General features: G+C 43.1%; 90 protein-coding genes, 1 rRNA gene and 2 pseudogenes (1 of these 93 running past the window's edge). 24 read left to right on the top strand and 69 right to left on the bottom strand.

The annotated features are described in order from the left end of the window. A protein-coding gene (locus DXD68_RS22305; RefSeq protein WP_158585924.1) for a T9SS type A sorting domain-containing protein crosses the window boundary here: on the top strand, positions 1-502 show its end. Its footprint begins 1,328 nt before the window's first position; the window shows 502 of its 1,830 coding nt (coding positions 1,329-1,830); its start codon lies beyond the left edge, outside the window; its stop codon occupies positions 500-502. An 84-nt stretch (positions 503-586) separates the two neighbouring features. Here the strand turns inward: DXD68_RS22305 and DXD68_RS22300 are convergent, their stop codons facing one another. The 18 genes from DXD68_RS22300 to DXD68_RS22215 form a co-directional block, all read right to left on the bottom strand. Continuing rightward, positions 587-1,747 (bottom strand): 1-acyl-sn-glycerol-3-phosphate acyltransferase, encoded by a 1,161-nt coding sequence (locus DXD68_RS22300; RefSeq protein WP_122363665.1) that lies wholly within the window; start codon positions 1,745-1,747, stop codon positions 587-589. Between the two features lie 11 nt (positions 1,748-1,758). Continuing rightward, a complete protein-coding gene (locus DXD68_RS22295) occupies positions 1,759-2,766 on the bottom strand; it encodes a D-alanine--D-alanine ligase (RefSeq protein WP_122363664.1) in 1,008 nt (335 codons plus the stop codon). A gap of 2 nt (positions 2,767-2,768) precedes the next feature. Next, a complete protein-coding gene (locus DXD68_RS22290; RefSeq protein WP_122363663.1) occupies positions 2,769-3,842 on the bottom strand; it encodes an RluA family pseudouridine synthase in 1,074 nt (357 codons plus the stop codon). A gap of 2 nt (positions 3,843-3,844) precedes the next feature. Beyond that, entirely contained in the window at positions 3,845-4,480 is a 636-nt protein-coding gene (locus DXD68_RS22285; RefSeq protein ID WP_122363662.1) for a PASTA domain-containing protein, read from the bottom strand. A 117-nt stretch (positions 4,481-4,597) separates the two neighbouring features. Continuing rightward, entirely contained in the window at positions 4,598-4,750 is a 153-nt protein-coding gene (gene rpmH, locus DXD68_RS22280) for a 50S ribosomal protein L34 (RefSeq protein ID WP_005633099.1), read from the bottom strand. A 121-nt stretch (positions 4,751-4,871) separates the two neighbouring features. Beyond that, a complete protein-coding gene (locus DXD68_RS22275; protein ID WP_122363661.1) occupies positions 4,872-5,573 on the bottom strand; it encodes a hypothetical protein in 702 nt (233 codons plus the stop codon). Positions 5,574-5,584: 11 nt separating this feature from the next. After that, positions 5,585-7,111 carry a xylulokinase gene (locus DXD68_RS22270; RefSeq protein ID WP_122363660.1) on the bottom strand — a complete coding sequence of 509 codons (1,527 nt, stop codon included), beginning with the start codon at positions 7,109-7,111 and terminating at the stop codon, positions 5,585-5,587. Continuing rightward, the gene (gene deoC, locus DXD68_RS22265; RefSeq protein ID WP_147383021.1) at positions 7,104-7,805 is read right to left on the bottom strand and encodes a deoxyribose-phosphate aldolase; all 702 of its coding nucleotides are present in this window, start codon (positions 7,803-7,805) and stop codon (positions 7,104-7,106) included. Before deoC ends, DXD68_RS22270 begins: the two co-directional genes overlap by 8 nt. A 10-nt stretch (positions 7,806-7,815) precedes the next feature. Then, on the bottom strand, positions 7,816-8,586 hold the full coding sequence (locus tag DXD68_RS22260) for an SDR family oxidoreductase (RefSeq protein WP_122363658.1): 771 nt from the start codon (positions 8,584-8,586) through the stop codon (positions 7,816-7,818). 71 nt (positions 8,587-8,657) lie between these two features. Beyond that, entirely contained in the window at positions 8,658-11,021 is a 2,364-nt protein-coding gene (locus tag DXD68_RS22255; RefSeq protein ID WP_122363657.1) for a hypothetical protein, read from the bottom strand. Between the two features lie 25 nt (positions 11,022-11,046). After that, a complete protein-coding gene (locus tag DXD68_RS22250) occupies positions 11,047-11,847 on the bottom strand; it encodes an IclR family transcriptional regulator (RefSeq protein ID WP_122363656.1) in 801 nt (266 codons plus the stop codon). 132 nt (positions 11,848-11,979) lie between these two features. Continuing rightward, positions 11,980-14,052, bottom strand: coding sequence for an alpha-N-acetylglucosaminidase (locus DXD68_RS22245; RefSeq protein WP_255419300.1), 2,073 nt, complete (start codon positions 14,050-14,052; stop codon positions 11,980-11,982). 100 nt (positions 14,053-14,152) lie between these two features. Next, positions 14,153-15,604 carry an arylsulfatase gene (locus tag DXD68_RS22240; RefSeq protein WP_122363654.1) on the bottom strand — a complete coding sequence of 484 codons (1,452 nt, stop codon included), beginning with the start codon at positions 15,602-15,604 and terminating at the stop codon, positions 14,153-14,155. Positions 15,605-15,720: 116 nt separating this feature from the next. After that, positions 15,721-17,637 carry a RagB/SusD family nutrient uptake outer membrane protein gene (locus DXD68_RS22235; RefSeq protein ID WP_122363653.1) on the bottom strand — a complete coding sequence of 639 codons (1,917 nt, stop codon included), beginning with the start codon at positions 17,635-17,637 and terminating at the stop codon, positions 15,721-15,723. 18 nt (positions 17,638-17,655) lie between these two features. After that, positions 17,656-21,144 (bottom strand): SusC/RagA family TonB-linked outer membrane protein, encoded by a 3,489-nt coding sequence (locus DXD68_RS22230; protein WP_158585922.1) that lies wholly within the window; start codon positions 21,142-21,144, stop codon positions 17,656-17,658. A 226-nt stretch (positions 21,145-21,370) separates the two neighbouring features. Further along, positions 21,371-22,399, bottom strand: a complete 1,029-nt coding sequence (locus tag DXD68_RS22225) for a FecR family protein (protein ID WP_122363651.1) — start codon at positions 22,397-22,399, stop codon at positions 21,371-21,373. Between the two features lie 64 nt (positions 22,400-22,463). Further along, entirely contained in the window at positions 22,464-23,051 is a 588-nt protein-coding gene (locus tag DXD68_RS22220) for an RNA polymerase sigma-70 factor (protein ID WP_122363650.1), read from the bottom strand. A gap of 30 nt (positions 23,052-23,081) precedes the next feature. Beyond that, the gene (locus tag DXD68_RS22215) at positions 23,082-24,044 is read right to left on the bottom strand and encodes a tetratricopeptide repeat protein (protein ID WP_122363649.1); all 963 of its coding nucleotides are present in this window, start codon (positions 24,042-24,044) and stop codon (positions 23,082-23,084) included. A gap of 260 nt (positions 24,045-24,304) precedes the next feature. Here DXD68_RS22215 and DXD68_RS22210 point away from each other — a divergent pair, with 260 nt between their 5' ends. The 6 genes and pseudogenes from DXD68_RS22210 to DXD68_RS22190 all read left to right on the top strand — a co-directional run bounded on the left by DXD68_RS22210 (position 24,305) and on the right by DXD68_RS22190 (position 31,076). Next, a complete protein-coding gene (locus DXD68_RS22210) occupies positions 24,305-24,577 on the top strand; it encodes an OadG family protein (protein ID WP_122363648.1) in 273 nt (90 codons plus the stop codon). Positions 24,578-24,599: 22 nt separating this feature from the next. Further along, positions 24,600-26,184: pseudogene (locus tag DXD68_RS22205) on the top strand (oxaloacetate decarboxylase); the annotation flags it as partial. Between the two features lie 71 nt (positions 26,185-26,255). Next, positions 26,256-26,495: pseudogene (locus tag DXD68_RS24875) on the top strand (acetyl-CoA carboxylase biotin carboxyl carrier protein); the annotation flags it as partial. Further along, positions 26,495-27,730: a sodium ion-translocating decarboxylase subunit beta gene (locus tag DXD68_RS22200; protein WP_122363646.1), complete on the top strand. Its 1,236-nt coding sequence runs from the start codon at positions 26,495-26,497 to the stop codon at positions 27,728-27,730. The pseudogene DXD68_RS24875 and the gene DXD68_RS22200, both read left to right, overlap by 1 nt. A gap of 231 nt (positions 27,731-27,961) precedes the next feature. Then, positions 27,962-29,815 (top strand): DUF349 domain-containing protein, encoded by a 1,854-nt coding sequence (locus DXD68_RS22195; protein ID WP_122363645.1) that lies wholly within the window; start codon positions 27,962-27,964, stop codon positions 29,813-29,815. A gap of 52 nt (positions 29,816-29,867) precedes the next feature. Next, on the top strand, positions 29,868-31,076 hold the full coding sequence (locus DXD68_RS22190) for a hypothetical protein (protein ID WP_122363644.1): 1,209 nt from the start codon (positions 29,868-29,870) through the stop codon (positions 31,074-31,076). Positions 31,077-31,105: 29 nt separating this feature from the next. On the opposite strand, the gene DXD68_RS22185 is transcribed toward DXD68_RS22190, so the two are convergent. The 17 genes from DXD68_RS22185 to DXD68_RS22110 all read right to left on the bottom strand — a co-directional run bounded on the left by DXD68_RS22185 (position 31,106) and on the right by DXD68_RS22110 (position 45,853). Next, on the bottom strand, positions 31,106-31,789 hold the full coding sequence (locus tag DXD68_RS22185) for a hypothetical protein (protein WP_122363643.1): 684 nt from the start codon (positions 31,787-31,789) through the stop codon (positions 31,106-31,108). A gap of 111 nt (positions 31,790-31,900) precedes the next feature. Continuing rightward, a complete protein-coding gene (locus DXD68_RS24160) occupies positions 31,901-32,074 on the bottom strand; it encodes a hypothetical protein (protein ID WP_158585921.1) in 174 nt (57 codons plus the stop codon). A 236-nt stretch (positions 32,075-32,310) separates the two neighbouring features. After that, positions 32,311-32,904: a GTP cyclohydrolase I FolE gene (gene folE, locus DXD68_RS22180; RefSeq protein ID WP_122363642.1), complete on the bottom strand. Its 594-nt coding sequence runs from the start codon at positions 32,902-32,904 to the stop codon at positions 32,311-32,313. Positions 32,905-32,947: 43 nt separating this feature from the next. Then, complete coding sequence (locus DXD68_RS22175; RefSeq protein ID WP_122363641.1) at positions 32,948-33,451, bottom strand: SPOR domain-containing protein; 504 nt, start codon at positions 33,449-33,451, stop codon at positions 32,948-32,950. Positions 33,452-33,561: 110 nt separating this feature from the next. Then, on the bottom strand, positions 33,562-34,317 hold the full coding sequence (tpiA, locus tag DXD68_RS22170; RefSeq protein ID WP_122363640.1) for a triose-phosphate isomerase: 756 nt from the start codon (positions 34,315-34,317) through the stop codon (positions 33,562-33,564). A gap of 38 nt (positions 34,318-34,355) precedes the next feature. Further along, positions 34,356-35,633, bottom strand: a complete 1,278-nt coding sequence (locus DXD68_RS22165) for a BT_3928 family protein (RefSeq protein WP_122363639.1) — start codon at positions 35,631-35,633, stop codon at positions 34,356-34,358. A gap of 3 nt (positions 35,634-35,636) precedes the next feature. Beyond that, positions 35,637-36,182 carry a DUF1599 domain-containing protein gene (locus DXD68_RS22160; RefSeq protein ID WP_028728255.1) on the bottom strand — a complete coding sequence of 182 codons (546 nt, stop codon included), beginning with the start codon at positions 36,180-36,182 and terminating at the stop codon, positions 35,637-35,639. A gap of 93 nt (positions 36,183-36,275) precedes the next feature. Beyond that, positions 36,276-37,532 (bottom strand): peptidoglycan DD-metalloendopeptidase family protein, encoded by a 1,257-nt coding sequence (locus DXD68_RS22155; protein WP_122363638.1) that lies wholly within the window; start codon positions 37,530-37,532, stop codon positions 36,276-36,278. A gap of 208 nt (positions 37,533-37,740) precedes the next feature. After that, a complete protein-coding gene (gene recG / locus DXD68_RS22150; protein WP_122363637.1) occupies positions 37,741-39,837 on the bottom strand; it encodes an ATP-dependent DNA helicase RecG in 2,097 nt (698 codons plus the stop codon). Between the two features lie 38 nt (positions 39,838-39,875). Then, the gene (locus DXD68_RS24155) at positions 39,876-40,061 is read right to left on the bottom strand and encodes a hypothetical protein (protein WP_122363636.1); all 186 of its coding nucleotides are present in this window, start codon (positions 40,059-40,061) and stop codon (positions 39,876-39,878) included. A gap of 107 nt (positions 40,062-40,168) precedes the next feature. Beyond that, positions 40,169-40,882: a 2-C-methyl-D-erythritol 4-phosphate cytidylyltransferase gene (locus DXD68_RS22140; protein ID WP_122363635.1), complete on the bottom strand. Its 714-nt coding sequence runs from the start codon at positions 40,880-40,882 to the stop codon at positions 40,169-40,171. Continuing rightward, complete coding sequence (gene xseB, locus DXD68_RS22135; protein WP_046145623.1) at positions 40,882-41,079, bottom strand: exodeoxyribonuclease VII small subunit; 198 nt, start codon at positions 41,077-41,079, stop codon at positions 40,882-40,884. Before xseB ends, DXD68_RS22140 begins: the two co-directional genes overlap by 1 nt. A 13-nt stretch (positions 41,080-41,092) precedes the next feature. Beyond that, positions 41,093-42,436, bottom strand: coding sequence for an exodeoxyribonuclease VII large subunit (gene xseA, locus DXD68_RS22130; protein WP_122363634.1), 1,344 nt, complete (start codon positions 42,434-42,436; stop codon positions 41,093-41,095). Further along, the gene (locus DXD68_RS22125; protein ID WP_122363633.1) at positions 42,417-43,793 is read right to left on the bottom strand and encodes a S8 family peptidase; all 1,377 of its coding nucleotides are present in this window, start codon (positions 43,791-43,793) and stop codon (positions 42,417-42,419) included. Before DXD68_RS22125 ends, xseA begins: the two co-directional genes overlap by 20 nt. A gap of 99 nt (positions 43,794-43,892) precedes the next feature. Next, complete coding sequence (locus DXD68_RS22120) at positions 43,893-44,360, bottom strand: Lrp/AsnC family transcriptional regulator (RefSeq protein WP_005860962.1); 468 nt, start codon at positions 44,358-44,360, stop codon at positions 43,893-43,895. Between the two features lie 184 nt (positions 44,361-44,544). Beyond that, positions 44,545-45,252 (bottom strand): FKBP-type peptidyl-prolyl cis-trans isomerase, encoded by a 708-nt coding sequence (locus DXD68_RS22115; protein WP_122363632.1) that lies wholly within the window; start codon positions 45,250-45,252, stop codon positions 44,545-44,547. A gap of 13 nt (positions 45,253-45,265) precedes the next feature. Continuing rightward, on the bottom strand, positions 45,266-45,853 hold the full coding sequence (locus tag DXD68_RS22110) for an FKBP-type peptidyl-prolyl cis-trans isomerase (protein WP_122363631.1): 588 nt from the start codon (positions 45,851-45,853) through the stop codon (positions 45,266-45,268). 212 nt (positions 45,854-46,065) lie between these two features. Between DXD68_RS22110 and DXD68_RS22105 the strand changes: the two genes are divergently transcribed. Next, a complete protein-coding gene (locus DXD68_RS22105; RefSeq protein WP_122363630.1) occupies positions 46,066-47,115 on the top strand; it encodes a linear amide C-N hydrolase in 1,050 nt (349 codons plus the stop codon). A 10-nt stretch (positions 47,116-47,125) separates the two neighbouring features. On the opposite strand, the gene DXD68_RS22100 is transcribed toward DXD68_RS22105, so the two are convergent. The 6 genes from DXD68_RS22100 to DXD68_RS22075 all read right to left on the bottom strand — a co-directional run bounded on the left by DXD68_RS22100 (position 47,126) and on the right by DXD68_RS22075 (position 52,185). Further along, entirely contained in the window at positions 47,126-47,638 is a 513-nt protein-coding gene (locus tag DXD68_RS22100; protein WP_122363629.1) for a hypothetical protein, read from the bottom strand. A 497-nt stretch (positions 47,639-48,135) separates the two neighbouring features. Continuing rightward, positions 48,136-48,519 (bottom strand): DUF3037 domain-containing protein, encoded by a 384-nt coding sequence (locus DXD68_RS22095; protein ID WP_122363628.1) that lies wholly within the window; start codon positions 48,517-48,519, stop codon positions 48,136-48,138. Further along, entirely contained in the window at positions 48,497-49,279 is a 783-nt protein-coding gene (locus DXD68_RS22090; RefSeq protein WP_122363627.1) for a HipA family kinase, read from the bottom strand. The genes DXD68_RS22095 and DXD68_RS22090 overlap by 23 nt, the downstream gene beginning before the upstream one ends. A gap of 121 nt (positions 49,280-49,400) precedes the next feature. Then, positions 49,401-50,510, bottom strand: coding sequence for a DNA-processing protein DprA (dprA, locus tag DXD68_RS22085; RefSeq protein WP_122363626.1), 1,110 nt, complete (start codon positions 50,508-50,510; stop codon positions 49,401-49,403). An 8-nt stretch (positions 50,511-50,518) separates the two neighbouring features. Further along, the gene (locus DXD68_RS22080) at positions 50,519-50,929 is read right to left on the bottom strand and encodes an acyl-CoA thioesterase (protein WP_122363625.1); all 411 of its coding nucleotides are present in this window, start codon (positions 50,927-50,929) and stop codon (positions 50,519-50,521) included. Continuing rightward, positions 50,929-52,185 carry a peptidase U32 family protein gene (locus DXD68_RS22075; protein ID WP_122363624.1) on the bottom strand — a complete coding sequence of 419 codons (1,257 nt, stop codon included), beginning with the start codon at positions 52,183-52,185 and terminating at the stop codon, positions 50,929-50,931. Before DXD68_RS22075 ends, DXD68_RS22080 begins: the two co-directional genes overlap by 1 nt. 251 nt (positions 52,186-52,436) lie before the next feature. On the opposite strand from DXD68_RS22075, the gene DXD68_RS22070 reads away from it, so the two are divergent. The 3 genes from DXD68_RS22070 to DXD68_RS22060 are packed head-to-tail and all read left to right on the top strand — an operon-like array spanning position 52,437 to position 58,117. Continuing rightward, a complete protein-coding gene (locus DXD68_RS22070) occupies positions 52,437-53,546 on the top strand; it encodes an efflux RND transporter periplasmic adaptor subunit (protein WP_122363623.1) in 1,110 nt (369 codons plus the stop codon). Between the two features lie 11 nt (positions 53,547-53,557). After that, entirely contained in the window at positions 53,558-56,752 is a 3,195-nt protein-coding gene (locus tag DXD68_RS22065) for an efflux RND transporter permease subunit (RefSeq protein ID WP_122363622.1), read from the top strand. Between the two features lie 3 nt (positions 56,753-56,755). Further along, positions 56,756-58,117: an efflux transporter outer membrane subunit gene (locus DXD68_RS22060; protein WP_122363621.1), complete on the top strand. Its 1,362-nt coding sequence runs from the start codon at positions 56,756-56,758 to the stop codon at positions 58,115-58,117. 131 nt (positions 58,118-58,248) lie between these two features. On the opposite strand, the gene DXD68_RS22055 is transcribed toward DXD68_RS22060, so the two are convergent. The 4 genes from DXD68_RS22055 to DXD68_RS22040 all read right to left on the bottom strand — a co-directional run bounded on the left by DXD68_RS22055 (position 58,249) and on the right by DXD68_RS22040 (position 62,861). After that, positions 58,249-59,445: a 6-bladed beta-propeller gene (locus DXD68_RS22055; protein WP_122363620.1), complete on the bottom strand. Its 1,197-nt coding sequence runs from the start codon at positions 59,443-59,445 to the stop codon at positions 58,249-58,251. Positions 59,446-59,511: 66 nt separating this feature from the next. Further along, on the bottom strand, positions 59,512-60,738 hold the full coding sequence (locus DXD68_RS22050) for a tetratricopeptide repeat protein (protein WP_233577270.1): 1,227 nt from the start codon (positions 60,736-60,738) through the stop codon (positions 59,512-59,514). Between the two features lie 315 nt (positions 60,739-61,053). After that, positions 61,054-62,493 (bottom strand): M56 family metallopeptidase, encoded by a 1,440-nt coding sequence (locus tag DXD68_RS22045; RefSeq protein WP_122363618.1) that lies wholly within the window; start codon positions 62,491-62,493, stop codon positions 61,054-61,056. Between the two features lie 11 nt (positions 62,494-62,504). Then, complete coding sequence (locus DXD68_RS22040) at positions 62,505-62,861, bottom strand: BlaI/MecI/CopY family transcriptional regulator (protein WP_122363617.1); 357 nt, start codon at positions 62,859-62,861, stop codon at positions 62,505-62,507. A 169-nt stretch (positions 62,862-63,030) separates the two neighbouring features. Between DXD68_RS22040 and dusB the strand changes: the two genes are divergently transcribed. The 5 genes from dusB (at position 63,031) to DXD68_RS22015 (ending at position 67,829) form a co-directional block, all read left to right on the top strand. After that, the gene (dusB, locus tag DXD68_RS22035) at positions 63,031-64,020 is read left to right on the top strand and encodes a tRNA dihydrouridine synthase DusB (protein ID WP_122363616.1); all 990 of its coding nucleotides are present in this window, start codon (positions 63,031-63,033) and stop codon (positions 64,018-64,020) included. 327 nt (positions 64,021-64,347) lie between these two features. Beyond that, on the top strand, positions 64,348-65,160 hold the full coding sequence (locus tag DXD68_RS22030) for a head GIN domain-containing protein (RefSeq protein ID WP_122363615.1): 813 nt from the start codon (positions 64,348-64,350) through the stop codon (positions 65,158-65,160). 25 nt (positions 65,161-65,185) lie between these two features. Continuing rightward, positions 65,186-66,010, top strand: a complete 825-nt coding sequence (locus tag DXD68_RS22025) for a head GIN domain-containing protein (protein WP_122363614.1) — start codon at positions 65,186-65,188, stop codon at positions 66,008-66,010. Between the two features lie 220 nt (positions 66,011-66,230). Beyond that, positions 66,231-67,016: a head GIN domain-containing protein gene (locus DXD68_RS22020; protein WP_122363613.1), complete on the top strand. Its 786-nt coding sequence runs from the start codon at positions 66,231-66,233 to the stop codon at positions 67,014-67,016. Positions 67,017-67,025: 9 nt separating this feature from the next. Further along, complete coding sequence (locus DXD68_RS22015) at positions 67,026-67,829, top strand: GIN domain-containing protein (protein WP_122363612.1); 804 nt, start codon at positions 67,026-67,028, stop codon at positions 67,827-67,829. Positions 67,830-67,867: 38 nt separating this feature from the next. Here DXD68_RS22015 and DXD68_RS22010 read toward each other — a convergent pair whose 3' ends face one another. Genes DXD68_RS22010 through DXD68_RS21995 form a run of 4 tightly spaced genes read right to left on the bottom strand, consistent with a single transcriptional unit; the run spans position 67,868 to position 70,762 of the window. Further along, entirely contained in the window at positions 67,868-68,875 is a 1,008-nt protein-coding gene (locus DXD68_RS22010) for an NAD-dependent epimerase/dehydratase family protein (RefSeq protein ID WP_122363611.1), read from the bottom strand. Between the two features lie 3 nt (positions 68,876-68,878). Further along, entirely contained in the window at positions 68,879-69,085 is a 207-nt protein-coding gene (locus tag DXD68_RS22005) for a hypothetical protein (RefSeq protein ID WP_122355819.1), read from the bottom strand. Between the two features lie 11 nt (positions 69,086-69,096). Further along, a complete protein-coding gene (locus DXD68_RS22000) occupies positions 69,097-69,855 on the bottom strand; it encodes a metal ABC transporter ATP-binding protein (RefSeq protein ID WP_122363610.1) in 759 nt (252 codons plus the stop codon). Beyond that, positions 69,839-70,762 carry a metal ABC transporter solute-binding protein, Zn/Mn family gene (locus DXD68_RS21995; RefSeq protein ID WP_122363609.1) on the bottom strand — a complete coding sequence of 308 codons (924 nt, stop codon included), beginning with the start codon at positions 70,760-70,762 and terminating at the stop codon, positions 69,839-69,841. Before DXD68_RS21995 ends, DXD68_RS22000 begins: the two co-directional genes overlap by 17 nt. A gap of 288 nt (positions 70,763-71,050) precedes the next feature. Here DXD68_RS21995 and DXD68_RS21990 point away from each other — a divergent pair, with 288 nt between their 5' ends. The 3 genes from DXD68_RS21990 (at position 71,051) to DXD68_RS21980 (ending at position 73,791) form a co-directional block, all read left to right on the top strand. Beyond that, positions 71,051-71,377: a hypothetical protein gene (locus DXD68_RS21990; protein WP_122363608.1), complete on the top strand. Its 327-nt coding sequence runs from the start codon at positions 71,051-71,053 to the stop codon at positions 71,375-71,377. 201 nt (positions 71,378-71,578) lie between these two features. Beyond that, positions 71,579-73,048 carry a glycoside hydrolase family 125 protein gene (locus tag DXD68_RS21985; protein WP_122363607.1) on the top strand — a complete coding sequence of 490 codons (1,470 nt, stop codon included), beginning with the start codon at positions 71,579-71,581 and terminating at the stop codon, positions 73,046-73,048. A 47-nt stretch (positions 73,049-73,095) separates the two neighbouring features. Beyond that, positions 73,096-73,791, top strand: coding sequence for an SIR2 family NAD-dependent protein deacylase (locus DXD68_RS21980; RefSeq protein ID WP_122363606.1), 696 nt, complete (start codon positions 73,096-73,098; stop codon positions 73,789-73,791). Positions 73,792-73,890: 99 nt separating this feature from the next. On the opposite strand, the gene DXD68_RS21975 is transcribed toward DXD68_RS21980, so the two are convergent. The 6 genes from DXD68_RS21975 to DXD68_RS21950 form a co-directional block, all read right to left on the bottom strand. Continuing rightward, positions 73,891-77,352: an SUMF1/EgtB/PvdO family nonheme iron enzyme gene (locus tag DXD68_RS21975; RefSeq protein WP_122363605.1), complete on the bottom strand. Its 3,462-nt coding sequence runs from the start codon at positions 77,350-77,352 to the stop codon at positions 73,891-73,893. Further along, positions 77,334-80,243, bottom strand: coding sequence for a sugar phosphate isomerase/epimerase family protein (locus DXD68_RS21970; RefSeq protein ID WP_122363604.1), 2,910 nt, complete (start codon positions 80,241-80,243; stop codon positions 77,334-77,336). The genes DXD68_RS21975 and DXD68_RS21970 overlap by 19 nt, the downstream gene beginning before the upstream one ends. 177 nt (positions 80,244-80,420) lie before the next feature. Continuing rightward, positions 80,421-80,981, bottom strand: coding sequence for an RNA polymerase sigma-70 factor (locus tag DXD68_RS21965; RefSeq protein WP_233577269.1), 561 nt, complete (start codon positions 80,979-80,981; stop codon positions 80,421-80,423). A gap of 370 nt (positions 80,982-81,351) precedes the next feature. After that, a complete protein-coding gene (locus DXD68_RS21960; protein WP_122363602.1) occupies positions 81,352-82,992 on the bottom strand; it encodes a RagB/SusD family nutrient uptake outer membrane protein in 1,641 nt (546 codons plus the stop codon). Between the two features lie 12 nt (positions 82,993-83,004). Next, positions 83,005-86,403 (bottom strand): TonB-dependent receptor, encoded by a 3,399-nt coding sequence (locus DXD68_RS21955; RefSeq protein WP_122363601.1) that lies wholly within the window; start codon positions 86,401-86,403, stop codon positions 83,005-83,007. Between the two features lie 122 nt (positions 86,404-86,525). Then, positions 86,526-87,524: a FecR family protein gene (locus tag DXD68_RS21950; protein ID WP_122363600.1), complete on the bottom strand. Its 999-nt coding sequence runs from the start codon at positions 87,522-87,524 to the stop codon at positions 86,526-86,528. A 333-nt stretch (positions 87,525-87,857) separates the two neighbouring features. Here DXD68_RS21950 and nhaC point away from each other — a divergent pair, with 333 nt between their 5' ends. Beyond that, positions 87,858-89,324 carry a Na+/H+ antiporter NhaC gene (gene nhaC / locus DXD68_RS21945; RefSeq protein ID WP_122363599.1) on the top strand — a complete coding sequence of 489 codons (1,467 nt, stop codon included), beginning with the start codon at positions 87,858-87,860 and terminating at the stop codon, positions 89,322-89,324. Then, positions 89,293-90,489 carry a dicarboxylate/amino acid:cation symporter gene (locus DXD68_RS21940; protein WP_122363598.1) on the top strand — a complete coding sequence of 399 codons (1,197 nt, stop codon included), beginning with the start codon at positions 89,293-89,295 and terminating at the stop codon, positions 90,487-90,489. The genes nhaC and DXD68_RS21940 overlap by 32 nt, the downstream gene beginning before the upstream one ends. Positions 90,490-90,498: 9 nt before the next feature. On the opposite strand, the gene DXD68_RS21935 is transcribed toward DXD68_RS21940, so the two are convergent. The 8 genes from DXD68_RS21935 to DXD68_RS21900 form a co-directional block, all read right to left on the bottom strand. Next, the gene (locus DXD68_RS21935; RefSeq protein ID WP_122363597.1) at positions 90,499-91,026 is read right to left on the bottom strand and encodes a 3'-5' exonuclease; all 528 of its coding nucleotides are present in this window, start codon (positions 91,024-91,026) and stop codon (positions 90,499-90,501) included. Positions 91,027-91,213: 187 nt separating this feature from the next. Next, the gene (locus DXD68_RS21930) at positions 91,214-94,468 is read right to left on the bottom strand and encodes a sugar-binding domain-containing protein (RefSeq protein ID WP_158585920.1); all 3,255 of its coding nucleotides are present in this window, start codon (positions 94,466-94,468) and stop codon (positions 91,214-91,216) included. A gap of 68 nt (positions 94,469-94,536) precedes the next feature. Continuing rightward, positions 94,537-96,546: a RagB/SusD family nutrient uptake outer membrane protein gene (locus DXD68_RS21925; protein ID WP_122363700.1), complete on the bottom strand. Its 2,010-nt coding sequence runs from the start codon at positions 96,544-96,546 to the stop codon at positions 94,537-94,539. 13 nt (positions 96,547-96,559) lie between these two features. Further along, positions 96,560-100,042, bottom strand: a complete 3,483-nt coding sequence (locus DXD68_RS21920) for a TonB-dependent receptor (RefSeq protein WP_410510738.1) — start codon at positions 100,040-100,042, stop codon at positions 96,560-96,562. A gap of 158 nt (positions 100,043-100,200) precedes the next feature. Continuing rightward, complete coding sequence (locus DXD68_RS21915; RefSeq protein ID WP_122363595.1) at positions 100,201-101,214, bottom strand: FecR family protein; 1,014 nt, start codon at positions 101,212-101,214, stop codon at positions 100,201-100,203. Positions 101,215-101,299: 85 nt separating this feature from the next. Beyond that, the gene (locus DXD68_RS21910; RefSeq protein WP_122363594.1) at positions 101,300-101,872 is read right to left on the bottom strand and encodes an RNA polymerase sigma factor; all 573 of its coding nucleotides are present in this window, start codon (positions 101,870-101,872) and stop codon (positions 101,300-101,302) included. 168 nt (positions 101,873-102,040) lie between these two features. Then, a complete protein-coding gene (locus DXD68_RS21905; protein ID WP_122363593.1) occupies positions 102,041-105,280 on the bottom strand; it encodes a S41 family peptidase in 3,240 nt (1,079 codons plus the stop codon). 237 nt (positions 105,281-105,517) lie between these two features. Further along, the gene (locus DXD68_RS21900) at positions 105,518-106,183 is read right to left on the bottom strand and encodes an MIP family channel protein (RefSeq protein WP_122363592.1); all 666 of its coding nucleotides are present in this window, start codon (positions 106,181-106,183) and stop codon (positions 105,518-105,520) included. A gap of 273 nt (positions 106,184-106,456) precedes the next feature. Between DXD68_RS21900 and DXD68_RS21895 the strand changes: the two genes are divergently transcribed. Next, entirely contained in the window at positions 106,457-109,720 is a 3,264-nt protein-coding gene (locus DXD68_RS21895; protein WP_122363591.1) for a S41 family peptidase, read from the top strand. Positions 109,721-109,919: 199 nt separating this feature from the next. Here the strand turns inward: DXD68_RS21895 and DXD68_RS21890 are convergent, their stop codons facing one another. Genes DXD68_RS21890 through DXD68_RS21870 form a run of 5 tightly spaced genes read right to left on the bottom strand, consistent with a single transcriptional unit; the run spans position 109,920 to position 112,101 of the window. Beyond that, complete coding sequence (locus tag DXD68_RS21890; protein WP_122363590.1) at positions 109,920-110,516, bottom strand: hypothetical protein; 597 nt, start codon at positions 110,514-110,516, stop codon at positions 109,920-109,922. A gap of 36 nt (positions 110,517-110,552) precedes the next feature. Then, positions 110,553-111,179: a lysine exporter LysO family protein gene (locus DXD68_RS21885; protein WP_122363589.1), complete on the bottom strand. Its 627-nt coding sequence runs from the start codon at positions 111,177-111,179 to the stop codon at positions 110,553-110,555. After that, on the bottom strand, positions 111,176-111,454 hold the full coding sequence (locus DXD68_RS21880) for a LysO family transporter (RefSeq protein ID WP_122363588.1): 279 nt from the start codon (positions 111,452-111,454) through the stop codon (positions 111,176-111,178). The genes DXD68_RS21885 and DXD68_RS21880 overlap by 4 nt, the downstream gene beginning before the upstream one ends. Before the next feature lie 34 nt (positions 111,455-111,488). Continuing rightward, the gene (locus tag DXD68_RS21875; RefSeq protein WP_122363587.1) at positions 111,489-111,827 is read right to left on the bottom strand and encodes a hypothetical protein; all 339 of its coding nucleotides are present in this window, start codon (positions 111,825-111,827) and stop codon (positions 111,489-111,491) included. A 19-nt stretch (positions 111,828-111,846) separates the two neighbouring features. After that, entirely contained in the window at positions 111,847-112,101 is a 255-nt protein-coding gene (locus DXD68_RS21870) for a sigma factor (protein ID WP_122363586.1), read from the bottom strand. A gap of 162 nt (positions 112,102-112,263) precedes the next feature. Between DXD68_RS21870 and DXD68_RS21865 the strand changes: the two genes are divergently transcribed. Together DXD68_RS21865 and DXD68_RS21860 are read left to right on the top strand one after the other, a co-directional pair. Next, positions 112,264-114,519 carry a GH92 family glycosyl hydrolase gene (locus tag DXD68_RS21865; RefSeq protein ID WP_122363585.1) on the top strand — a complete coding sequence of 752 codons (2,256 nt, stop codon included), beginning with the start codon at positions 112,264-112,266 and terminating at the stop codon, positions 114,517-114,519. Between the two features lie 143 nt (positions 114,520-114,662). Beyond that, positions 114,663-114,983, top strand: coding sequence for a heavy metal-binding domain-containing protein (locus tag DXD68_RS21860; RefSeq protein WP_122363584.1), 321 nt, complete (start codon positions 114,663-114,665; stop codon positions 114,981-114,983). Between the two features lie 102 nt (positions 114,984-115,085). On the opposite strand, the gene rrf is transcribed toward DXD68_RS21860, so the two are convergent. After that, positions 115,086-115,196 (bottom strand): 5S ribosomal RNA (gene rrf, locus DXD68_RS21855). Between the last annotated feature and the right edge of the window lie 147 nt (positions 115,197-115,343).

Here is a 115,343-nt window from a genome sequence, read left to right as displayed (position 1 = left end):
CGTACCTGTTTATACGCTGACATCCAAAGTGATCAACACCAAAGAGGGTACAGCCTCACCGACCAGCGTCCGCGTAACCGAAGGCAGCAACCACGATTTCAACTTCTATCCGAGCAAAAAGAATTGCGTCATCACAGACGTGAAGATCGGGCCGAAGATGGAAGACGAAAAAGAACAGGAAAAGGTTCTGAAGAGTATCGGCAAACCTGAACAGTACATCTTCACAAACGTACAAGCCGACTCCATCGTTGTCGTTACATTCGATTGCCCGACAGCTAACGAATCCATCTCCGCCCCGGACTACATGATCTATACGGAAGACAAAACCGTTGTCGTCAACCCGGAAAACGAGGTAGGAGCCATCAAAATTTACGACCTGATGGGCCGCATCGTTTGCAGCCAAGCAATCGAAACAACTACCCGCATCCCGCTGACAGAAGGTATCTACGTTGTTGTTCTGACCATCAACGACAAACAATACGTAAAGAAAGTTAGTCTATAGGAAGTAATTAAGTAATTAGAAAGCCCCGTTACCACAGTCATCCGACCGGTAACGGGGCTTTTTATGTAATGATTTATATATATCTTATTCCTGATTAGCCAGGTGATTCTTCAATGGGTTGGTATACATTTCCAACATCTTGGTGCGCAGGAAAGCCTCGTCTTTATTCGGCAGGACGATCTTATCCAACTGTCCCTGCAAATACTCCTCAAAATGTTTTTTATCTCTCTGCCCGTAATTGCCACTGAAACGTTTTGTACCCGTCAACATATCATATGCAACATAATTACAAGGGTAGAAACGGTAATGTTTATAGATTTCCTTGTCGATAATAGAAGCGATGGCAGCCACCAGCTCGTTCTTTTCCATATCCTTATCCAAAGCGGCCAACTGGTCGTTGATCGGCTGGGTCAGGGTGAAATGAACACGGCCTTTGTTATTCAGGATACCAGTCTCCATGCTCAGCAGGTCATCGCGCTGACTCTTCACAAATTCAGGATCATCGCGTTTCATCTGGAACTCTTTCGCTTTCAAGAAGTCGCACGGATCATATTCGTAAGAGATGGCAACCGGAAAGATGTTCAGTTCCATTAAATTGGAAACGATATCCTTATCACCACTCATGTTCAACATTTTCAGCACACTACCCTGCGTACGGTCATTCGAATCTTTGGCACGTCCTTCACGCTGTGCGATCCAGATAGACTCTTTTGTTTCGTTGATCGTATGACGGATATAAGCAGACAATGTACGGCTCACATCCAGCATCTGGCGAACAGAAACCCCGCGCTTTACGATGAAACTGTTGTTCAGGCGTACCAATGTCTCGATCCACGGACGGATCATCAGGTTATCGCCTATCGCAACCTGTGTCATACCATAACCCACATCATACAACATAACATTCAGGAAAGAAGCATCCAATACAATGTCGCGGTGATTGGAAATAAATGTGCAAGGTTGTTTGTCTTTTGGAAGGCGGCTACGTCCGGAGATCGTCAGAGAGAAAGTTGTCTTGTTTGCCACGTTCATAACTGCCTCGTAAGCCAGTTTCGATTTGAAATCTTCCTTTGTCTTAAACGAACGCATCGTTTCGGAAAATTCCTTCCAATTCACATCCGGTTTGATATACCGAAAGGCCCGCTCGAAATCTTCGTTGGCAATGAGCGCCTCAATAGCATCCTTTACCTCGTCGTTGTTCAGCGGACGAATGTCGTCAAAATTATAGGAAACTTCTGTATCCATATCTTCTAATTTTATTTACCTGCCTTTTGTAGTTCGTTCTCAATAATGTCAGTCATGACATCTTTGATATCCAATCCGGCAGCCCGAACTTGCTGCGGGATAAAGCTGGTAGCTGTCATACCTGGTGTCGTATTTACTTCGAGCATTTTCGGTTCACCGTCTGCTTCGATAATAAAATCAACCCGGATAAGTCCTTTGGCGCCCAGTATATCATAAATCTTTGATACTTCGCGTTGTACCTTCTCCGTCAGTTCGGGAGAGATACGTGCCGGAGTAATCTCGTCAGACTCTCCGTTGTACTTCGCATCGAAATCAAAAAACTCATTCTTCGTAACCACTTCGGTGAGCGGGAAGATAACTTCCTTCCGGGCAATGCCCCGACTACCGCCTACCTTATAGCAACCGCAGGTTACCTCCGTGCCGGACATAAAACTCTCCAGCAATACCTCATCGCCTTCGGCAAAAGCCTTCTCGATGGCCGGTTGCAGCTGCGAAGCCTCTTTCACCTTTGTTACACCGAAACTGCTTCCCCCATCGTTGGGTTTCACAAAAATCGGTAGTCCCAGACGGCTGACAGCCTCTTCTTCCGTCACCGTCTGTCCTCTGAACAAGCGGATAGAATCGGAAATACTGACACCGAAGCTACGTAGATAATTATTACAAACAAACTTGTTAAAGGTAAGAGCACTCACCAACTGACCGCATGAAGAGTAAGGCATACCTATCATATCGAAATAGCCTTGCAGCCGTCCGTCTTCACCTGGCGTACCGTGAATGGTGATATAAGCAAAGTCAAAGTGCTTAGTTTCACCGCCTTCGCGGAAACTGAAATCATTCTTGTCTATTGGTGTATATTCCCCTCCGGGAAGTTTCACTGCCCATTCGTCCTTTTTAACGATTGCAATATATAAATTATATTTGTCTTTATCAATAAAAGAGTAGATTCCTTCTGCACTTTTTAATGAAACAACGATTTCAGAGGAGTATCCTCCGGCTACAATAGCAATGTTCCTTTTCATCTTTATATCTCTTTAGTTGTTGCATATACCCGCCATTTGTCGATCAGCTGTGTCATGTCGGCTGGTATTTCGGAATCAAAAAACATTTCCTCGCCGGTCGTTGGATGGACAAAGCCCAGCGTCTTGGCATGCAGTGCCTGACGGGGACAAATGGCAAAGCAGTTTTGTACAAACTGTTTATATCTTGTAAAGGTCGTACCCTTCAGTATGTCGTCACCTCCATACCGTTCATCATTGAAAAGTGTATGACCGATGTATTTCATATGTACGCGTATCTGATGTGTACGTCCGGTTTCCAACCGGCATTTCACGAGGGTGACATATCCCAGACGCTCCAGCACGGAGTAATGGGTAACAGCCGTTTTTCCCTGGTCGCCTTCGGGAAAGACCGTCATCTGCATCCGGTCGCGCGGATCACGTCCGATATTGCCTTCGATACGGCCTTCGTCTTCCTTCACGATTCCCCAAACCAAAGCACGATACTCACGCTTAGTTGTCTTATTAAAGAACTGAAGGCTCAGATGCGCTTTGGCTTCCGGCTTCTTAGCCACGACCAGCAGGCCGGAAGTATCTTTGTCGATACGGTGAACCAGGCCCAGAGCCGGATCATTCGGATCGTAGGTAGGATCATCTTTCAGATACCAGGCCAGTGCATTCACCAGTGTTCCGGTATAGTTACCGTGACCCGGATGCACGACCAAACCTGCCGGTTTATCTACCACCAGCAAATCGTCATCTTCGTAAATAATCTTGATTGGAATATTTTCAGGAATAACAGTCAGATCGCGACGGGGGCGCGACATCATGATCGTCACCACATCCTCCGGTTTCACCCGGTAGTTACTCTTTACAGGCTTTCCGTTCGCCATAATACAACCGGCATCTGCAGCCAACTGTATCCGGTTTCGCGTGGCTCCGAACATTCGGTCGACCAGGAATTTGTCTACCCGCAACAACGACTGTCCGCGATCGGCAACGAAGCGGAAATGTTCATACAGCCGGGGAGTACCATCCTCATTCTGTTCTAACAGGCCACCTGCCTGTTCATCATCCATTTCGTCGAAAAATTCATCCATAGTTAAAACCAGTTTTCTTCTTCACTATCCAACGATTCAACAGGCATGACTGACAAAGAGTCCAACGACAGCGAATCGGCAGAGAAATTAGGATCGCCACTGCTCACCTTCAACACCAAAGGGGCTGTCAGTGGGACATGTTCGCCTTTCTCCAGCGTCTTACCACGTAATTCGACCGAAACGGCCAGGTCCTTAAAATCACCAGCCACATATTCGATCTCCACGCTCTCAAATCCGCGGGCACGCAACAGTGCATACGCCTGGCGGAACGACAAATCCTCTACTTCCGGAATCGTTGCCATCTGTGAGGTCAACGCATTCACTGTAATAAAAACAATACGTCCTTCCTTCACCTTCGAGCCTGCCGCGGGCACCAGCTCAACGATTGCGCCCGGCTCTACCTCTTTCGAAAAAACCGAGTCAATCACATTATAACGTAAGTTGTTATTTTTAAAAAACTCAGCAGCTTCTTCCATCTTGAGACCCTTTACATCCGGTACGACCACCGCTTCGTTATGCCGTGTGTATTTATCGAGCCACTTCAGGGTTCCATAAATCAAGCCACAAGTCACGACCACTGCCAGCAGCAGATTCAAGACGTACGGATTCTTTATCAGTTTAACAAAAAAGTTATTCATTTCTGTTTGTTTTTGTAGGCGGGATCAAAAATAGAAAACAAAGCCGTTAAAACAAAGAAAGTAAAGGCTTTTTAGCAAAAACCTCTACTTTCTTATACTAATTTCTTCTAACGGGGATTATCCGTTATATTCGTCAGATACAGTTAATTTAGCTCTTCCTTTAGCACGACGAGATGCCAATACTCTGCGGCCATTAGCAGTAGCCATTCTTGAACGGAAACCGTGCTTGTTCTTTCTTTTTCTGTTGGAAGGTTGGAATGTTCTTTTCATCTTTCTATATATTTATTTATTATTATCTTATATACCAATTCGGGCTGCAAAGATAGAGGCTTTTTTTTAATAAACAAAGAGTTGCAGAAAAAAACTTTATCCACAACGATTTCCCTTTGGTTTAAGGACGAAGCACATCCGTAAATACAGCTTTCTGATTAGTAAACTTCAGTCCGTTTCCATCCTGATACGTTCCAAATTCAGAGATAATAGCACCATTATCACCTGCACGCAGAAAATGAGGGGAGAGAAGTTCTTTCAGCGGGAGAATATCACCGACTTTCATATAAACAAAATTGGAGACAGTAATAGCCTCCTTCTGACTTTCGGGTAATGCAGGAGGGTTGGGAGTCGGATCACCTATTCCAAAGTTATAAGCCGATCCGTTGCGTACCATCCACGATTCGAATTTTGCCGGATATTCAGCAGTCTCCACGTGACGATGTTCAGGAATCATTTGTCCGGGCAACAGATATATTTCATGTCCGAAATGGCGGTTGACTGGATCGTTTACCCAAAAGACGCCCGCCATGCCCACATGTTCAAAATCTCCCAAGCCAAAATCAGATATCCACATGTTCTCTTTCATGAAATCGGTAAAAGGAACTCCATAAAACTCAAACATTTCGAGAAAAGCTTTCAAAGCTACTTCACCATTAAACTTTCCATCTACATAAAAATCCTCATTAGTATACTTCTTAGTAAATACCTTTTCTTTAGTCTGTTCCATATTCTCTTTACTTTTGTTCGTTTCGCATCCGGCGAATCCACCTATTAATAAGATAGAAATCAGGAGGGATACTGAAAATTGTTTTACATTCATTGTTTATCTATTTATTCGTTCACACCGTTGAGAGAAGCTATATGGTCGGCAAGCATCTTAAACTTGAAAAGTGCTCGTCGGTAAATTGCCTGATGCTCCGGATTAGGAAGAAATCGCTCCTGTGTCTGATGAAGGTTGTCAATCCTGTCATAACTTCTCCAAAAACCGACACCTTTTAGGGCCAAAGCAGCCGCACCAAGAGAAGCGGCTTCTTGCCCGATATTTGTTTTCTCAACTTCCAACTCGTAGATATCGGCAAAAAGCTGCATCCAGAAATTACTTTTAGTACCGCCTCCGACAAATAACATCTCTGTAAATTCTGTATGATAGTTGCGGAATAAATCCAAAGCAATACGCAGATTCAAAGCAATGCCCTCCATCGTTGCACGAATAAGGTCTGCACGTGTGTTTCCTAACCTTAACCCCATGAAGGCCCCCGTCATATCCGGACTGGGTTCAATGCTCGAGCCACCAGCCAAACTAGGGTTGAACAGTAGACCATTTGCTCCCGGAGCCGATGTTTCTGCCAGTTTATTCATGCCGATATATGCATTATCTCCCCCTTGTTCTTCAATTGCCAATAAATCAGGACAAACGATGTTACGTACCCATTGCAGACTGCTACCTGCTGAAAATATGCAAGTTGCAGAGGTATACATTCCTTTGACAACATGAGCAAAAACATACGGTTTTTTCCAAAAATCCAACACAGGTCTTTCAGAAACCAAGGCAATCCAAGCAGACGAACCGAGCGAGGTGTAAATCCGGGATGGCTTGATGCCTTTGCTCCCCAGGGCCATACAAGAATTATCCACTCCACCACATATAACCTTGACATGGGTGGGTAAGCCAGTTTCAAGAGAGGCTTCCGGAGTAATCGTACCAACCACTGCATCAGAAGCCAGTATTTCCGGGAAGATGTCTGGACGGATACCTGACATCTGTATATATTCCGACTTATAGTCCCATGCTTCCAGGTCGAAGACTCCACTTCCGGATGCATACGAATAGTCCGTACAAAGCCTACCGGTGAAGCGATAATTACAATAATCTTTGGTGCCGACTATTTTATCCGTGTCTGCATATTGTTTCGGAAAATGTTTTTTATACCACATCATTTTGAAGATAGAATAGCATTCCGGCGGAAAACCGTTACCGGTTATCTCATACCATCTTTTGTAATCAGTTTGGGCAAAGAACACCTCCGCTTCTTCCGTAGCCCGACGGTCAGACCAGATAGGAGTAGAAGCCAGCAGCAAATTGCCACCTTTTCCTATCGGGACAACGCCAAGGCTGTGTCCGGAAATAGCCAAAGCTACAATATCATTTTTATTACATTGTGTCTTTTCCAATAAAAGCCGTGTAGAGTGGATGATGCTCTGCCACCAGTCGTCAGGTGCCTGCTCCTGCCAACCGGATTGTGGATAAATGGTCGGATAAGGTATAAAAACAGAATGCAATATTTCTCCATTCCGATTGAACAAGGAAGCTTTTATTCCTCCAGTTCCCAAATCATAAGATATAACTTTCTCACTCATGGGCTTCCCTATTTATACATTCATCCATGATATGGAGAGCCGATTTGTAACCGATACCAAAACGGCTGACCCCCATCCGATGCATTTCCAAAAGCGTGTCGAGCGTACGGACTCCACCTGCGACTTTCAGTTGGATGGCATCTCCAACCATCTCTTTGATGAGAGCGACATGACGAAGCGTAGTTGCCCCCGCCCAACCTGTTCCGGTTTTGATATAATCGGCTCCTGCCCTCAAGATAAGAGTAGAGGCTATTTTTATCTCTTCGTCTGTGAGAAGGGCTACTTCCATGATTACTTTTAGGGGAAAGGGAGATACTGCTGCTTTAATTTGCCTAATTTCATCTTCCACTTCAGTCAGCATACCAGATTTTAGCTTGCCTATGTTCAGAACCATATCGATTTCGTTACAACCGGCTTTTTTCAGTTCCTGCGCCTGAAAGAGTTTACAGGTTGTTGTCTCCGCACCGGAAGGGAAGCCTACAACTCCACCAATACCGATATGCGGATGTTTTTTTAATTTTTCAAAAACAAGAGGAAGCAGGCCTGGCATGGGGAAGACACAGATAAAATTATGCTTTATAGCGGCTTCGATAATGTCTTCCACATCCTGGCGGGTGGAATCTGCACGAACAGCGCTGATATCAATCAGGCGTGCAATTTCTCGGGAAGATATAGTTGTAGTGCTAGTGTTCATATTTATAATATTATAAGCTGATATAACCGCCGTCAACAATTAAATCTGTTCCTGTCGTGTAGCGTGCGGCATCGCTCAACAGGTATACGTAAGCCCCGACCAGATCTTCAGGAACACCAAGGCGTCCGGCGGGTATTTTCGATATCCATTCTTCGTGCATATTCTTCATTTCGGCAACCAGTTCAGTCGCCATATATCCCGGACTGACACAATTGACACGTATATTATATTTAGCCCATTCTACAGCCAGAGCCTTGGTCAGCAGGAGAACACCACCTTTAGAGGCACAGTAGTTAGCTATCGTTTGTGGAGTATTGATAATATGAGCAGACATGGATGCCGTGTTTACGATACTTCCGGCTTTTCCTTCTTTGATCATTTGACGGGCTGCAGCCTGTGCTGTCAAGAAAACTCCGTTCAGATTGATGTCGACCACTTTCTTGAAATCTTTGGAAGAAATATTTTCAGCAGGATAAGTGTTTGCTATACCGGCATTATTGATGGCAAAATCGATGGTGTCATATTCTTTTATAAATGCCTCCATCATCCGTCCGACATCTTCTGCATCCGTTACATCGCAACGAATAGCAATTGTGTGTGCGGAATAGCGAGCGGCCAGTTCTCCGGCTGTCTTTTCTGCTTCCTTAATATCGATATCGACAATGGCAATCGAAGCTCCCATTTCCGTAAACGCTTCGGCAAGGCATTTACCAATACCTCGTGCAGCTCCGGTGATAAAGCCTTTTTTCCCTTTCAGGCTAAATAAATCAAGTGTTTTCATTGATATATGTTAATTTATGAGGAATGAATATTATACTATCTCAAATGAAAAAGCTAAAATTGACCGTTTTTCTACTGATCATAAACCTTCCCGTCCTGCCCTATGATCGAACAGTTTTGCTGTTCGACTTTCAAGCGTTCTGCATATTTTCGTAGTTGTGTTTTATGCCGTTCACAAGGCACAAGATCCTTTTCAATATCTCCGCGCGGAGTTGCTTTCAGCCGTTTCTGTCCGGTACGGATAATTTCGACGGCACGAGTGTATTTCTGTTTATCGCTCCGAATCTTATCCAGACACGGGCTGACTTCAGGACGATCGAAAGATATCTGTGCAGTCAATTTCCGTCCGTGGTTGTTGAGATCCCAGATATTGACACCTGTCAGTTTTATCAATTCCTCGATTTCTTGGTTATATAGAGGACTTCGCCCGGCTAGTGTCGAGTCGAAAGCAGATTCGTATACCGGATAATAGACACCGTTCAAATCCATCCAGGTGTAAAGAGCCTCTTTTTCTTTGGGGGATAATTTGACTCCCTGATGGTTACTGTCGATTACTTTAGTCAGTTTGCTGGCATGCGACCCCCAGGAATAAGGGTCTTGTATCGGAGCCGGTCCGCCACCAATAAGGGTAATCTCTTTTTTTACATATAGGTTGACATAGGCCGCATTAAAGAATGGATTTTTATCTTTTGCCAATACGAGTTTGTCACGGTTCTTTGGATCAAAATCGTGGCAACGCACGCAATTCTTGTCCAGGATAGGCTGAACCTTTTCCATAAACGAAAATTTTTTAGGAGCTTCTTCCTGCCATCCGTTCAATTTTACCGGTGCTTTCTTAAGAGCCAATGGTCTGGGTCCCATTGCACTGGGGACACTCAGACGATCTTCATGGCAACCGATACAACCGTTTATTTCTCCCGGCATGACCATTGTGCCGCTCCTCATGGACTGAATCATCTTTTTATCTTTATCCAGCAATTGGAAAAATACAAATGTGCCGGACGGAACTTCGAAGTTAGCAGAACCGTCTTCTTCAACGGGGACTTCTCCCAAAATACGCTTATTTTCAAAGCTATGCCAGTTGACTGCAGGAGCTTGTTCTCCCTGCCCTCCCCATCCATTCTTTGTCCATGTTCTTTTCTCCGGAGATTCTATGACACGCAGATATTTGACGGTGCCCGGTTCCACTCCTGCCATATGAGTCCCGTGGTAAACGTTCTGTACATAGAACGTTCCTTTGTTGTCCGTATAATTGCGATTAGAAGGAATTGCGTGAGGCTTATGCCGCGGTTCAATAATCATTGGGTCAAAAAGGCTTCTGTTTCCTTCAACAATCAGTTCCTGCGTACCGTCCCTTCCGACCAGATAAATGCCGGACTTAGAATCGACATGCATCCAGCCTCCGGGTTTGGCCCAGATGGTGCGGGAAGCTAGGAAGAAGTTTTCATTTAAAGGATAAGGATCTTCGAATAGATACTCAATCCATTTGAATGAATCCAAATCCCCTTTTCCAACAAGTTTCCGGCTTTCTTCCGGCCAAATTTGTACGACTGGTTCCACTCCGTCTACCCCTTTTTTTCTATCTATGATAGCTAGAGCCCCCCACGGACGGTCATGACAAGAACCCAAAATACAAATTACCTGATCTGTTCCCGGTATCTGACGGGCATCGATTACCCCTCCGGGAGATTGGGTGTTATTCCCATAGTAGATGGAATGTTTGGTGCCGTCGGGATTAACAGTCCATAAACCTTGTGCATCTCCGAAATTACGGTCTACATATTCCCAGCGGTCGTACAGGATTCTGCCATCACTTAATAAGGAGGAATGTCCTTCGAACAAGGTACTGACTCCAATCTGTGTAATATTTGCCCCATCTGCTTCCATCCGATATAAATTACACATAATATGGCGATTACACATACAATATTTCGGCTGACGAGTGGAGCTGAATATAATTCCACCATCGGGTAAATATAAAGGATCTATATCGGATACACCTTCTGCATAAGTCAGTTGCTTTAATCCACTACCATCCGTATTTATTTCGTAGATATGATAGAAATCATCTTTGTTTTTCCGCATGGAGAAAATAATCTTTTTCCCGTCGAAAGAAAGTTCCGGATCGCGAACAACTCCGTCTTTCAGTTCGATCAACGTAGTCGTATTCCCTGTATTCACATCGAAAATACGCATGGCTCCTCCGGGAAAAAACTTATTTTCATTGATTTCTCCTTTCTGGAAAAGAGTTGCGGTATTATGGTGATCCGGAGCATACTGCTCCCGTTCTATATACAATATTTGTTTTCCGGCTAATTGTTCTTTGGCTTTAGTAGTAAGTACAATTTTTTTCGGGTCCATTTGCTCGGCGGAAAGTTGTATTCCCCCTATGCAGACTGTCGCCAATAAGACGATAAATTTGCTGTACTTTTTCATGGTGTCCGTATTTAGAAATTAATAATTATTTATGAATATATCCCAGGTTAGCAGAGATAATATCAGCTGTCCGGATTAATTCTTTCGAAATTTCCGGGAATTTCTTTTTTTCCAATCGACCGGATGGACCTGAAGTCCAAATGGTTGCTGCGATACTGCCGAATTGGTTAAATATCGGTGTTGCTATACAATGCACACCAGCCATTTCTTCTTCCAGATCAACGGCATAACCAACTTTCTTGATATGATTTATTTCTTTTCTCATTTGTTCTTCACAAGAAATTGTACGTTTGTTAAAAGTCTTATATTGAATCATCTGTAATGCTTTCTCACGTTCTTCATCTGAAAGATAAGCCAAAAAGAGTTTACCTGGTGCAGAAGCATGCAGAAAGAAACTTGTACCTGGGCGTAATAAAAAGGTGAAATTGTGTGAACCTAATACTTGTTCAAGCAAAACAACCCGGTTCTCCATAAAAACGCCTAACATAACGCTTTCCTTAATAGTATCACGCAAGGCACGCATAGGCGCCAACGACTGTTCTACTATATTTGACTCACCCAAAGCTGCCAGTCCCAGTCTTAAGAATCGTTTAGACAAGAAATAACGCTGTGTATCAATATCTTTTGTCAGATAGCCCATACTTTGCAACGAATTTAATAGACGATATATAGTCGTTTTAGGAGTATCTAGCAGATTTACAATTTCCTGCATGGGTAAACCACTAGGGTAATTCACCAAAAACTCCAATAGCTCGAAGCTCTTTTCAAGCATCGGAATATTATACTTTGCAGTGTTTTTCTCTTCAATTTCAATCTGTGTTACCATCTTTTTAAGGAGTATCTTTTGTTTCTGATACGAAACTAAGTTTCACATCAGAAACAAAAGTAAATATATCTATTAAATAAACAAGCCTAATTCTGTTAATAAATAATACTACATAATGAAGTCTAAAGATATTTACTGATAGTATTTATTAAAAATTTCAGATGCTGTATCAACCGGATTATTACTTGATGACAATATAGTATCACCCAATTTTTCATACAGCCATGTCTTTGTCACTCCGAACATATACGGTTCCGGTAGAGAAGGATTATCCCATGCTTGATTCAAATAATTAAAATATAAAGACCATCTCTTATAATAATATGTACCTAAAAGACCGCCTAGCTCACGATGAGTATAATCATTTAAACTACCATCTACCGTATCCCATGACGTAACAATCAGTTTATTATAATATTCATATTGACTTTTAATACCAGGAGTTGATCCTGCACTACGGGCTGATTCTAACCATGATTGAAGACAAAAAGCAGGATGACTCAGCAACAACCGATCCTGGTCTTTTATTAACTGAAGAAAACGTTTAGTTTCTTTGTCAAAAAGTTCACGATTTCTATTTTTCCAAGCTTCTTGTATTCGAGCATAAGAACTTCGGCCCAAATCTGAAATGTATTGGCGAACCATATCAACCACATCATATTCATAGTTTTTATTTCCTTTAAGGGCAGAAGCATCCTGTAAAAAGGTCTTACAAGCATCAGCAAAAAGATTCGGATCATAATAAATTTTGCATTGAGACCATGAAGATACTGTTTTGACGCCCAAAGACGGTTCTGCACAGAAAACAGGTTCTGAAGGACGACGTGAACCTGGATAAGTCCCATACACCGTTTTATAAAATCCATTCCAACTTTCTTGTAAAGATGGTAATACGCTATGATATCTATATTGGGCATATTTCTGTATCCATTGTTCCATATCCAACGTTTTGCTGTTCCAGACCATATCACTCCACAAAGCCGGAACAACAGGATTGGTTTCTATACCTTCTGGAGTAAAGCCAATTCCGATCAATGTCTTCGATGCTTGTTTATCATGTAATGCATCTAACGGTTCGGAAGCGATAGCATCCAATCTGCCATGAAGTCCAATATTCCCACCCCAGTTAGAAATATTCGACCAGGCCCAAGGTATCCCATCATATCCCCCATTATCTTTCCAACGATGCCAATATTCCGCACATAGCTCTACAACCAATGCATGTTCAGGACTCAATCCTTTCAACAACTCAGGAACAGGATTTGGCCCCCAACTTTGAAGTACCCACACTGCATCGGGATTAAAAGTCAACATCGCTTTTTCTACAGATCGGGCACAAGCCGTAACATCCAATCCTCCGGTCTTACCTCCTTCATGGAACAGATCCCCAGCATAATAATCTGTTTTACCAAATAGAGCTGTATACTCATCGTACCAGATACGAGCCAGACGATCAAATTCAGGATCCAATGGAGACAAAACATCCGGTCTGTCGAATGTATTCCATTTCCCTTGTTCAACAACGGTTGCATTTGGATACTTAGCTTTATAGCCAGATGGCACCATTCCATAAAAAGCCTGGAAAATCGGCTCCATCCCATAACTCCTCATCCTGTCAAGAATCTTATGCTGTAATGCCACCTGTTTCTCAAACCACTCATCAGGCATAGGACCACCTAATGCTTCCATATTCCCCATCAACAACCAAGGAAGATAAACCGGACCGGTCAAAAACTTTTTTGTCTCTTCTTCCGTATAACCAATCCGCGCAAGAAAATTTCTCCATACCTGTTCAACACCAACCATGCTCAAAGGATGCGTGACCCCATGAAGGGCCATCCAGTCAATCTCTTTCTCCCATCGTTCCCAATCCCAATATACCGTTGTATACCCAAACGTACAATAATTCATATAAGTAACAAACTCATAAGGACTTTCCTCTTTAATCACCTTGGATGGCAATGGCAGTTTATCGGGTAATACCGGAGTAAAGTCGGTCCAACTCACAGATACATTCAAGTAATCTTTCATATAGCGATGTAAGCCGGATGCGATACTGACAGGTGAGTTTCCTTCGACAACCAACTTCTGTCCGAATTTGAATATCTTGAAGTAAGGTTTTATTGCTTTTACGTTCAATCGACAATCTACAGACGTTTTATGCTGTGGCATAATTCTGGATATTAATCCATTAATAGCTTCCATATTGTCACTTCCGTCTTGAGAATGAGCAGAAAGACTACATAAAAACAATACTGAAATTATAAAAACTATTTTATTCATTTTTCTGTTAATCATAAGATAATTATTTAATAATCATCGGAGATGTAAATGTAAATACATCCGAATCAACATGTGCTTCATTCATTATTTGTTCTAAATCCCGAACTATCTCCGGATACAGGCTTGCGACATTGTTATCTTCATGCAAATCTTCTGATAAATTATAAAGCTCAGTAACACGTCTCTCCGGATCCAAGACATTCAGTGTAATAGCTTTCCAATTATCCTTTCGAACAGCAATTTTACCTCCTGACTCATGAAACTCCCAATACAAATAGTCATGTTCCCGTTGTTTCCCTTTCCCCAATAAAGTCGGTAAAAAAGAAATACCATCTGTTCTTTCGTAAGGTACTGTTTGCGTCAGTTCAGCCAAAGTCGGCATGACATCCCAAAAGGCAGACACATGATGTGTTACACTGCCTGCCTTTACCTTCCCTGGATAACGAACAATCATGGGAACTCGTATTCCTCCTTCATACATGTCACGCTTCACACCACGTAAAGGGCCATAACTTTTAAAGAAATCAGGATCAGCCCCACCTTCTCTATGCGGTCCATTATCACTCGTGACAATTATCATTGTATTTTCATCCAATCCTAAAGCTTTAATATGATTTACAACTTCTCCTACATAAGCATCAAAACGTGTAACCATTGCTGCAAAATCAGCTTTAGGATGCGGCGTACTCCCATAGCCTCCTTTCTTATAATCAGGCCCATCATCTACACCAACATAAGCTTTTTCCGGAAATTTATTTTCATATTCAGCCAAAATACTGTCTGCCGGATTAACAAGTTCCGCATGAGGAATCACATAAGTCAGAAATGCAAAGAAAGGTTTATCTTTATTTATCTCCATGAATTTCAATGCTTGCCCTTGAATTAAATTATGAGAATACTGCTCTTCTTTATATCCGTCATTACCAGATAAACAGACCTTCTCTTGATTATGCCATAAATAATGAGGATAATAATTATGTGCCATGCGCTGGCAGTTATATCCGAAAAACTCATCAAACCCCTGGCTTTCGGGGCTACCCTCAGAACCTGGATAACCCAACCCCCATTTGCCAAAGCACCCCGTTACATACCCACCTGTTTTCAACATTTTAGCAAGTGTATACGTATTCAGAGGCAATGGATATTGCCCTTCGGGTTCAATCTCCTTATTGCCACGTATAGGGCAATGACCTGTATGCATTCCCGTGATCAAAGCTGATCGGGATGGTGCACTGACCGTGCAACCGGCATAATGCTGAGTAAACAACATTCCTTCACGGGCCAACCGATCTATATTTGGGGTTTTTATTAGTTGCTGACCATAACACCCCAAATCACCATACCCCAAATCGTCTGCAATAATATATACAATATTAGGCTTCCTGCCTACTTCTCTTTCTTGCTTATTTTTGTTGCTGCACCCCCATAAGGATACACAACATAAAATAGCAGTAAACATCTGCTGTGATTTCATGTCAATAATTATATATTGGAAGAGTGATTAAAAATAGAGGAAATAGAGAATCAAAAATTCAGGCAAAATCAATAGGGGGAAATATTTCCCCCTATATTAAATCTGATCAATCCGTATTATTTACTTTCATAACCGGGGTTTTGTTTCAATTGACCATTCATTGTCAAATCATTTATAGGAATAGCATATAAATAATATTTATTTTTCCATCCCGGATTTGGAGTTCCAAACAAAGCTATACGCCCACTATCCTTTGTCGGATCTTCTATTTTCAGATCAAACTTTGAAAAATCGATATCAGTTACATAACGAGAGTTCTCGTAATCACTTTTCTGAACATAGGCACCGAATTGTCTTTTATTCAAATAATGCCCTTTACCCCATCTTCTCAAATCATCAAAACGGAATCCTTCAGCATATAACTCTACGCGTCTCTCCCTACGAATCTCCCACAAAACTGGATCAACTTCATAATCGGCAGGACCGACAACAGGATCTGAACTTGAAGAAAAGCCACCCTTGTCTCGTTTTGGATCAAAGTTAGCATCAATTTGAGCAACAACCATATTAGCAATATGAGCACGACTTCTTAATTTATTAATAGTCGCATCAGCCACCGATTGATCAAATTCTCCAAGCTCCCAGGCTACTTCAGCATGATTTATCATCACTTCTCCCATTCGGAAGATCGGAGCATCCGTATCACTCACTACAGTCTGATTGTCAGGAGTATAATATTTCCAATTATAATAACCGGCATTTGTAACATTATAGCCTTGTAACATTTGGTAACGACCTCTAAAATGTGGTTGCTCTCTAACATAACAATCATTCCACTGAATTACAGGAAGTTCTTTCACACTACTTGACCCTTCATTTATTCTTTTCATTAAATCAATGTATTCCTGATCCAAAGGATTTCCTGTCGGTGTCACTAGATGATCCTCTCCACGATTCCAAAAAGTAGCAGGTACCGGTGTATTTACCCGATAAGGCGGACAAATAGAATAATACAATCTATGATCACGATTACGAAATTCTATATTCATAATATCGTCACCCGTTTCCTGATTCCCTTCATACACTGAACTAGTCCAAATAGGTTTACCATCCGAACATAAATAAGATTGGACCATATCAGCAGAAGCCTCTTGCCATGATTCCGACGATCTCATATTTCTCATCAGACTGTGACCTTTTGTCGGTATATACACTTTGTACAATAAAACACCTTTTACTCCAGACAAATCGTAAGAATTAAACACTTCATTATAATTATTATGGAGTTCTGGATATTTAGTAATCAAAGCAGAAGAGGCCTCAAAGCTAGCTTGCAAATATTTGGAAGGATTACCATTAGGAACATTATGATATTTTTGCCATGTTCCTTCAAACAAGCCAAAACGTGAAATCAGTGCATTAACCACGTCTGTATTGATAGTATTAGCCCCATCTCCGTCCTGCTTTATATTATCCCGGGCATAAAGCAACATCTCCAAAATCTTTTCAGCTACCTCCACACGAGGTGTCGTCGGGCCATATAATACATCTTCATCTGTTTCTGTCAACAGTTTTTCAATCCATATAACATCTCCGAACCTTGAAACAAGACGAAAATATTCCTGTGCCTTAAAAAAATAACAAACGCTCTTCCAATGCGCTTTATCAGTTTCATTCATTTTTACATTATCCAAATTATCCAGCATAGTATGTATAGAGCGTATTCTCCAATAATACCAGCCATTGGACCCCGTAGAAGTATAGTCTACTTTCGTTATCTTATCCCATGCATAACTGTTTTCACCATTGTTATATCCTCTGAATCCATTGTCAGAATCAGAATCATGCAATAAATAAGAATCCATCCCATAGCCTGGATACCAGGCATAAAATTGCCAAGCATAGGTTCTACAATTTTCGTATGTAGTGAAAAAAGATTGACTGGTTTCCTGATCTAACGGAGATTTATTCAAAAAATCATCATTACAAGAAAACAATCCAATCAAAAACAATAAAATAATATATTTCTTCATAAGAATATTTTTTACGGATTAAAATGTTAAATTAAGCCCAAAAGAAATTTGTCTCATTAAAGGATAAGACCAATTTCCATTCCCTGAGTCACCTTGTATTCCACTAGTCATACTCAAATTACCCGGCTGGGCAATGAACGAGTCTGGGTTATAACCTGTTGGCAAATGGTGCCATGTAAACAAGTTCTCACCACTAAAGAAGAATCTTAATCTTTTAATAAATAATTTCTCACAAATATTATTTGGTAAATTATATCCTAAAGTCACATTTTTAAGTCTCAGGTAAGAACCATTCAACAAATATTTTGTCTGAATTTTCTGATTAGCACTATTATTTCCTCCATCTCCATACAGTCTGGGCCAATAAGATTCTGTATTATCTTCTCTCCAATAATCTGATTGAAAATCAAATACCGATGTCACAAAAGTTCCATTAGGTGACCAATAGTTCGGCATAACCAAATCCCTTTTTCCCGTTCCGGTAAACAAAAAAGACAAGTCAAAATTATTCCACGAAATCCCTCCGTTAAAACTGAACTGATATCGGGCCGTATTATTCCCTATAACGCTCATATCACCCGGATTATCAATAGTATTATTTCCATTATCAATTTCTCCATTACCGTCAAAATCAACAAACAAAATATCACCAGGGTTATGTTTCGTCACCCCCTTTACCTTTGGTATACCAGGAAGTAAATTCCCATTATCATCAAAATCCGCTGCTGTATAAAAACGGTCTGTTGTATATCCCCAAATTTCTCCATATTTCAACCCTTCACGAAAAACCAACTTGCCGTCATTGACCAAAATACCCTGTGCATTGTCATACTTAGTTATTTCAGATTGACTATCATACAGGTTCAACCCAACGTTATAACGTATTTTTTCACCTATATTACTACGCCATTGCAACGAGATTTCCCATCCTTTTGTTTGTAAACTTGCAGAATTCGTATTTGGGAAACTGGCCCCCAACACTGAAGGTGCAGATTTATAAGGAGCCAACATATCTTTAGTATCTCGTTTATACCAATCAAAAACAACTTCCAGCTTATTGTCTAACAACCCTAAATCACCCCCCACATCAAAAGTTTGTACCGTCTCCCATGTATAATTGGAAGAAACCAATGCCGGATACATCATCGACAAAACATAATCTTCTCCTCCGGGTAATATCCAGGTTCCTTTTCCATCAAAAGCACCACCATTGCTTAACTTTCCGGGATTCATTCCTGCCATATATCCATAATTAGAAACATTCTGATTACCAATAGTACCCCAAGAAATTCTCGGCTTTAAATTGGTTACATATTTTTTCAACGGCTCCATAAAAGATTCTTCAGACAAACGCCAGCCTGCAGAGAAAGAAGGAAAAAATCCAAAACGACTTTCTTTAGCAAATCGAGATGAACCATCATAACGTCCATTCACTTCCAATAAATATTTCCCTTTAAAATCATAATTAAACCGGAAAAATCCGCTTCTCAACGCATATTCTTTAAATTCATCGTCCGTGTATTGAGTTCCACTAGATAGAGATAAGGACGGCAACTGTTGATCTATCAAATCATCAGCTTTTCCCCACAATGATTCATAATGATACGATTCCTGATTATACCCAAGCATTAACTTCAAATTATGATCCTCATTAAATGTCTTTCCATACGTAGCAAATAAATTAATCGCATTGGTTGTTGAAAACCAATTCGTATTTTCATAATAATTTTTAGTTACACTTGGATTCCTTTGATTGCTGGTTGCGATCAAGGCATCATACATCATTGGTGAATACGACTTTGTTGCCCATTGACGATAAAAGCTATATTCTCCAGTTATAGTCAAGTCTTTTATTGGAGTTAAAATTATCCGTCCTAAAATACGAGTATCAGATTTCCTGTCCTTTTGAGGATTATCTAATTCCAACATATTTCTGGGACTAAAAAAAGGAAGATAATTTTCTTCGCTTTCCACATTCATATCATAGCCATAACCTAAAGGAGCCATCGGTTGATATTCTGTAGCAACAGCCCATAAACTATTACTTCCTTGTCTATTTCCCTTTGCCGTATTTGTTTGAGATTCCGAATAACGAACATCTAACTGACCACTCAACCAATTTGTTACATCCATATTGATAAAAGCAGAGACATTATATCGGGAATAAGTATCATTATCGCCATACAAAATGCCATCTTCATCAATCATTCCAAAAGACACCCGGTAATTAGCTCGCTCGCTACCCCCCGACATAGCTAAGTTATGCTGCTGCTGAAAGCCGGTATTTGAAAGCATATCGTCATAAACATCAGTAGGAGCTAAATTATATCGTATTCCGTCTTTCACGACATATCCATTAGAATGCATACCTTTATTATAATACTCATCCATATATTGCATCCATGTTGGAATATCCTGTCCACCAAAATATCCGACAATACCCAAATCATTATATGCTTTCACTGTAGAATAAGGATCTATTTTCTTAGGTAACGTCGTAGGATTAGAGAAAGCAAAATTATTAGAATAGTTAAAAGATATAGGAGTTTCTTTTTTACCTTTTTTAGTTGTAACCAATATTATACCATAAGCAGCACGTGCACCGTAAATTGCTGCTGCTGCCGCATCTTTCAACACAGACACACTCTCAATATCATTAGGATCGATCATATCAAGATCCATTGGTACATTATCTACAAGAACCAAAGGTTTTTCTTCCGGGTTATTAGTACTTGTTACACCACGGATATTCATATTCATTGATGAACCTGGTTTTCCTGTTTGACGACTAATTTGCAAACCAGGTACAGCACTCTCCAAAACCTGCGTCACAGTACCGACCGGACGGTCTCCTAAAACATCGTCCATTTTAACGGAAGAGATAGCACCTGTCAAATTGATCTTTTTCTGACTTCCATACCCGACAACAACAACCTCATCCAACGTTTCTGCATCTTCTTTCAAAACAATATCAAGAGATTCCTGTTTACCCACAGGTAATTCCTGTCTAACATAACCTATATAAGAGACGATCAGAACAGCATTCGGATTAATCTCCAAAGAATATTTTCCATCAATATCCGTAATAGTACCATTGGTTGTACCTTTTTCAACGACATTGGCACCGATAACAGGCTCTCCAGTAGCATCCTTCACTATCCCCGTTATTTTTCTTGATTGTTGTACAACCGGTAATTCATTCGACATTTCACGCGTTTTGATCACAATATGGTTATCCACCATCCTGACATCGACCGCTTTATTCTTAAATACAATATCAAGAACTTCTTTAACACTCTTGTTTTTTGCTTTTACGGAGACAACTCGATTTACATCCACATCATTCACATCATACCAGAAAGAGTATGATGTCTGTGAACGTATCGTATTAAAAACTTCATTTACACTTACATTCTTCAAATCGAATGTAACCCGTGCTTCCTGCGAATAAGACTTGGCAGAAATTGAAAATACTGCCGCAAAAAGGAGTAACACAGATATTTTCATAATATTTAGACTTTTTTTGTTGCACAAAATTCGACATAGCGAACCCGTGCTGCATGATTTTTGATACATTTGCAGTATGTTATTAAGTTGTTAATAATTTAATTGGAATAATTGTTCTTTAATAACAGGGATTGAGGAATGTTAGCGCATTCCTCAATTTGTATACTGGTTAACTCGGAATCTCTCTCATAGGCATTTTTCTTTTAAGTCAGCAATTAAACATTTATTAATAAATCTCTATTACATTGTTTTTCATTGTGTACGTAAACTTTCCATTGACAGCCATTATCTTTAAAACTTTATCAATGGACTCTTCTTCTCCGAAATCTCCACCAAAACGTCTTTTCCGTAAGGCATCATTATGTATATTGATTTTTACATCAAACCGTCTTTCCAGCATACGAGCTATTTCCTCGAATGCTTCACCGGTAAACAACAGTTGATTTTTCATCCAAACCAAAGCATTACTATCTAATCCGGGATGTACAGTTATCTGGTTAGAACCTGCCTGATAAACGCCTGTTTCCATCGGCTTCAAGATGGCAGACTCCGGTGAATTTCCTGCATGCATGCTAACCGAGCCTTCCAGTAAGGATACTTTCACTTCCGACTTTTCCGGATAAGCATTCACATTAAATTTTGTACCAAGCACTTTTATATCCAAACCTCCGACTTTTACAACTAATGGAATTTGCTCATTCCGTCTCACATCCAGATAGGCTTCACCGACCAGTTCCAAATTTCGGTTTTCTTTACCAAACTTGTCATTATATAGCAGCCGGCTACCAGAATTCAACCAAACAACCGTACCATCTGCCAAACGCAACTGGGTTTTCGACCCATTGGGGCTAACTACCTCAGACTGTAAAAATCCGGTTGTATCTGAAGGCTTTTCAAAATAAAGCGACGTATAATATCCCAGTACAAAAACAGGTATAAGGACAGCTGCAACAGCTATTATTCTGCGCCATAAAATCTGTTTATTTTTTGTTTCTACAACTAGAGTACTTTCTTTTTCTCCCCTCACTCTTTTCATGAACAGGGAATACCCCCTCTCATAATCAAAAAGTAATTCCGGATCTCCCACAGCCGACGAGTCCCACAAATCTTTCATCTGATTAAAATACGACAGATGTTTAGCAGACTCATCCAACCATGCATCCAACTTCCGATTATCTTCTTCCGAAATATTATCAGACAGTCGATCAATAATCAATGTGTCCCAATATTCTTTATTTTGAATTTCCTTTCTCATAAAATGTGCTTCTATTATTATGACAAACGAAAATAAAAAACGGGTGAAAAAAATGATTTTTTTTTCAATGAAATAAAAAGAAAGGTAGTAAAAATGGCAAATAGTCCTTCAAATCGCTCTTCAATTTACCCAAGGCAATACGAATGTGGTATTTTACAATATCAATTGTAATGTTTTTCTCACGGGCGATTTCTTCATACTTCATTTTTTCATTCCGGCTTAAATGAAATATTTCGCGAGTTAACTGAGGTAACTCTCCCAAAGATTGTTCAATACGATTTTCCAACTCTTTTTCTAACAAAGAGCATAACGGATAATTATCCTGCTCATGATAGGACAATTGTTGCTTCTCCATCTTCACAGACAGAGATTGTTTCATATTTTCCTGACGTAAACAATGATCCAGATAATTGATAGAAGCATTTTTAACTGCTTTCATCAGATAAGCGCGAAGTGATTGACTGATTTCCAGAACTTCACGCTTTTCCCATATATTAAAAATCACGTCGCTGACCAAAGATTCTGCAATAAAGGAATCATTCACATAAGTATATGCAAATGCACAAAGTACTCTATAATGAAGCCTGTATAACGTTTTATAAGCAAGCTCATCCCCTTGTTTCAACCCATCGATTAACTCCTTTTCCTGCATACTCTCCCTTTTCTGTCAAATCTACAATTTTCAGAAAGGCATATATGTTTTATTTTCAAAGTTGACATGCTGCCCTTCAAACTTCTTCGCTACCTCCCCTTCCGGATTCAGTTCAATAGACTTTTTTAAGTCTTCGAAAGCTCCCTCTTTATCCCCTTTCAGGTTCTTTGCCCGTCCGCGTTCAGTATATGCCTTGGCAAAATCCGGTTTGATATCGATCGCATCGTCAAAAAACGCGATGGCTTCGTCCAGCAAACCTTTTGTGGTCAGGAGCGTGCCTTTCAGGATACAAGCATCCTCATTGAACGGATTCAGATCCAAAGCCTGCTGATAATCATCGGCAGCAGCATCCAGATTGCCTAACGATTCATGTATTTTTCCTCTTACCAGGTAAGTTGTTTCTTCTTCGGGAGCCAACGAGATAGCCTTTTCAATATCGGGCAAAGCCTCTTTTCCCTGCTTCAAGACTAATAATATTTCCGCACGAAGTAAATAAGCATCTGTAAAATCGTCTTTCAAAGCGATCGCTTTCGTCAGGTCGGCAATAGCACCAAGCTGGTCGCCGGTCGTTCTTTTGGCCTTCGCCATCAGAAACCAAGCCAGATGGTTGGACTCTTCCAGTTCGATCACCCGCAGACAATCAGCAATCACTTCTGCATCCTTGTCCAGCATAAAGAGCACGCTTACTCTTGTCAACAGGGTCTGCACATGATCCGGTTCCATTTCCACCATACGGTTTAATGTTTCCAAAGCCTTTTCCGTCTGGTTTGCCATCGAGTAAGCCGATACCAAGTAATTCATTGTTTCAAAATCTTCCTGAATGTTCAAGGCTTCCGTAAAGCACTTGATAGCATAGGCGACTTGTCCTATTTTCAAGGCACGGACACCGTCATATTTTAATATGTCAAAATTTTTCTGATCATTTTTCGCTTTCTCTTCTGCACTATCCTCATTTTTTGAAGAAGAGAATAAAGATGTAAAGAAATTTCCCATGGCTATATATTATATGTTCGAGAGGGCAAAGATACAATTATTTTAGCTTGCAGCACCGTTCATAGCCTCATATTAAACCAACTATCATTCGGCACCTCAAACACGAACAACGAAAAAAGAATTTACTATTTTTATACAACAAAAAAATACAGAATAACGATCTTTTGTTATATTTGCAATCAATTTATAACTTGGCGGAGATTGTTTTAGTTACTTCTCTTACAGACAGTAGATACTTTTATTGCACACAAATATAAATTATGGAAAACATAGAAACTGGACTTTTATTGATGGTGGTCGGTATGACCACGGTATTTGCAATTCTTTTGATCGTTATTTATCTGGGGAAAGGATTAATTGCACTGGTTAACAAATACGCACCTGAAGAAGTCGTCGTAAAAAAACAAATGGTAACACAAGCCGTCACCGCACAAGCCGCAAGTATCTCCGGCAAAACAACCGCAGCAATCGTAGCAGCAGTCAGCATGACTACAGGCGGCCAGGGAAAGGTTACAAAAATTGAGAAAATATAATACTAGCTATACACAAAATATCATGAAAAGAGAAATCAAATTCAGTTTGGTCTTCAGAGACATGTGGCAATCTGCCGGAAAATACGTGCCTAGAGTAGACCAACTAACTAGAGTTGCCCCTGCTATCGTTGAAATGGGCTGTTTTGCCCGCGTTGAAACCAACGGAGGAGGATTCGAGCAAGTTAATTTACTATTCGGAGAAAATCCAAATAAAGCCGTACGCGAATGGACGAAGCCATTCCATGAAGCAGGTATCCAGACACATATGCTGGACCGCGCCCTGAACGGACTTCGCATGAGCCCGGTTCCCGCCGATGTGCGCCAGCTTTTCTACAAAGTAAAGAAAGCACAGGGAACCGACATCACCCGTACATTCTGCGGACTGAATGACGTGCGCAACATCGCCCCGTCTATCCAATATGCCAAAGAAGCAGGAATGATCTCCCAATGCTCACTCTGCATCACCCACTCCCCGATCCATACAGTCGAATATTATACAAAGATGGCAATGGAACTGATCGAGCTGGGAGCTGACGAAATCTGTATCAAAGACATGGCAGGTATCGGTCGTCCTTATTCACTGGGACAGATCGTTGCCAACATCAAAGCCAAACATCCTGAAATACCTATCCAGTACCATAGCCATGCAGGCCCCGGATTCAATGTAGCTTCCATCCTGGAAGTTTGTAATGCCGGCTGCGACTATATTGACGTAGGTATGGAACCGCTTTCATGGGGTACGGGACATGCCGACCTGCTGACTGTACAGGCAATGTTGAAAGATGCCGGTTACAAAGTGCCGGAGATCAATATGGAAGCCTATATGAAGGTACGCAGCATGATCCAGGAATTTATGGATGATTTCTTAGGCCTGTATATCAGTCCGAAGAACCGCCTGATGAACTCCCTGCTGATCGGTCCGGGGCTTCCCGGCGGTATGATGGGTAGCCTGATGTCAGACCTGGATAAGAATCTAGAATCGATTAACAAAAACAATATCAAGAACAACAAGCCGCTGATGTCGCAAGACCAGCTACTGATCAAGTTGTTCGACGAAGTGGCTTATGTATGGCCGCGCGTAGGTTATCCCCCATTGGTAACACCGTTCAGCCAGTATGTGAAGAACCTGGCCCTGATGAACGTGATGCAGATGGAAAAAGGAAAAGCCCGCTGGAGCATGATCGCCGATGATATATGGGATATGATCCTCGGAAAAGCCGGCAGACTGCCTGGTCCGCTTGCCCCGGAAATCATCGAGAAAGCAAAAGCTGAAGGACGTGAATTCTTCACTGGCAATCCGCAGGATAACTATCCGGATTCGCTCGACAAATACCGCAAGATGATGAACGAAAAGCAATGGGAAACAGGCGAAGACGACGAAGAACTGTTCGAATACGCTATGCACCCGGCTCAGTATGAGGCTTACCGTTCAGGAAAAGCGAAAGTCGAGTTCCTGGCCGATGTCGCCCTGAAGAAAAAGGCTCAACAGGAAAAAGAACATTCGGCAGCATCCCCTGCTGCTGCTCCTGCCCTGCCTACCACTCCGCAGGTATTGACTGTCGATGTCGACGGACAGCCTTACCGCGTAACCGTTGCCTTCGGAGATTCTGCCAACGCAACACCGGCAGCGGCTCCTGCAAAGGCTGCGCAACCTGCCGCAACAGTAACTCCCGCACCAGCCGGCGCAGGCAACGAAGTACTCTCTCCGCTGGAAGGTAAATTCTTCCTGGTAAAGAATGCTTCCGAAACTCCGCTCAAAGTGGGAGACGTGGTAAAAGAAGGGGATGTACTTTGCTATGTGGAAGCGATGAAAACATACAATGCCGTACGTTCCGAATTCAGCGGAACAATCACTTCCATCAATTATGCCGGTGGTGATGCGGTTTCGGAAGATGACGTATTAATGACGATACAGTAATGAAAGAGATATTTCAAAATCTGTATGAAATGACTGCGTTCAGCAACATTATTGCTGAACCACAGTTCCTGATCATGTATGCAATCGCATTCATATTACTTTACCTGGGTATCAAAAAACAATATGAACCTTTGCTGCTTGTCCCTATTGCATTCGGAGTACTGCTGGCCAACTTCCCGGGAGGTGATATGGGCGTGATCCAGGCAGACGAGAACGGGCTGATCAATGTAAATGGAGTTATGAAAAACATTTGGGAAATGCCTTTGCACGACATTGCGCATGAACTGGGGATCATGAACTTCATTTACTACATGCTGATCAAGACCGGATTCCTTCCGCCAATCATCTTTATGGGCGTAGGTGCTCTGACCGACTTTGGCCCGATGCTCCGTAACCTTCGTTTGTCTATTTTCGGTGCGGCAGCACAGCTGGGTATATTCACCGTATTATTGGTAGCCATCCTGATGGGATTCACTCCGAAAGAGGCGGCATCATTGGGTATTATCGGTGGTGCTGATGGTCCTACGGCAATCTTTACGACCATCAAACTGGCCCCGCATTTATTAGGTCCGATCGCTATCGCGGCTTATTCATATATGGCATTGGTACCGGTAATCATACCTTTGGTGGTAAATCTTCTTTGTTCTAAAAAAGAATTAAGCATCAACATGAAAGAGCAGGAAAAGAAATATCCGTCCACAACAGAAATCAAGAATCTGCGTGTACTGAAAATCATTTTCCCGATCGTAGTAACAACGGTTGTAGCGCTGTTCGTGCCAAGTGCCGTACCTTTGATCGGTATGCTGATGTTCGGTAACCTGGTGAAAGAGATCGGAACAAATACATTCCGCCTGTTCGATGCGGCTTCAAACAGTATTATGAATGCGGCTACGATCTTCCTGGGATTATCTGTCGGTGCGACCATGACAGCGGAAGCGTTCCTGAACCTGACAACGATCGGCATCGTGGTCGGTGGATTCCTAGCGTTCGCCTTATCCATCGCCGGCGGTATTTTCTTCGTGAAACTATTCAATTTGTTTACTAAGAAAAAGATCAATCCGCTGATCGGAGCAACCGGATTAAGCGCCGTTCCGATGGCTTCGCGTGTAGCCAATGAGATTGCACTGAAATACGACCCGAAAAACCATGTATTACAATATTGCATGGCCAGCAACATCTCCGGCGTGATCGGATCGGCTGTTGCGGCCGGGGTATTGATATCGTTCTTAGGATAAAAACCGAGAACAAACATACTAAGATCCCCGTAACTTACTCAAAACAAGCTACGGGGATTTTCATTTCCGACATTTTAAAAAGATCAAAGGAACTCATTTCGGTCTTTTTGAGCATTTATTAACCTTTTCTAATAAATAAATTGGCCTCAAATGCTGTAATCCAAAAATAAATACTTTAATTTGTGACTTGATATAGGAATGTTTTTATCCTTTTCTTAAATGTGATTGAATATGAAGGACACTCATGAAACTAATCTGCCGGCTGAAGAAACTGGCAAATTGGAAGAAACTAAAGCTCCGGAAGTGACTCCGGAAAACACTGCGGCTGAAGTTGAAACAACTGAAACCCCGGAGGAAGCGACAGCGAATGCGATCGGTAAATTATCGAAAGAAGAAATTCTTGAAAAATTAACCGGTTTGGTAGATGCTGCAGCCGAAACGGCACGTAACGAGGTGGAATCGTTAAAACAGGCATTCTACAAAATCCACAGAGCCGAAGTTGAAGAATCGAAGAAAACATTCCTCGAAGACGGAGGAGAAGAAAAGGATTTCGTTGCACCTGAAGATGAAGCCGAAAACAAACTGAAAGAATTGCTGGCTGTGTACAAAGAAAAAAGAGCAGCAATCCTGGCTGAAGAAGATCGGGTGAAAGCAGCTAATTATGCTCTGAAACTCCAGCTGATCGATCAGTTAAAAGTCTTGACTGAAAGCCAGGACGATTTCAACAAACTATACAACGACTTTAAGGACATCCAGCAGAGATGGAAAGAAATTAAACTCGTACCACAGGAACATGCAAACGAACTGTGGAAAAACTATCAGACTTACAGCGAAAGATTCTACGATATTATCAAGATCAACAATCAGTTCCGGGATTACGATTTCAAGAAGAATCTGGAACTGAAAACAGCCTTATGCGAAACAGTTGAAAAGCTGCAAACGGAGCCGGATGTAGTATCTGCGTTCCACCAGCTTCAGAAACTGCACCAGCAATGGCGTGAGATCGGTCCGGTGGCAAAAGAACTGCGTGAAGAGCTGTGGGCTCGTTTCAAAGCGGCTTCTACCGTGATCAACAAACGTCATCAGGAGCACTTCGAATCACTGAAATCGAAAGAACAGGAAAATTTGATAGCTAAAACTGCTATCTGCGAAGAAATAGAAGGTATCAACTTCGAAGCTTTGAAGACATTCAAAGACTGGGAAGAAAAGAATAAAGAAGTGATCGCTTTACAGGAAAAATGGAAAACAATCGGTTTTGCACCGAAAAAATCCAATGTGAAGATATTTGAACGCTTCCGTGCGGCCTGCGACGTTTATTTCAATAAGAAAAGTACTTTCTACAAAGGTATTAAGGAAGAGATGGAAAAGAATCTCGAACTGAAAAAAGCCTTGTGTGAAAAAGCGGAAGCCTTGAAAGACAGCACAGAATGGAAGAGTACGACTGAAAAGATGATCGCTTTGCAGAAAGAATGGAAAACGATCGGTTCGGTAGCCCGTAAACATTCGGATATCGTTTGGAAACGTTTCATTTCTGCCTGTGATTATTTCTTCGAGCAAAAGAATAAAAATGTTTCTTCTCAGAAGAGCGTGGAACAGACAAACCTGGCTGCCAAGAAGGCCTTGATCGAAAAGATCAACAAGCTCGATGAAGCTTTGGCAGCTGATGACGCTTTAGCTGAACTGAAAGGCTTGATGGCTGAATGGAATACGATCGGTCACGTACCTTTCAAGGAAAAAGATAAAATCTATAAAGAGTATCACGAAGCTGTAGACAACCAGTTCGATCGTCTGAAAGTCGACCAGACAGACCGCAAAATGCAGTCGTTCCGTAGTAATCTGAACGATATGACAAGCGGAGAACACGGGAAAGGCAAACTGTACGGTGAACGTGAAAAGCTGATGAGAATGTATGACCGCATGAAAAATGAATTGCAGACATACGAAAACAACATCGGCTTCCTTAGCATCTCCTCCAAAGGCGGTGGCGGTCTCGTGAAAGAAATGGAGCGTAAGATCGAAAAGCTAAAAGATGAGATGGCGCTCATAATCAAAAAGATCGATGCGATAGATGAAAATCTCGAATAAATAAAAACGAAGCCGTCTCAGTAACAGACGGCTTCGCTGTTTATATACACTTATGATATCTCAGATACATTTTTTTAATCCCGGCCACGAAACAGCCGTTTTACTAGGTTCGGAAAATTACACACCTCCAACCAATGTGCAAAGGATGATAAGGGAGCTATCATGCCTTCCGGTATGGTATGCCGACAGTACCGATTATGTCTACGCGGAAGAGATTATCTCGCCCCGTTTTTTCTCCTTACTACCTAAAGAGCTCAGACCTTTTGCTACGCTCGTTACCGATAAAGAGTTGAAAGAGCAAAAAATGTCTTCCATAGAACTTGAAGCTGCTCCCTGGGGAATATCCCCGCACAGCCTGCATCTGTTCGAAAAATTAAAACAGAATTTCAATCTGAATTTGTCCATACCGACCTGGAAAGATGATTATTTCCGGTTGACCGGACGACAGACGGCAGCCGAGTGCCTGGAACTGATCCGCCAGCAATTACCGGATCTGCCTATTCCTGTTGCTCCTAAATTCTGTCGAAAGATCAGAGAAGTTGAAAAATACCTGATCCTACAGAACGCTCCATTTGTAGTGAAAACACCTTACTCCTCTTCAGGGCGAGGCTTATTATGGTTACCGGAACGCAAACTGACAACCAAAGACCGTAACTGGATTGAGGGAGCGATCAATAAACAAGGGATGGTCAGTATTGAATGCGGACTGAATAAGGTACAGGATATTGCCATGGAATTCTACTCTGACGGGCAGGGAAATGTGACGTATGAAGGTTTGTCTGTTTTTGGGACAGTAAAAAAAGGAGCTTACGCCGGAAATGTTCTGGGCAGCCAGGAATATCTGAGCGAACCGATCAAGCGCTGGGTTGGAGAAGAAGTCTATCTGCAGATACAGCAAGCTGTTACTCATGCATTGAAAAGTATATACGGGAATGTATATTGCGGATATCTGGGAGTAGACATGATCGTTTACAAAACCAAAAATGATGCATATGCAATCCACCCTTGCATTGAAGTCAATATGCGCTACACGATGGGAATGCTTGCTCTCCGTTTCAATCAGAAATACCTCGCCCCAAAAGCGATCGGAGACTTCAACCTCACCTATGAAAGTAAACAGGGAGAAGCCTATGAGCGTCATAGTTTTATGAAAAAAGCTTATCCTCTTACCATCGAGAACGGTAAGATCAGAGAAGGTTATTTGCCATTATGTCCTGTCACAAAAGACACTAAATACAGAGCCTATATTTTAGTTATGTAGATAGCCCGGACTATCTACATAACATTGACTTATTTATTGCGACGAACAGAACGGATGGTTCCTATGTCATCCTTGCTTCCTCCCAATTTATACCCCAAGGATAATCCAAAAGTAAATGTCCGGTCACGTACACCTTCCGCCAGACGGGTAAAACTAGGTAAATAGGCGATATTCAACCCTAACTGCATATTCCCGAAATCCTTCCGTATACCGCCTACACATTTCAAACCAAACAGAACCGGATAAAAGCCATCTATTTTCTCTTTAGTAGGAACAAACCCTTCCGGGCCATGTTGATCAAAATCTACATACGTTTGCGCCACCGATTTCAAGTTGAAATCAAGACGAGGGCCGAGACCCACAAAGAACGTATAGCCGTCACGACTTGTCCTCTTTATATCAAATGTCGTACTAACTGTCAGATAATGCAGTTTCTCTTTCAGTGTCACATCTCCTTCTCCTTGTAATGTAACCATTCCTACCTGAGAGCCTCTTCGCGTATATCCTATATTACTGGACAAATTATACCATCCTTTATCCAGATATTGCATTCCTAAAGCCATCTGATAAGGATAGACCTTATCCAACGCAAACTTAGAATACCGCATAGAAGTAATACTAACCCCATTCTCCAGCGTTACCACTTGTGCCTTCCCCGCCATAGCAACGAATAATAAAGCACACACGAACCATACACAACTCCTATTTCTCATAACCTGTATTTATTTGTTACAAAAATAAGAACGGAAGCCGGCTTCATTTCGTATGCCATCCCTGGGTATCCAGTACGACTATAGGGGATTTCTTATTGAAACGCAGCAAATTTATTCCAGCCCATCTTCTTCAAACTCTTTCAGTTCTTCCAATCCCTCTTTCATGGCATCCAGCTTTTTCCGGTCACACCGATATTCTACCATACCTCCAAAGAAAGCAATCAGAGAAGCAAGCATAAAAATTGCAATCTGCCAATTTCTTTCAAACTGTTTAAGTTCGATCATCGGGGAACACGGCAAGGTATACGACGAATAAACGAAAAGATTAATCCGCAGACAGGCAACAAGTCATCCCGTCGTCGGTTCAAAAACATTTTGCCAAGCTGTTGGCAGTGCTTTGCCATGCCTGTGGCAGAGTTGTGCCATCGTTATGGCAGACTCCTGCCATGCCTGTGGCAAAGCACTGTCATAATAATGGCAGGCCGCTCATCTAAGCATAGGAAGTCAGCCTCCCGCAAGTACTACCGATTATTCTTAATCAGGTTCATAAACTCTTCGCGAGTCTTTGCCTGCTGGAAGAAACCTGTGAAATCGGAAGTCGTTGTCAGGGAGTTTTGTTTTTCTACCCCACGCATCTGCATGCACATATGCTGTGCTTCGATCACAACCATTACACCCAGCGGATCGAGTGTCTGCTGGATACAATCCTTGATCTGCATCGTCAGGCGTTCCTGTATCTGCAAACGGCGGGCGAAGATGTCCACTACACGGGGAATCTTGCTTAAGCCTGTAATATATTTCTTAGGGATATAAGCGACATGAGCTTTTCCGAAGAAAGGCAACATATGATGTTCACAAAGAGAGAAGAAATCAATGTCCTTTACAATAACCATCTGCTTGTAATCCTCCTCCTGGAACATGGCGGAAGCTAATACCTGGGCAGGATCTTCGTTGTATCCTTTAGTTAAAAACTGCATAGCCTTAGCTACACGTTCCGGCGTTTTGAGCAGACCTTCACGTTCAGCATCCTCACCTAACAAACCAAGTATTTGTTTGTAATGACCAGCCAGTTCTTCGCGTTCAGCCAAGGTCTTTGCGTCTATATCTTTTGTCATTTCTGTGTATATATAATGGGGTGCGAAAGAGTTTCCGCATATATTAATTCAGAGGGATTCTTACTTCTTCTTTTACAATATACATTTCTTTTCCGAATGAAGGGAAAGCAGTCATCAACAGACGCTGCATATGATAAGCCTCTTCATGTGAACGGAAATCGCCTACACGCAGTTTCCAGAACGGAGCGGTATAGGTCACATAAGTCGGGACTGTCGGGAAAAGTTCCTTGATCTTCTTTTCTTTCTCAAAAGCTTCATCTTTCGACTTACGCTGGTTATTACCGGAAAACACCTGTGTCCGGAATCCTTGTATCTTCAGGAAAGCAGTACTGTCCGTCTTCTCGACATTTTCACCGTACATACGCACTCCGATCATTTTACGAAGGGCCTCCGGCTGGTTGACAATCACCTCGCCTTTACCCGGCTTCGATGTTTGCAAGTCGTCAAAGATCGTCTGAGCCGATCCATCCGTACTTATCTGTGCAGACGCTCCGGTCACACAGGCCAGCAACATGAATAATAAAGCGATACAAGGGAATTTCTTCATTGCGATTCTTTTTAGTGTAAAGCCAATATTTACCGGACGCAGACTGCGCGTGTCTGCGTCATCTGCGTCCGGTTTATTTGTTTCAATACATTTTACAAATGAATGAAATATTAAAATGCTTCGATGATCGGCATGAATTTATCAACAGCCAAAGAAGCACCACCGATCAGACCACCGTCTACGTTCGGTTTAGAGAACAATTCTTTAGCGTTGCCACCGTTACAGCTACCACCATACAGGATAGTGCAGTTGTCAGCTATTTCCTGACCATATTTAGCAGCTAATGTTGCGCGGATATGAGCGTGGATTTCTTCAGCCTGTTCAGCAGAAGCAGTCTTACCTGTACCAATTGCCCAAACCGGTTCGTAAGCCAATACAATCTTGCCGAAATCTTCAGCAGAAAGATCGAACAAAGATTCTTTGATCTGTGCGTCTACAACCTCGAAATGTTTGCCAGCTTCTCTCTCTTCCAGCACTTCACCGATACAGAAGATCGGAGTCAGGCCGTTAGCCAGAGCCAATTCAACTTTCGTTTTCAGGATAGCCGGAGTTTCGTGGTAGTAAGCACGTCTTTCAGAGTGACCCAGGATCACATATTTAGCTCCTGTAGAAGCAACCATAGCAGCAGAAACTTCACCAGTGTAAGCTCCTTTTTCCTTGTCTGCACAGTTTTCTGCAGCGACACCGATCTTATCTGTATCGATAGCAGCAGCAACGCTTGCCAAATGAGTGAACGGAGTACCGATGATTACATCACAGTTGATAGCTTTGCCTTTCAGGGCTTCGTTTAATCCTTTTGCTAATTCCAGGCCTTCCTGAAGAGTAGTGTTCATCTTCCAGTTTCCTGCAACAATATTCTTTCTCATGACTTAATTAATTAAATATATAAATACAATAAAATCTTTTATTCAGCCTCAGCTCTCCGTCTCCGTCGGAAACGGAAAAAGTCATATACCCAAACGAGCAGCAAAGGTACGGTAAAAGTCGATAGGATGGTAACAAGCCAGCCATCTTCTTTCTCTTTTGTTTCACTCCCGTTCAGATGTTCTTCTATGACGGACTTTACATGTTCCTCATCGGGGATATCGTTATAATGCCATTTAGCCATCACCGTACCGTCTTTCAACAGCACCAGTCCGGGATTGGAACGGATAATCGTTTTCAGCAACACTTCGTCTGCCATACGGAACGGATATTCAGCCCCAGTATTGTCACTCCATTCGTCGATCATTTCAGGCGAAGAACCGGTCACGCAATAAAAGGGCAATTCATGTTCGAGCGCATAATCATACACACCGTTTATTTCATCGATCTTTTCGTCGTTTGCCTTTTCCAGTTTCGGAGCTATCAGCAAGAGGACCGGTTGCGGGTTATGCAATATATTGTCGGTCATATCGTCACCTTCTCCGTCATAGATATTAAAGGAAGCCACGGAAGGCTCATATCCTTTCTTTATCAGTTCGGTCTTCGATTCGACAAAGGTCCAGGTACTGTCCTCAGAAGGATAATCTTCCAATGAAAACTCCTTCTTGACACCCTCTTTCTCATAAACAAAGGTATACTTATACTCGTCTTCAGGCGCTCCTTCCGGAATAGACATCAATTGCGGTATATTTGCTCCTATTTTATAAGGCCGGAAATCCATCACCGGCAGATGGTTGTAATTCCAGTAAGCAAAACCTATACAGAAAAAGTAGGAAAACAAGGCAACAAACCAGTACACCTTATAGGTAAAACACTGGAACATCTTACCGGAATGCATAAATACCATGATGGCAGCAGCAGACAGGACCAGATTCTTGAAGAAAGTCTCCCAGTTGGAAATCACAATCGCATCCCCGAAACAACCACAGTCGGAAACCGGATTGAACAAGGCAAGATATAACGTCAGCGGCGTCATGAACGCCATGAAAAGTAAAACAAGGAAAGAGTTATAGCGACGATACACCCCTAAAAGCATGCAGACACCCATCGCAAACTCGGCAGCTGAGAGGGCAAAAGAAACGAGGGCGGTAAAAGGCTGCAACATATCCAATCCGAAAGAAGTCAGATAATCGCCTATCTTAATGGCTCCTCCCACCGGATCGACCGCCTTTACAAAACCGGAGAAAATAAATACGACTCCGATCAGCAGACGGCTACACTCTGTCAGTATCTTTATTGCAGTCTCTTTATAGTTCATATATTACTCTTCGCCGTATTCCAGTTTGATCAAACCGAACAGAGCATAATTAATCATATCCATATAATTGGCATCCACGCCTTCCGAAACGATTGTTTTGCCGCCGTGGCTTTCGATCTGCTTGGTACGATAGATTTTCATCAGGATCAGGTCGGTATAAGAACTGATACGCATGCTTCGCCACGCTTCGTCGTAATCATGATTCTTGGCATACATCAACTCTTTGGTCTCCGTAATGTATTTATCATACAATGCCAATGCTTCCTCGTTCGTCATATCCGTGGTATCTGAAAAACCTTTAGCCAGCTGGATCAATCCGATCACGCCATAATTAACGATGGCTACAAACTCGGGACGTATCCCTTCATCCACCATGCTCACCCCTTTGATCTCAAGGCTACGGATACGGTTTGCCTTAATAAATATCTGGTCGGTCAACGACTGGGGACGCATGATCCGCCAGGAAGGACCGTAATCTTTCAACTTCTTTTCGAACAACTCCCGGCACTGGGAGATCACTTTTTCGAACTGTTCTTTCGTATCAGCCATATACTAAATATATTATGCCGCAAAGATAGTAAAAAAACAACAAAGGCACAGATGTTGTTTCCAGCTGTGCCTTTCCTTTATCTTAAAAATAACTTATTTACAACGGATGGAACGTCCCAGTTTCAATACGGTTGTCTTGGATATTCCGTTCATCTCACACAACTTGCTGACAGTTGTTCCATATTTAGCAGCCAAGGCCCCCAGCGTATCGCCGCTCTTGATACGGTGATAAACAGGTTCTGCAGCCTGAGCTGTTGAAGCATTTCCTGTCAGTGAAGCAACAGGTGTCACGGCCTCTACGGTTGTTGTCTTAGTTGTTTTAGCAGCCACAGTCGTCGTTGCTTTTGCTGCAGCCGGTTTAGCCTCCGATTTAGCAGCTACGCTTGAACTTCTACCTGCACTGCACCGAATAGACTGACCTAAGCGAAGCATTGAAGTACTCTTAATACCGTTCAAACGGCAAAGCTCATTCACGCTGGTTCCGTACATACGTGCAATCTTACCCAGCGTATCACCCGATTTCACACGGTGGTAAACCATTTGGTCGCTGGAAGAAGTATAAATATTACTCTTGCGTCCGTTAATCTTTATATTATGGAATACATAAGTATCCTGGTGAGGCACAGAGTTTTCGAAGTCAATAATGTCGGCCGGATTGATAGCCTGTCCCAGGAAGCGGGTTTCAAAGTGAAGATGGGAACCGGTAGAACGTCCGGTATTTCCTCCTAATGCGATCGGATCACCTGCGCGTACAATATCATTTACATTCACTAACATTTTCGATAAATGACCGTATACAGTTTCCAGTCCGTTCGGATGGCGAACCACCAGATAATTGCCGTATCCACGACGTTCGAAATTACGAATACGGACTTTTCCGTCAAATGCGGCACGGATCGTATCACCGATCTGAACCTTCAGGTCAATCCCCTTATGCATACGGCGACGACGAGGACCATATTTGGAAGTAACCCGTGTCATAGTATCAATGGGAAGTATAAATGTCGAACAATCTATTTCACATGAATCAGGCATTTCTACTTTGGAGCCACCACGGAAAGGATCAACCCAACGGGTATCCCAATTTGAGCCGTACAACTCGTCTGCGGGAAACATGAGAGCTTCTTTATCAGCCAGTGTTTCATCAACACGGGCATTGATTTCGGCCAGTTCTTTCAAACCCATATCTTTACGGATAGTGACGCGGTCAGCCATCAGTTCAGATACGCGTTTGTCCATTTTCACTATATGTATAGTCTGCTTTGGAGTATCTTCCCCTTTAGGCTGTGCCGAAACTGCCGATGCCATGAGGGTAGTACAACAAATAAAAAGTAGTGTTCTTATCTTCATTTTTATCATTTTTCGAAATGGAATCCAGGAGTAAAATAAGCTGTGAAACAGACCCTATTTTTTACAAATCGACCAAAGTTCGTTATTTTGAGCAAGTTGACAAAACACAATCCGGAAAAATTTCCGCAATGAAAGTAAAGAAACTTAAAACCACACCCGTATTACATTGAAAAACAAAAGCTCTGCTGAAAATATGTTTTACAACACATCAACTAATCATTCCCCAGTTTATCTTTCTTGTGAAAAGAGTTTTTAACCTTTCGTTCAAAATCCGGTTAGGTTCGGACAGTAACTCCGGGTCTTTGTCCAAAACTTCCTGTGCAATATCGCGGGCATATTGAAGTATCTGACCATCGGCTGCCAAATTCGCTATTTTAAGGTCCAGTCCCTCTCCGCTTTGCTGCGTTCCTTCCAGATCACCATGTCCCCGGAGACGGAGATCGGCCTCGGCTATTTCAAATCCGTTATTGCTGTTCACCATTATTTCCAGACGCTTACGGGTATCATTGCTTAATTTATAAGAAGAGACAAGGATGCAATAGGACTGCTCTGCACCACGTCCCACCCGACCACGCAACTGATGTAGCTGCGACAAGCCGAAACGCTCAGCACTTTCAATCACCATCACGGAAGCATTCGGCACATTCACGCCCACCTCTATCACTGTCGTAGCCATCAATATCTGTACCTCTCCGGTAATGAATTTCTGCATTTCCGTCTCTTTATCCGCTGCTTTCATCTTTCCGTGTACCATACAGACTTTATATTCGGGAAAGACTTCCTTAAAGGTTTCGAATCCATCTTCCAAATTCTTATAATCCAGCTTCTCACTTCCTTCGATCAGCGGATACACCACATAGACCTGGCGTCCCAACTGAATTTCTTTCCGCAGGAAATCGTATAACTGAGCTTTTTTATTGTCATAACGGTGTACGGTCTGAATCGGTTTACGACCCGGTGGCAATTCGTCGATAACGGACACATCCAAATCGCCATACAAGGTCATAGCAAGCGTCCGGGGAATCGGCGTCGCCGTCATTACCAGTACGTGAGGCACAACGGTATTCTTTTTCCATAAACGGGAACGCTGCTCCACACCGAAACGGTGTTGTTCATCGATAATAGCCAACCCCAGCGACGAGAACACGACTGTTTCTTCAATCAAGGCATGCGTGCCTATAACAATCTGTATTTCACCGCTGGCAATAGCCGGCAACAGTACATTACGCTCTTTCTTTTTGGTCGATCCGGTCAATAAAGCGACACGAATATCCATATCCTTCAGAAACTCCATCACAGTAGCATAATGCTGCGTTGCCAGAATTTCCGTCGGTGCCATCATACATGCCTGGCAATGATTATCGACAGCCAGCAGCATGGAGAGCAAAGCGACCAATGTTTTTCCACTTCCCACATCCCCCTGCAACAGACGGTTCATCTGCCGTCCGCTTCCCATATCGGCACGGATCTCCTTGACTACCCGCTTTTGTGCACCGGTCAGTTCGAACGGGAGATACTCTTTATAAAAGGTGTTGAAATAGTCTCCGACAGTAGGAAAAACGATTCCTTTCAGCTTGAGTTTACGCAGGCTGGCGGTACGAAGGATATTCAATTGTATAAAAAAGAGTTCGTCGAATTTCAGTCGCAACTGGGCAAGTCTCAGTTTCTCTGTCGATTCGGGGAAATGGACATTGCGGATCGCCTCTTTCAACGGCATCATCTGAATGCGCGACAAGACGTCCGCCGGCAACGTTTCCGGTAAATTCCAGTTCAACGAACTCAATAAAGTATATTGCAAATTCTGGATCGCCCTCGAATTGAGGAACGATTTCTTCATCTTTTCCGAAGTATTATAAAAAGGGGTCAGCCCTGCTGCCACCTGATCTGCCTGATCGATCGGATCGATATCGGGATGGGGTATATTATAGATATGTCCAAATTCAGTCGGTTTGCCGAATACGATATACTCCGTTCCCGTTTTATATTTATCAGTCACATAATTAAGTCCTTTAAACCAAACCAGGTCGATCGTCCCGGTCCCATCGGAAAACTTGGCAACCAAACGGCGGGTTCTTCCTTCACCCACCGTATCATAATACAGGATACGCCCCTTCAACTGAATATAAGGCATATTCCCCGTTATCTCGGAAACCTTATAAAAACGACTGCGGTCAATATATTTATACGGGAAATAAAACAACAAATCTTCATACGAAGATATTCCGGCTTCTTTCCGTAATATCTCCGCTTTCTTCGGGCCTACACCCGGCAGATACATGAGGGATCGTTTGTCGAGATCAAGCATAGCTGTCTATTTGGACAGCGAATTTATTATTTTTATAGTCACAATGCAAATTTATAGCCAACTGAAAGATTTACTCTGGAATAACTTTCACCTGCTATATCTTTGAACCAGAAAAAGCCCACATAATATTTGCGATACTCCAAGCCACCCTCAACCGCTGTTCCCACATTAAACTCTAATGCCGATCTACCGACAAAAGGTCCTACATTCATACGAATATTCATAACTCTGGTAACTGGCAGACAATAAGAGGCATACGATTTGTTCAATAAAAAAGAGATGTTGGCAAATACTGTAAATCAGAAAGCCTTACTATACCGGACTTTATGATTTACAGCGTTAGACTTTTATCCCGTAAAATCAAACTTTCGGCAACCAGTAAATCAAAAGGTGTCGTAATTTTTATATTCTCCCGGTTTCCGGTAACCATGTGAATAGCTTCCCCCATCGCTTCCACGACAGATGCATCATCTGTAAAAAGAGCAGAAAACTCTTGTTCATAGGCTTTCAATAACAGGTCGGAAGAAAACACTTGCGGCGTCTGTACAGCAAAATAACGGTTGCGGTCTACCGGATGAGAGCCTTTTTCGTCTGTTTCGCGTAAGGAATCGATCATCGGCATAACGGGAATAGCGGCTCCGTTTTTTTCCGCTTCATCGAAACAGGCAGCAATCACTTCGGAAGAGACAAACGGGCGTACGCCGTCATGCACCGCTATCAGGACTTTTTCATTTCTCCCGGATGTATTTCCAATTTCTTCCGAAAGGAATTGCAAACCGTTCCGAACGGAATGAAAACGCGTCTCCCCGCCATTAGCAATCCGGTGAGGTACTTTGCATCCGATTTCACGACAAAGCATATTCCAATAAGACTGATGATCTTCGGGAAGAACCAACACCAGTTCAGCCGAAGCATCCCACCGATGAAACGCTTCCAGCGTATGCATCAGGACAGGTTTCCCCTCCAGCGGGATAAACTGCTTTGGCAGGTCTCCGCCCATCCGAAGTCCTTTCCCTCCGGCAACGATCAGAACGTATTTACGCATTATTCCAGTTCCTCCAGTACCTTTTTAACTTCTTCGTCTACTTTATATAATTTCTCCTTACACAATTTGATCAGCCGGGTCGCTTCCTTCACTTTCTCGGAAAGGACATCCACATCCAGTTCGCCGTTCTCTATATCGGCTACGATTTTACGCAGTTTTTCTACTGCTTCATTGTATGTTTCCTCTTTCTTTGTCATATATCGGAATGATTTATTTTTTAACGATACTCTTCACATCCCCATCCGCAAACCGGGTAACCAGTTCGTCGCCGGAACTCAGTTCGGTGGCATGTTTAATTATTTTGCCGTCTTTGAGGGCCAGGCTATAGCCTCGTTTCAGTACATAATCGGGAGAAGCCATTTTGATGAACTGCTCCGTCAGCTGGATAAAACGAGCCTTTTCTGTCAAACGGGAAGTAGCCCGATTCTGCAATTGCATCTGCATACTTTCCAAAGTCGAACGGCGACGAAGCAGCATAGCTGAAACCGAAGACGGCAGTTTATTACCGACCATTTGCAAAAACGAACGGTTACGCTCGATCCGGTTCGTTACGATCACCGGCAAACGTGCGCCCAGCAATTGCAGAAAGTTTTTCTGTTTCAACAAAATGTCGGTAGCCAGTTCACTCACATCCTGCTGAAGCTCTTCCAACTCTTCGGCAGCGGCGTCCATACGACCGATCAGAAACTCAGCCACCGCAGTAGGCGTTTTCATCCGTGTGTGAGCGACCAGATCCAGAATTGTATCATCGCGTTCATGCCCGATGCCGGTTATTACAGGCAACGGGAACTGCGCACAGTTCGCTGCCAGCAGGTAAGAATCGAAACTATTCAGGTCAGACGTAGAACCACCGCCACGAATGATCACGACTACATCAAAACAATCCATATGGCGATATATACGGTCGAGTGCAGCGATAACCGACTCCTCTGTCCTTTCTCCCTGCATCAAGGCAGGAAACAATTTGGTATAGAAAGAATAACCGGCTTTATTACCCTCCAGCTGATTCAGAAAATCTTCATAACCGGCAGCCGTAGGAGAAGTAATGACGGCAATACGTTTCGGCAGGACAGGGAACGGCAATTCCTTATTCAATGCAAATACACCCTCCTCTTTCAACTGGCGTATAATCTCCATCCGCTTCCTCAACATATCCCCCAACGTATAAGCCGGATCGATATCCAACACCGTCAGGCTGTATCCGTATAACTCATGAAATTCCACAGAGATCTTTACCAACACCTTTAACCCGGATGCAAATAACTGTCCGGTCTCCATCTCAAAATAAGGCTTCAGCATCCGGAACGTCTTCGCCCATATCGAGCCACGCGCCTTTGCCACCAATTGTCCGGTAACCGGATTCTTTTCGATAAACTCCAGGTAACAATGGCCGGAAGATGCATTTGTCCGCACATCACTCATCTCTGCGCGTACCCAGCAAGTGCCGGGAAAAGCTTCGCTGATAGCGGAATGGATCCGATTGTTCAGCTCCAACAAAGAGAACTCCCTGCGCTCATTTCCCGTATATTCCGAATTAATGTTCTGTCCTGGCATATTGCATTCCTTTCTTATAGGCTTTATAGATATTCGGTATACCATATCCCAACTCAGCATCAGGCCGTTTGGATTGGCTTGACATTTCCTGTAATAAAGCAATGATCTCTTTATTGGTCAATTCCGGCAATGCCTGCCACAGACAGACACCCATTCCGGCCAATATAGGCGTTGCGAAAGAAGTTCCACTGGCATAACGGATATTCCCATACGGATCGATCACACAACTGCCTGATCCCAATGCGACAACATCCGGTTTCACACGGTAATCGGCAGTAAAACCGACAGAGCTGAAAATACTTTTCTTCTTATCTTCCGTGACTGATCCTACCGTCAGGATATCCGAAGCATCCGAAGGGAAAGTGATTTTTCCCCAACTGCCGTTTCCTTCATTTCCGGCACTACAAAACATCAGGATACCTTTTTGTCCGGCTATATGGGCTGCCTGACTGATCAATGAACTTTTCCCGTCAAGGGCAGCCTGATCATAAGACAGTTCGTCCGCATCAAAAGCAAAATAACCCAAAGAAGAAGAAATGACATCTACACCTACACTATCCGCATATTCGACAGCCGCAGCCCAATAATCTTCTTCTATCGGATATTCCGAATCGCTGTCTTCACTCTTGATCAACAGATAAGAGGCTTTAGGAGCCGTACCGACCATTATACCGGGCATATTGGCAGCCATACAGGATAATACTTTCGTTCCGTGATCATCCGCCTCATAGACGCTGCGCCCCGGATAAATCACATTGTGCGTTCCGATCAGCTGCAGGGAATCGAATACACAGATACGGTCGACATTCCGGAAGCCGGCATCGATCACAGCCACACGCATTCCTTCTCCCCTGAATCCGGCTTCATGCAATTTAACCCCGTTCAGCATCTTAATCTGGTTTTCCGCATATCCATATTTTGCTTTCAGAGGTGTATCTGTTGGAGACAGGCGGATTTCCTGGTCGTCCTCCTGAGCAGGAACCACATCATTCCCTTTCCATACCCATTTCACTGAATCGACCATGGTCAGTTCTTTCAGCCGGTCGGCAACAGTACTATCCTTGCTGGTAACAACTACGGTCGAAAGCCATTTACTCTGCACAACAGGTTCTCCGCCACTGGCAACCAATGTATCCAGGTAAGCCCTTGAAATAGGCAGATCAGAAGCGGTAACAGGTATTCCCGTCTTTTTACGCCGCTGGATAGACTCTTTCGACAGGAATGCCTCCGGTTCATCTACAGAAAACCCGGAGTCGCCTTTATCTTTCAGATAGACACGGAAGCAGTAGTTTTCTCCGGCAGTAAGCCACGAAGAAAAACAACATAATAAAATGAACAGTCCTATATATTTTTTCATGGAATCATATAACTCAACCCTACAAAAGTAGTAATTGCCGTGAATATAAAAAAGCCCGGCTACTCACCAGGAGGCCGGGCTTCTATTTTTTAGAATATTTTATTCGTTTATGTTGCAGATAGGAATCTCGCGTTTTACACTCTGACGCAAAGATATCAATGTTTCTGTAGCCGTAACACCCGGTATTTCTTGAATCTTAGAGTTTAACAATTCCATCAGGTGCTCATTGTCGCGTGCATACAATTTGATCAGCATAGTATACGGACCTGTTGTAAAATGACATTCAACCACCTCCGGTATCTTCTCGAACTCAGGTACTACATCTTTATACATGGAACCGCGTTCCAACTTTACCCCGATGTATGTACAGGTGTTATATCCCAGAATCTTAGGATTAATATGATAACCCGACCCAACGATCACATTCATATCAATCATGCGCTGTACCCGTTGATGAATGGCTGCACGCGACACGCCACACTCTTCAGCTACATCCTTGAAAGGAATCCTGGCATTCTTTGAAATAATGTTCAATATCTGCCGGTCCAGTTTGTCTATTTTCTCCATCTTCTCTATCGCTTTATTATACGCTCTTGTTATTTATATATCAAAAGTATATAATTATTTTCAACAATCTATCATTCTGAAAGAAAAAAAGTAGTAAATAAATAATAAAAGCGGGCAAATAATGCTTTTTAGCATAATTTACCCGCCTCTTTATCTACAAAATGTAGAGTTTCTTTTTATCGCCTTATTTTACGATATCCAATAATTCTACTTCAAATTTCAAAACGCTGTTCGGTTTGATATTGCTTCCGCGAGGAGGCTGTTGGCCATAACCTAGTTCAGAAGGAACCCAAACTATATATTTAGAACCAACCGGCATGATCTGCAGAACTTCTGTCCATCCCGGAATCACACGGTCTACACCGAACTCAGCCGGTTCACCACGTTCTACAGAGCTATCGAATGTAGTTCCATCCAGTAATGTACCCGTATAATGTACTTTTACTTTATCTTCTTTTGTAGGTTTTGCACCTGTACCTTCAGTTTCTACTTTATATTGCAAGCCGCTTTCTGTTGTGATAACGCCTTCTTTCGTTTTGTTTTCAGCAAGGAATTTATCACCTTCATCTTTTGCTTTTTGGGCTTCTTTAGCCTGAGCCTCTACGAAATAAGTATTCAGATAAGCCTGAGCCTGTTCCATAGTCATCTTCGCACCAGTAGTGTCGCTCTTCAAAGCTGCTTCGAAACCTGCCAACAGATCGTCTATATTCACAGGACCGCCAGGCATACCTTCCAGATTCTGTTTGAACATACTTCCGTTCGCAATACCGATTGCATAGCTCGCGCTATCCGCACCAGTTTTCAGGCTCGCACTTCTTTTTGAGTCACAAGATGTGGCAGAAACGCCCAACGCTACAATAACCGTAGCAACTAAAACATTAATCTTTTTCATTTTTCTCTATAAATTATTTTACTATGTCCAATAATTCAACATCAAACACCAATGCGCTGTTCGGCTCGATAGCTTCTCCTGCTCCGTGCTCGCCATAAGCCAGGTTGGAAGGAATGAACAGTCTCCATTTGGAACCTACCGGCATCAGCTGCAATGCTTCCACCCATCCCGGGATTACCTGTGATACTCCGAATACAGCCGGTTCACCGCGCTGTACTGAACTATCAAACACTGTACCGTTGATTAAAGTTCCGTGATAATGACATTTTACGCTGTCGGAAGCAGTCGGTGTCGGGCCTTCACCTTTCTGAAGTACCTGATATTGCAATCCGCTGGGCAGCGTTACAACGCCTGCTTTTCCTTTATTAATGTTCAGGAATTCTTCGCCTGCTTTCTTATTGATCTCAAATTTTTCTTTTTGCAGCTTCATGAAGTAATCGTTGATCACCTGCTTAGCTTCGTCATAACTGATTTCAGGAGTCTGGTCACCCAAAATATCTTTTAATCCTTTTACAAAGTCTTCAATTTGAAGATCATTAATGCCCGAGTTCTGGAAATTATTTCCGATACTTAAGCCAAGTGCATAACTTACTTTATCCATTCTTTTTCGTTTTCAACTAATTACAAGCTACAAAAGTAATGCTTTTAACTACACAAACGTCATCAAAAGGTACTTTTTTATTACTTTTGCATCTGTTATGGGGAGAAAGCATTGAAACTATTCCACAGCAGGCCAAAAGATCATTCGCCATACCCCCTGTTTTTCTAAACATTCTGACAGACAAATCGTTTATATATTAAAACGATAAGGTTATGAGACACATTAAGAAATGGGGAATAGCGCTGGCTGCAATCACGGCTAGTGCACAGTTTAATCCGGCAGATGCCTGCACCAGAGTTGTCTATCAGGGAAAAGATAATACAGTATTGACGGGACGGACCATGGACTGGAAAGAAGACACCCGCAGCAACCTTTGGATATTTCCGCGGGGAATGCAGCGTAACGGCGAAATAGGTAAAAATCCTCTGGAATGGACTTCCAAATATGGCAGTGTAGTGACTTCAGCCTACGATATCTGCAGTACGGACGGAATGAATGAAAAAGGACTGGTAGCCAACTTGCTTTGGCTGGCTGAATCGGAATACCCGCAATGGGACGGGAAGAAACCGGGATTGTCCATTGCTGCCTGGGTTCAGTATATGCTGGATAATTTTGCAACAGTGGATGAGGCAGTCGCTTTTGTCGAAAAAGGGACATTCGAAGTGGTATCGGATATGATGCCGGATGGTACCCGGATGGCGACATTGCATCTTTCCATCTCTGACGATAAAGGTGACAATGCAATCTTTGAATATGTAGACGGCAAGTTAAACATCCATCACGACAAATCCTACCAGGTCATGACAAACTCACCTGTTTTCGATCAGCAGTTGGCTTTGGACGATTACTGGAAGAACATCGGAGGGACGACTTTCTTACCCGGAACCAACCGGGCTGCCGACCGTTTTGTACGTGCTTCTTTCTATATCAATGCCATCCCGAAAGTAGAAGACATGCGTACAGCAGTGGCTAGCGTATTCAGTGTGATCCGCAACACATCTGTTCCGTTAGGAATCACAACACCTGACCAGCCGAATATTTCATCGACGATATGGAGAACGGTCTCCGATCAGAAAAATAAAGTCTATTATTATGAATCGACTATCCATCCCAATATCTTCTGGGTGAATCTCAAGGATGTGGATTTTTCAGAAAAGGCATCCGTGAAAATGCTGGATCTCGTGAGCGGCAAAACGTATGCCGGTAATACGGCAGATCAGTTTGTTACTACTAAACCTTTTAAATTCCTGGGAGCTCATTAAGCTCCCTTTTTTATGCAATATCCTCACTCAACTTCACCCGAAGGTCATTTTGATAGGTATGCATGAACTTCTCCAAATCGAAAAACAAGTAGGAAAGGAGTTTGATGATAGGATTTTTTATCCGAATGGTTTCCGTTGATGTAAAATGCGTTCCGCCTGTACTGGTTGACTTCAATTCACCTTTCCAATGGCCGGTGAATCCGTTCCCCCGGATAATATCAAACTCATACAACGAATAAGGCTGTTTATTGGCTGTCCGGAAACGAATGACGGAACCATTCTTCGCGATCTCATCCCAAACTTCTATCCCATCATTTTCTTCTATAATGACCACCTTTTCCAAATCGCTGCGATAACCACAATCTGCGTTATTCGTCAGCGCATTATAAACCTTTTCCGGCGATGCATTGTAATAGCATTCGCTGGTTGCGGTTCTTTCATTCGGCAGAAGAAGGCCAACAATACAAATCAAAGCCACAATCCCCACCACAATAATAAAAAAGTAAATAAAAAAGGACATCATTATAATCTAATTTCTAAATAACTGAATCACTGATCTTTCGCAAATGTAACCAATTAAAAGAATATAACAGAAACATTACGGATAAAATTAATACCTCCTTTTCCCGTCTCCCCTGGTCCCGGTTTCTTTATTTCATATACAGGGAATAAAAAACAAAAGTTCATTTCAATTCCTTATTCCGGAAAAAATATTCGGATCGTATAAACAAAAAAGGTTTGCTCCAATAGCAAACCTCCATAAACAATTAAAGCCTGTCTCACGACAAGCCCTAATCAAACTTTGTTAACCTTAAATCTAATACTATTATGAAAAAACCACAGTACAAAGATACGCCTGCAGCAAGCATTTGTCAAGCTTTTTACAGACAATATATGTTAAGCATAAAAGCCCCTTTCGCCAAAAAGTGTTAGCTAAAATAAAACTATATACAATACTGGCAAAAACTGCTAAAATTAACAATTAAAATAGACTTTCTTTGCTGAAATATCCGATATAGACTAGATCACCAACTCGGCATACAGCTTCTCGAACGTCGCCTCCAGATCGCAGGAAAAGCCGGGATGCGGACGGGATGTCTGTATCGAAGAACTGCGCACAGCCGTCAGCCAGCGGAAACGTTCAGGGATATCCATGGCAGCGATAGGACCTGCGCTCTTTGCCCCCGAACAGATATGATCGAATACTTTCAGAGCAGCATACAACGAATCCATATCCAGCTCTGAGGAAAACAGACGGAGCTTCTTCTCGTCCACCTGATAACGCGCCTTTATAAAGCGGGCCTGTTTCGAGAACATGATAATACCTACATTAATAAACTCCTCACGTTCCACCCGGGGAACAAAACGGATAACGGCGTATTCATATAAGTGCTTTCCTTGCATCTTGTGCTTCTTTTATAAATGTTTCGGAATGGGCAATCCTTTCTGTCAAAAATTCAATATAGACTTCTCTTATCTCCTGCGGCATACCGGGACTTTCACTCCAATGCAGCCAGTCGTCCGGAATCAGGGAGACGATCTCACGAACCTTTTCCGGAGTAAGCAAACGTTCGAACTCGGCATTCACTTCTTCCAGCTTACCGGCCTCCGGCAACAAAGCATGATCCTTGATCTGGATAAACGGACTCAAAGCGTGTTTGTGCCAGTTCGACCATGAATAATGGAAGTAAAGCGATGCACCATGATCGATCAGCCACAATTCCTTATGCCACATCAGCATATTGGTATTGCGGGTCGTACGGTCCACGTTGGTCAGCAAGGCATCCAACCAGACGATCTGCGAGGCCAGCTTTTCTCCTACCTTATTAACTACCGGATCGAATGTCAGTGCGCCCGACAGGAAATGTAATCCCAGGTTCAGACCACGGCTCGCCTGTAACAAATCCTGTATCTCCTCATCACCTTCCGTTCGTCCGAAAGCCTCATCCAGATTTAGGAAGACCAGCTCCGGAACACGAAAGCCTAGTGCACGTGCGACTTCACCACCGATCAGTTCGGCAATAAGCGCTTTGGTTCCATGACCGGCGCCACGGAACTTTACTACATATTTATATTCATCGTCGGCTTCAGCCAAAGCCGGCAACGAACCGCCTTCCCGTAAAGGCATAATATATCTGATCACATTCGCTGTTCGCAATTCCATATTCAAATGCTTTTGACAAAGATAAAGATACTTCCTGTTTACACAAAAGAAACAATCAACATCTCTAAAACAATATAAACAGGCGGTTGTTTTAATTGAAATAAGTTATGAGATGTAACCGTTAGGCAAGCCGGTAGATATTTCCCGGCAAAGTCCTGATCAAACCGTTCATCTCCAGTTCAAAGAGCAAAGATGACAGTTCACGGACAGGCAGATTCAATGCAACAGCCAGTTGGTCGATATGCATCTCGCCTCTTTCACGGAGAACGGTTATTACCGGTGCTGTCCGCTCATCTTCCCCGAAAAACAATTCAGTCTGAGCAGGGAGGGAAGAAGCTGTTTCCTTTATATCCCAGCAAAGCGCCGAGATAAGGTCGGAAGCGGAAGTTATCAGCCCAGCCTTATTCTGCCGGATCAAGGCATTGCAGCCTTTTGAATGGAGATCGTTTACCCGACCGGGAAATGCGTAGACATCCCGTCCATAGGAGAAAGCAAGATCGGCAGTGATCAGCGAGCCGCCTTTCTCGGCAGATTCTATCACGACCGTCGCATCCGCCATACCGGCAACAATCCGGTTACGCCGTACAAAGTTTGGCTTATCCGGTTCCGTTCCACTACGAAATTCGGTCAGCAAACCTCCGCGGTCCAACATATCCACTGCTACGGAACGATGCGAAGGCGGATAAATACGATCCAACCCGTGAGCCAGTACACCTACCGTCGGCAAATTCGCTTTAAGCGCAGCCCGATGGGCACATACGTCGATACCATAAGCCAGTCCGCTTACGATCAGTAAGTTCGGGATAGAAAGCGAAAGGGTGTGTACCAGTTCGTCCGTCATCGCCCTGCCATACTCCGTTGCATGACGGGTTCCAACAATACTGATAATACGAGAAGCATTCAGATCGGCACCGCCTTTAAAATAGAGAAGCACCGGAGCATCAGAGCACTCCTTCAAACGTTTCGGGTAATTCTCATCTGTCAGGAAATAACAGGTGAGCTGGTTCTTTTCGATAAAGGCTAACTCTTTTTCCGCTTGCAGAAGGACTTCCGGGCGTTTGACAGCAGCGGCCGTAGCCGAACCGAAACCCGGAATCTTCTCCAATACATGTTGTGTCTCCGTAAAAACGGCTTCCGCATCACCACAGGTTTGCAGAAGCTGACGGGCCAGGATATCTCCTACCCCGTTTATCATAGTTAAGCCAATTTGGTAAATCCGGTTGTCTGTCATAATCTATCTCATAGTTTATCCTGTATCCTTTTAAGCATTTCGTCGAAATATTCGCCGCGGGTCAGCTTGCCGTCCTGCACAACAACAGACTCAACTTTCCCTTTGGTAGCCAGCACACCGTCCGAAGCCCGATAGATATCCTGTTCAAAAACCAGTTTCACGCCTTTCTTATACACATTCAGGCAGGAGATATAACTGTCGCCGCTCTTCAAGGATGTTTTATAATCGATCTCCACATGAGAGACGAAGCCGTCCACCCCTTTATCGTGCATGGCTCCGAAATTCTCGCCCAGCGATTCGAGGAACTCATGACGGGTATGTTCCATATAATGCTGATAGTTGGAGTTGTTCACTACTCCCTGCAGGTCGCATTCATAGTCGCGCACCTTGTCTGTCAGTTTAAAAATATACTCTTTCATTATTTCAGTTCTTTATCGTTGTTAGGTACCATTTTATACAGGCGGTCGGAAGGGCGTACCTTTTCAGATACTTTGAAGGAGAAACGCTCGCCTTTTACGGTTTCTTCCACCGGCTTCAGGTCGACACGTATCTCATCGATGGTCTGCATCACCGCACCGGTTGTCGGGCCTGTGATCAGAATCTCATCTCCCGCTTTCAGCGAGCCCGATTCCATTTCAAATTCAGCCACACCGATGCCGCTGAAGTATTTGATGCCTTTCGCCACATATACTTTCTTTTTGGTCGAACCGGAACCATACTTGCTGCTCCATTCCCCCAAACGCTGTCCCAAATAATAGCCGTCCCAAAAGCCCCGGTTGAAGACGCTTTTCAGACGCTCGTCCCAGACGGCGATCTTTTCTTCATCATATGTTCCACTGCAATAAGCCTTCACTGCTTCTTTATAACATTCAGTCACGAGACGCACATATTCCGGTCCGCGGGCACGGCCTTCGATCTTGAATACCCGCACGCCTGCATCCATCATCTTGTTCATGAAATGGATCGTTTTCAGGTCTTTGGGCGACATGATATATTGGTTTTCTATATCCAGTTCGATATTGCTGTCCTTATCTTTCACCGTATATCCGCGGCGGCAGATCTGCATGCAAGCACCCCGGTTGGCGGACGCATTCATTTCATGCAGGCTCAAATAGCATTTACCGGAAACAGCCATACACAAGGCTCCGTGGGCAAACATCTCGATACGGATCAGTTCGCCTCTCGGACCGGTTATCTGCTGTTCTACAATCTGTTTGTAGATTTCGGCTACCTGTTTCAGATTCAATTCGCGCGCCAGCACCACCACATCGGCAAACTGGGCATAGAACTTCAGCGCCTCCACATTCGATATATTCAGCTGGGTAGACAGGTGAACTTCCTGCCCGATCCGGTTCGCATAGCTCATGGCTGCCACGTCTGCCGCAATAATTGCAGAGACTTCCGCTTCCTTTGCCGCATCGATGATTTCACGCATCAATGCCAGGTCTTCCCCGTAAATAACCGTATTAACCGTCAAATAACTCTTAATACCGTGTTCCTTACAGATGGAGACAATCTTACGCAAATCGTCCGTGGTGAAATTATTGGAAGAGCGCGAACGCATATTCAGTCCTTCAATGCCGAAGTAGATGGAGTCGGCTCCTCCCTGGATAGCTGCCATCAACGACTCATACGAGCCGACCGGCGCCATTATTTCAAAATCTTTCTCGTTCAAAGCTGTTTGGTTTTAAATTAGAAACTACAAAGATACGGCTTTCTTCGCATACTTCTAAGATAAAACCAGTTAACTTTTTATCCGGCATCGGACAATGCACATAATAATATCACATATTTATTTTATTTCATTAGATTTTATTCTCTTAAAATTCCTATATATTATAAATATAGAATATCTATATAGACATTCAGACAATTTTTTTCCCACATTTATCTGTTAATTTTGCGGCATTTAACAAATTAAGACATATGATACAAGCAAAAGCAAGATGGATACAGCTGATGATGATTATTGGTTGTACGACAATGTGGATGACATCCTGTAAAAAAGAGACGTCGGATGCACAGATGAAAGCGTCTTACGCAACAATGAAAGTTTCAACAGCCAATAGGGAGCTGACCATGCCCTATTCAGCGTCTATTCGCGGTCGCCAAGATATAGATATTTATCCGCAAGTATCAGGAACTATCGAACGACTCTGCGTAACAGAAGGACAGGTTGTACGAAAAGGACAGTTACTTTTTGTAATCGACCAAGTACCTTATAAGGCAGCTTTGAAAACGGCTCAAGCCAACGTTGAGGTTGCAAAAGCAGCTTTAGGTACTGCCGAATTGAATTACAACAGCACAAAAGAACTGTTTGCCAAAAAAGTTGTTTCCGAATTCAATCTGAAAACAAGCCAAAACAATTACCTGACAGCCAAAGCGCAACTGTCACAGGCAGAAGCACAGGAGTTAAATGCAAAAAACAACCTTTCTTATACAGAAGTAAAAAGTCCAAGCGACGGAGTAGTCGGTATGCTGCCTTATCGTGCCGGAGCATTGGTCAGTGCCAATATTCCGCAGCCGTTGACAACTGTTTCCGACAATTCAAACATGTATGTGTACTTCTCCATGACGGAAAACCAGCTGTTGGCCATGAGCCGTCAGTACAAAAGCATGGATGAAGCGTTGGCCAATATGCCGGAAGTCACATTGAAACTGAACGACCAGTCTGTTTATGAGCAGAAAGGGAAAATTGAATCTATCAGCGGAGTGATCGACCGCAAAACCGGTACGGTAGGCGTTAGAGCCGTATTCCCGAATGAATCCCGCCTGCTCCATAGCGGAGCATCCGGCAATGTACTCATTCCGCAAACCTACACAGACTGCATCGTTATCCCACAAGGCGCAACAGTCCGTTTGCAAGATAAAACCCTTGTTTACAAAGTAGTCGATGGCAAGGCCGTTTCTACATTAATTACCGTTGCTGAAATCAGCGACGGCCGTGAATATATCGTACTCGACGGGCTTAAGGTCGGCGAAGAAATTGTATCCGAAGGAGCCGGATTGGTACGTGAAGGAACACAAGTAAAATAAATCAGCAAAATATGAAAGGAAATATTTTTATCAAACGGCCTGTTATGGCCATATCTATCTCCATTCTTATTTTGGCGATAGGACTCATTTCGCTCTTTACCTTGCCGGTCGAGCAATATCCGGATATTGCCCCTCCTACGGTCCATGTATCGGCAAGCTATACCGGAGCAGATGCTGATGCCGTGATGAACAGTGTCATTATGCCACTGGAAGAAAGTATCAATGGTGTGGAAAATATGATGTACATGACTTCCACAGCCACCAATGCAGGTTCGGCGACTATCGAAGTGTACTTCAAACAAGGGACAGACCCCGATATGGCAGCCGTCAACGTCCAAAACCGCGTAACAAAAGCACAAGGTTTATTACCTGCCGAAGTAACCCGTATCGGTGTCAGCACACAGAAACGTCAGACCAGTTTCTTACAAATCGATGCACTTGTCAGTTCAAACGGACGCTATGACAAGACATTCCTCGGAAACTACCTGGATATTAACGTTGTGCCACGTATCAAACGTATCGAAGGCGTTGGTGACGTTATGGAGTTGGGCGATACCTATAGTATGCGTATCTGGTTGAATCCCGAACGTATGGCTCAATATGGATTGATACCCTCAGACGTGACTTCTATTCTGGGAGAACAAAATATCGAAGCACCTACCGGTTCATTAGGTGAAAACTCAAAGAATGTATTCCAATACACCATGAAATATCGCGGACGTTTGAAAAGCGTGGAAGAATTTCAAAACATCGTTGTCCGTGCCCAAGAAGATGGCTCCGTGTTGCGTCTGAAAGATGTGGCCAAAGTAGAATTGGGAACATTGAGCTATGGTTTCGACAGTCAGATGGACGGTAAACCTGCCGTAACATTCTTAATTTACCAAGTGGCAGGTTCTAATGCGACAGAAGTAAACGAACGCATTGCCGCCGAATTGAAAGAGATAGAAAAGGAATTGCCCGCCGGTATGGAATTTATCACGATGATGAGTTCCAACGACTTCCTTTTCGCTTCTATATATAATGTAGTAGAGACATTGATCGTCGCCATCATACTTGTAATCTTGGTGGTATATTTCTTCCTGCAGGACTTCAAGAGTACGCTTATTCCTTCTATCGCCATCATTGTTTCACTGATCGGTACATTTGCTTGCTTAACAGCTGCCGGGTTCACAATCAACATCCTGACCCTGTTTGCATTGGTGCTTGCCATCGGTACGGTGGTGGATGATGCCATCGTGGTGGTAGAGGCCGTGCAAGCCAAATTCGATGCCGGTTATCAATCGGCTTATCAGGCTACGAAAGATGCGATGGGGGATGTAACCATGGCCGTTATTTCTTGTACATGTGTGTTCATGGCCGTGTTTATTCCGGTTACTTTTATGGGAGGAACATCCGGTATCTTCTATACGCAGTTTGGCGTGACGATGGCAACCTCCGTAGGTCTTTCGATGATTTGTGCCTTAACACTCTGTCCGGCTCTTTGTGCCATGATGATGCGTCCTAGTGATGGTACCAAGAGTGCCAAAAGTTTCAACGGACGGGTACGCGCCGCTTATAATGCTTCGTTCAACGCCGTATTGGGCAAATACAAAAAAGGAGTGATGTTCTTTATCCACCACCGTTGGATGGTGTGGGTTGGTATGGTAGGAGCTATCGTCTTATTAGGATGGTTGATCAGCAGTACCAAAACAGGTCTTGTTCCTCAGGAAGACCAAGGAACTATCATGGCCAACGTGGCGATTGCTCCGGGTAGTACGTTGGCAGAGACGACCAAGGTGTTGGACAAGGTAGAAAACATCCTCAAAAACACCCCTGAAATAGAACACTACTCCCGAGTAGCCGGTTACGGTTTCCTGGCTGGTCAGGGTACATCTTACGGTATGGCTATCATCCGTTTGAAAGACTGGAGTGAGCGTAAAGGCAGCGAACATGTTTCCGATGCCGTAATCACCCGATTGAATGCACAATTCGCTCAAATCAAAGAGGCGCAGATATTCTGCTTCCAGCCAGGTATGATTCCGGGTTACGGTATGGGTAACTCCATTGAGCTTAACTTGCAGGATCGTACCGGAGGGGATATGGGCACGTTCTACCAAAAAGCCATGCAATATATCGGAGCATTAAACCAGCGTCCGGAAGTGGCTATGGCTTATACTTCGTATGCTATGAACTTCCCCCAAATTGCAGTGGATGTAGATGCTGCCAAATGTAAACGTGCGGGTATTTCACCTTCGACAGTGCTTGATGTACTGGGCAGTTATTGCGGTGGTGCCTACGTTTCCAACTACAACCAATTCGGAAAAGTATATCGCGTCATGTCGCAGGCTTCACCGGAATATCGTTTGGATGAACAAGCGCTGAACAACATGTTCGTAAGAAACGGTACAGAAATGGCCCCGATTAGCCAGTTTGTAACGCTCAAACGCGTGTTAGGCCCGGAAGTCGCCAACCGTTTCAACCTGTTTAGCTGTATCACAGTGAATGTAAATCCGGTTCCGGGCTATTCTACAGGTGAAGTACAGAAAGCTATTGAAGAGGTGGCCGCACAAATGTTACCTACAGGCTACGGTTACGAATATGGTGGTATGGCACGAGAAGAGGCTAGTAGCGGAGGTTCTCAAACACTCTTTATCTATGCCGTCTGTATCTTGCTTATCTACTTGATTCTGGCTTGTCTTTACGAAAGCTTCCTTGTGCCTTGGGCGGTTATCCTTTCCGTACCGTTTGGCTTGATGGGTTCATTCCTGTTCGCTAAATTATTCGGATTGGAAAACAATATTTACTTGCAGACTGGTGTAATTATGTTAATTGGTCTTTTAGCTAAAACGGCTATTTTGATTACAGAGTTTGCCATCGAGCGTCGCCGCCAGGGAATGGGCATCGTAGAATCGGCCTATTCGGCAGCACAGGCCCGTCTGCGTCCGATCCTGATGACCGTACTTACCATGATTTTCGGTATGCTTCCGCTGATGTTCGCTTCCGGAGCCGGTGCCAACGGTAACAGTTCATTGGGAACAGGCGTTGTCGGTGGTATGGCTGTCGGAACATTGGCCTTATTGTTTGTTGTACCGGTATTCTATATCATTTTCGAGTATCTGCAAGAAAAGATTCGCCCGCCGATGGAAGTGGAAACCGATGTCCAGGTCGCGTTGGAAAAACAAAAAAGCCAAGCCGAGCGCGACAGTTTAAACAATGAAAATAATTAATATATGAAGAAAATAATTGTATTGACAACCGCAACTGCCTTACTTAGTAGTTGCGGCATATACACCAAATATCAACCGGCTACAACAACTCCGGATAATTTATACGGAGAAGAGGTGGTCATCGATGATACAACAAACTTCGGTAATATCAACTGGCGGGAACTTTTTACAGACCCGCAGCTGCAAACACTTATCGAACAGGGGTTGCAAAACAATACAGACCTTTTGTCCGCCCAACTGAGAGTGGAAGAAGCGGAAGCATCATTGCTGTCGGCAAAACTGGCCTTTTTGCCTTCACTGGCCCTTACTCCACAAGGAACAGTAAGCAGTTTCGATGGTGGCAAAGCAACTCAAACATATACATTGCCTGTCACTGCCAGCTGGGAATTAGACATTTTCGGACGTCTGCGCAATGCCAAGCAACAAGCAAAAGCGTTATACGCCCAAAGCAAAGACTATCAGCAGGCCATCCGTACCCAACTGATTGCCGGAATAGCAAACACCTATTATACGCTATTGATGCTGGATGAGCAGTTATTAATCTCTCAACAAACGGAAGAGTCCTGGAAAGAGGCGGTAGCTTCTACTCGTGCATTGATGGATGCCGGTTTAGCAAACGAGGCAGCCACTTCACAAATGGAAGCTGCCTACTACAGTGTGCAAACATCCATAGTCAACCTGAAAGAACAAATCAATCAGGTAGAAAACAGCCTTTCGTTATTGCTTGCTGAAACTCCTCGTCGGTACGAGCGCGGCAAATTGGCCGAACAGCAGTTCCCGGAAGATGTAGCTGTCGGAATCCCTATGCAGTTGTTGGCAAACCGTCCTGATGTCCGTTCAGCCGAACGTTCATTGGAACAGGCTTTCTATGCAACAAATCAAGCGCGTGCAGCTTTCTACCCCTCTATCGTGTTGAGCGGAAGCGCCGGTTGGACCAACTCGGCCGGAGGCATGATTGTCAATCCGGGTAAATTCCTGGCATCGGCTGTCGGTTCATTGACGCAGCCTTTGTTCAACAAAGGACAAATCACAGCTCAATATCGCATAGCCAAAGCCCAGCAGGAAGAAGCCAGCCTGGCATTCCAGCAGGCTCTTTTGAATGCCGGAAGTGAAGTCAACGATGCATTGGTGGCTTGCCAAAGCAGCAAAGCAAAGACAGCCTTGTACGAGAAACAAATTACGTCTTTGGAAAAAGCGTTGCAGAGTACCTCCTTATTGATGGAATACGGAACAAATACCTATCTGGAAGTACTGACAGCCCGCCAATCACTGTTAAGTGCACAATTGTCACAAACCGCCAACCGGTTCACCGAGATACAAAGCATGATAAACCTCTATCATGCGTTGGGTGGCGGCAGAGAATAAAGTAACATTTGAGAATTCATAATACTTTAACCAAACCTTAATTTACAATCGGTCCTGTTTCAATAAGAACACTTTGGTTTCTTAAAGAAACAGGATCTTTTATTGTAGGCAAAATTTATTCGTGCCTTTTATTAGCGCAAATGATAAATAGTGACCAGCGGATTCGATTCTTCTGTTATTTTCTGCAACACAGGATGTTTCTTCAACTTCGGATCTTTTTCTTTCAGATATTCAATTTCTACTGCTGTATTCACCTGTATCATCAGCTTCTTAGCCGGATAAGAGAAAAAAGGCCAGACAGGAAGTCCGCCGTCCGTTTCGTTGCGGACTCCGATGCCGGTCAGCGCCCTGTTGTGTTCGAATAGTTCCATAGCGTCAATATCTGATGCTTCACGACTCAAGGCACCAGTCTGCTTATCCAGTCGATATAAAAAGAATTTAGATTCATTGGAGCTTTGGAAGCATTTAGCAAAATAAGAACGGGGCGTTTCGAAGATATTAAAAACGCTGTATGTGCCGTCGACAGATGCGTTTCCGGTTTTAGACGAACGCATCTCCTTTTCCTCCGATGCAGAATAGCCGTTGTTGACAAGGAAAGCCGGTGAAATCGTTTTGGCATTCACATTCCAGACCGTATCGGTTCCTTCTGAATAGCAAAACCAACCGTCCATGCTTCCGTTATATATCCATCCTTTCAGACTGGTTTCTTCCAACGGCATCAGGTTCATATTCCCAATGGTCGGGCGAAGCGCGATCGTATCATCCGTCGCCCAGTTAAAGATTCCCAGACTGAACATACCCGGAACATTCAACGGAACATACATTCTGCCCAATTCGGCCATCACGTTCGGTCCGACGGAAAGCTGGTAAGAATAAGGATGCAAACTTGTTATCTTCTTGATAAACTCTCCGTAAAAAGAATAAAAAGAGGTAGAGAAGTACTCACTGACACAGAACAGACGGTTTTCTTCATCAACCGTGAACGATATGATCTGCCCCGTTTCCCCCGGGCCGTTTCCTGTCTTCGCTATCCGACGAAGAAAATGACCTTTCCGGTCGAACTGCAACACACCATCCTGACGGGTAGAATAAACGAATATATACTCATCGGTAACCGCTATATCCAATATATTGGCGATCAAAGATTCATCCGTCAGTTCCAGGGGAATGTATTCGACCGATTCTATCTCGTCTGCTATTTCCACCTGACCGGAAGCAAAGTCTTTTGCCGTCAGATCGATCTGAAGCAACTCACCGGAAGACTTTTTCGATCCGCATCCGGTACTAATAAGAATGGCTGCCATGAGCCCGAACAATACCTTTTTCATACGCTTTTTTTCAGACAAAAGTAGAAGAAAGCCTCTTTTCTCGGTTTCACATCAGTTCACATCTGCTTAAAAATCACGAATAAAGGCATCGCATAGCTCCGGTGTCCCCTTTTCTCCCGTCATTTTCTGATACAGGCGGACACGGCGCATCGAAATAGCCTGATTCGTACAACACAGCAGCATGGCGGTTACCGAAGGGGGAACATCCATTTTAATCAGGCAACACATGCGCCATTCCTGTTCACTTAATTTCGGGATCTTCCTCTTCAGCCGTTCACGAAATTCGGGGTAGGTGCCGTTCACCGCCTGCAGCAACTCTTCCCAGTCTTTGGGAGCCGGCTTCCATTCTTCTTTTCTGTGGAAACGCTGATACACTTCAGATGATTGAAATTCTATTTCAGACAACGCAACAACAGTCTTCTTCTTCCAGTAACGGAAATAGCTCCAGCCCCCGATTCCACAAGCGGCCAGCAGACCGATCCAGAAAAAGACCTGTCCTTTTTGTGTCTTTTCGGCATTCGACAAACGATTCTCCCACACTCTCTGTTCAGAAGTAAAAAGAAGCTGGGCTATCTGATTCTGTTCTTTCTCCTGCCGCAGGGAAGACAAATAATGGGAATAATTTTTTCGGTAAAAGTCAGCCTGCAGACTGTCTCCACGTCTCTCGGCAATCCGGGACAGGGAAGCATATACATGTGGATGGGAAGCGGGCACATGGCTTAGATAGTCCTCTGCTTCTTCCAATTCGCCTGAAAATATTTTCAGGTCAGCCAATGCCAGACAGAGCTCCGCTTTCTCTTCTTCGGAAATATCTTGTTCGAGTTCCTCTTTCAATAACAGTTCGGCTTCCCGGCAGCGTCCTCCCTGTTGTAATATCTTTGCCTGACTGATCCGGCAACCGCCTATCTGATAATAATAGCATGCACTATCCGCCTCTCCGGTCAAGGCATGGATATCGCCTATTTCCCGATAAAGCCCCATCCGCAGGGAATCGTTGGCATTACTGATGTAAGACAAGGCCTTTTTTTCGCATTGCAACGCTTCATGCTTCAAGGATTGGTTCCGGTATATATTTCCCATCCTCCGGTAAACAGAAGATAAAGCAACGCTGTCTTTTTCCTTTTCAGCCAATCTCGCTGCCTGTTGATACATCGCTAAAGCAGGAAGATATTGTAACCGTTCTTCATAGAATGCAGCCTGCCGGAGAAGTGATTCGGCAGGTATGGTCTCTTGCCGTCCGGCTTCGGAAGAGCAGGAGACTAGCAGACAAATAAAAAAGAATATCCCTATCATAAGCGACAAAGATACAAGCTTCTACTTATACTCTGTCGCCTCACTTGCGAACTTTTAATGTTTTGTTCCTTATTATTTAGTTTTTTGGTCGTTATATATTAGTTGCAAAGTACGGTATATTTTTTCTTTTTGGCATGCTTGAATTTAATTTCGAGCTAGCCTAAAATTAATTTCGACCATGCTAAAAATTAATTTTATGCTTGCTCAAAAGAAAAGAAATATAGGAGAAAAATAATAAATAATAGTGATGAAAAGACTAAAAGTATAGCATGAAACAAGTAGAGGAAAGCGTATTGAAAGCCTTCCTCTACTATCTTAAATCGTACCGTCCGGACTAGAAGGAGGAAGTACACTCTTATTATCAGAGGGCAACTGTATCTTCTTTTTCTCCGTCGAATAAAGCATATGATGCACACCGTCTTCAAACAAAAGGAAAGGGGCTTTATCCGTCCCAACGGTTGCCTGTTGCTGTAGGAATGCCTCTTTGACTATTTCCAACGCACGCTCGACCTTTTCTTTCGGTGTATTTATATCCTGTTTAAAATAAAAAGAGACAGGCTTTCCGTTCTTTTTCTCAGAAGCAAACCGTTCTTGCAGCACAGCCGGCAATTCCTCGACCGAAAGAATCTTATCGAACTTCAATAAAATGACACTGTTTGCATTCATAAACAGTTCATACACGTTCGTATTCTTTTTCAGAAATGCAGCGGTCTTATCGGCAGAAGCCATTACAGCCGTATCATTCACATACTTGCACAGCTCCGTTTTAAAGAATTCTTTCAAATCCTGTTGTTCTTCCGGCGGAGTATCCTTATCTTTGCTTTGGATAAGCGTCTCCAACTGCCGGTTCACTTCCGGACGGGCAAAAGCATTGAGGACGATAAGTCCTACGGGAACCAGGAGCAGCAGCTTCAACCGGGCCCAATTGTTTGATTTACCTTTTAACATCATAGTAATACGTTTTTTAATTTTACTGTGATTGAAGCTGTTGGCAAGAGTGTAGAGGCTGGAGCCGACAGCTTTTTTCACGAGTAACAGTTGATATTTTGTTGCATCGATGCCTTGAGCAAGTACGCCCTTATCGGCCTGGTATTCATGGATATCCTTCAGTTCGCGTTTCAACAGCCAGGCAGCCGGATTGAACCAGTGAAGCCAGAGTATTACTTCCATAAAGAGCAGATCGACAGAGTGGCGGGATTCCAAATGTATTTTTTCATGGGTAAGGATCTCATCGGGATGCTTTTCGTAATCATTCTCGGACAAGATGATATATCGTCCCCAACTGAACGGGGAAACAGTATCCGAGGTCAATATCAACGTATAACGCTCTTGTTGCAACTTTCGTCCGCTCCGGATAAGAACAAACATTTTCCGGAACGACAACAACGTGACCGTCAGACAAATCAGAACCCCAATCAAATAAGCAAAAAATAAAAGCTGTCCCCAATCAACGGCCACAGCTGGTTCGACAGCCGGAACGATTCTCATCCCCGAAGCCCCGCCGGAAAGAGCCACAGAGTTTGTCCCCTCTCCCATGATCATCTCTTCCAGATGCATAAAGGGTTGCTGGATTAGCAACGGTTCAGCCGTCTTTATTCCGAATACAGGCAACAACATACATATACTCATTCCACCTAACATCACCCAACGGTTGAAGCGAAAGAATGTATCATTACTCAACAATGCCTTGAACCCGATATAAAACAGGGTCAGGCAAATGGTGGATTTTAATATGTACAGAAGTAAAGTGCCCATAATCCGGTCATTTATTTATTCTTGATCTGTCGGATCAATTCCTGCAATTCATCCAGTGTCAACGCCTCTTCCTCGATCAGCGTAGAGACGACACGGGTATAAGAATTATCAAAATACTTGTTGACAACCTGCTTTAGTGTCTTCCTGCGGTATTCGTCTTCCGAGATCAGGGCATAATACTGATGCGTATTCCCAAAAGCTTTATAACCGATATATCCTTTCTCTTCGAGGGTACGGACAATGGTGGAAAGCGTGTTGTAATGTGGCTTAGGTTCTTCCTGCAAGTCGAGCAATTCGCGGACAAACAAAGGTCCTTTCGCCCAAAAATAGCCTAATATCTCTTCTTCTTTCGATGTCAATCGTTTCATAATCTGTCGTTTTATTAAAGGAATGCCCAAATATAACTATATTTTCCAGTAATACAACTACAAAACATAGTTAATCTACTATAAAACGTAGTAGATTATATATTGGAGACTATTCTATCATAATTCTTCGCGGAAAAAGCAGTACTTTTGCAGTCTATAATAAGAAGGTATGAAGATAAGCTCAATAGATTTAGGTGAACATCCGGTATTCCTGGCACCGATGGAAGATGTGACGGACATCTCTTTCCGTTTGATGTGTAAACGTTTCGGTGCCGACATGGTATATACGGAATTTGTATCGAGCGATGCACTGATCCGCAACGTGAACAAGACACAGGAGAAACTAACCGTTGCCGAGGACGAACGACCGGTAGCAATACAGATATATGGTAAAGAAGTGGAAGCGATGGTGGAAGCTGCCCGGATATGCGAAGCCGCCCGTCCGGACATACTAGATATCAACTTCGGCTGCCCGGTAAAGAAAGTGGCAGGCAAAGGGGCCGGTGCAGGTATGCTTCGTAATATTCCCCTGATGCTGGAAATAACGAAAGAGGTAGTGAAAGCCGTTAATATTCCGGTCACAGTAAAAACCCGCCTGGGATGGGATGCAGACAATAGGATCATTGTCGACCTTGCCGAACAATTGCAGGACTGCGGTATCGCCGCCCTTTCCATCCATGGCCGTACCCGTGCCCAGATGTACACCGGTGAAGCCGACTGGACACTGATCGGTGAAGTGAAAAAGAATCCGCGCATGCATATTCCCATTATCGGAAACGGTGACGTGACATCAGCAGAAATATGCAAACAGCGTTTCGAAGATTACGGAGTGGACGGCGTGATGATCGGTCGCGGAAGTATCGGACGTCCTTGGATATTCCGTGAAGTAAAACATTACCTGACCACCGGAGAAGCATTGCCGGAAGAGAAGTTCTCCTGGTATCTGGATATCCTCAAGCAACAGGTCATGCAAAGTGTGGAAAGACTGGACGAACGACGCGGCATTTTACACATCCGCCGTCACCTGGCAGCCACTCCCCTGTTCAAGGGTATTTCCGATTTCAAACCGACACGCGTTGCTATGCTTCGTGCGGAAACGGTTACCGAACTGTTTGACATAATGGATTCTATCACAGAGAAGTTCGGCCTCACGGAATAAATCGTTCAAAATATGTAACTTTTGCGTCATAAAGTGACAAAATTACAATAAAATGATACAATAGAACATTGCATATAATATATTTCCTCTTATATTTGCATCGAGTTTTTTTCATAGTATTTTAGATCTAAGGTTAACAAGTCTTTGCAAAGGAGGAATCGTGAGATTGCTTCGTTGGGAAGCAAAAAGACCGCATCCGTTATTATTTCGGATCGCGGTTTTTTTATTGTTTGCGCACCCTCTCTTTTTTGAAAAATAATTCACTGAATCTGCAACCTTTCCACCGATAGCTTCGTCTTATAAGATAAAGAACTAAAAACAATTTAGATGAAAACAAAAGTATCACTCCTTATTGCTTGTTTACTGGTTACCCTGACAGGATTTGCCCGCACCACAGAAACAGTGTCCGGCAACGGAAATGTCATTACAAAAAGAATTTCCATCAGTGATTATAACGAGATATCGACAGTCGGAGTTATGGAATTCGTTTACGAACAATCGGACGCGGCTCCTTACCTGGAAGTGCAAATCGACGAGAACCTGCTTCCGCTGCTTCAAATGCAAGTGGACGGCAAAGAGCTGAAAGTCGGCCCGAAAAAGGTAAAAGAAAACAGCCGTAACGGTAATACATACAATCTGAGACCGACCACTTTCAAGGTCATCAGCAACTCGCGCGAACTAAAAGAGCTGAACGTAGTCTCTTCTGGCGATTTCATTATTGCCAGTCCGATACATGTAGAGAAGCTGGAGATCAACATGGCTGGCAGCGGCAATATTCTTTTGAAGAAAAAGGCGGAAGGCAACAAGATAGAGATCAACCTAGCCAGTTCAGGAAGCGTCGTTGCATCGGATATCAATCTGAATACGATCGAATGCAGTTTAGCGGGCAGCGGAGCGATCCGAATTACAGGCAAAGCAAGCCGTGCCGAATACAACCTGGCGGCAAGCGGCAACATAAAAGCATTCGATTGTATCACAGAAAAAACAGAATGTAATATTGCCGGTAGCGGTAATATCCAGACTTACACCAAAAACCAGCTGGAGGCCAACATTGTGGGTAGCGGCAATGTCTATTACAAAGGCAATCCGACGACCAGCAAAAGTATCATCGGATCAGGTAAACTGAAAGACGCAAATTAAAAGAACAAACTAAATAATAAATGTCATGAAAAAATTAGCATTAGCCATCATCGTATTAGTAGTACTTGGTACGGTCGGCTGTTACGCACAAAAGACCAAAGGGAACGGTAATATTATCACCAAAGAAATACAGATAGCCGATTACAGCGGTCTGATAGTAGGCCAGGGCATCGAGATTAACGGAAGCTTTTTCTCCGGAAAAAATAAATCTCCACAAGTTAATTATACCCAACAGAATGGAAAATCCGGTCTAAAGATCACGATAGATGAAAATCTACTTCCACTTCTCAAATTCAAAATAGAAAGTGGTATATTAAAAATAGAAACAGAGAAAGGAACCAAAATCATCCCCAGCAGATTGACTATAGAAGCCCATTCTACTGAATTAAAGAAACTGGGAGTTTCCAGCAGTATCGATTTTATCCTGAAAAGTTCATTATCAGGCGATAATATTGAAATCAACGCATCCGGAGCCAGTGACGTATACCTGGAAAAACCGATGCGCATAGCCAATTTATGCAAGATCAACCTGAGCGGAGCCAGTGACCTGAAAACAAGCGATCTGGAATGTCACAGAATAGAAGCCCGCTCTTCAGGCTCCAGCGACCTGTACCTGAATGGGAAAGCAAACGAGGGAAAATTCAACTGTAGCGGTAGCAGCGATATAAAAGGGTATGGTTTCACCTTGAAGACATTGGAATGTTCGGCAAGCGGTAGCAGCGATATTTTTATCACAGTTACGGAATCTTTGAATGCATCAGCTTCCGGAAGCAGTGACATCAAATACAAAGGGAATCCAAAAGTTAAGAAACATTCCAGCGGTTCCAGCGATATCGATCCGGCAAACTAAGAAATCAATATATTGGGAGTTGGAAAACCCGGAATTACTTTTCACTGTCGCACGGTGAAAAGATAATCTCCGGGTTATTTTATAGACCAAAATTCTATCGTTTAATGCCCTATAAATGTTTAACAAATGTAGGAGTTGAATTAAATTACTCCTATTTTTGTAACCTGTCGTATAAAAGATACGTCTATTATAAGGAAAGGCAATACTAAACAAATAAATTATGAGAACAAAAGGTTTATTATCTATTATCATGTTATTGGGATTGTTATTCACTGCTCAGGCAGCAGACCACGTAAAAGGTAACGGAAAACTATCCAGTAAAAAGATCACTATTGATGATTACAATTCAATCAAAATCGATGGGGTAATCGATTTCAATTATGAACAATCGGATGCAGCACCCTATATTGAAGTGACTGTAGATGAGAACCTGCATGAATATGTCAATATCAATATCAAAGACCGGGAACTCTCAGTAGGTTTCAAAGGGGCTAAAGTAGACCATTATACCAAGTTTATCGTAAAGACAAACTCTAAATGGCTCAAGGAAGTGAAAGCTTCAGGTAATGCCAACTTCATGGTAAACAGTCTGCTGACCGGGGACGAATTAAAAATCAATGCAAACTCCAACTGTTTGGTTCAATTGAAAGAGCCGGTAAAAATGGGCAAGCTCGACCTGAATGTTTCGGGTAGCGCCAATATGGTTATCAACGAACTGCAGACTGACAAACTGGAATGCAGCATCAATGGCTCAGGCACTATCAACCTGAAAAAGGGAGAAGCCAAAGAGGGCGCATACAGTATCACCAGCAGCGGTGAGATCATGGCTTTCGGAGTTGCCGTACCCGAGCTAAGCTGTAAAATGACAGGAAACGGCTCGATGGAAGTTCATCCCACCAATAATCTGAAAGCAAACATTGTCGGTAAAGGCAAGATCCGTTACAAAGGGCCGACAGCTGTTCAGCAGAAGGTATTGGGCAAAGGCTCCGTAGAAGAAGTAAAATAATAAAACGATATGAAACAAACACTCTATTTATCTGTACTGTCCGTTATCCTGTTGCTAACTTTGGGATGTATCTTCATGCCGTCCGTCAGAGGTGATGGAAACGTAATTACCCAGACAATCGATATCACCAATTTCGATGAAATTGATGTGCAGGGCTCTTCAATCATATTCAATTATTCACAGCAGGAGTCGGTTCCGACGCTGACTGTCACAGTCGACCAGAATATTTACGATTTGTTTGAATTTAAGACAGATGGGGAGAAACTAGTTATCCGTCCTAAAGAACGTGGTAAGAAACAGATCCGGTTCCGCCCGACCGAATTTACGATCACTACGCACTCCTCCTCATTGAAAAAAGCCGATATGAGCGGGATTAAAGTATTTAACCTGAATGGTAAATTCGCATCCGGTGAGAAAGTAGAATTCAATACGGCAGGCAGCACGATAATAGAGTTAAGAGATACAGTGACCGTCGACCAAATGGAAATAGGTACAGCCGGCAAATGCACACTGAACGCCGATGCCCTGTATGCAAGAGTACTTAAAGGTGAAATAGCCGGGAAAGGCACATTCAACCTGAAAGGGGTGGGCGAAAAGGCTGAATTCGAGATTGCCGGCATGGGTAAAGTGCATGCTTTTGATTATGAACTTTCGACTTTATCATGCGAGATAGCAGGTAAAGGAACGATCGAAACATATACCAAAGATAAAATCAGTGCCGAGATAGCCGGAATGGGAACCGTAAAATATAAAGGAGATCCTACCGTCAATGTGGATAAAGCAGGATTAGGTTCCGTAAAGAAAGTGGATTGACCAACCCGTTTATCCGGTCCTTACCGGATAACAACGGATCATAGCCATCCCTCTTTCCGATACCATTCAAGACTTTCCTCCAACCCTCTACGCAAGGGATATTCAGGAGTAAAACCTAATTCATCCTGGAGCGGCGCGACATCACAAATCCAGTTGCGCTGTTTCAGGATGATATATTTATCAGTATTCAATGTCATACCTTTATTCAAAAACTTGCCGATCCATTCGGAACAATGACATGCCACATTCACCAGCCCCAACGGGATACGGGCATGCAGCACATGCTTCTTGCCCAATAGCTCCTGTATCATCCGGGCAAAGGATTCGTCGGTATGCACATCTCCGTCCGCGACAAAATAATGCCGGTTACGTATCGCTTCATTCTCCAACGCCAGGAAAGCTACCCGTGCCAGGTCTTTTACATAAATAAAGGTAATACGCTGGGGAGTATGTCCCACTGCAAAATCAAATCCGGACTTCACACTCTTAATCTCCATAAAATAATCCTTCTCGCCGGGACCATACACACCGGTCGGACGCAGAATCACATAAGGGAAATAGGATTGGTTACGCACTAAGTTCTCCGCCTCCAACTTGCTCTGCCCGTAAGCAGTGTCCGGTCGCTGAGGATCATCCAGGCGGATCGGGCGGAACGTCTTTTCATCTCCCTGTCCATAGCTGCTCAGGCTACTCATCAACAGGAATTTTTTCGGCTGGCAATCAGCTGCTGCCAATGCTTCTATCAGATTTTGCGTATTCTCTGCATTAATACGGAAGAAGTTTCGTTTATCCAACGTCTTGGTCAGTCCGGCGTTGTGGATTACATAATCCCATCCTCCCTGTTCACGGGCAAAATCAGCCAACTGGGCAGTCAATGCCTCCCGGTTATTATATTTCAGATCGATAAAACGAATCCGTTCATCCTGCAGGTTCTCACGACTACTCGTAGCACGTATTCCTGCCCACGTCTCATATCCCCGGCGCAACGCCTCTTTTACCAAAAAGCCACCGATAAATCCGCTTGCTCCTGTAATCAATATCTTCATATCTTAGTCTTTATTCTTCATATAATAGGTATAGTAATACCATAACAGTCCGATCCAGTTCAATACAACGATGATCAGTATCCATACGATTTTTTGTCCGCGGGAGATAAAAGGATTCTGCATGACCGCCTTGCATCCGAACAGAATTACGGCAATACCGACAATAAACCCGATTTCCGGCAGTGAGATTAAACAAAGTGTGTGCGACATGGAAAAGAATATTAATGTTCGTGTGTTTTCAATACGCGATGCGGCAAATTACCATGCCCGATCAATTCGATCGGACAGGCATATTTCTCACCGAGCCATTCTTCGGATACATCCGCGCCGGGATGATAGTGCAACGTCTCGTTCACGCAGGCGATATTCTTGACCATCGCCAGCACCGTTCCGATGTCATGAGATACCAGAATGATCGCACTCTCTTTATTGATCTCCTCCAGTAACTGATAAAAACGAGATTCAAAGCGTTTATCGACATACGAATTCGGTTCGTCCAGGATCAGAAGCTGCGGACGGGAAACGATAGAACGTCCCAGCAAAACACGCTGTAACTGTCCTCCCGACAACTCACCGATCGAACGGGTGTACAGGTCTTCCAATCCCATCTGATGGATCACCTCTTCGATACGCTTTTTCTGAGCGTCCGTATACGAACGGAAACGGGGCTTTTCTGCTGCCAGTCCCGAAGCGACCACCTCCCAGACAGAGATAGGGAATTTACGGTCTATGTTATTCAACTGCGGCAGATAACCGATCCGTAAAGAAGAAACTTCCGTCCCGTCCCGAAAGAAACGGATGGCACCGGATACCGGCTGCAGCAATCCGAGGATCACCTTCAGCAAAGTAGTCTTACCTCCCCCGTTAGGTCCTATTATTCCCAGGAAATCATTCTTCCACACGGTCAGGGAGACATCTTTCAAAACAACCTTATTCCCATAAGCGGCTGTTATATGATCTATTTCAATGAGCTTGTCCATCTGCCAATGCTTTTGCTATATGAATCATTTCTTTAGGCCAGTCATAAGCCAGCGGATTGATCACCGTCAGTTTACAACCAGTTTCCCTGGCAATCAGTTCGGCATTCTTTTGGTCGAACTCCTGCTGGATAAATACGACACGGGCATTATTGGTACGAGCCGTTTCCACCAGTTGCTTCAACTGGGCTGGCGAAGGTTCTTTGCCATCCATCTCGATGCAAAGCTGCGTGAGATCGAACTCACCCGCAAAATAGGTCAGTGCCGGATGGTAAATAATAAATGTACGGTCAGTCAGCGGATCGAGCAGTTTTTTGATCTCCGCATCCGTTTTATCTAGCTCGTCCGATAATTTATTATAATTCTGCCAGAAATAATCCGTATTATCCGGATCCAACGCGATAAAAGCGTTCAATGTATTCCAGGCAATCGCTTTAGCCCCGGCAATGGAGCTCCAGATATGCGGGTCCACGCCACCGTGATGATGATGGTGATGCGTTCCCTCTCCGGCATGGGCATCATGATCGTGTGTACCATGATCATGGTCGTGTTCTTCCTCTGTCTCTTTCAACAGGTTAAACCCTTCCGAAGTATCAAAGAACGTCAGTTTCGGATTATTCTCACGTATCTTATCCATCCACGCCAGCTCAAAACCGATATGTCCGATTTGCAGGTATGCGACACTTCTGCCGACCTGGATCATCTGCTGGGGAGTAGGATCGTATGTTTCAGGACTTTGCCCGGCAGGGACCACACAATTGATCTTGAATTTATCCCCTGCAATCTGCTCTGCAAAATAACGCTGGGGCTCGATCGTAACCGTTACAATTTTCTCATCCGTCTGTTTAGTCACACAAGCCGTCAACAGCAGAATCGAGAAGATAGTGATTATTATACTCGTTTGTTTCATCTTTTATTTCTATCACAATTCGTACAAAGATACGATTTTTTTGAAACTCTCCCGCATTTCAGAAGAAAGGCAGTCCTTGTGTAGAATATGTCACATAAATATGGAAAAATTCCACACCTTCAACGGCAGGACCTTCTTTATCTGAGTTCTTATTCCAATATATAAATTCTAATTTTCAGTTACTTGCTCCCAAATAGGCTTTTCCTGTCCCTTTTGGCACAGATATTGAAGAATAAGAGCAAAAGGCAAAATAGGTATTAGTTTTAGGTTTTAAGTAAAAAGAAAAGTATGAAAAAGATTATTTTAATGGCAGCGATTGCCATGTGTTCCGTATGTACGTCACAAATTCAAGCACAAAACACAGTTGATAATAGCAAAACGGAAGTGAAGAATCAGGATAAGTTTTACGAAATAGACATTACAGCCATTCCCCAAATACTGCAGGAAGGAGTAAATAACGTCTATCAGGATTGTCGGATCAAATCGGTTTACGTATCCAACAACAGCACGTATGTAAAATATAAAGTGATACTGGAAACGCGTGAGGGAAAAGACAAGAAAGTGTATTTCGACGATAAAGGCGTAGTAATCAAAGAACATAGCTATTTTCAATAAGCAGGATTTCATTTATCGGTAACCGCTGTTGTCAGCGGCTGAGTCCCAGCAATGAAAAAGGAGGTGCAGAGAAAGGTGGTTATAATATTTTTACGGGAATGTACTGGTTTTAATGGAAAAGATGCTTATTTTTACCCGCCAATTCAATGATTCAATGTCATTTGACGGATACAAATAACAATCAATAAAACATATAAACCCATGACTACACGTAGAAACTTTTTAAAATCCGGAGGTCTGTCGCTGGCAGGTCTATTGGTCGGGCAGAAATCGTTCGCCCATTTAACAGAGTCGGCTACCTCCGGAGCATCTCTTGCATCTAACACATTACAGTACACGTGTCAACGTCCGGCACCGGAAAAGCGGCAGTTTACATCCACTGCTGTCGAAAAGGCTATCCAGACTACCAAAGCACAGCTGAAAGATCCGAAACTGGCTTGGATGTTCGAAAACTGCTTTCCCAATACACTCGATACGACTTGCGAGCATAAGATGATAAACGGCAAGCCCGACACGTTCGTCCTTACAGGTGACATCCACGCCATGTGGCTGCGCGACTCGTCGGCACAAGTTTTCCCGCATATTCAATTCGCCAACGAAGATCCGGCGGTAAAAACCATGCTGGCAGGTGTTATCAACCGTCAGACCTGGTGCATTAACATCGACCCGTATGCCAACGGCTTCAACGAAGGTCCCGACGGCAGCCCTTGGGAAAAGGACCGGACAGCCATGAAAAAAGAGCTTCACGAACGCAAATGGGAAATCGACTCGCTCTGTTACCCGATCCGTCTGGCTTACCATTTCTGGAAGAAGACCGGCGACATCTCTCCTTTCGATGCTGAATGGGACAAGGCTATGAAGACTGTCTACAAAACATTCATCGAACAACAACGCAAAGACAGTCTCGGTCCGTACCGTTTCTCACGTAAGACAGACCGCCAGGGGGATACGCTTCTGAACGACGGTTACGGAAGTCCGGTAAATCCTGTCGGACTGATCGTGTCATCTTTCCGTCCGTCTGACGATGCCACCTTGTTCGGCTTCCTGATCCCGTCGAATATGTTTGCTGTCACTTCACTCCGCCAGCTGGCAGAGATGATGCGCGACATCAAAAAGGATAACGACTTTGCCCGTCAGTGCGACTCATTGGCCGACGAAGTAGCTGCTGCCATCGAGAAATACGGAATTGTCGAGCATCCGGAATTCGGCAAAGTATATGCTTTCGAAGCAGACGGTTTCTATAACCATGTATTTATGGATGATGCCAATGTCCCCAGCCTGCTGGCTATGCCTTACCTGGGTTGTATCGACGTGAATGATCCGGTTTACCAGAATACCCGTAAACTGGTTTTAAGCCCGATGAACCCTTATTTCTACAAGGGAAAAGCCGGTGAAGGCATCGGTGGTCCGCATATCGGCTTCAACTATATCTGGCCGATGAGCATCATCATGCGCTGTAACACCACCAGCGACAACGAAGAAATACGCCATTGCGTAAAAATGCTCCGCGACACAGACGGAGATACCGGCTTCATGCACGAATCGTTCCACAAAGACGATCCTAAGAAGTTCACCCGTTCCTGGTTTGCCTGGGTAAATACTCTGTTCGGTGAAATGATTTACCGCCTGGTACAAGAAGGAAAGACAGATATACTGAACAATCTGGGATAAACCCATAACACATATCTTTGCTGATATTGATATAGAACGATTGCCTTATGAAAAAGAAATTAGTCGTTTTGACCGGCGCCGGTATGAGTGCCGAAAGCGGTATTTCCACTTTCCGCGATTCAGACGGGCTTTGGGAAAAATACCGGGTGGAAGATGTGGCGACACCCGAAGGGTTTGCTGCCAATCCGGAATTAGTCCTCAACTTTTACAACCAGCGACGCAGGGAACTGCTGAACACCCAGCCGAATGCCGGACATATCGGACTGGCAGAACTGGAAAAAGACTTCGAGGTGCATATCATTACACAAAATATCGATAATCTGCACGAACAGGCAGGAAGTAGCGACGTGATCCATCTGCACGGCGAACTGATGAAAGCCTGTTCCGTACGCGATTTGAATACGACCTACGATCTTTCTCCGGAAAATCCGGATATCCATATCGGGGATAAAGACCCTCATGGCGTGCAGCTCCGCCCTTTCATTGTCTGGTTCGGCGAGGCAGTCCCAATGATCGACCCGGCTATCCGTATGGTCGAATCGTGCGATATCTTTGTCGTGATAGGCACCTCCCTCAACGTTTACCCGGCTGCTGGATTACTGAATTACGTACGCCGCGGCCAGCCTATTTACCTGATAGACCCCAAAGAAGTAAAAGCCTATCGCAACGATATCCACTTTATCCGGAAAGGAGCTTCCGAAGGCGTTAAAGAACTTACAAACATATTATTACAGAACAAATAACAGCTGCATAAAAAAAGCATAGGTGCTTTGCAAACAAAATAAGGAACTTTCGTTGATGAAAGTTCCTTATTTTGTTTGCAAAAGATATATCTTTTATTTTCAGTCCTCAATGATCAGGCGAAGCCCCACATTATTAACGCGCTGCCAGGGCAGATAAACACGGCGTGCAGTTGCTGTAGCATCTTTCGGACGGTCAACCCATGAACCGCCGCGGGCCACGACCTGACGGGTATCGGCTGTCGCCTGGGATTTTTCGCTGTAAGGATAAGGAGCATACAGCGAACGAGTCCATTCCTGCAGGTTACCATGCATGTTGATCAGTCCGAACGGATTCGGCTTATAGTTATATTCGTCGGTCGGAATCATCATTCCATCATTGACCGTCTCAACTTTCGGCAGATAGTTGTAATACGGGAACCAGGGATTATCCTTTGCCATCGGCTGCGGATCGATACCCGTCACCGCCATCTTTTCCAACTGAACATCCGCCAGGTTCTCATAAGGACCGAAGTTTGCATCCATCGCACCATACCAGAACGGCTGGTCACTACCACCACGACAAGCCCACTCCCACTGCACTTCTGTCGGAAGCGTCACCTTCAATCCGGTCTTTTCTGAAAGCATATCGCAATACTTCATAGCTTCTTCGTAGCTGACACGGATAACCGGCTGGTTGGGCTTATTGGCCGGATAACCAGGAGTTGTATGATCTTTCCAAAACTGTGCATAGATACGACTGTCATGCTCCGGAACCAACGCATTATACTGTTCGTTGGTCAACTCTTTTTCCGACATCCAGAAACCCTTCTTTACTTCGGCCTTGAATGCAGGAGCCTGATCCGGATAACCGTCATTCGTTCCCATCACAAACTTACCGGCAGGTACGCGTACGAAAGTGATCTTTACGCCATCAGCCACTTCAATCTCTTTCCGAAGTCCTGTTTCCTTTGACAACAGATTCTGAATATCTTCAGTCGTCAACGGCCAGCCTTTCATCTTTACCTCTTTATGCTTTACCGGAGCCATCTTTTCCGGCATTTCCGGACGGATTTCCCCTTTGCCCTTCAGATAAGAAGCATAATCAGCCAACTCTTTGCGCCAGTCCACACCGGCATTGTTCGCATATTTATTAGTCAGTTCAATACGACGTTCATACTGGTCGTAGCCATTCAGCGGATCCGCATCGAACTCACCGCGTCCGGATGCATTCATATCGATCCACGTAGTCAGATGATCCCATTCACTGTCAGTCAGTTTCACATTATAATGACCCCGTTCCAACATACGGACAATCTCACTGGTAGAAGCATGATATTCATACGGGCTCATAACATACATATCCGCTTCCGGTCCCTGTCGGTTCACGTAAGGATGGAAAGCCAGATAACTCTTCTGAAAATAACGTGTACCGCTCCAGTCGGTAATACCTACAGATGTCGTATCCTTAAAGTTCGGGCGTCCGGCTTTGCTACCGTCGTGACAAGCTACGCAGGCACGATCCAGTATCGGCTGAATCTCATATTTGAACGCATATGAACGGACTCCGCCGTCGGCAATCGTCAGTTCATGAGGTTTACGGGTAGAAGCCTGCACCCGCTTCGGAACGGGGATCGTATTCTGGTCTTCGTGGCAACCGACACACGAAACGACTTCGCCCGGCATACCGGTCAGCCAGCTACGCATCCATTGTACGGCACGTCCGTCTTTATCCAACGGCTGCAAGGAAACAGGCGTATTGGCCGGAATCTTAAAAATAGCAGAGCCGTCTTCTTCCACCGGGACAGTCCCCAGCAGGCGTTTGATATCCCATCCTGCCTGAATACCATGGTTATAATGATCGGACAATGTCCGGCGATAAGCATACTCATAAGCATAGACACGGAACGACTTGATCTCCCCGCGAGGCACGCCTCTCAATCCTTCTCCTTCATAAATGTCCTGAATAAATACAGTCGCTTCCTTTTCATTCGGTTTGATACGATCCGGAATAGCCGGAGGAACCGGTGTACTCTTTACCGGAACGGAATAGATCATACCGGCATCATCCGCATTGGCAACCAATGTCAAGTTATCGTAAATATCCACCAGGTAAACACCCCAGCGGCTATACGGAGACAATTTGGCTGTTACGAGAAATGTCTCGTCCGTCAGCGGATACGGTTTAATAAACTGCGGCCATACGCCGTTCACCAGTTCATCTTTTACTTCCGGAATAATCGGACGACCACGGAAAGGCAATTCCTGGATCATTCCCTTTTCTTCCTTACGGCTCTTTGCCGGATCAAAGATCATCAGACGACCGGAACGTGCTACTCCATGATGGCCGGAGATAACTCCGACGAAACGGTTGGTACGCTTCGGCAACGGTTGCACGTCGAAAATACTGTTCGGGAACATGGAACCGCTGCCATACAGTGACTTCTGCTCCGTCCCGTCCGGATTCATATGCATAACGATACGGGAGAAATAGTGTGTCAGGTCGGTATATTCCCAACGGACGTACATTACTTTTCCGTTTGCCATCACTACCGGATGCCAGTTCGCATCTTGGTCAAAAGTCAAACGGCGCATATCTCCATTATCCGGATTATACAACACCATATTACCTACCGCATCACTACCGTTTACACAAGGTACTCCCTGATAACCAATATTGGAAATCGCCAGCATACGTCCGTCAGGCAGATAAGTGGCATCAAAAAATTCCAGATCCGGTTCCAGGATATTAGTAATCTGTTTAGCTTCTCCGTTGTTGATATCCAATTCATGTACCTGCCATCTCCTTGTCGTATCCAAAGCGGTAAACATCAAACGTTTTCCGTCCCAGTTCAATACCAGGTCAGTAACGGAAGAACCTTCGACTGCCGGTTTATAAAGTACTTTCTCGTTCAATTCGCCACTTTGCAGACCGGACACTTCAACCAGTTGGGCCTTAAAGTTCTTACGGCTGGCAGAACTCAGATTCGACCAGTTATTCGGCTGGATACCCAAACTACCTGCTCCAACGAAATTAGCTCTTTCTCCCAAATCGAACTTAACCGTCAACATTTTGTCGACATTCACATCCGGGCTCATCAGCATCAACTTTCGTTTTAAAGTCAATGCTTTATTTGCCTTGTCGATAGCCTGAGTATCTCCGGTATAAATACCGTCAAAACCACCAGCCAGCAATGATTTCAATTCACCGAAGCGTTTATCCGCCAATGCTGCATCAAATCCGGAACTTTTTTTCATGATACCTAAAGCCTCCTGAATGGCTTCCGGCTTCATCCATTCCAGCTCAGCCTGTATCTCCAAAACAGACAGTAAGCGGGCTGCCAAATCCTTATAAGCCGCCATTCGCCCGGATGGACTTGCCAGGACAGCAGCCTTATCCAGCTCTGTCTGAAAATAAGAGTCATTCTTTAACTCCTTCATCATGGCAACCAGTCCCTTTTGGGTCCTGTCAAGTTGTTCGGAGGTAACCTCCTCCTTAGTCTCACAACTGGGTTGTGCGGATAGCATCCCTCCACTCAGCAAGCTGAAGGTCACACATCCTGTAATCAATAATTTTTTCCACATAGATGATTATTTTTAGTAACAAATTCGTCCATCGCTTTTCCATCCAAATACTCTTCATCCTGCGAAGCATACAGACCATCCATAATATAATTCGCCTGCGGGAATGCAGCCAGTATTTTACGGATAAGTGTTGCTTTATCGGATTTATATATCGGAGCATTGGTATTCCACAATTGATCATGAATATCCTTTTCCGGTGCGGAAATAAGAATATCTTTGATCTCCATTTGTTTCAGGCGATTCAAATCTGCATCCAGACCGGCTTCATTATTCAACAGCAACGACAGAGCCGGTGTCAGGGTAAAGTTCGGACGGTTTACCTCCCCTACCAGCTTCTGAAGTCCTTCTATCGTATCAGGCGTACGTGCGACGGACTGTCTCAACAATAAACGGATATTTTTCTTTGCCGCATAATCAGATAATACCTGGAAGGATTCTTTCAGCGAAGCATAGAACTGTTCCATCGTATAATTATTTTCGATGGTCCGCTGGGTAGAAATCAATAATTCGTCGGCTCCCAGTATCTCCATCTTATCGATGACACCTTTCATCACCTCCATACTCTTCTGATAGAAAGGAGGATCATTATTTACAATTCTCAAATCCGGATACAAGTTTAGCCCCGAAGTCAGATCGACCGTCATTTTCAGTTTCTGCCGTCCCAGCCAGCCGGCTTCCTGTTTCAAAGCCTTTTTTTCCCGATTATGCAGATAACGCCAGTCGATCACGACACGGTCATAATGTTCGAAGAATGTCGGGCGTGAAAGGATTTCTTCCTTCACATCCAAAATATTACGCAGCACAAGCGCCCGTCCGGTCGTATTCGGAACCGGAGTACTTTCCGGCATAACCGTCACATCTGCCTTATCATCCAGGCGGACACGGAAAATACGGACATTTCCACCGGCTATCGTATGGGCTGTGTTTTTACCAAACGATGTGTTCAGCATCACCTTAGGTGTATAGCCTACAGCCTGCATCTCCGAGCAATCAGTTGGTAATTCTTTGATAGAGACAATTTTGCCTGTCTTTGTACCAATCGAAAACACTTTCGGTTCCCAGGATTCATTGGAAATCAAAACTGTATATTCGCCATTTCCTCTGGAACAAGTCACAAGACTTAACTCCGGATTGGTCTCAAACAGTTGCACAGAGGCAAAAATATCTTCCATCAGTGCTTTCGTATGGTTCAGTATAGGATAAGGTTTATCCAACGGCTTTTCTTCCATCACCTTTACAGGCAATTCACATTGTGGTTGCTCCGTAACACCATACGGAGAAGCGAGCACTGTTACTTTTCCTTTGCCGGCATTCAGTTCGATGGCAGCCGGAAGTTCATTACTTTTTTGCAATACAGTGGCGGAAGCCGGATAGATTAATTCGGCTAATGTGTAAGGAGCACGCTCCTTGAATGACTCACCTTTATATGTGATCGGTGCAGTACATACCTTTGTCCTTTCTCCGGTACGGATACCGGCTATTCCATCCGGCATGTTCTTCAATGAACCGGCCGTAATGACCAAATGACCGCCTGCATGTACATAGGCATTCAATTTATCATTAATCTCCTGCCCCGGACGCAGTTCATCGGCAATGACCAATACCGGATATTGTTTCAATACCCACAGCGGGGCATCACTCATCAGACAGTCGGCAATATCTCCGTAAGGATTCGGAGTGATAAAGCCTCTTTCATCTTTATAATAGGAAGCATCCTGATAACCCGGATACAGAATATCGAGCATGGCATCCGTCTGATAATCCGGCAGCTCGTAAGGCAGATTGCCCCACACTTTATAGGCCTGCCTCGAATATAAATGGCGCGGGAATGACCAGCCGGAAAAGAAATCGGTCATCAATGCTACCGGTGTGTACATCGTACCCGGATCACCGTATTTGTCCACCCATTTAACCGCACTCTGCTGTATCTTTCCGATAGGGCTGAGTTTCTTATCGTCGACCCGCATAGCCCCTTCAAAACCGACAGCCACACAATCATACATCAAATGGGTATAGATCAAACGCTTGAGCAATCCGAGAGAGGTTCCTTTCAACGGGCCTCCACTATTGTAATCATCATCGATATTGGTCGCGTTCGAATCGTATGTCTTATGTCCCCATCGGTTCCATACGGAAGCATTACCGAACCAGTTTACGCCATACTGTTTCCCGGCTCCACGGATAAATGAATAATAGATCTGCGAGTTAGGCAATCCCTGCGCCGTCTCGGCTCCGATCAGGGTATAAACGCCTTCTTTCAGAAAATAATGTCCGAAATTCAGAGAAACAAGCGTCGCCATTTTGTTTCCCAACTGATCGCCCATTTCTTGAAAATGACGCTGGAAATTAAAATATTGTTGTTTGCGGTCTGTCCCCAAAGGATACATACGAGGAGCAAAACTACCGACATAACGGCCATCCTGTTCACCATTGTCCATACCCAGCCAACGGTCACCCAGCTCTGTTTCAAAAAGGTTCAGTACGCCATCCGGAATAACGAACTGGGTCCAGTATCCGCCAGGACCGGAACCGGGAATATATCCCCACAGGTCAAACAGATAGAGGTTCCTTTTCTTGATCTCGGCAACGATCTCTTTCAGATTATCCTGAAAAACCAACGGATAGGAAACCCACAGGATATCCCCTAGTTTATCTTTCACCACCCATTGATCGAGCTTTTGCTTGTAATCCCCGGAAAGATCACGAAGGGCTATAAACTGAATTTTGTCATTAAAGAAAGAGGCATCCGGCGATTTCACATGATGACGTTGATAATCGGGATGATGAGACGGAGTCATTTGATAAGGATACAGCTTGATACTATTCTGTGCAAGCAGTCGGTCAGGATACAGCACTCCCAACAAAACAATAAGTATAAGAATCTTTTTCATAAGTATTTATTATTGCTGTTGCGTTAACAAGTTGACAACTGATAAGCCGATCATTTCTTATCGCAACAAAGATCTGTTAATATTTTGAGATTTGGTAACTTTTCGTTCATAAAAAAGTTTACAAACTAATAAATAGATATATTTTTAGGCATATATCAATAAATTTCTCAGATCGGACTAGTTCTGAGAAGTCGGCAAATACTCTTTCAGAACCTGGCGAAGTTGTGCCAGCGCTTTCTTCTGATACAATTTCACAGCATTAATAGAGACACCCATTTCTTCTGAAATCTCGGCATAGGTCAGATTTTTATATCGGCTCAGTTCAAAAACCCTTTTATACTGAGGAGGCAATTCTTTCACCGCTTTACCAATCCGTTCTATCAGCTCTTTAGAGAGAACATAATCGAGGGGAGACTCATCCAGCGAGAATAATGTATTCCTCTCTACAATAGTTTCATCCAATTCAATATATTCAGGTTGATTTCGTCTAAGATATGACAAGCACGCATTATGGACAGCCCGGACTAAATAAGCTCTGACAGAAGTGGTAATGACCAATGTCTCTCTGTTTTCCCATAACCAGCGAAATACATCTCCGACAATCTCCTCAATTATATGTTTTTCCGTGATGTAAGAACGTGCCTCATAGCAAAGAAAAACATAGTACTTTTTGAATAAAAACTCAAAAGTTTTATGATTTCCTTGTTGCAACTTCACTAATTCATAACGAGCATCCATTATAACATATTAAAGATATTGCCACAAACACCCTTCATCGAGTTATATATCAACACATTAAACGAACCATGAAGTTTTCTTAAAAACACGGGTGACTAAAAAAAACGGTCGTTTTTTTTAGTCACTATTTTTCAAGAAAATCTTTTGATTTTTATACTATCAGTCGAATGGTATCTCACAGATTTTTAGTACTTTTAGAGGTCTGAATCGATTTTGTCTGGTCAACATAAAAAATGACTAGAAAAAACGACCGTTTTTTTTAGTCACTACAATACTCTTACATAGATCTTAATATTCAAAGGCAATATCAACTTTGTCGTACAAATAAAGTTTATACTTCCGATATTGTCAACAAATATTAATTAGCAAGTTACTTATAATTCGGATCCTGAACCAATACACCACCAGCTTTATCAATTTCAGTTTGTGGTAACGGGAAATAATAAAATGCAGGTTTAAATACCTTTATATAAGTCGGCAGAGCTGGATCTGCAGCACCATTCACCAGTTTTTCCATTAATTTCCAACGCTTTAATTGGAAATAACGATGACCTTCAAATACAAATTCTACACGCCACTCATTACGGATACGTTCGCGCATCTGTTCTTTAGTTAACCCTGTAGGCAATTCTGGTTGCCCAGAGCGTACACGAATCCGATTAACAGCATTATACACTTTTTGAGTCGGTCCATTCACTTCATTTTCTGCTTCAGCAATCATCATTAACACCTCTGCATAACGAAGAATAACAACATCCGCATCAGAAACAGTTGAATAACTAGGCATTTCCGTGGTTGGTTGAAGTAATTTCATCATACCGAAACCTGTTTGCATCTGATTGGTTATGGTAACAGGATCTCCCTCTTGTCCATCTATTGAGAAATCAGCCAAACCACTATGACAAACAGTTTCATACAAACGACGATCACGAATATGAACTCCATTTGCATCTGAAAATAATTTTTCTCTTTCTGCATTATTGGCATCAGACAATGCACCCGTTGCTAATAAAGATTCATTAACCGTTGCAGTTAATGTAGACTCACCCCACTTCAAACCATCTGTACACTCAAAAGCATTCACTAAATCGCGAGTAACTCCACATGTTGTCCATGCCCCATAATATAAATCCATACTATGCGTAGTATTAGGAGCTAAATAACGAACAGAAAACATAATTTCAGGAGAAGCCAATTGCTGTGCAGAAATAAAATTATCTCTCATCCTGTCAGCTAAATCATATCCTTGAATACCTTCCAGCAACGCTACTATCTCACCCATTTTAGAGGCATCTGCATTACCATTATCATCATAAGCTTCTGCCAACATTAAGCGAGCCTTGAAAGCTTTCATCGCCCCCGGTGTGAAATATCCACTCATTTGTGAATCTGAATAAGGTTTATCCGGCAAAGCAGCAATTGCTTCATCAAAATCCTTCATAATCTGAGCATAGATCTCAGTACGGGCAGCTTTTGGCTGATACATATTTTCTGTTGTTAGAGAAGACGTTACTAAAGGAACTTCCCTATAACACTGATACAACCAAGAATAATAATAAGCTCTCAATGCTTTACATTGTGCCATAATAAAACTTTTGTCAGCATCCGACATATCTGCCCCTTGGTAAGTTTCCAGATTTTCCATAACCAAATGAATACGAGCTATGCCTCTATAACAATGGTCATACATATAGGATACATACCCACCTGTGTTCGGATCCAAATCGCCCAAAGCAATTGTTTGTGAACTGCCATAAGTACCCTCATTGTGCTGACAAATAGAATTATCAGTCAGATTATCAAAACAAGCCACAATTTGCGACATAACTCCAGGCCATTCATACATCATTGAAAAACTGCCAGCCAATGCAGAATCAAAGTCACTTTTCTTTTGCCAGAAAATAGATTGTGAAGGTGAAGAAGGAGGATCTTTCTGTAAAAAATCACTACAAGATGTCGTAGAACCCACCAATAGTGCCGAAGCCAATATTATATTTATTACTTTTTTCATTGTAGTCTACTTTTAAAATTCAACATTTAAGCCAAATGAACAAATTCTATTCTGCGGATACTGTGCCGCACGACCATCGTCATTACGTTCAGGATCCAAGCCATAATATTTTGTAAATGTCAACAAGTTATCTCCGGAAAAATAAACTCTGACTCTCGACATTTTGACCTTATCTGTAACAGACTTCGGCAAAGTATATCCGAATGTCAAATTCTTCAAACGGAAATAAGAAGCATTCTGCAAGAAATAGCTATTCGAACGGGTGTTCTTATTACCCCCTAAATTATCATTGTACAATCTTGGATGTTCTGCATTATAAGGATTTTCCTCTGTCCACATACCTTCTATATACTCACGAGTCGGAGCAGATCCCTGACGAAATGGCTGCATACCCCATTCATTCGTATACCATTTCTTTCCGGAAACACCTTGTCCTAACAAAGACAAATCAAAGCCTTTCCAGCTTGCACCAAGATTCACAGAATATTCAAAACCAGGGAAACGTCCGGACATCGGAACACGGTCATCATTATCAATTACACCGTCACCATTCTGGTCTTTATACTTCAAATCACCCGGTAATGTGTTATCATTGAACTGCTTCGGTGAATTTTTCACTTCATCTTCCGTCGCAAAAATACCGATACATTCCAACATATAATATTCATTATAAGGGAGCCCTTCTCTTCTCAATTTGTAACCATCGATTTCTTCGGCACCGAACTGAGTCAATTTATTTCTTGAACGGTCAAAATAGACACCTGCATTATATTGTAAACCTCTGAAAACACCTTCTGAAATCATATTATTATAGTTAAATGCGATTTCAAAACCCTTATTTTCAACCTCTCCATTATTTACTGTCGGAGCAGAAAGTCCCAACAGATAAGACACCTGTGACGAACGTAAAATATCAGAAGTAGTTTTCTTATACCAGTCAAAAGTCATACTCAAACCATTGAAAACCTGCAAATCAACCCCTATATCGGTTATAGTCGTTGTTTCCCATTTGATGTCACGGTTTGCATATGCTTTTTGCTGATAACCAACAGTCTCTGTTTTCTTGTCAAACGGATAATTGGAAACACCTTCAATCATGGCCTGATAGGGATACAAACCGATGTTCTGGTTACCCAACTGTCCCCAGGAAGCTCTCAATTTCGCATTATTCAACCAGGTTAGATTCAGATTTTTAATAAAATCCTCTTCCGTAATACGCCAACCAACAGAGAATGAAGGGAAAATACCCCAACGATTTTCAGATGAGATACGCGATGTTCCATCATAACGCATATTGGCTTCAAACAAATAGCGTTCTTTAAAGTTATAGTTCAAACGACCGAACACAGACTGAATAGCCCATTCTTCCTGTTTTCCCCCATTAGACCAATTGGCATTAGACCCTGCATCGATAACCGGCAGATCAAAAGCAAACTCTTTTCTGTATGCTTTCAATGTCTCATATTTTTCAGACTCCTGGTTATAACCTACCATAATATTGAAATTATGATTCTTATTCGGAGTCGAATAATCATATTTCAAATAAGTGTACAAATTCTGATAAAAACGACGCTGGTCTTCTACTGTCAGACCATTGCTTCCTTTATCCAGATTCCCAGTCTTCGCTCCTGTATGATAATCATAGACAGGTTCATCTGAACCACCCCATTCTTTTGACTTATTAGACTCCAAACGAACAGCGCCTTTTGTATGCCAAGTCAAACCTTTTGCGAGGTTCACCTCAACCCACAATTGAGCATTGATATCAAAATTTTGGAATTTCTTTGATGTATTCGACGCTATAATAGCAGGCATATTTTTATTATGATCTTCATGCGGATAAGCAGAGCCTGTCCAACGACGTACTCCGGAACCATCATCCGGCAACCACGGCATATAAGTCGGGGCTTGTGACATTGTTGACAACAAAACATCATCCTGTCCCTGACGTGGCTGAGTACGATCTCCATACATCATACTAGTATAAGTACCGATCTTAATAAAATCCGTGATCTGAGAAGTCAAATCTACCGTCGCATTATATTTCTGATATTCAAATCCCTTTAATGTACCCGGTTGATTCACAAAATTCAAAGCTACGTTATAAGTTGTTTTCCCTGAATTTCCTGCAACAGAGAAGTTATGATTCTGAACGACAGCCGTCCTGAACATATAATCCAGCCAATCGAAATTCGGATACTGATCGCTACCTCCGCCATTTCGATATGCATCGATCTGTTCTTGTGTATAAGCTTTTCCTGTACCTGAATTTTTCTGTGCCAAATTATATAATTCCATATATTCGACAGAGTTAGTCACCAAATCATACATGCGAGTCGGATTATATAAACCCACGTTTCCATGATATGAAATATGAGCTTTACCATCCCCCAGGTCCGCACCTTGTTTGGTTGTAACAAGAATCACTCCATTAGCCGCACGAGCACCGTAGATCGCAGCAGACGCAGCATCCTTCAATACGGAAACACTTTCAATAACACTCGGGTCCAGATTGGAAATATTACCGGGAACACCATTGATTAAAACCAACGGATCGGAACCGGCACTTGAGAAAGTGCCCTGACCACGTACACGGAAAGAGGTAGACTCATCGCCCGGAGTTCCCAAACCTTGATTTACACGTAACCCTGGAACCTGCCCCTGTAACATTGTCGCCGTATTCGTTACCGGACGTTTAGCCATTTCCTCGCCGGTTACAGCCGTTACTGCACCTGTCAAGTTTAGTTTCTTCTGCGTACCGAAACCAACCACAACCACTTCATCCAAAGCTTGTGAATCTTCTTTCAGAATAATAGAGACAACAGATTTATTACCAACAGGAATACTCTGTTCAATATAACCTATATAAGAGATTTTCAATGTGGCACCAGCAGGTACATCCAACGTAAAGTTTCCATCTACATCTGTTACCGTACCGATTGTAGTACCTTCCACTACAACATTTGCACCAATAACCGGTTCATTATTTGCATCCAACACACGACCTGTGATCTGTTTTGTCTGTTGCATAACAGACGTTGATCCAGCCTGTCCAGTACGAGTGATTACCACATGACGATCGTTAATTTCATAACGTACATTCCGTCCGTTAAACAATACCGCCAATACTTCATTGATAGTTTTGTTGTCCAGGGAGACAGACACTTTTTCATCCAGATTCAGGTCTTTAACATCCAGACTGAATGAAAATTCACTTTGACTCTTGATAGTTTCAATTACCTCGCGAATCGTGGCATTTTTAAGATTTAAGGAAAGCATATGTTCAGTTGCATACGTACTCGCACTAAGCGAAAGCGTTCCGGCAACCAGAAATACACCTGCCAGGTTTGCCAAACGTCCTGCCCTTGCAGACAGTAAGTCCTGAACAGATTTTCTAAATGTTTTTTTCATACTTCACTTGTTTAAGATTTAACTTTTAATTACTTCATTCTTTTGGGGCTTATGAGTTCTTTCCGCCCAACGGTTACAATTACTTTTTCCTCATTCACATTTACTTTATAGTTAGACTTATGTTAATTGAAAATTCGAATTATATCAGGTTTCACCTCATACCGGAATTTATTACCGGATGATAATATCTCCAGGACCTTCTCTACCGATACATTTTCCTGGAAATCCGAATAGTAGACTATTTGCTTTAGCCTATCGCTTTCTATCCGGATCGGTATGTTATAGAGGCGTCTCAATTCTTTGGCTATTTCTTCCAGCGGGACCTTGTCAAAAGTCATTGCCCCGTTGCGCCAATTATCTATATGGCTGGCATCCACCGAATCCACCAGCATGCTCAAGTCAGCTTTCCTGAAAGTAAATCGCTGATTGGGTTTCAACTCGACCGGGGCGGCATCGGTCAGAAAATCTCCGACCTTCACCGCGCCCTCTTTGAGGGTTACTTTCACCTCTGAGTCTTCTTCATAGGATTTTAGATTGAATTTAGTACCGAGAACTTTCACCGATAATTTCTCAGTATTCACCACAAATGGTAATTCCTTATTCTTGCTTACTTCAAAATAACCCTCCCCTGTCAGCTCCACATTTCTCGATGCCTTAGCAAAGTTCGAATCATACTTCACCTTACTCCCGGCATTCAGCCAGACAACAGAACCATCCGGAAATGTAATTTTTGATTTTGCTCCGTCCGGAACCTCAACCACATATTCCTTATATTCTTCCACCACCTCAGAAGCCGTTCTTTCCGACTGCCATAAAAAGAATAAGGAAGAAATTCCGCATACTAAAAGAATGATTGCTGCTGCCGAAAGCCTCAATGCACGACGATAGAAATCGATTCGATTTACCGATTTTGTTTTTTTATTAAATCGGCTGATAGCACCAGCCACATCGAATCCTTCCGCATTCGACATCACACCAGTCGCTTTCCATACAGCGACTGTGGTTTGGAAATAGTCTCTGTTCTCCGGCTTTTCTTTGATCCACTGTCGCAAAACAGCATGACCTTCAGCATCCAGAGAGCCATTCAGAAACGATTGTATATACTTATCTATTTGATCCATTTATCCCAATTAAAGTATCCGAGTATCGCCACTCATTTAATAAAGGCGCGAAAAAGAAGAGGAAGGGTATACGATGAGGGACTATTTTTTTAAAATTTCGTTTTAAACGGGCAAAATCTCGTTTTAAACGGACTGTAACTTCGTTTAAAACGAGATTATTTTCCTTTTAAACGAGTTTAAGGTTCGTTTTAAACGAGATTTCAGAGATTTTTGAGGATATAGGGTAGAACAAGTATGCAAAAAAATAAGAAATATCAATTAAGCATTAAGTTCTTAATCATGTTTTCCGTACTTTTGCAGCCAAATAACTCATAAGCATATATATAATCAGAAATGGATCATAATCCCATAAAAATACCTTCACCATTACTATCACTGGTTCCTATACTTGTATTGGTAACCCTTTTGTTTGTCACCATCCGGACGTTCGGCAGCGACGCTCTGAGCGGGGGAAGCCAGGTGGTATTGCTTACGGCGACAGCCGTTTGTTGCCTGATCGCCATGGGATACAGCAAAGTTCGCTGGAAAGCGATCGAGCTGGCGATGATCAATAATATTTCCGGTGTGGCTACGGCTTTGATCATTTTGTTGATCATCGGGGCCCTTTCCGGCAGCTGGATGATAAGCGGAGTCGTTCCGACACTGATCTATTACGGGATGCAGATCATTCATCCCAGTTTCTTCCTGACATCCACCTGTGTTATCTGTGCAATCGTTTCCGTCATGACCGGAAGTTCCTGGACCACGATAGCAACGATCGGTATCGCTCTCTTAGGTATCGGACAGGCACAAGGGTTTGATGACGGCTGGATCGCCGGAGCCATTGTATCCGGAGCTTATTTCGGAGATAAAATATCTCCCCTTTCCGATACAACCATTCTTGCCTCTTCTGTCACGGACACTCCGCTGTTCAAGCATATCAAGTATATGATGATCACCACAGTCCCGTCCATATTGATCACACTGGTAATCTTTACCGTAGCCGGACTGACACATCAGGCAACCGCTTCCGACCAGATTGCCATGTATTCCGCATCTTTAAAAGAAACATTCGATATTTCTTTATGGCTGTTGATTGTCCCGATCATTACGGGAATACTGATAGCCAAACGTGTGCCGTCTATCATCACCCTGTTTATTTCCACTGCTTTAGCCGGGGTATTCGCCCTGATCTTCCAGCCTCATCTGTTACAGGAAATATCCGGTCTGTCGGTAGAGAGCATGCAATCACAGTTCAAAGGACTGATCATGACATTCTATGGCAGCACACAGGTTCAGACAGGTAATCCGGATTTGAACGAATTGGTTTCTACCCGTGGTATGAGCGGCATGATGAACACGATCTGGCTGATCATCTGTGCCATGTGTTTCGGCGGGGCTATGACTGCCAGCGGAATGCTGGGAAGCATCACTTCCGTATTTATCCGCTTTATGAAACGGACAGTCGGACTGGTTGCTTCAACCGTTGCATCCGGACTGTTTCTAAATATCTGCACGGCCGACCAATATATCTCCATCATCCTGACCGGTAACATGTTCAAGGATATCTACCAGAAAAAAGGATATGAGAGCCGTTTATTAAGCCGGACGACAGAAGATTCAGTGACCGTCACTTCGGTACTTATACCCTGGAATACATGCGGTATGACGCAGGCAACCATCCTGGGTGTAGCCACTCTTACATATTTACCTTATTGTTTCTTTAATCTAATCAGCCCGTTGATGAGCATCACGGTTGCCGCCATCGGGTATAAAATCAAACGGATAAATGAAAAAACTGAAAGTATCGCTACTGACTAAAGTAGTCATTGCCATCGCTGCCGGTGTGTTGTTCGGCCAGTTTCTGCCGAACGGTATCGCACGTATCTTTGTAACCTTCAACTCGTTGTTCGGAAACTTCCTTTCGTTCTCCATCCCGCTTATCATTCTGGGACTGGTGACACCTGCCATCGGAGACCTGGGAAAAGGAGCCGGCAAACTATTGGCTATCACGGCTCTGATCGCTTATGGATCGACGATCTTTTCAGGATTCTTCACGTTTTTCAGTACTTCGGCGATCTTCCCGCATATATTACCGGCCAATGCGGAACTCACAGCCATGGATAATCCGGAAGATTTCATGCTGCTCCCTTATTTCACCGTGGGTATGCCGCCATTGATGGATGTCATGACCGCCCTGTTATTATCGTTTACAATCGGGCTAGGACTATCTTATATCGACGGGAACGCATTACGGGAAGCATTCAACGATTTTCAGAAGATTATAACCAAACTTATCGGGGCCATTATTATTCCGCTACTCCCTTTGCATATCTTCGGTATCTTTCTGAATATGACGGTCAGCGGACAGGTGATGAGTATTATAGCCATGTTCCTGAAAGTGATCATCGTGATATTCGTACTGCATGTGCTACTTTTGATTATCCAGTTCACGATTGCCGGAAGTATCGGCGGTAAAAATCCATTCCGGTTATTAAGAAACATGCTGCCGGCTTATGCTACTGCATTAGGAACACAATCGTCGGCTGCCACTATTCCGGTGACACTGGCTCAGACTGTCAAGAACGGCGTCAGGGAGACAATCGCTATTTTTGTTATTCCATTATGCGCAACCATTCACCTTTCCGGTAGTACGATGAAGATTACGGCCTGTGCAATGGCTATCATGTATATGGCCGGAGAGCCGGTAACGTTTGCCGGTTTAGCCGGATTCATTATGATGTTGGGCATTACGATGGTTGCCGCTCCGGGAGTCCCGGGGGGAGCTATTATGGCTGCGCTCGGATTATTGCAGAGCATGCTGGGATTCAACGAGACTTTACAGGCTTTAATGATTGCCCTCTATATCGCAATGGATAGCTTCGGTACGGCCTGCAACGTAACAGGCGACGGTGCAATTGCAGTTGTGGTCGATAAGATTGCCGGGAAGCAGCAGACTGTAACCGTAGAAGAGGTCACCGAATAAGGCTACCGGTTATAATAATTCCTGTAAGGTTTCTACTCCTTTCTCGCGCATCATAGTAACTGCAATATGGGCACAGGCATACGCGTCCGCCATTGCATGGTGGTGGTTTCTAAGGTCATACCCACAATAAGCTGCCACCGTGTGCAACTGATGATTCACCAGGAACGGATACATCTTACGCGACAAACGGCAGGTGCAGTAGAACTGATATTTCGGATAAGCCAGTTCGTATGTTTGGTGTACGGCTTTCAGGCATCCTTCATCGAAAGGACTGTTATGGGCTACCAGGGGTAAATCGACTATTTTAGGTGCGATCTTTGCCCATACTTCTTCAAAGTCGGGGGCATCATTCGTATCGGCTGGCGTAAGTCCATGTACGGCAGTAGTCCACTGTGTATAGTAATTCGGATAAGGGCGGATCAGGCTGTATACCTGATCGATAACTTGATTGTCTTCAACAATAACAACCCCGACACTACATACGCTACTACGTTTCCCATTGGCAGTCTCAAAATCTATTGCGGCAAAGCGTTCCATATAAGTTTATTGATTACTACGACAAAGATAAAGATAAAAACATACGAAAAACCTTTGTAACCCGTTATTAATCTCTACTAGACAGGGCATGCATCGCAAATGGAACATGCCGAAGAGAACTGAAGTGCACCCCAAAAGTTAGACATAAAACTTTAGGGATGCACTTCACAAGGCAATAGACAAATTATCACGGAATAAGAATCACTTTATCAATCATCAAGTTAGGACCAGAGGTACATTCAATATCTACAACAATCTTCCCATCCAGACAATTTTCTCTCGTTACCGGAATAGTTACAAAAAAGTCTTTTGCATGTTCTTTTAAAACCACTTCCGGCATATCCTCACATTTGATTGTACCGCGCCGAGATTGTTTTTTCGAGTCATAGAAATATAACTTTAGATTCATCAATTGCGGATATTTGACATCAATCTCAATCGATATCTTTTTACCATACCAGAAAGAGCCGTTATTATCCTGCCAAATTCCGTCACAAACAACACGGTAATCAAAACCTTCTTCTTTCATTGCCATATCCAGTTCCGGCTTCCATTCTGTTGAACCCAAATCAGTATAAGAAGCTCCGGCTTTAACATACAACAACGCATTTTGCGTATTACTTTCTTCTTTGAAAACAGATTGTATATCGGTTAACTTCTGTTCCAACCATTCTCTTTCCACAAGCTGTTCAGGGGCAAAGGCAGAAGAAGACACATATTGCATTAAACTAGCCCGCAGCTGTCTGGCCGCCAGGCGATGATCCAAATTATCTGTTATATTATAACCACAAACCAGCAACTTTCCTCCTTCTTTTGTTTTCAATTCAAAAATCGTCCCCAACTTGTTTCCATGATGAAAATCGTTTACTGGCTGAACGATTGGATAATAACTTTTAGGTAACTCATTCAACACAAAACCTCTAGCGCCTTCACAAACATCTTTCCATTGCCAATCCATCACATCGGATGTAGGGAATTTGCTTAATGCAGCATGATCAGCCCGGATAAAAGCACCACTGACATCCGTATTCTGACCGACAAACCAAGTTGCTGACCAAAATACCGGATTAAACGCAGCATATATTCTATTCTTCACACTTCCCAGCTGATCTGCCTGCAATAAAACCTTACCCCCTTGCTTCAATCTTTTCAATGCTTCAGATAAAGACGTTGTAAATAAAATATCTTCAGAGACTTCTTCTTTAGAAGCAGAAGGGAAAACCCAGATATTCCAACTATTTTTATATTCTGTTCCGACAATGTCCAAAGAAATTGTTAATTGGCTTCCATATTCTCCAGCTTTCAACAAATGAGAAAATTCACCTATAAAAGTAATGCAGCCCTGTTTCATATCTTTACTTGGTAGAGTTCCGTTTTCCAGTATTTTATCACCATCTTTCAAAACATAATGTACTTGCGCTCCTTTTAATGTCTCTTTTCCGTAATTAGAAACCTCAATCTTTCCTATAAATCTTTCTCCTTCCTCCCAAACATATTTGGAGAACCGTAATAAAGGAACCGTATGTGTACCGAATAAACGAAACTCCTCAGCAGTCATGAAATTTTTATTTTCATAAAAAGGATTCACCCAACCCACCAACGCTTCTCCCTGACCGGGATAATCGACCATACTTAACAAACTATAGCCGGCACTGGCTGGAGTTCGCAATGTTGCTTCTATCTCTGCTTTATATAACATTTTATTTATATTGCCGGAAGCACGCTGAAGTTCGGCATCCAGATTTACAAGACCATTCTCTTCAGCCCGTTTTTTGAAATATTCCAGGTTTTTGGGAATAAACACACCGTCATATTTATCAATTTCACTCCATAATGGATGGACAATATACTGTCCAGCTTCATGAGTAAACTCCGGCAAATCTTTTCTTTGATAAGTGGCGTCATAATTATGAGTTTTCGGAATGGTATAATTATGCGTGTAATCCCAATCCGTTCCTTCATAATTATGAGCTTGATTTTTTCCTCCATATTCTACATAATCATCTGCACTAGTTATATTATGAGCGATACCTGCCGCATAATAATGTCTCGGATCATCCTTTTTTACTTCTGCTATCCATTTTCCCATCTGTTCAAAATCTCCCCCCAACTCATTACCAAATGAGACCAGCATCATAGAAGGATGGTTTCCATATATCTTAATAGCCTGTTGAAACTCACGAAGTACAAAATCATTCAATGCCTCATTATTCCCTCCTATCAGATCTTTGTACCCCATCCAGCCGTCTATCCAGAAAAATTCGACCTGCATATACAAACCTATTTCATCTGCAGCAATAAAAGCTGCTTCCGGAGGACATGATGAATGGAAACGAACGGCATTAAAACCATGATCTTTATATAACTTCCATATTTTTTTCCAATAATCGACATCTGTTGCAGGATAACCGATCTTAGCAAAAAACATACCTTCATGGCTGTTTCTGTAAATAAATTTACGTCCGTTAATGGTAAAATGTTTGTCTATAATTCCCAAGTCACGGAAACCAAAATCCGTCGCACTTACTTGTTTCTGACCGGAATAATCCAATGAAACTTCCAATTGATACAATTCTGGAGTAAATTCATCCCAAGGTAATAAAGAACCATCGATTGTAAAAATGTGATCTATTATTGAAGAGCCAACTTCAATAACCGGCTTCAATTTTTCAGCTGCAACAGTCTTTCCTGTTGATTTTTCTTTAACTGTCAGATGAATCGTCACTTTTTTCTTTCGATCATCATTAGACAATTCTAACCGGGTCTTTACTGTTTTATCCTTAAAAGAAGAAAAAACAGCAATGTGTTCAATAGAGATACGAGGGGTTTCCAGCAAACAGATTTCTCCAACAATCCCGTTCCATTGAGACTGCATGTGCGGACAATAAGCATGTCCTAATGTTCCGATTGGATGAATCTGGCCGTTGTCAACCTGAATTGTTATCAAATGTTCTCCCGGAGCCAGGCTTCCGATTGTATATACATGAGGCGTACTTAAGAAATCAACTGGGCTATCAACTGGATTCCCATCAATCCAGACTTTACTTTTCCACATGACCCGTTCTAAAAACAAGGTATATTTTTTATCCTTTGAATCTTCCGGTATAATAAACTTTTTCTGATACCAGGCCTTTCCCAAATATTTATGCTTACGGGTCAACATGCCAAAGTCGGCATCGACAGGATATCCTTCCAGATTATTCGTACCTAAAATTGATTTGAATAAAGGATACTCGTTTCCTATACCCCATTCGTCAGTAGAACCAGGTAGACTTATTTTTTGAGAGAACATACTAGTTTCCCAATGCTGTTGTTCACCTACATTCGTTGAATCTACTTTAAAAAACCACTCTCCCTCCAATGAGATTTTATCCTGGGCACATAAAGGGATAACTCCACACAAGAAAAACAGGAGTAAAAAGTATATCTTATCTCTTTTCATTATTCTTTTATTTAAGAAAAGTGTGTCCCTAAAGATATCATAGTCAACTCGGAACACACTCTTTTCAATTAATACTCGGCACCTGTATTTGCCGTCATAGGCCATCCTGGATTCTGATAAATAGGAGATTGTTCAACCTCATTATTATCAGACGTAATCATAAAATGCTGAATGGCAATCGGTGACAAATAGTGAGCCATTGCCCAGCCATATCCATTTAAGACCAATGATTTGGAAGACATTTCATAAGGTCGTAAATATTTACTTATCTCCGGAGAGGAAACATTCGCTGAAGAATTATCCAAGCCATATACTAAGATAGAGTTACCATTGTTATCCTTATACCAATCCTGCATTGGTCCCCACAATTTAAACCCTTCGATATGATAAGGAGATGTCATCAACTGGTCCATTGCTCTCCATCGTTTCAAGTCCATATAGCGAAGAGCTTCTCCCATCAGTTCACAACGACGTTCACGGCGAATATTATACAAGATAGGATCAATCAACCGACCGGCAGAATATGCTCCCCAGTCACCTTTAGCTTCTTCCGACATATTGGTCGCTGAGATCGTTTTGGTAAAGTCCGTAGAGACTTTCGCTCTTTCGCGGATAGCCACCCAATAACGTTTAGCGGTATCATCCAGGTAACCTAACTTTTCATAAGAGGCTTCCATATAATTCAGATGGGCTTCTACACCGCGAAGAGTTATGCTACCCGTATAAGATTTAAAGTTTCCACAATGCTTCTGATCGTAATTCAAGCCTTTAGAAATAGTGTATCCGGTCGAATATCCCCAGCCCGCATCCGCATTAGTTACTTCTGGTACCGGTTCGATCATGGCTCCATGCGTTCCTTCACTAGAAGGATAAAGCAGGTTTATTTGTCCCGGCTGTTTCAGGAACAACCATAAACGACCATCTCTATTTTTACGTACATCTTCAATATAATCATCGCCAGCATAGTTGTTCGATGCATAAATAGGCATACCATCTTCCATCAGAAAAGAATTAACCATGCCGCGAGTCAATCCAACTCCAGCATTTCCTCTAGATGCAAACTGTACCACCGCATGCATAATTCCTAGCCCTTTATCATATTGTCTCCATAACAAAACCTCATCGAATCCCGACATATCTTCTGCTCCAAACATATCAAAGTAAGGATTTACCGGATCATTAACGGTCTGCCTCAAAACACCGTTATTCTCAACCAGCGTGATTGATTCGGCAACAGCCTTCGATGCGTCCATGGCCTGAGTCAGAAAATAGTCAATCTCCTTATCTATATTTCCTGATGGATATTCATAATTACTATTATAATCTTTTGCTTTACCGGGCCAACCTTCACCGTTAGGAACAAAAGCCGTTCCCTTGAAATATTTCAACCAGGTTCCTTCAAATAGAGCAACTCTCGATTTTACCAACTGGGCACAAGCTCGGGATATACGGTTTTTATGCCCGTCGGGAGCTTCTTCTTTTAATAAAACGATAGCGGAATCCAAATCAGAAATGATAAAACGTGCCACCTCATTACGCGGAGCTCGTTTGCTAGCCTCAACCAGAGGCTCCTTCTGATCAGGAAAAACGGTACGCACTATAGGAAAATCACCTACACTTTGTAACTTTTTGAAGTATTCATAAGCACGTAAAAAATACATTTCACCAATATAGTGCTTGATATTCTCTTCATTACCAGAAAGTTCTCCATTATTCCATTTAGCCAACACTTCCGTCATAAAATAATTACAACGATATATATTATCAAAAGACCAATCTCCTCCGGTTTGCGAAACCTTCCATTGTCCGGGAACAAAACGGTTATTATAAGACTTACCCGCCATATTATCAGTATTCACATCCAAGCCAAAAGTTCCAAAGCTAGCATCACTGTGTGACGGCAACACATCCGGATACATTCCGTTACTATACGCTGCCAACTGTGACTCTTCCGTCAAATACACATCGGGCGTAATTTCCGATTGTGGGGAACGATCCAGAAAATCATTACATCCGGTTAATAAACCGACTAAAACTAAACCTGCAAAATTCTTAATTATATTATTTGTCATTTTCATAATATGCATCTAATTAAAAGTTTACACTTAAACCACAAGAAATAACTTTTGACAAAGGGTAAACATTCCCTTGTGAGCCTCCATCTATCGTTTCCGGATCAAAGTTATCAAACAGTGAAGCTCCTGTCCAAAGATTTTCCCCCGAAACAAAAAGTCTTAATCTGGATACAGCAAACTTCCGGGTTAGAGATTCAGGCAAAGTATATCCCAATTGGACATTTTTCAAACGGATATAAGCTGCATTCTGCAAATAACCGGTCTGTACCTGATGATTTTTCTCATCACTAAAGTCCGGACGCGGGAAATATGAGTTCATATTTAATCCCAACGGATGGTTTTCATCATTACGGAAATAATCCAAATGAGGTATTTGACAGGAAGAACCATATACACCACTTCCTGATCCCCAAAAAAACCAACTGTTTTGGAAATACTTACGTTTCATTACCCCCTGGAAAAATGCTCGGAAATCAAATCCTTTATAATCAGCAGAAATATCCAAACCAAACTGGAAGCGAGGAGTTGAATTCCCAATGATCTTCAGATCACCATGATCATCGATCGTATTCGCCCCATTATCTATTTTTCCATCTCCATTAATATCCGCAAACATTAAATCACCAGCTTCCCAACGACTGCCGATCGCATCCTGTCCTCCATTAGGTAAAGATGCCAGATGAGCATCCATTTCTTCCTGTGTCTTTGCGATCCCAACAGTGGTATATCCCCATATTTCTCCATATTTCATACCTTCACGATATGTATCCAATCGCCCCGTCTGATTAGGATAACGAGTAATCTCAGTCTGCGAATCGGATAATATAAATTTTACACCGTAACCCAATCCGTTCTGCAACCGGTCATTCCAAGCAACAGACAAATCAAAGCCGTACGTCTTCAAGTCTGTATTGTTCATTTTGGGGACACTGGTTCCTAATATAACCGGTAATTCCGGTGCTGGTCCAACCATATCCAATGTTTGACGCTGGTAATAATCAAATGATCCTGTCAAACGATTCCCTAAAGCTCCAAAATCAAGACCAATATCCCATGTTTTTATCCGCTCCCATGTCATCAATGAACTTACCAAACCTGGTGCATATGCCGTATTGGGTTTTGCACCACTCATCAACCAACTGCCACTAGAAGCACTCACAGACATTGTCTGATAAGTCGGATACCAACTTTTTGTGTTTTGATTTCCAAGTTCTCCATAAGAAGCTCTCAACTTTAATGTTCCGACCATATCTTCCCAAGGTTTCCAAAACTCTTCACGTGCTATATTCCATCCTAAAGAAAAAGAAGGAAACATATTCCAACGTTTATCTGACCTGAAACGTGATGTACCATCGTAACGCAGATTGACTTCTGCCAGATACCGACCTTCATAATCATAATTCAAACGGCCAAAAAAACCGGCAGTAGCCCAGTCTGACAGATTTCCGGAAACAGAAGGAGTCACCTCTTTTCCATAAGCGTCTGTACCAGAAGTGATATCTACCGAAGGAAGTGAAGGGACGATTATACCTTCACGTTGTAATGAAATTGATTTATATTTCATCAGTTCAGCTTGAAAACCAACCATCCCTTTAAAATTATGTCCCGATTCAAGTTGTTTACTATATTCCGTATAAGCATTTATATTCATATAGTTACTTGTATTATGACCTTCATACACATGAGAACTGTTCCGATATGGATATGGATTACCTTCTACATCATGGTTATATGTTTTTTGATAATCCCAGTTACGCGCCTGGTTTTCTATACGATAATTAAAATCAACAAATGTTCTCCAATCCTTGACTGGTTCAATGACAAGTTGTCCTTGCTGGTACAAGTTATCTGTTTTCTTTCTATCGCGCCCACCATCCCGCAAACCTAATGCCGGAGTTGGAGAATCATAAAGATAACCATTAGGATCATACAACGGTAATGTCGGCCACCCACGGATTATCAGATAATAATATAAATTATCCGTCAAATCACTGGGACGTCCGTAATCTTCACGGATAAAACGGCTACTATAATTAAATTTCAACCAATCTGTCACTTTTATATTCACTTTTACCGTACTGGCAAAACGATCATAAGTATCTTGATTAAACTGCATCATACCGTTTTGATCCAGATAGTTGGCAGAAACATAATAATTAAAATCTTCTGTACCTCCGTTGATACTGAAATTATGTTCCTGCGAAAAAACGTTTGTCCGGAAAATAGATCTGAACCAATCTACATTATCATTCCCATACAGGTAGCCATCTCCCCATTTGGACGGATTACTTGGATTAGGTATAATCGACTCCGTTATTTTCCCACTTTGATAATCTAATATCCGCTGTAAATGCTCTTCAGTAAAAAAGGGAGTCATCCCACCATTAATATTTCCGTCATTCATAAACAAAGCAAATGTATAGGAATCAGGAGATTCCGGTAACAAAACAGGCGAACTCCAACGAAAACTATTATTATAATTCAAGGTCGGTTTTCCGGTACGCCCTCTTTTCGTTGTAACTAGAATGACTCCAAACGGTGCACGGGAACCATAAATAGAAGAGGCTGCAGCATCTTTCAACACAGATATATTTTCTATATCCTGCGGATTAATGGAATTGAGGTCTCCCTCCATACCATCGATTAATATCAACGGATTTCCATCAGAACCTTCGCCGATCGTTGCAATACCACGAATATTAATACTGGCAGTTTTATCCATACTACCAGAATTTTGTGTTATTTGTAATCCCGGTACTACCCCCTGCAGTGCTTGGGAAGCAGTCATAACTGGCCTGCTTTCTAGGGTTTCAGAACCAACTGTGCTTACGGAACCCGTTAAATTAACTTTCTTTTGTGTACCATACCCAACAACAACAACCTCATCCAAGGCCTGAGAATCCTCTTTCAATGTAATATTAAATATTTCTCTTCCTTTTATAGACAATTCCTGACCACTATAACCAATATATGATATCAACAGATTACTATTATTTCCTACTTCCAAAGAGAACTGACCGTCCACATCTGTTATAGTTCCATTAGTTGTTCCTTTTTCCGAGACGTTAGCACCAATAACAGGCTCTCCCTTTTCATCCACAACAACTCCACTTATCATCCTTTTTACATTCGATTTTTTATACTGTGCAGAGGCGGCCGTTATCAGAATCTTATTACCGGAAACCTGGTATTCTAAATTACGCTTAGACAGAATATCCGTTAATAAACTTTTAATTAACTGATTCTTTGCAGAAATGGTTACTGGTTCTTTTTTTGCCAGATCTGCGTCTTTATAAGAAAAGCGATAAGTCGATTGCTTTTCTATTTCTTGAAGAAAATGTGCCAATGTCACATTTTTGAGCTCCAGATTAACACTACCGGTTTGTGCATAAGCAGACACGGTAGTTAAAAAGATAAAACATAGTACAATAAACAAATTGATTCTACAAAATTTTGTACTTTTACGCTTTAACTTAAACATGTTTTGAATAACATTCATAATAAAAAATTTAAAGTTGACTTTTAGTTATTTATACAGCTATGTTATCGCATAGCTTTTCGAACTGAATTCGACGTTCTATCCGGAGAGCCTGCCCGCTTTCCGGATATCTTTTTTCCTCCTATGTTTCCATCATTTTTCTTTTTTAGATTAATACTCTATTTCCGGTTCGCAAAAATTTGAATTCCATTGCCTTTTATTTTATAATCAAATCCATAATGAATTTTCAGGATATTCATCACATCTTCGATTTCTTCTTTATCAAACACACCAGTATAAGTATCCTTTATAAAAGAAGAATCTATTACATCAAAGGAGACTCCATATTTACGTCCTACTCTTTTCAATACCTCTTCCAGGGGCTCCGATCTGAACACCAACTCTTTACTTACCCAAGCCGTTTCCAATATATTCGAAGATGTGATTTTTTTCATTTTCCCTGTTTTCTTATCATAAATGACTTTCTCATTCGGAACAACATTTATTTTTTCAAAAGGAGGATGAACCGAAGATACAGTTACACTGCCCTGCACCAAGGCCATTTCCATCATATCCTTATTTGAATAGGCATATACATTAAATGAAGTTCCTGTCACCTCTATATCAATGAACTCTGTATTAACCACAAACCTCTTTTGTGTATCTTTTTGCACTTTAAAGTACCCCTCACCAGAGAGAGAGACCCGACGATCTTTTTTACCAAAATCTTGTTTATAAGAAAGTATCGATTCAGAATTAAGTTTTACGGCTGTTCCATCCGGTAACGTGATTGAGACACGTTCGCCTTTTCCTACTTTCACTTCCATTTTTCGATCAGCCAACAAGGTTATATTCCGGTTATCTACATATAAATATAAAGATAAACTGCTCATTATAAACAATGCAATGGTTGCTGCGATCTGTCGCCAAGATAACTTTCTTATTTTCTTTTCCGGAGCCGGAGATGTTGCTATATCCCTGCGAATACGAAGTAATAGATCCTGCGCATCCTCCGGTGATAAAGTTTTATTATTCAATGAATTATTCCAACTGTCCAATAAAACAGGAAAAAGTTCTTCATCTGTATAGTTATTGACCTCTTGCCTCAATTCACGAAACTCCTCCCGGCTGATTTGTTCAGCCTGATATTTCGTAAACCAGTCTTTCAGTTTCTTATTTATTGATGCACTCATAAGCCAAGAATTTCTTTTGTTTATGAGTTATATCCCTAAACTCTGAATTTATAACATTGATTTTTATATGCTATAAAACATATTTTCAAAAATGAATTGTAAATAGTATAAACAAATAAGAGTAATTTGACAATTCACTACGTAGTAACTTCAAGGCGGCAGAAAGTTGGTTACGTACCACTTGTTCTGTTATTGATAGTCGGGAAGCGATTTCTGTAACGGAAAGATTATATTCCTTATTCAAAACAAATATTTCTCTTTGTCGAGGTGTCAGTTTCTGCTTGGCAACTTCCAGTTCTTTCAAAAAAAGATCAAAATCATATTTAGCTTCTATATTTTCTGCTGAAACAAGTTCCTTTTTGATCTCCAGAAAATTCTCCATCTGTGGATGATTCAACTGACGGCGAAGTTCTTTCAATAAAAAATGATAGGAAATAGTAAATAAATAAGCTTTAAAAGATGAATCCGGATTTATATTTTCCCTATTAGTCCAGATTTTTACAAATGTTTCCTGTACCACATCTTTCGCCGCACTATCTGATTTCAAATATGAGAATGCAAAATGGTATAGTCTAGAGGCCCAAAGATTGTACAGAGCGTTAAAACTAAACTCTGATCCTTCGGTTAACTCTTTTAATAATCTCCTTTCCTGCAGCATTCTTTCCCTATTTCCATATTAATGGTCACAAATATATAAAATAATAAACTTCATTTATCGACAAATCAATTTATTGCATACTTCTGTCTGTTAAAAAGTAATTTAAGTATGTAAATGAAAAAAGGATACCTGTGCAAGATATCCTTTCTTCCATATTTTACTTCAACATCACTTACTGAAATCCCTCGGTGCCGGAACCGGAGCCAACGGCTTACGATTCTGAAGATCTTTCATAACCTCTTCGATCGCCTTGTTCAGTTGCTGGTCTTCGCCGTTCCACTCCTTGATCGGATCGTTATCGATCAGGATATCCGGGTCGACACCGTGGTTTTCGATGATCCACTGACCGGTCTTCGGATCATAGCTGGTGAAGAACGGTACACGGATATCGGTTCCGTCCATGTAAGGCAGCGGACCACTGATACCGACGATACCACCCCAGGTACGGGTTCCGATCAGTTTTCCTAAGCCCAGGGCACGGAACCCCCACGGGAACAAGTCACCGTCCGAAGCAGAATACTTGTTGATAAGGCAAACTTTCGGGCCCACCTGTACTGCATCGGGAACAGTTCCAATATGGTTGGAGCCGCGGCGCATCGTCAGACGATATGGTTCGCGGGAAAGACGTTCAAGGATCATCGGAGAGACGTTACCGCCACCATTGGCACGGTCGTCGATGATCAGACCTTCTTTATCCAGTTGCGGATAGAAATAACGGGAGAACTCATTCAGACCATCCACGCCCATATCCGGGATATAGATATATCCAACACGCCCGTTAGTCGCCTTATCCACTTTCTTGATGTTATCCTGCACCCAGTTGTAGTGATACAAAGAATATTCCTCGGCAAGCGGGCTGATCACAATCTTACGTGCACCAGCCAGCTGGGGTTTACTGTTCAATGAAAGTTCGGTAGGCACACCGGCTTTCCCTACTAACAAAGAGAACATATCCTTCACACTGTTGGTCGGAACGCCATCGATAGCCACGATAAACTCACCGGCTTTGGCTTCGATACCCGGCTCAGTCAGCGGAGAACGCAAATCCTTGCTCCAGGAAGCACCCGGCAATATCTTTTCCAGACGGAAGAAACCACTCTTATCACGTGAAATCTCTGCTCCCAGCAGACCGGTCTGCACACAGTCCGGACGATCCAATTCACCCGGATTCACATAAGCATGACCGCAGTTCAGTTCGCCGATCATCTCACCGATCACATAATTCAAATCCAAACGTGTTTTTACGTACGGCAAAAGGACTTCATATTTCTTCTTAATAGCCTTCCAATCCACTCCATGCATATTTTCCACATAGAAGCCGTCACGGAAAGCACGCCATGCCTCATCGAATATCTGTGCCCATTCTTTCGGATAATCAGTCGTAATCTTCATGTTCGAAAGATTCACAGCTTCGCTCAGATCAGCCTTACCCGAAGGAATATCGGTCACATAGATCTCTCCTCCTTTGTAGAACAATGCTTTTTTGCTGCCGGGAGCTACGGACATAGATGCACCGTCAGCTACACTTTCTTCTTTTTGCTTTTCGAGATCGTATACCTTCGTACCGCCCCTGCCGAAATAGTAAACTTTATTACCATCAGCATAGAAGTTTCCGTAACGGGAACCTGCCAGCGGGAGCTGGATAATACGATCAGAAATACCATCCATATCGATCTTCACAACCGGACTTTCGGATGCAGTTTCTTTCTTTCCGTCTTTCTTCGGTTCTTCCTTTTTCGCTTTATCCTCTTTTACTACAGCCACTTCGGCATCTTTTTCCAAGAAAGGAGAAGGAGTATCCTTTGATAACAATACCAGGTAAACGCCCTCCATATTATTATATACATGATTCCATTCCAGAGAACCGTAAGTAGGATTAAAATCGCGGGCAGAAGAGAATACGAGATATTTTCCGTCACGACTGAAAACAGGTGAATCCGAATTATACCACTTATCCGTTACCGGATATTCTTTTTTCTCTGCAATGTTGTAAACATAGATAATACTGTGCTCATTCGTTCCCGGACGGGAATAGGTCAGCCATTTGCTGTCGGGAGAATAGGTTACGTCCCGGATCTCGGCCATCGGGTCCTGCAGCAAGGTCGTTACCTGCTTAGTAGCTATATCCAGCAGGTTGATACGGTTCTTACGGTCTGTATAAACGACCGTTTTTGAATCCGGACTCCACTCGAATGAACGGATATAGGTGTCGTTATCTTTTGTCAGCTGAACAGGTTCGCCACCTGTTGCATCCTGCATATAAAGTTCCGTTTCACCGGTACCGTCAGAGATGTAAACGATCATTTTACCGTCTGGAGACCATTGTGCTTCTCGGTCATGCTGCCCCGGAGAGCGGGTGATATTCTTCGTTACGCCTTTCTCTACCGGCAGGTTGAACACTTCACCGCGGGCTGTTACGACAACACGTTCGCCGTCAGGAGAGATACTGGCTTCAGTCAGATACTGTGCGCCGTCTTTTATCTCGCTACGGGCATAGATATTATCGGATGTCAGCTTTACCTCCACCTTTTCCGGCTTCTTGGCTGCCGCATCCATCTTATAAAGATAACCGCCATTCTCGAAAACGATCGTATGACCGTTTGCACTCGGGAACTTCACATCGTATTCCGTGAAATCGGTCACTTTACTGGTTTGCCGGGTCTTTGTATTGTAAACAAAGATATTCATCGTACGGTCACGGTCCGAAAGGAAGAATATTTCATCACCGATCCACATCGGAATAATATCCTGGGCGACATTGTCCGTAATATTTTCCACCGATTTCTTTTCCGGATTATAAATCCAGATATCATCGGCCATTCCCCCTTTGTAATATTTCCAGGTACGAAATTCACGCATCACACGGTTGTAAGCCAGTTGTTTTCCATCCGGTGAATAACTGCAGAAACCACCTTCCGGCAAAGGAATCACCTCGGAAAGACCGCCTTCTTTATCCACCGTATATAATTTCCCGTCGAAACCATCGCTGATACGATTACGGTAAACGATACGGCTTCCGTCGGGAGTCCAGTTCATGACAATGTTGTTAGGCCCCATACGGTCACCGAGATCATCACGCTTGTTGGTCGCCGTATAAGTGACACGTAAAGGCTCTCCCCCCGTAGAAGGGATCGTATACACTTCTGTGTTACCATCATACTGTCCGGTGAATGCAATCGTTTTGCCGTCCGGAGAAAAACGGGGGAACATTTCATACCCTACATGCGAAGTCAGGCGCTGGGCCTCTCCACCGGTAGCCGGAACTTTATACAGGTCACCGGCATACGAGAAAACGATCTCACTGCCATTGGTAGCCGGAAAGCGCAACAGGCGTGCATCGTCCGCAGCCATCAAGAGGGTGGGAATACCTGCTAAGGCTAGCAAAGAAAGAATAAGTTTCTTGTTCATGTTATATTAGTTTAGTCTACGGGCAAAGGTAGAAAAAGAGACTGACAATTTGTACTCATACACGTACTTCTACAAACTTATTGATACGTTAAAAAATATTACCCGGTCGGGTAATTTCATTTACCCAGTATAGTAATCCAATTTACATGGCATAGTAGTATCAATTTGTCAAACAAAAAATCCCCGGAGGACAGTGATTTCCCCGGGGATTTCGGTTATAAATTTAGTAACAAAGGATTATGCTTCTTCCGTATCTATACCTTTCCATACCAAAGCAGCTATTGCGGCTCCCAGGAAAGGTGCAACGATGAACAACCATAATTGTGAGAGAGCTTCACCACCCTGGAACAAAGCCGGACCGATACTACGTGCCGGATTCACCGATGTTCCGGTAATAGGGATACAAACAATATGGATCAACACCAAAGCCAGACCGATAGCGATACCGGCAAACTTGGTATTGGCTCCTTTGGATGTGGAACCTAAAACAACAAGCAGGAAGATAAATGTAAATACTGTTTCGGCAACAAAAGCCGGAACGAGATCATGATACCCGTTGGCTCCGGTAAGCGTGGTAGTAGAACCGGAGTCTTTTGCCAGTATATAAAGGATAGATGATCCGATGATCGCACCGATCACCTGGAAGATCATATACATACCCGCATCTTTTCCGGAAATCTTTTTAGAAAGCAACATTCCCAGTGTGATGGCAGGATTGATATGACATCCCGAAATCTTACCGATCGTGTATACCATTGCAAGAACTGACAGCCCGAAGGCAAAAGCTACACCCAGCGTTCCAACCGCTGAAAAAGGTTGAGAGGCTCCCGCAAATACTGCGCTACCACAACCCATCAGGACAAGTACCATCGTCCCGATCATCTCTGCTAAATACTTTTTCATTAGTGATCAAAAATTTGTTTTTAAATAGTATTTGTATAGGAATAAATTGTTAACTATCTCGCCTTATTGACTATACTTCATTTAATAAAACAGACACTTATCATCCTTTGTTTCGGTTTTTTAGTTACTATTTTCGAACATAACAGAGGGAATCAGAGACTACGTTTTCCGGTCACATTGAATTGCATAAGCCGTAGCCTTTCATACATGATTTTAGGAAATATGACATTCGTATAAAAATAATCTTGTACTTTTACGGAAATTAATAAACGCATGAAAAAATTACTGATCTTAACATCGGCCCTTTTATTGACAGGGTCCGTTTTTGCCGACAATGATCCGTTATGGATGCGTTACCCGGCAATTTCCCCGGACGGAGGAACAATAGCATTCACCTATAAAGGCGATATCTATACCGTACCGGCTACAGGTGGTAAAGCTACCCAGTTGACAACCCACCAGGCCCACGACACACGCCCTGTCTGGTCGCCCGACGGAAAGCGGATCGCTTTCGCTTCCGACCGTAACGGTAACTTCGACGTCTTCATTATGAATAAAGAAGGAGGCGCACCGACTCAACTGACCACCCATTCGGCCAACGAATACCCGGATACATTCAGCGACAACGAGCATGTTCTTTACACAGCCTCTATCCAACAGGATGTAAAGGACAGCCAGTTCCCTTCGTCGCTGTTTGCGCAGGTCTACCAGGTCAATACTACCGGAGGACGACCGACTTTATATTCGTCATTGGCGATGGAAAATATAGCGCTCAGCAAAGACGGAAGCCAGCTATTGTATAATGATTTCAAAGGATATGAAGATCCCTGGCGCAAACATCACCAGTCTTCCATCACACGTGACATCTGGTTATGTTCGTTAGGCAACGACCGTTCTTTCAAGAAGATCACCACTTTCCGCGGTGAAGACCGTAATCCGGTATGGACAGCCGACGGAAAGGCATTTTACTACCTAAGCGAAGAAAAAGGGAGTTTCAATATCTTCAAGAACGACCTGACCGGTAAAAACGGTAAGCAGATAACCAATCATACGACACACCCTGTCCGTTTCCTTACTTCCGACAACAACGGAATGCTTTGCTACGGATATGACGGTGAAATATATACAATTAAGGAAGGCGGACAACCGTCAAAAGTAAAAGTAAATATCATCTCCGACCAGACAGAGAACGATCTGATTCATCGCTTGATGTCAAACGGAGCGACTAGCATTGCTGTTTCTCCGAATGGAAAAGAAGTAGCCTTTATCGTAAGAGGCGACGTATATGTTACTTCCGTTGAATACGAAACAACCCGCCAAATCACCGATACACCGCAGCAGGAACGCAATATCGATTTCAGTCCCGACGGTCGTTCACTGGTTTACTCGGCTGAACGGGGGGAAACATGGGGTATCTATCAGAGCAGCCTGGCTCGTAAAGACGACAAATATTTCACTTATGCACAGGAAATAAAAGAAGAACCGCTCGTAGTAACGGACAAAACTTCTTTCCAACCGGCTTATTCGCCTGACGGTAAAGAGGTGGCTTTCCTGGAAGACCGTACGACATTACGTGTGATCAACCTGAAAAGCAAACAGGTGCGCACGGTATTGGATGGCAAATACAATTATTCATACAGCGACGGAGACCAGACCTATCAATGGTCGCCCGACAGTAAATGGTTCCTGGTGGAATATATCGCAATCGGCGGATGGAACAACAAAGACATCGCATTGGTAAAAGCAGACGGTAGCGGAGATATTACCAACCTGACGGAAAGCGGTTATTCGGACGGAAACCCCAAATGGGTACTCGATGGAAAAGCAATGATCTGGTCGTCCGACCGGGCAGGTTACCGCAGTCATGGCAGTTGGGGGGCACAGGATGATACTTATATCATGTTCTTTGATGCCGAAGCATACGATAAATTCCGCCTGAGCAAAGAAGAGCTCGCACTGATCGACGAAGACAAAGAGAAGGACGAGGACAAAAAGGATGATAAAAAAGAGTCCAAAGCGAAAAAAGATGACAAAAAGAAAGATGATAAAGACAAAAAAGACGACAAGGACAAACCGGTAGAACCATTGAAGTTCGACCTGGAAAACCGCAAAGACCGTGTCATCCGTCTGACAATCAACTCATCGAACCTGGGTGATGCCGTATTGACACCGAAAGGCGATAAACTTTATTATTGTGCTTCTTTTGAAAAAGGTTATGACCTGTGGGAGCGTAACTTCAAAGAGAATACGACCAAGTTATTGATCAAAGAAGTCGGCGGAGGCAGAATGTTTACCGATAAGAAGGGTGAAAACCTCTTCCTCGTATCGGGTGGCCAGCTGAAAAAGGTAGAGATCAAAGACAGCAAAACCAAGAATATCCCGTTCAAGGCTGAATTCTCTTATCGTCCGCCGCAAGAACGCGAATATATATTCAACCATGTATGGCGTCAGGTAGAAGACAAGTTCTACGATCCGACGCTTCATGGCATCGACTGGGATGGATACAAGAAAGCCTATGCCCGCTATCTGCCGCATATCAACAATAATTACGACTTCCAGGAAATGTTATCCGAACTATTGGGAGAATTGAACGGTTCGCATACAGGTGCCCGTTTCCGTCCGTCTTCCTCTGCTCCGGCAACGGCTTGCCTGGGTGCATTCTATGACAATAGCTACAACGGCGACGGTTTGAAGATTGCCGAGATCATTGCAAAAGGTCCGTTGACCCTGGCAGATACCAAGATTAAACCGGGTTGCATCATCGAGAAGATCAATGAGAAACCGATCAAGAATGGGGAAGATTTTTATCCGTTGTTAAGCGGTAAAGCCGGAAAGAAAGTCTTATTGTCGGTTTACAATCCGGCAACGAAAGAACGTTTTGAAGAACAGGTTAAACCAATCTCTTACGGCGAACAATCCAACCTGCTGTACAAACGCTGGGTAGAGAACTGCCGTAAGAAAGTAGACGAACTTTCCGGCGGAAAGATTGGCTACGTACATGTCAAAGGGATGAACAGCGAAAGTTTCCGTGAAGTTTACTCTGAATTGCTTGGACGTTGCCGCAACAAAGAAGCGGTGATCGTCGATACCCGTCATAATGGTGGCGGCTGGTTGCATGACGACCTGGCTACATTGTTGAGCGGTAAAGAATACCAGCGTTTCATGCCACGCGGACAGTATATCGGTAGCGATCCGTTCAACAAATGGTTGAAACCGTCGTGTGTACTGGTTTGCGAAGATAACTATTCGAATGCACATGGTTTCCCCTGGGTTTACAAAACGTTGGGGATCGGTAAGCTGATCGGTGCTCCGGTACCGGGAACTATGACTGCTGTTTGGTGGGAGTCGCAGATCGACCCGTCTATCGTATTCGGTATTCCGCAGGTGGGTGTTCAGGATATGCAAGGTAATTACCTGGAAAACCATGAACTGGAACCGGATATCGAAATCTACAACACACCGGAGTCGCAGTTGAAGGGTGAAGACCATCAGCTGGAAGAAGCAGTGAAAGTGATGTTGCAGACGGTAAAGAAATAAGTACCTAGCAATAAAAAAAGCGGATCAAGTCAGTAGCCTGTTTTATGGCTCTGATTTGATCCGCTCTTTTATATCAATTAAATAGTCAGATTACCGGATAGACAAAACAGACGTGCTTTCATTCCAGGAGTTTCAATAAAGCATAACAATAATGTTCTACTCTCAAACAACACAAACTCTATTCATGATAAATGCTGTTTTAATCGGGGATTGCTATGCGGGAAGATGAAAAGTCTAACTTTTTATATTTATCTTTCATCCGATCGTCGGCCTGTTCCTTATCATCGGTAAAATAAACGGGAGATTGTTCGAAATGCCAGGTACCGACATAGTTCAGCGTATTCGGGGCAACGGTAAATTTAAACAGGACTAGTTCGTCCGGGCGTTGTTCCTTGTTCTTTATCTTCCGTTCCGTCTCCAGGATAGAGTCTTCTCCTTTATAAATAGGTTCCATATAAGATTTTCCGCCATACCATTTGCTTTCCGTCCACCAATAATTCAGGATCGCATACGTTCCCGGCTCGATCAGGTAACAGAATGGATTTTCCTTGGAGGTCTTAAAGGTAGACTTTACCCTGAAAATAAATACTTCGTTCGTCTCAATGTTGATTATCCGGATATCCTGGGGATAACCGCCACTTTTAAACTTTTTCAGGCGTTGGATGAAATCGCCGTAAAATGCAGCCTGTCCGGCTGGGATCATTTCGTTATCCCCCAGCTTATCCAGCCTTCGTCCCGGCTGTCCGGCAGCACATAACGAAACAAACAGCAATATAGCGATCAATAAGTTTCTCATACAGATTATTATATTATCTTTTATTGACTATCCTATTCACATTGAACAGAAAAAAGAAACAAAGAACGGCACCGTAAAATCGACCAGAATACCGTGGAAGATAGAAACGAATACCAGATCCTTTCCGGAATAACGGGTAATAATCGGTAATGTTGTATCCATCGTCGTCGCCCCTCCGGCACAGATAGGGGCCAGTCTTCCGAAATACTTGACAAACAAAGGTGCACCGAGCAAAGCCATAATCTCACGGATAATATTAGCCATCAACGCAATCGTCCCTAGTTCCGTAGCCATCTGTACACCCAGTGAAGCTTCTTTCAACTCCGTTATCAGGATAGACGACAACGAATAATAAGCAAATCCGCTACCGACAGCCAGGCAGTCGAACACACTCCATTTGGTGATCACCAGACTGATCAAAGCGGAAGCCGTCAGCGTCCCGATAATAGTTGCCAAAGGTACCAGCAATAACTTCGGACGGATACTACATAATATATCTTTCAGTTTCTTATCGCTACCGATACTCAGCCCTACCTGAAACATCAGCAGGTAAAGCACATACATAGTTATATTATTTTCAACGATCACATCCGGCAGATATCCGCTCCATCCCAGGATACAGCCGAGTGCAAAGAAAGCGACAACGATCAGACTCCCCCTCATTCATTCCTCCTTTCCTTAAAGAAGAAATGGTAAACGCCCCAGGCAGCCAGCACACTTCCGGAAGTTCCCGCCAAAGCGATCAGAAAAGCCTGCCCTCCCAATGTAGTCAGATTATCGACAATAGCATCATTTGCCCCTACTGAGATACCCAGCAGAAACAGCAAGAGCAGGATTGTATAAGAAATAGGCTTACCAATCTTTTGCAGCAGTTCCACCTTCCGCAAAAGATATCCGACAGCAATACCACCAAACATGATTCCAATTACCGTGAACATGATTTTTCAAATTTCCTGCAAAGGTAAGAATATATCAAACACAGCAATTATTCTCTATCATAAAAGAAGATGTCAGCAACAAGACCAGCAACAGGATAATAATGACACTTACCAAGGTGGTAAATGAATAGAAAAGACGAAGATGCCGCCGTTTCTTCTCCCTGCTGATCCGCTGGAGAACTTTCAAGTCAAATTCCTTCCCTAACGGTGGCAGGATCTCTGCTTCGGGAGACATGAACCAGGCACGGTAAGGGCGTAACTCCGGCGGCAATGTTTCAGCCGAGAAAAAGTGACGCAATTCCCGTTCTTCTTCAATAGTGGTAGCGCACTCCCAGTATTTGTCCAACAATAATGTAATACGGTTATAATCCATATTCGCGGTTTAAACAATGTTATCTGACTACGAAGCTTTCTGTTCGTTTCTTCTTTAAATTGACCGTTTCCAATGCCATGTTACGCGTGACCATCAAGCAATAAGAAGGAAGATCTTCTATTACGATCCATGCGGCCCGTTCGTTCCAAATCTTCAGCATGACCTCCTGAACGATCTGCTCCGAACGATCTGCATTTCCGGTAATCCTGAAAGCAACCCGCAACAGGTTGTCTTTTAGCGGCAGTATCCTTGTTATGAATTCGTCTGTTCTCATCTCTGTTATATTAGACGAGTGAGCCAGGTAAAAGGTTGCAGTTTTCTGTCACTTTTTTTATCAGATAGAAGAAAAACAGCGCTATATAGTTCTTTTTCATTATATTTGTAGCAGTTCTAATTAACAATAGATACGCATAATATCAAACTAAATCAATAAAAAGTGAAAAAGACGATCTTATTCCTACAGGCAGCTGTACTCTGTCTGCTGGCAGGTTGCCAGTCAGCCCCCGGCAGTGGCTTATTAAGTGATGAAATCAAGTATGTCGATCCGTTCATTGGAACCGGATTCCACGGGCATACTTTCCCCGGCGCTACCCGTCCGTTTGCTATGGTACAGGTTAGTCCGGATACCCATATCATGGGTTGGGATGCCAGTAGCGGTTATCATTATGATGACCGGGAAATCTATGGATTCAGCCATACACACCTTTCAGGTACCGGTATCGGCGATCTGGGTGATGTAGCATTACTGCCTTTCTCCGGTACCGACTCGATCAAGCCGGTTGGTCTTTTCAATAAAGATACCGAGAAAGCAACTCCGGGCTATTATGCCGTACGCTTGGATAACTTCGGAGTAAATGTGGAATTAACAAGTACTGATAAAGTTGGTTTCCATAAATATACCTACGACAACCCTAAAGATCGCCGCGTAATGCTCGACCTGGGACATATCCTGCAACCGAACTGGGGGCATAAACTGGTAGATAACAATTACCTGTTCGTGAACGATTCGACGGTAGAAGGAACAGTCCGCACGCAGGGATGGGCACACTTCCATTCAGTTTCTTACCGGATCACCTTCTCTGAACCTATCGAAACAATATACCAATACATCGACGGTAAATTGCGCCAGGATTCATTGTTCCTGCGTATCAATACTGCCGAAGATCTGAAATTCCATTACAAATTTCCAGAAAAGGCTGAACCTTTATACGTAAAGGTAGCACTTTCAATGGTAGATACGGAAGGAGCAGAAAAGAACCTCGAAGCAGAGCTTCCAGGATGGGATTTCGAAGCAACCCGCATTAAATCGGCTGAGATATGGAACAACGCACTGAATGCGATCGAAATTCAGGCTGATCCTACCGTTATGGTAAATTTCTACACTGCTCTATATCATACGATGATCGCTCCGTTCGCCTATCAGGACGTAGACGGTCGTTATCTAGGTATGGATAAAAAGATACATAAGGCAGAACCGGGCTATACGAACTATTCCGTATTCTCTTTGTGGGACACCTTCCGTGCTTTGCATCCGTTAATGACGATCATCAATCCGGATCTGGCAGCCGACTGGGGTAAAGTATTGGTACAGGGATATAAAGAAGGAGGCATTCTACCGAAATGGCCGTTGGCTTCCAGCTATACAGGTTGTATGGTTGGCTATCCTGCCGTATCCGTTCTGGCTGACCTGGTTTGCAAAGACCTGGCTGACGGTGACCTGAAAACATGGGCGGAAGCCGGTGCACGTTCTTCCGTTTACCGTGAAGACCTGGCAGAAAAGTTCAAAGGAACACGTGAACTCGATTTGATCACCCGTCATCCGTATTATAAAGAAAAATATGGATTCGTTCCGGCTGATTCCGTTCCCGAATCTGTATCCTGGGGATTAGAAATGGCTTACGAAGACTGGTGTATCTCACAGATCGCAGCCAAAGCAGGATTGGACTCTATGGCGCAGGCTTATGCTGCCAAAGGAGAATACTACAAACGTTATCTGGATCCGGAAACGAAGATGATGCGTCCGATTATGGGTGACGGAACTTTCCGTACTCCGTTTAATCCGCGTTACTCGGCTCACATGAGAAGTGATTATACGGAAGGTAATGCTTTCCAATGGAGTTTCTTCGCACCACACGATATGGATAATTTCATTGCTACGATCGGAGGCAAGAAAGAATTGGAAACACGCTTGGATACTCTATTCACAACATCTTCACAGGTGGATGGTGAACATGCTTCAGGTGATATCACAGGTCTGATCGGTCAGTATGCTCATGGTAACGAACCGAGCCACCATATGGCTTACTTGTATAACTGGACGGACTCACCCTGGAAAGGACAGGAACGCCTGGATTATATCATGCGCGAATTCTATACGAACAAGCCGGACGGTATCATCGGCAACGAAGATTGCGGACAGATGTCGGCATGGTATGTGATGAGTGCATTAGGTTTCTATCAGGTTGCTCCGGGTATTCCGGTTTATACATTGGGCCGTCCGATGATAAATCATGCCTTAATTCGCGTGAAAGGCGGAGTATTTGAGATTCGGGTGGAGAACAACAGTCCTGAAAACAAATATATAGAAAGAGTTTTGCTGAACGGCAAAGTACTGGATACTCCGTTTATCTCGCATAAGGATATCATTAAAGGTGGTAAACTTGTATTTGAAATGACAAACACACATCCGTAAAAAACGATAACGGGTAGGTATCCGATAAACGACGGGCAAAGATTCTATATAAATGAACCTCTGCCCGTTTTTATTTGTTCCAAATCTGATTACTGATTCGATATAATAGATATATTTGTTGCAGACTATAAAATAAAAAAGCTATGTTATTAACAACGACAAACAACATCGAAGGGAAAAAGATCACCCAATATTATGGAATTGTATCCGGTGAAACAATCATCGGGGCAAATGTATTCAAAGATTTCTTTGCAGGAATACGCGATATTGTAGGTGGCCGTGCCGGTTCATACGAAAGTGTATTACGCGAAGCAAAAGATATCGCTTTACAGGAAATGAGCGAGCATGCTGCTCGTATGGGAGCCAATGCTGTCATAGCAGTAGATCTGGACTATGAAACAGTTGGAGGCAGCGGAAGTATGTTGATGGTCACTGCAGCCGGAACAGCCGTGCGCTACGAATAAAGGCATCGATGTTTTGGACGAAGAGAATGGATTTGTATAAAATAGAAAAGGAGTCAATTCTGTTGAACTGACTCCTTCTGTCTTTCAGCTTTCGCCTGAATAAAACGGCGGCTATCTACTCTCCCACTTTTACGCAGTACCATCGACGTGGTTGGGCTTAACTTCTCTGTTCGGAATGGGAAGAGGTGGATCCCCAACGCTATAACCACCTTAATTTCTTTTAAGATGTTTGACTTGGACAACGTTACTCTAAGAGTAACTTCTTTTTAGAGCTTCAAGAATCGTCAATTTCTAATTGGCAATTGCTTTTCCCCCTGCTGATATATCAACCCTTTCTCCGGAAAAAGAAAGTCTCGGGCT

Origin of the sequence: Parabacteroides sp. TM07-1AC, from assembly GCF_003480915.1 — a bacterium.
Classification (GTDB): Bacteria; Bacteroidota; Bacteroidia; order Bacteroidales; family Tannerellaceae; genus Parabacteroides; species Parabacteroides chongii.
The sequence above is the reverse complement of the archived record's forward strand: the minus strand, read 5'-3'. Positions and strand labels throughout refer to the sequence as shown.

Coding starts and splice junctions, on each gene's coding strand:
- DXD68_RS22300 (WP_122363665.1), bottom strand. CDS start 1,747: ATGGATACAGAAGTTTCCTATAATTTTGACGACATTCGTCCGCTGAAC.
- DXD68_RS22295 (WP_122363664.1), bottom strand. CDS start 2,766: ATGAAAAGGAACATTGCTATTGTAGCCGGAGGATACTCCTCTGAAATC.
- DXD68_RS22290 (WP_122363663.1), bottom strand. CDS start 3,842: ATGGATGAATTTTTCGACGAAATGGATGATGAACAGGCAGGTGGCCTG.
- DXD68_RS22285 (WP_122363662.1), bottom strand. CDS start 4,480: ATGAATAACTTTTTTGTTAAACTGATAAAGAATCCGTACGTCTTGAAT.
- rpmH (WP_005633099.1), bottom strand. CDS start 4,750: ATGAAAAGAACATTCCAACCTTCCAACAGAAAAAGAAAGAACAAGCAC.
- DXD68_RS22275 (WP_122363661.1), bottom strand. CDS start 5,573: ATGAATGTAAAACAATTTTCAGTATCCCTCCTGATTTCTATCTTATTA.
- DXD68_RS22270 (WP_122363660.1), bottom strand. CDS start 7,111: ATGAGTGAGAAAGTTATATCTTATGATTTGGGAACTGGAGGAATAAAA.
- deoC (WP_147383021.1), bottom strand. CDS start 7,805: ATGAACACTAGCACTACAACTATATCTTCCCGAGAAATTGCACGCCTG.
- DXD68_RS22260 (WP_122363658.1), bottom strand. CDS start 8,586: ATGAAAACACTTGATTTATTTAGCCTGAAAGGGAAAAAAGGCTTTATC.
- DXD68_RS22255 (WP_122363657.1), bottom strand. CDS start 11,021: ATGAAAAAGTACAGCAAATTTATCGTCTTATTGGCGACAGTCTGCATA.
- DXD68_RS22250 (WP_122363656.1), bottom strand. CDS start 11,847: ATGGTAACACAGATTGAAATTGAAGAGAAAAACACTGCAAAGTATAAT.
- DXD68_RS22245 (WP_255419300.1), bottom strand. CDS start 14,052: ATGGAAGCTATTAATGGATTAATATCCAGAATTATGCCACAGCATAAA.
- DXD68_RS22240 (WP_122363654.1), bottom strand. CDS start 15,604: ATGAAATCACAGCAGATGTTTACTGCTATTTTATGTTGTGTATCCTTA.
- DXD68_RS22235 (WP_122363653.1), bottom strand. CDS start 17,637: ATGAAGAAATATATTATTTTATTGTTTTTGATTGGATTGTTTTCTTGT.
- DXD68_RS22230 (WP_158585922.1), bottom strand. CDS start 21,144: ATGAAAATATCTGTGTTACTCCTTTTTGCGGCAGTATTTTCAATTTCT.
- DXD68_RS22225 (WP_122363651.1), bottom strand. CDS start 22,399: ATGAGAAAGGAAATTCAAAATAAAGAATATTGGGACACATTGATTATT.
- DXD68_RS22220 (WP_122363650.1), bottom strand. CDS start 23,051: ATGCAGGAAAAGGAGTTAATCGATGGGTTGAAACAAGGGGATGAGCTT.
- DXD68_RS22215 (WP_122363649.1), bottom strand. CDS start 24,044: ATGGGAAATTTCTTTACATCTTTATTCTCTTCTTCAAAAAATGAGGAT.
- DXD68_RS22210 (WP_122363648.1), top strand. CDS start 24,305: ATGGAAAACATAGAAACTGGACTTTTATTGATGGTGGTCGGTATGACC.
- DXD68_RS22200 (WP_122363646.1), top strand. CDS start 26,495: ATGAAAGAGATATTTCAAAATCTGTATGAAATGACTGCGTTCAGCAAC.
- DXD68_RS22195 (WP_122363645.1), top strand. CDS start 27,962: ATGAAGGACACTCATGAAACTAATCTGCCGGCTGAAGAAACTGGCAAA.
- DXD68_RS22190 (WP_122363644.1), top strand. CDS start 29,868: ATGATATCTCAGATACATTTTTTTAATCCCGGCCACGAAACAGCCGTT.
- DXD68_RS22185 (WP_122363643.1), bottom strand. CDS start 31,789: ATGAGAAATAGGAGTTGTGTATGGTTCGTGTGTGCTTTATTATTCGTT.
- DXD68_RS24160 (WP_158585921.1), bottom strand. CDS start 32,074: ATGATCGAACTTAAACAGTTTGAAAGAAATTGGCAGATTGCAATTTTT.
- folE (WP_122363642.1), bottom strand. CDS start 32,904: ATGACAAAAGATATAGACGCAAAGACCTTGGCTGAACGCGAAGAACTG.
- DXD68_RS22175 (WP_122363641.1), bottom strand. CDS start 33,451: ATGAAGAAATTCCCTTGTATCGCTTTATTATTCATGTTGCTGGCCTGT.
- tpiA (WP_122363640.1), bottom strand. CDS start 34,317: ATGAGAAAGAATATTGTTGCAGGAAACTGGAAGATGAACACTACTCTT.
- DXD68_RS22165 (WP_122363639.1), bottom strand. CDS start 35,633: ATGAACTATAAAGAGACTGCAATAAAGATACTGACAGAGTGTAGCCGT.
- DXD68_RS22160 (WP_028728255.1), bottom strand. CDS start 36,182: ATGGCTGATACGAAAGAACAGTTCGAAAAAGTGATCTCCCAGTGCCGG.
- DXD68_RS22155 (WP_122363638.1), bottom strand. CDS start 37,532: ATGAAGATAAGAACACTACTTTTTATTTGTTGTACTACCCTCATGGCA.
- recG (WP_122363637.1), bottom strand. CDS start 39,837: ATGCTTGATCTCGACAAACGATCCCTCATGTATCTGCCGGGTGTAGGC.
- DXD68_RS24155 (WP_122363636.1), bottom strand. CDS start 40,061: ATGAATATTCGTATGAATGTAGGACCTTTTGTCGGTAGATCGGCATTA.
- DXD68_RS22140 (WP_122363635.1), bottom strand. CDS start 40,882: ATGCGTAAATACGTTCTGATCGTTGCCGGAGGGAAAGGACTTCGGATG.
- xseB (WP_046145623.1), bottom strand. CDS start 41,079: ATGACAAAGAAAGAGGAAACATACAATGAAGCAGTAGAAAAACTGCGT.
- xseA (WP_122363634.1), bottom strand. CDS start 42,436: ATGCCAGGACAGAACATTAATTCGGAATATACGGGAAATGAGCGCAGG.
- DXD68_RS22125 (WP_122363633.1), bottom strand. CDS start 43,793: ATGAAAAAATATATAGGACTGTTCATTTTATTATGTTGTTTTTCTTCG.
- DXD68_RS22120 (WP_005860962.1), bottom strand. CDS start 44,360: ATGGAGAAAATAGACAAACTGGACCGGCAGATATTGAACATTATTTCA.
- DXD68_RS22115 (WP_122363632.1), bottom strand. CDS start 45,252: ATGAAAAAGATTAATGTTTTAGTTGCTACGGTTATTGTAGCGTTGGGC.
- DXD68_RS22110 (WP_122363631.1), bottom strand. CDS start 45,853: ATGGATAAAGTAAGTTATGCACTTGGCTTAAGTATCGGAAATAATTTC.
- DXD68_RS22105 (WP_122363630.1), top strand. CDS start 46,066: ATGAGACACATTAAGAAATGGGGAATAGCGCTGGCTGCAATCACGGCT.
- DXD68_RS22100 (WP_122363629.1), bottom strand. CDS start 47,638: ATGATGTCCTTTTTTATTTACTTTTTTATTATTGTGGTGGGGATTGTG.
- DXD68_RS22095 (WP_122363628.1), bottom strand. CDS start 48,519: ATGCAAGGAAAGCACTTATATGAATACGCCGTTATCCGTTTTGTTCCC.
- DXD68_RS22090 (WP_122363627.1), bottom strand. CDS start 49,279: ATGGAATTGCGAACAGCGAATGTGATCAGATATATTATGCCTTTACGG.
- dprA (WP_122363626.1), bottom strand. CDS start 50,510: ATGACAGACAACCGGATTTACCAAATTGGCTTAACTATGATAAACGGG.
- DXD68_RS22080 (WP_122363625.1), bottom strand. CDS start 50,929: ATGAAAGAGTATATTTTTAAACTGACAGACAAGGTGCGCGACTATGAA.
- DXD68_RS22070 (WP_122363623.1), top strand. CDS start 52,437: ATGATACAAGCAAAAGCAAGATGGATACAGCTGATGATGATTATTGGT.
- DXD68_RS22065 (WP_122363622.1), top strand. CDS start 53,558: ATGAAAGGAAATATTTTTATCAAACGGCCTGTTATGGCCATATCTATC.
- DXD68_RS22060 (WP_122363621.1), top strand. CDS start 56,756: ATGAAGAAAATAATTGTATTGACAACCGCAACTGCCTTACTTAGTAGT.
- DXD68_RS22055 (WP_122363620.1), bottom strand. CDS start 59,445: ATGAAAAAGGTATTGTTCGGGCTCATGGCAGCCATTCTTATTAGTACC.
- DXD68_RS22050 (WP_233577270.1), bottom strand. CDS start 60,738: ATGATAGGGATATTCTTTTTTATTTGTCTGCTAGTCTCCTGCTCTTCC.
- DXD68_RS22045 (WP_122363618.1), bottom strand. CDS start 62,493: ATGGGCACTTTACTTCTGTACATATTAAAATCCACCATTTGCCTGACC.
- DXD68_RS22040 (WP_122363617.1), bottom strand. CDS start 62,861: ATGAAACGATTGACATCGAAAGAAGAAGAGATATTAGGCTATTTTTGG.
- dusB (WP_122363616.1), top strand. CDS start 63,031: ATGAAGATAAGCTCAATAGATTTAGGTGAACATCCGGTATTCCTGGCA.
- DXD68_RS22030 (WP_122363615.1), top strand. CDS start 64,348: ATGAAAACAAAAGTATCACTCCTTATTGCTTGTTTACTGGTTACCCTG.
- DXD68_RS22025 (WP_122363614.1), top strand. CDS start 65,186: ATGAAAAAATTAGCATTAGCCATCATCGTATTAGTAGTACTTGGTACG.
- DXD68_RS22020 (WP_122363613.1), top strand. CDS start 66,231: ATGAGAACAAAAGGTTTATTATCTATTATCATGTTATTGGGATTGTTA.
- DXD68_RS22015 (WP_122363612.1), top strand. CDS start 67,026: ATGAAACAAACACTCTATTTATCTGTACTGTCCGTTATCCTGTTGCTA.
- DXD68_RS22010 (WP_122363611.1), bottom strand. CDS start 68,875: ATGAAGATATTGATTACAGGAGCAAGCGGATTTATCGGTGGCTTTTTG.
- DXD68_RS22005 (WP_122355819.1), bottom strand. CDS start 69,085: ATGTCGCACACACTTTGTTTAATCTCACTGCCGGAAATCGGGTTTATT.
- DXD68_RS22000 (WP_122363610.1), bottom strand. CDS start 69,855: ATGGACAAGCTCATTGAAATAGATCATATAACAGCCGCTTATGGGAAT.
- DXD68_RS21995 (WP_122363609.1), bottom strand. CDS start 70,762: ATGAAACAAACGAGTATAATAATCACTATCTTCTCGATTCTGCTGTTG.
- DXD68_RS21990 (WP_122363608.1), top strand. CDS start 71,051: ATGAAAAAGATTATTTTAATGGCAGCGATTGCCATGTGTTCCGTATGT.
- DXD68_RS21985 (WP_122363607.1), top strand. CDS start 71,579: ATGACTACACGTAGAAACTTTTTAAAATCCGGAGGTCTGTCGCTGGCA.
- DXD68_RS21980 (WP_122363606.1), top strand. CDS start 73,096: ATGAAAAAGAAATTAGTCGTTTTGACCGGCGCCGGTATGAGTGCCGAA.
- DXD68_RS21975 (WP_122363605.1), bottom strand. CDS start 77,352: ATGTGGAAAAAATTATTGATTACAGGATGTGTGACCTTCAGCTTGCTG.
- DXD68_RS21970 (WP_122363604.1), bottom strand. CDS start 80,243: ATGAAAAAGATTCTTATACTTATTGTTTTGTTGGGAGTGCTGTATCCT.
- DXD68_RS21965 (WP_233577269.1), bottom strand. CDS start 80,981: ATGGATGCTCGTTATGAATTAGTGAAGTTGCAACAAGGAAATCATAAA.
- DXD68_RS21960 (WP_122363602.1), bottom strand. CDS start 82,992: ATGAAAAAAGTAATAAATATAATATTGGCTTCGGCACTATTGGTGGGT.
- DXD68_RS21955 (WP_122363601.1), bottom strand. CDS start 86,403: ATGAAAAAAACATTTAGAAAATCTGTTCAGGACTTACTGTCTGCAAGG.
- DXD68_RS21950 (WP_122363600.1), bottom strand. CDS start 87,524: ATGGATCAAATAGATAAGTATATACAATCGTTTCTGAATGGCTCTCTG.
- nhaC (WP_122363599.1), top strand. CDS start 87,858: ATGGATCATAATCCCATAAAAATACCTTCACCATTACTATCACTGGTT.
- DXD68_RS21940 (WP_122363598.1), top strand. CDS start 89,293: ATGAAAAAACTGAAAGTATCGCTACTGACTAAAGTAGTCATTGCCATC.
- DXD68_RS21935 (WP_122363597.1), bottom strand. CDS start 91,026: ATGGAACGCTTTGCCGCAATAGATTTTGAGACTGCCAATGGGAAACGT.
- DXD68_RS21930 (WP_158585920.1), bottom strand. CDS start 94,468: ATGAAAAGAGATAAGATATACTTTTTACTCCTGTTTTTCTTGTGTGGA.
- DXD68_RS21925 (WP_122363700.1), bottom strand. CDS start 96,546: ATGAAAATGACAAATAATATAATTAAGAATTTTGCAGGTTTAGTTTTA.
- DXD68_RS21920 (WP_410510738.1), bottom strand. CDS start 100,042: ATGAATGTTATTCAAAACATGTTTAAGTTAAAGCGTAAAAGTACAAAA.
- DXD68_RS21915 (WP_122363595.1), bottom strand. CDS start 101,214: ATGAGTGCATCAATAAATAAGAAACTGAAAGACTGGTTTACGAAATAT.
- DXD68_RS21910 (WP_122363594.1), bottom strand. CDS start 101,872: ATGCTGCAGGAAAGGAGATTATTAAAAGAGTTAACCGAAGGATCAGAG.
- DXD68_RS21905 (WP_122363593.1), bottom strand. CDS start 105,280: ATGAACAAGAAACTTATTCTTTCTTTGCTAGCCTTAGCAGGTATTCCC.
- DXD68_RS21900 (WP_122363592.1), bottom strand. CDS start 106,183: ATGAAAAAGTATTTAGCAGAGATGATCGGGACGATGGTACTTGTCCTG.
- DXD68_RS21895 (WP_122363591.1), top strand. CDS start 106,457: ATGAAAAAATTACTGATCTTAACATCGGCCCTTTTATTGACAGGGTCC.
- DXD68_RS21890 (WP_122363590.1), bottom strand. CDS start 110,516: ATGAGAAACTTATTGATCGCTATATTGCTGTTTGTTTCGTTATGTGCT.
- DXD68_RS21885 (WP_122363589.1), bottom strand. CDS start 111,179: ATGAGGGGGAGTCTGATCGTTGTCGCTTTCTTTGCACTCGGCTGTATC.
- DXD68_RS21880 (WP_122363588.1), bottom strand. CDS start 111,454: ATGTTCACGGTAATTGGAATCATGTTTGGTGGTATTGCTGTCGGATAT.
- DXD68_RS21875 (WP_122363587.1), bottom strand. CDS start 111,827: ATGGATTATAACCGTATTACATTATTGTTGGACAAATACTGGGAGTGC.
- DXD68_RS21870 (WP_122363586.1), bottom strand. CDS start 112,101: ATGAGAACAGACGAATTCATAACAAGGATACTGCCGCTAAAAGACAAC.
- DXD68_RS21860 (WP_122363584.1), top strand. CDS start 114,663: ATGTTATTAACAACGACAAACAACATCGAAGGGAAAAAGATCACCCAA.